This is a genomic window from Bacillus cereus group sp. MYBK222-1, assembly GCF_051916425.1.
Classification (GTDB): domain Bacteria; phylum Bacillota; class Bacilli; order Bacillales; family Bacillaceae_G; genus Bacillus_A; species Bacillus_A paranthracis.
Genome location: NZ_JBQAGP010000001.1, coordinates 1,614,802 through 1,729,082, shown reverse-complemented (window position 1 = coordinate 1,729,082; position 114,281 = coordinate 1,614,802). Strand labels below are relative to the sequence as shown.

Below are 114,281 nucleotides of genomic sequence, written 5' to 3'. Positions count from 1 at the left end.
GCAGACTTACGAGGGGCGGATCTCATTGGAGCAGATTTACGAGATGCAGATATTCGTGGGGCTGATTTTACAAATAGTATTTTTCTGACGCAAGTTCAAGTTAATGCGGCAAGAGGGGACAAACATACGAAATTACCGAAATTGTTGTCTCGTCCATCGCATTGGAGTGTGTAAAGAGTGTATACGAACAGGCAGAGATTAAGTATCTCTGCCTATTTTTCATTTCTTTTCAAAAGTAGTAATAAAAACACTACATATAATAAGAATACCACCAATAAAAAAGTTACTACTCAATGTTTCGTTTAAGAGTAACCAACCAAGCAACGATCCGACGATAGGTTGGAAGAAGAAAAATAACGAACCGATGCTAGCGTCCATTAATTCTAATCCTTTATTCCAAAGGAAAAAGGCACCTGCCGTTGAGACGATTCCTAAATAAAGTACGCCTAATACTACATATAGGTTCATATGTTCAATAGGGTTTGATTGAAATTCCCATATCATAAAAGGTGTAATAAAAAAGAGTGAAAAGAATATAGCGTACGTTGTAATCACTAAAGATGAAAATCGAGCTGAAGCAATTTTTACATAAATAGATAGTAAAGCCCACGTAATAGCTGCCCCGACTAATATGATTGTACCGATAAAATAGGAGCCAATTTCAATATCCCATCCGATTACGATAATGACACCGATTGTCGCTATGATGGTAGATAGTAATCTACGAGCGGTTAGTTTTTCTTTTAAAATGATCGCTGCAAATATAACCATAAATGCAGGTGTAGCTGATGTTACTAAAGATCCTGTATGAGCGTCGGATAATTTTGTTCCGATAAATTGACAAGTGATCGAAATGAAATATCCGATAAATCCAATCCAAGCGAATAATAGCCAATCTTTTTTACGAATGGTTACTGTTTTCTTTTGCTTTTTCTCAGTAATTTTTAAAATCATATACAAAACAACAAAAGCAATGATAAAGCGTAGCCAAACGAGTGTGAGTGGTGGGATAAAGTCGAGTACATATTTGCTAACAACATACATACCGCCCCATATACTAGCTGCTAGTGATAAACATATAGCTCCTAAAATGGTTTGTTTCATGTAAAGTACCTCCGTCTATTTTTAGGGTATGATGAGTTCCCTAAGACGAGGCATAGTGCACGTGTTATATGAATGCCCGTCTTAGTTTATAGACGGCCTACAGGTTGATCGTTTTCGAATGAAGTGTTGTAGTACATGTGTATTCCTCCTTCTTAAGTTATAATGATATTATAACTTAATTTTCTGATTATTGGAGGTTGTTATGAAATATATCGTTATAAAATCACATGTTAGCAATTATCCTGATCCAATTCGCTTAGAAGAGGGGGATGTAGTGAAAATGATAGAGAGTTACGATGGTCCTGAAAATTGGGAAAACTGGATGTTTTGTCACGAAGAGAAATATGACCGGAAAGGGTGGGTTCCGGAGCAAATTATAATGAAAAATATAACTGATGTAGGAATCATTACGAAACAATATACTGCCAAAGAATTAAATGTAAGTATTGGAGAAAGATTGATTGGGTTAGAAGAATTGAATGGATGGGTTTGGTGTGAAAAAACAGGTGGTGAGGATGGCTGGGTACCAAAGGAAAACTTACAAAAATATTAGTAATACGATTTGGTTATTAATATAGGAAACATATTTTTAGTTTATGAGTATATTGGTTGTAGGATGAAAAATAGATTAATAGAGAAAGAGGAGATTATTATAACTACAACCGTTATTTCTCATTTTTATAATGAAGAGTATTTATTACCGTGGTGGCTTGCTCATCATACGAAACTGTTTGATCATGGTATTTTAATTAATAAAGGCTCAACAGATCGTTCGGTGGAGATTTGTAAGAAATTCGCACCGCATTGGGAAGTGCGAAATTCTGTAAATCCAGAGTTTGATGCATATGCGACGGATCATGAAGTGATGAGGGTAGAACAAGAAATACAAGGATGGAAAATGATTTTAAATACGACTGAGTTTCTTTGTGTGCAAGATAAAAATCAGTTTTGGAAATCACTAAATGAATTGGGAGGGAGGATGTATTGGCTAGAAGGGCTTATTATGGTTGATGATCCTAACTACAGTTATCCGGACCTTAACTTTGGACTCCCTTTAATGAAACAGCGATTTCATGGTTATTTACCAGAAGATTGGCCGTTGTGGAGAAGAGGTAGATTTATTCATAATCATGAACACGGAAGTTATACAGTTGGAAGACATTTATCCGCGCATGAATCTATGATTTATCCGCCTCTTGCTTGTATATTATGGTTTGGATTTAGTCCGTGGAACGATGCGATGAGAAAGAGAAAGTTACAAATTGGTCCGACTCTTTCTGAAGCTAGTAAGCATGGGGGAATGGGGACGCATCATATTATTACGCCGGAAAGATTAGAAGAATGGTATAAGGAATTAGCGAGAGGAACGAAGGATTTACGTTTTAGTGATGCGTACCGTTATGTTTTTGTATAAATGATTCCCACCATGAAATTGTTTCTTCGATTCCTGTATTTAGATCGTATGTCGGTTTCCAGTTTACTTCAGTTTTTAAACGTTTTACATGAACGCCGACAAATAAAGGTTCATCTTTAGAGAAAGGTATTGCACCCAGTTTAATTAGATGTTCTTTTCCTATCTTTTTAGCGATGATAGAAGCTAACTCTTTAATTTGTACAGATTGACCAGAAGCGATATTGATTGTGTCTGTAACGCCATGTTCTAATACTGTTATGAGAGCATCAGCGACGTCGCTCACATGGAGGAAATCTCTTGATTGTTTTCCATGTGTACATAGTGCTTCCTCATTTTTTAATAAAGAAGTGATGATGTTAGAAACGAGTCGATTCCCTTGTTCGTGAGGGCCATACATATGAAAAATGCGGCCCCAACACATGCTGAGGCCTGATTGCTCAGCGTACGTTTGGAGCCAGGAGTGTAGTGCATTTTTACATAATGAATACGGGGTTTTATAAGAAAGAAGCGGTGAATCTTCAAATAATACACCGTTAAACCATTCATACTCTGCGCCAGTCCCGGCAACGACGACTCGCTTTCCGCCGCATGTTGTGAAGTGTTGAATCAATGAGATACTAGACGTAAGCCAATAGTAATTATTGATAGATACATAACACGCTGGCGGCACTGCTTCCCAAGCTAAATGAATGAGATGACTAGGCTTCATGTCGTAAATGAGTTTTTTTACTTCTTCATCGCAAAGTAAGTTGACTTTATGCCAATGGCAAGAAAGATGGGAAGGCTTATTTGTATTGTAAGTGGCGTGCACTTCATAGCCCTTTTGAATAAGAGAATGTACAACATATTTACCAATCCATCCGCTACCGCCTGTTACAAGGATTTTTTTCATGGCTCAATTACCTCAACTTCTGGTATTGTTACTAAAAATTTGCCGCCCCACTCACGAATGAAAGAGCATTCTTTCATAATCTCGTCTTTTAAATTCCAAGGAAGTATAAGAATGTAATCAGGTTTTGTACGTTTTATTTCTTCTGGAGATTTTATTGGAATGCGGGTTCCTGGTAGAAGGAGATTTTGTTTATGAGGGTTTTTATCTACTGTATAAGCTAGAAATTCTTTTCCTATCCCGCAATAATTTAAAAGGGTGTTTCCTTTAGCTGGCGCACCGTAACCGATAATTTGTTTGTTTAAAGCTTTCGCTTCGATAAAAAACTGTAAAATATTTATTTTCAATTGTTCGATGCGTTTAGAAAAAAGGAGATAACAGTCTAATGTATTTAGCCCGTGATCCACTTCTTTTTGAATTAATTTTGTAACACTAGAATGGATAGTTGATTCGTCACTATGATGTTTTACAAAAATACGTAAGGAACCACCGTGCGTTGCAAGTTCTTCTACATCGACAATTTGTAAATGATGGTGAGATAAAACTTTTTGCAGGCTTATAAGTGAGAAATAGGAGAAGTGCTCATGGTATATCGTATCAAACTGTTTAAAGGATATGAGATTTAATAAGTGCGGGAATTCAATTGTTATTGTTCCGTCTTGTTTTAATAACGTTTTTAAACCTGCCACAAAATCATGTAAGTTCGGAACGTGTGCTAATACGTTATTAGCAATGATTAAATCTGCTTGCGGTAATTTTTTTGCTAAGTCGTTGCTGAAAAAATTCACTTCAGTAGGAATTCCTTTTTGGATAGCGATTTCTGCTACATTTTTTGCTGGTTCAATTCCTAACGTTTCAATATGTTCTTTTTGAAAGTATTGTAATAAGTACCCATCGTTACTCGCGATTTCAACCACCTTTGAATGTTTCTTTAAGCGGAAGCGCTTAATCGCCATTTCTACATATTGTTTAGCATGCAGTAGCCAGCTTGATGAGTAAGAGCTAAAGTATAAATAGTCATGAAAAATATTGTGCGGAGATTCAAATTCATCTAATTGTACGAGTAAACAAGAGTGACAAACAAATGTGTGCAATGGATAAAATGGTTCCATTTTATATGAGTTTTCTGGAGAAACAAATGAGTTAGCGAGAGGAGAAACACCTAAATCTAAAAAAGTGTTGCTGAGTAATGAGTGGCAAAAACGGCATTTTTTCTGTTCCATTTTATAGCCCCCTTATAAATTTTTGAATGCATCGATTTGTTGCCGCGTGAAAGATTCGATATTTTCACCAGATGCATATTTTTTGTACCAATCAACAGTCCAAGTGATAGCCTTATCTGTTGATAACTTAGGAGTCCAGCCGAGTTTAGTTACTGCTTTTGTACTATCGAGTGTTAAAACAGGCGATTCATAAGGAGTGTTTGTAGAGGGGGAAGTGATTGTTAGTTGTTTATTCCATAATTTTATTACAGATTGAATGACATCATGAACGGTTCTGTTAGGTTCGTTCAACGGGCCGAAATTCCATGCTTCTGCATATGCAGCGTCTGTCCAAAGTTTTTCAGCTAAAAGGATATAGCCGTGTAAAGGATCTAATACGTGTTGCCACGGGCGAATAGCCTTTTTGTTTCTAATCGTTAATGTACCATCTTGTAAATATGCACGAATGACATCTGGGAATAATCGGTCTTCTGCCCAATCCCCACCACCGATGACGTTACCTGCTCTTACTGAGGCGAGTTTCTGAGTATTAGTGTGGAAGAATGATTTTTGATAGGATGTTGCCACTATTTCAGCGCAAGCTTTACTAGCACTATAAGGGTCGATACCTCCTAGCCGGTCAATTTCCACGAATGCCCGGTTACCGCTCCCGTCATTTTCATAACATTTATCACTTGTAACATTAATGATGCCACGTATACTTTCTGTATGTTTTGCAGCTTCCAATACGTGAACAGTGCCTAAAACATTCGTTTTAAATGTTTCGATAGGATCTTTGTATGAAGTGGTGACGATTGGCTGGGCAGCTAAATGAAATAGTATGTCAGGGTTATGATGTTTTAGGGCGTGTAATAAAGAATCGTAATCTGTAATGTCGCCTTTAATTGTTATGCACTCTTTTGCTACGTTACATTGTTCAAAAAGATTAGGAATCGATGGGGGATGAGAAGAAAAGCCAACTACTTCTGCACCTAAAGAAGTTAAGAAAAGGGTGAGCCAAGAGCCTTTAAATCCAGTATGTCCCGTAATAAATACTTTTTTCTTATTCCAAAAAGATGAAGAAGCCATATTACCAAACCTTCCACGGAGCGTTATTACTTTCCCATAGCTCGACTAATTTATTTTTATCGCGCAATGTATCCATCGGATGCCAAAAACCAGTATGTTGATATGCTGATAGTTCGTTTTTGTTTACTAACTGAACTAAAGTGTCTGTTTCAAAAACAGACTTATCTCCACTAATGTAATTGAAAACTTCAGGGTTTAAAACGAAAAATCCACCGTTAACCCATCCGCCATCCCCGAGTGGCTTCTCTTGAAAAGATGTTACAGACTGTTTATTTAATATGAGAGAACCGAATCTACCAGGAGGTTGTACGGCGGTAACAGTTGCCATTTTTCCATGTTTTTTATGAAATGCAATAAGTTCTTTTATATTTACGTTGCTTAATCCATCGCCATAAGTGAGGCAGAAAGGTTCGTCGCCAACAAAATTTTGAATCTTTTTCACTCGTCCTCCCGTTTCGGTATTTACACCAGTATCGATTAGTGTAACTTTCCACGGTTCTACACGTTGAGAATGGCTAGTAATTGTATTATCGCTTAAATGTATCGTGAAATCTGACATGTGTAAGTTGTAATTTAGAAAGAACTCTTTAATTGCATATCCTTTATACCCTAAGCAAATAATAAACTCTGTAATGCCGTAATGGCTATACAAACTCATAATGTGCCATAGAATAGGTTTTGTTCCAATTTCAATCATAGGTTTCGGTTTTAAATGTGTTTCTTCCCCAATCCTTGTCCCGTATCCACCAGCAAGAATAACAGCTTTCATTTTTTCCTCCTAAAATAAAAATTTATAATATATACAGTATTCATATTGTATGCAAATGGTTTTGTTTTTGACTAAGTGCGTAAAAATGTGTGGAAAATGATGGTGTGAGAAATATTAAGGTTTAAATTTAGGGAATAATTGTTGATATTCAGGGTGGTTACGAAGATCTTGGGTTATGCTACTAAGCTCTAAAAATCGAGTTTCGAGTTGATCAGAGGACTGACCATAATGTGTTTGAAGTCCCATTCGAACGCCCTTTTTTGAAAGGGTGGGTGTAATTTGTAATTTTCTTGCCTTTGTATGTTCGTTCCAAGGACTAAAGTAAAATTTAACAATGAATGAAGGGGAGTTATAAACGACATGTTGATGCCGGGTAAAATGTCTACCAGGTAAATATGCGCCATCAAGATGGTTGTGTATAAATCTCCAGGCACAGCCGATTTCTGGGTTATAAGGAAAAAGCCCATGATATCGTTGTTCTACTAAAGGAATGGAATATCTTAGTTTTGAATAATTGTAATCATGCTTATCAATCATGACAATCATTCTAATCGCATACATATTTTGACCTAACGTATGAAGTGATGAGAAAAATTCTTCTACATTGTTACAGCAAAGAAATTCTGTAGTATTTAATACCATCTTCCAACCTGAAACTTCTCTTTCAATTTCCATTACCTCAATATCAGTATTAGTGGGATCGAATTCAAGGAATCTTGAATCTCGTACTTCCCAGTGGGGAGCAAATAATTTACAAATTTCAACGGAACGATCTGTAGAACCTCTATTAATTAATATACCGTGATCAAATATTTTTGTATGATGCATAAGCCACCATGGTAATAAATACTCCTCGTTATAAAAGTGAGAGATAATAGTTTTAGTAATTTCAATCTCCTCCAATAGCATGAATAATAATTTTAATTAAATATTATTATCATATGTTTTGTATTAAAAAAGGTTGAAAGGAATATGCGATTCTATGATGATATTTTCATAGTAATGTAGTATGGGAAAAATAATTCGATTATAAGAATTAAGTAATGTATTGTTAATTTACAAAATGATAAAATGGTAAGTGGAATTGTGTATAAATTATGAATAATAAACCGTCACGTTTGACTGTACAGTTTATGTATTGTATGATGTTAGTAATATAAACAAGGGGGGAAGATCGTTGGGAAGGTGTATCGAATCGGACAGTTGGCTCTCATGGCTCACGTGTCGAAACGAACGATTGATTATTATACGAATCTAGGTATCTTAAAAGCGGAGCGATCTCAATCTAATTATCGCTATTACGACGAAACAGCATTTGAGACATTACAATTTATTGAGAAGTGCAAAGAAATGCATATGCCGCTTTGTGAGATTAAAGAGAAAATCGAGGAGAAGAAGAAGCTGCTCGGTATCAATGAACACGTTTCGAAACAAGTGAATGAAGTGACAGACCATATTCATCGATTAGAAGTAGAGCTAACGGAATTAAAGCCGCTTTTAGATGGATTGACTGATTCACAACGTGAAAAAATATCGAAATCTTTATCTGGTCAAACGACAGCTTTAATACAGACACTTGCTCTATTATTATAGAACAAGTGAAATCCGACCTCTTTAATTTTTGTATCGGGCTATGTTTTCTAAGAAAGAAATAAGAAAACATTATAGTATACAGGAGGTGGACACCTTAGTTTTTTAACTAAGGGGATTCATTGGAAATATTTAATTTAGTCATGGTTGCGATTTTAATCGCATTTACTGGATTTTTCGTAGCAGCTGAGTTTGCGATTGTAAAAGTACGTTCAAGTCGTATTGATCAGCTTGTTGCAGAAGGAAAACGCGGTGCTTTAGCAGCGAAAAAAGTAACAACAAATTTAGATGAATATTTATCTGCTTGTCAATTAGGTATTACAGTTACAGCTATGGGATTAGGTTGGTTAGGTGAACCGACAATTGAAAAGTTATTACACCCGTTATTTGAGAAATGGAACTTAAACCCTTCTATTTCATCAGTATTAACATTTGGTCTTGCTTTTATGATTATGACGTATTTACACGTTGTAGTAGGAGAATTAGCTCCGAAAACGATGGCAATTCAAAAGGCTGAAAAGGTAACGTTATTATTGGCAGGTCCATTAATGATGTTCTATAAAGTAATGTATCCATTTATTTGGGTATTAAACGGTTCAGCTCGTGTTGTAACTGGCTTATTCGGTTTAAAACCAGCTTCAGAACATGAAGTAGCTCATACAGAGGAAGAATTACGCCTTATCCTTTCAGATAGCTATGAAAGTGGCGAAATTAATCAGGCTGAATACAAGTATGTAAATAACATTTTTGAATTTGATAATCGTATTGCAAAAGAGATTATGGTACCGCGAACAGAAATCGTTGGTTTCTACCTGGAAGATTCAGTAGAAGAACACATGAAAGTAATCCAAAATGAGCGATACACACGTTATCCGATTTTTGGAGAAGATAAAGATGATATTATCGGTATGGTCAACGTAAAAGATTTCTTTATTCGATATATGACCGAGGATCAAAAAGATTTATCATCCATTCGCTCGTATATGCGTCCGATTATTGAAGTGATGGAAACGACTCCAATTCACGATTTATTACTTCAAATGCAGAAGAAGCGAATTCCGATGGCTGTTTTATATGATGAGTACGGAGGAACAGCTGGAATTGTAACACTTGAGGACATCTTGGAGGAAATCGTCGGCGAAATTCGTGATGAATATGATGAAGATGAAGCACCACCAATTCAACATGTGAACGAGCAACATATCATTGTTGATGGAAAAGTGCTTATCTCAGAAGTGAAAGATTTATTTGGATTACACATTGAAGAAGATGATGTGGATACAATCGGTGGATGGATTATGATGCAAAATCATGAAATCGAAGAAGGACAACACGTTGAGGCGGAAGGTTATGAATTTAAAGTGTTAGAAAAAGACGCTTACCAAATTAAACGTGTTGAAATTCGTAAGATGGAAGAGGAACAAGAAGAAGAGAAAGCAGCAACTGTGTAAGTTGCTGCTTTTCTTCTAAAGTATAAAAAATGAGAAATTAGGAGCGGATATTTTGATTCAAGTAGCCTTACGTGTATATCGATTACAATTGTATGTGATCTTTAGTGGTTTACTACTTATGTGGACGATTACTCCGTTTGGAAAACAAGTAACAGGGTTTGGGATCGGATTAGCTGTAAGTGCATATTGCCTTTGGTTATTAGCTCGCAGAGTGGAGAAACTTGGGAAAAGTATTGTAATGAAGGAAAAGGCTCCAGGGTTAGGAGTTTTAAACCGATTTGCAGCGGCCATTTTAGGAGCTATTATCATGTATGAAATTGAGCATGAAATGGAAATGTGGGCATTTGGTACAGGCATTTTAGGTGGTCACTTTTTAATGATTGCGAATTTAGCTTATGCAAATATGCAGGTAGTGAAAGAAGAAGAGAAGAAAAGGGAACATGCTTCGAAAAACATAGAGCTATGATGAGAGGGACCTAATGGGGTTCCTTTTTTAGTTTAGCGATATGATACAAGTAATTAAATTAACGACAAATATAATACGCTTCTTTTTTGCGTTTTTCAATAGTATGAAAAATAATAAAAAAAAATTTAAAAACCCATCGATTTCTAAAGGTTATGTATGTTATCATGACAAAAGACTTTTTGAAAGAGGTGGATACCAATGTTACAAGCGCTACTTATTTTTGTGCTTCAAATTATTTACGTTCCCATTTTAACAATCCGTACGATTTTGCTTGTAAAGAATCAAACAAGATCCGCTGCTGCTGTTGGATTGTTAGAAGGAGCTATTTACATTGTCAGTTTAGGTATTGTGTTTCAAGATTTATCAAATTGGATGAACATCGTTGCCTATGTCATTGGCTTTAGTGCGGGACTGTTATTAGGCGGTTATATAGAGAATAAATTAGCAATTGGTTATATTACGTATCAAGTTAGTTTACTAGACCGTTGTAATGAATTAGTAGATGAGTTACGTCACTCTGGATTTGGCGTTACAGTATTTGAAGGTGAAGGTATTAATTCGATACGTTATCGCTTAGATATCGTTGCAAAACGTTCTAGAGAAAAAGAACTATTAGAAATCATTAATGAAATTGCACCGAAAGCGTTTATGTCTTCTTATGAAATTCGTTCATTTAAAGGCGGATATTTAACGAAGGCGATGAAGAAAAGAGCGTTAATGAAGAAGAAAGATCATCATGCGTCGTAAAGAAAAGGGAGTAGTGCCGTTTTAAAAGTTCCCATATGTAAAAGAGAGGAATCTACATTAAAATAGATTCCTCTCTTTTTTATTGTTAATTGAAAAACTAAATCGTATAATTATTTTTTTTACTCATCCTCAAATTAATGATTAGCCATATAACTTGAAAAAATACAGGTATGATAAACGCGATTAATATAACGATAAGTGATATGGATTTAATTTCGGGTGTTTGAATGACACCAGCACCATCAACATCTCGTAGCCAAATAATAGCTGCCCATATTCCAAAAACGATAATCCAAAATAGGTTACCAATCCACCAAGAAATCCATCGTTTTTTCATGTTAGCACCCCTTACATGTATCTACTGTTAAAAGTATATTTTCGTTCATTACATTTATAATGAAACAACTTTAAAATTAGTTTTTAACTGTATATCTAACTTGTTTGAAGGTGACTATTTCTCCATCATCATTATTATCTTTCGTTTGCAAAAGTTGAACTTTTGGTTTGTAGTCTGTCCGATGAGCGTGTTCGATATCTTTAATGTTAAGCTTGTAAGATTCACCATTCTTTAGCTTTTGTTCCAACACTTTTTTATTAGCAACATAAATAAAAGTCACTTTATTTTCATCAATACCTTCAGTCTTAATTTCTAATTCATTATCTTTTGTTGTAATCGTTGGTGTTAATAATTCCATACTGGCGTTTCCGGTTTCTAAAGAATTTTCTGCTATAGTTGAACATCCTGATAGTATGATTCCGGTGAATAGAAGAACAAGTAATTTCCTTTTCATAACATTCCCCCGATTCTATGTGATTTCTGATTTTGGCATTGTTAGATTGCTAGTGTTTTATGTAAATGTTTAGTGAGCATTCTTTTTGATTGTACCATAATATGTAAAATGATGCAGGCTGTATATCCAATTTAAAGGAGATTGAAAGTTTACTTATTGCTGTAAATTAGTATTTTTACAGTAGGCATATATCTTCTTTAGGAAATCCTTTTTCGTATTTAAAATATGTAATGAAATAAAACCAATAAGTCCTATTCCGCCAAAAATAAGCCATGGTGTATACACTCCGCTTAAGTTGGATGTAAAAGATGTACCAGTATAATTACCGATGATAAAACCAAATGCGAGTGATAGTTGATAAAATCCAAAGAAAGTGGCTGTATATAATTCATTACTGTAATTTGCAATAGCGATATCAGCGTTAGGTAATACGAGTGTTTCACCGATTGTAAATAAAATTACACAAATAAAGAGCCAATATGGGTGTTGAAATAAAGGAATGAGTAAAAAGGAAATACTCATTAATAAAACACCGTATTTAATAATCGAAAGTGTGTTGTATTTGTGGAATAATTTTCGGAATAATACCATAAATATGACGCCTGTTATTGCATTTATCGTAATAACGAGTGTAGCAAGTTGATTGCTATTACTAATGTTTTTCATATGAAGTGGAAGTGCGACAGTAAGCTGAGTAAACATAATATAGAAGAAGATCATGATAAAGGAAAACAGAAGAAAAGACTTGTTTTGTAAGATGGCCTGTATTCCTAATGTAATAGACGTGTTTTCAGTAGTGACTTGGAAGTGATTTTTAAGTAAGTAAAAGATTAAAGCAAATATCAGCATAAGAGATCCTGTTAGAGAGAAAGCATAGATTGGATCGAGTAAGAGTAAAAACCCTCCTGCAATTGGTCCGATTATTGCACCGCAATTAAAGCTAAGGTTTAAATATGTAAATAAATTTTTTCTCAAATGAGCTGGCTGTGAGCCAAATATAGCGCGAGCGGCAGGTTCGTAAAATGCAGTTCCGAAGCCAATAAGTGCAGAAGAAATAGAAATTGTATAGAAATCAGAGCATATTCCTAAAGCGATAAATCCGATTCCTCTCAAAAATAATCCGGCTATCATCATAATGATATAGCCTATTTTGTCAGCAATTAATCCTGAGAATAAAGGGATAACTCGTGATGTAATTATTATAACCGTCAACACTGTTCCTACTTGAAAAGCTGAAAAATGGAGAAAGGTTAATAGATAAATAGCTAAAAATGCGTATACTGCAAAATAACCAAAAGACATAAAAAATGAAGAAATAAGCATGAAACGTATCGGTGTTGAGAAACTTTTCATAGAACTCCTCCTAATATTGTAACCAGTAAATTTTTTTAGTGGTTAACTATTTTATATTATAATTATACATAAAGTCAGAAAAAAGTAAATTTTAAGAAGAAGGTGAATAGAGTTGAGTCAAAACGCACCAAACGAATTAGAGTATATTCGAGAATTTTTAAATACATGGAGAATACCAAACGATACGAGAGAGCCAATTGATTTGCTGCAAACAGAAGAGGATATAAAGAAATTTATGAAAGAATCTTTTCATGAAGAGCTTCTATTTCATACGATAGAGGAATTAAAAAGTTTTCGAGAAGATATTCGGGCGGCAATTGAAGGTGAAGGATCATTGCAAAAATGGTTAGAGAAATACCCATTTCATGTACATATAAAGGAAGATATGAAAGGTATTACATATGAACCAGTATACGAAGAGAATGTGTATACAAAAATATTAAGCATTGTGTTTATCTCGATTCAAGAAAATTTGTGGGGAAGGTTAAAAGCATGTCCAGATTGTCGCTGGGTATTTTATGATCATTCGCGAAATGGAAGCAAAAGATGGTGCGGTATGTATGCTGGTGAAGAAGGAGGCAGAGCATGCGGTACAATTGCAAAAGTGAAAAATTACCGAGCAAAGAGAAAAGGAAGAACGGGTTATAATGTGTAATTAATAGTAGGGGAAGAAAATGGATGGGAGAATGTAGCATATGAAAGGTACACAAATGATAGCATTAAATAAAAAGTGTTGGGATACAGTTGCACCTTATTTCTTTCAAGTGGATTGTTTACCGAAATATGGCCCATATACAGCGTCTGAAGATGAAATTCATTTGTTTGATTCAATTAAAGGTAAAAAGGTTCTTGATATTGGATGTGGAAGTGGGCATTCGTTGCAATATATGGCGGAACATGGCGCAGAAGAATTGTGGGGACTTGATCTTTCGAGCACACAAATTGAAACGGCACATAAAACGTTACAGTCGTGGAATCCAAAGTTAATATGTGGAGCAATGGAAGAGGAAAGGGATATTCCGAAAGGGTATTTTGACATAGTATACTCCATTTATGCATTAGGTTGGACTTCAGATTTAAGAAAAACGTTGGAATTGATTTATTCGTATGTAAAGCCAGAAGGAAGCTTTATTTTTAGCTGGGAGCATCCCGTATATTCAAACTTAATGTATGGAACAAAGGAGATTGCTTTCAGCTCGTCTTATCATGAAGAAACTCCTATTACGTTTGAAACATTTAAAGGGGAAGATGTACAAGCGACATTATATAAACGAAAAATGAGTACATACATAAATGAGTTAAATAGAGCAGGATTTACAATTGAGAGAATAGAAGAGCCTGAACCATCGAGCTTGTTTGATGAAGAACTAGCTGAGCCGTCTACGAAATATTATTCTTTATATAAAGCTAGAATGGTGCCGACTACTTTTATTATTAAGGCGAGAAAGTAAAGTGTTTTATAAAAAGAAGCCTATCATTTCAAATAAATGAAATGATAGGCTTCTTTATTTTTAAAAAAATGAGGTCAAAGGTGTACTTTTCTTATAAAAATGCATTTCATATAAAAGGTGTAATTATTTTGGGGAAGGGGGATTGTTGTGCGTCATCATAGAAAGTGCAAAAAATTTGGAGTGGCACTGCCTCTTCCGCTTATAGGAGCAACTGGTCCAACAGGTAATAGTGGTCCAATCGGTCCAACTGGAGGGCATGAAGGTCCTGTTGGTCCTACAGGGGTGACTGGACCGACGGGAGCAACTGGACCTCAAGGTCCTCAAGGTATCAGGGGAATACAAGGTCCCCGAGGGACAACAGGAGCACAAGGAATACAAGGAGCTATTGGTGATACAGGAGAGCAAGGTATAACTGGCCCAACTGGTCTCCAAGGTGCTCAAGGATTAATCGGAAACCAAGGTCTAATTGGTGATATTGGAGTACAAGGCCCAGAAGGAATACAAGGAATTACAGGCCCTACTGGTAGTCAAGGTATACAAGGTCCACAAGGAATACAAGGAGAGATAGGTGAGCGAGGACAAACAGGAGCACAAGGAATGCAAGGTGTGATAGGTGAAGCTGGTATTACAGGTGTAACAGGTCCCCAAGGTTCTCAAGGAGCACAAGGAATACAAGGGGAGGATGGAACTACAGGTATACAAGGAGAAGAAGGTCCACAAGGAATACAAGGAATTACTGGAGAGCAAGGACACCAAGGTGATCAAGGTATACAAGGTGTAGTAGGCCCAACTGGTTCTACTGGTCCACAAGGGCCTCAAGGTATAAGCGGAATAAAGGGGATAACCGGTGTAACAGGCTCTCAAGGTCCACAAGGTGTTCAGGGAATACAAGGAGTAAGTGGATCTACAGGTTTTCAAGGAGCAAAAGGAGTACGAGGGATAACTGGAGCAACCGGTTCAACTGGTACACAAGGTGTAGAAGGTCCTCCTGGGGGACCGACAGGAGCAACAGGTCCCATTGGTCCATCTAGTGGAGTGACTGGTCCAGCTGGTCCACCCGGTCCACCTGGGGGGCCAACAGGTCCAACGGGAGCAACTGGTGCGCGGGGTGTAACAGGGGGAACTGGTGCGATAGGAGCACAAGGGTTACAAGGAATAACTGGTCCAACTGGTCCTCAAGGTGTAAGAGGCACGCAAGGAGCTCAAGGTGTAGTTGGAGCAGTTGGATTTCAAGGAGCGCAGGGACCCCAAGGCTTTCAAGGGATAACAGGAGCAACCGGTGTAGAAGGTCCACAAGGAATACAAGGTCCGCAGGGAGAAATCGGTCCAACGGGTGCGGAAGGTCCTAAAGGAGTGCGAGGTATACAAGGAGTAACAGGTCCAACAGGAGCACAAGGAATGCAAGGGTTACAAGGTATACAAGGTCCAACAGGAGTGGCAGGAGCTGCAGGAGCTCAAGGTGCACAAGGAATACAAGGTGCAACCGGGCCAGCTGGAGCACAAGGAATACAAGGTGCACAAGGGATCCGAGGAGAAACAGGGGCAGCTGGAGTACAAGGAATCCAAGGAGTTCAAGGGTTACAAGGAATAACGGGATTGACAGGTCCTCAAGGTGCACAAGGTCCTCAAGGAGTGCAAGGAATAATAGGACCGACTGGAGCTATTGGTTTGCAAGGACCTCAAGGAATACAAGGTATAGTAGGCCCAACAGGAGCGCAAGGCTCTCAAGGAATGCAAGGCATACAAGGAATAACAGGTCCGACAGGTGCGCAAGGAATTAGAGGTCCCCAAGGGAATCTAGGAGAAAACGGGATAACAGGTCCTCAAGGGGTGCAAGGTGCACAAGGTATTGAGGGACCCGAGGGACCACAAGGAAATATTGGGGCTACGGGTGTAACTGGAGAAACAGGAGTGACAGGAGAAGCAGGGGCGACAGGAGCACAAGGAATACAAGGCGTTCAAGGGATTATGGGGATACAAGGAAGTACAGGAATGACCGGACCAACTGGAGCAACGGGAGTAACCGGGATACAAGGTTCTCAAGGTATACAAGGCCCACAAGGACCAACTGGAGCAAGGGGAGCGACAGGGGTTAGCGGTAGTGTAGGACCGGCCGGAGCGCAAGGTAGTCAAGGACCTATTGGAGCTGTGGGACCTACCGGAGCCACTGGTAGTGCAGGTTCAATAGGTTTCTTGGGAATAGCGGGAGCGACTGGAGCGACTGGTTTACCAAGCGGGGGTGGTTATTTCTTTTCTACTTCAACGAGTGCAATTGCAGCGAATGCGTTAATACCAATTAATTCCGGATCTACAGTTTTTGGTTCTGGTGTCAGTTTAACAAATGCAACAACTGTAACGTTAAGTACGCCGGGAATCTATTTAGTAAGCTATTATTTTCAAGGCGATCCAACTGCTGGAAATGAAACGATTTCAGTGAGGCTTACTTTAAATGGAACACAAGTCGCAGGGAGTTTTATTTTTTATGTTACAGGAGGTACTTTTATATTAGAACCAGCAGTTTCGAATACGATGGTTATTGAAGTTACTGCTTCAAATGCAACTTTGTCTTTACAAAATGGTCCATTAGCTATCGGCCATGTAACGACATTATCTGGTGTGATAACAGCTAGTTTAAATGTATTAAAAATAGTTTGATACGTTAGTTATAACGGGGGAGATGCTTGTGAAGGATCAAGATAAGTGTAGTAAGTTTCAAGCACCTATTCCTTTTCCGGCGTCAGGTATTACGGGACCAACAGGTCCAACGGGTCCGACAGGTTCTTTAGGTGGACCAACAGGACCACAAGGAATACAAGGCGTACAAGGGCCAATTGGTCCAACGGGTCCGACAGGAATACAAGGAGTGCAAGGGGTGCAGGGAGAAAATGGTCCAACTGGCCCAACTGGTTTAACTGGACCACAAGGTTCTCAAGGTAATCAAGGACCTATGGGAGAACGAGGCCCACAGGGAATACAAGGTGTTCAAGGAATACAAGGAGAAAGAGGTCCAACGGGTCCAACAGGTATTCAAGGAATACAAGGAATTCCTGGCCCAATCGGTCCAACCGGTCCAACAGGAATACAGGGCGTACAAGGAGTGCAAGGAGAAATCGGTCCAACAGGCCCAACAGGAATACAAGGTATACAAGGAGTGCAGGGAGAAATCGGTCCAACGGGTCCAACAGGAAATACGGGTATACAAGGTGTTCAAGGGGATTTAGGGAATAGTGGTTTACAAGGTGTAACAGGTATACAAGGTATTCAGGGACCAATTGGCCCGACTGGTCCAACAGGATCTCAAGGAATTCAAGGAGAACAAGGGCCAATGGGACCAACAGGGGCAACTGGCGTTCAAGGTTTACAAGGTCCACAAGGTGAGATGGGGCTAACCGGTCCAACAGGATCTCAAGGAATTCAAGGAGTGCAAGGTGTAATAGGACCAACTGGCCTAACAGGCTTGCAAGGGGATCCAGGTCCAACAGGCCCGACTGGTCCAACAGGAGTAACTGGTCCAACAGGATCTGCAACAGGTCCAACGGGAGCAACCGGCCCAACCGGACCGCCAGGAGGTCCGACCGGTCCAACAGGTCCAGCAGGATCACCAGGAGGTCCAACAGGCCCGACGGGAGCAACTGGTGCAACCGGGGCGACCGGAGCAACGGGAGCGACTGGAATTCAAGGAGTGCAAGGAGTACAGGGACCAACTGGAGCAACAGGTTTAACAGGTTTGCAAGGAGTGCCGGGACCAATGGGGGCAACGGGTCCAACGGGTGATCAAGGTATTCAAGGACCTCAAGGTGTAATGGGAGTAACAGGTCCAACCGGTCTACAAGGTTTACAAGGGATACAGGGACCGGTAGGAGCAACCGGCCCAACCGGCCCGCAAGGTGTGCAAGGGGCACAGGGGCCAATCGGGCAGGCAGGACCACAAGGAATTCAAGGCATACAAGGGGAGCAAGGCGTAAGGGGAGCAACGGGTCCAACTGGTTTACAGGGGTTACAAGGGATTCAAGGCATACAGGGACCAACTGGACCCCAAGGAATCCAAGGAGTACAAGGGCTGAGCGGCATAACAGGCCCAACCGGTCCACAAGGAATTCAAGGTATACAGGGACCTCAAGGAAATATAGGTCCAACCGGTTCGACTGGAATCCAAGGAGTGCAAGGTCCAGAGGGTCCAACTGGTCCAACAGGGGCAACAGGGCCACAAGGAATTCAAGGTATACAAGGTATACAAGGCCCAACCGGTCCACAGGGCATTCAAGGAATCCAAGGAATCCAAGGGCCTATTGGTCCAACCGGCCCAACTGGACCGCAAGGAATTCAAGGGATAACCGGTTCGACGGGACCAACCGGAGCAACTGGAGCAACAGGGCAGGCGGGAGTAACGGGTCCACAAGGTCCACAAGGAATTCAAGGACCACAAGGAGTAACAGGGCAGACGGGAGCAACTGGAGAGACAGGAGCAACGGGCTCACAAGGTCCACAAGGAATCCAAGGACCACAAGGGATAACAGGTTCAACTGGTGCAACCGGCCCGACGGGAGCGACGGGTCCAACCGGTCCACAAGGAATCCAAGGTCCACAGGGTGTGACCGGAGCAACCGGAGCAACCGGAGCGACTGGAGTGATAGGAGCAACAGGACCGACAGGAATCCAAGGGATACAAGGAATCACCGGAGCAACAGGGAGAACGGGAGTAACAGGCCCAACCGGAGCAACGGGTCCAACCGGCTTAACTGGAGCAACAGGATCTTCTGCTATATCAACAGGTGGTGGCTATTTCTTTTCGACCTCAACAAGTACAATTGCAGCAAATGCCAACATTCCAATTAATTCAGGATCCACTGTATATGGAACTGGTGTATCTTTAACTAGTGCTACGACAGTCACAGTAGCGACGCCAGGAATATATTTAGTAAGTTATTATTTTCAAGGGGATGCAACTGGTGGGAATGAAACGGTGTCTGTGAGATTACTATTAAACGGAACACAAGTAGCAGGGAGTTTTATACAAAATGTAACGATATCAACTGTAGTAATTGAACCAGCCATTTCAAATACGCTTCTTGTGAATGTAACGAGTGCCAATTCAACATTAATATTACAAAATGGTCCGTTAGGGGTAGGGCATGTAACGACCATAGCAGGTGCAATTACAGCAAGTTTAAATGTAGTGAGAATTTTATAAGAAAAATAAAAAACACAAGGGATGTCTTTTTAGACACACCTTGTGTTTTTGATGTTAAATGAACTATTTCCTTATCTTTTCGGCTGAAAAATATGTTGAAAGAAGTATTTGTGATGTAAGTTATCTACAATTTTATTTGCTTGGTATGTGCGATGTTGTTCGAGTCGAAGTCTTTGCTCCATCATTTTGATTGCGTGATCAGATAAACGTAACATAGCGCATGTCTCCTTTTCTATAAATATAGGTGTCTATTTGGTATCGATCCCATATTTATAATTAAGGAGGCAAAATGTGTAACATAGGCAAAAAGCACCTTCCTCTCCCATTACGCTTACGAGGTTAGCTGTCGGACTCGGGAAGTGAGAGTTTCCCTACTTAAATAAGATTCGCCCCAAGTAGCATAGCTACAAAAATGGTTCCCCCGCTCCAAATTTTGGACTCAGCAAAAGGTTTTATAAAGTAAAAGATAACACAAATAATCAGGTTAGTCAAACTATTTATTGTTTTCTGTCTTTTTTAACGAGGTTAAAATCACACCATCAGGCAATACGATATTTTGTACTTCGATAAAGCCATGTTTTTTATATAAAGACAAAGCAGGTGTATTTTCTTTCCCTGTTTGTACAATATATGTTTTGGAAGGGGAGAACATGTCAAATACATAAAGTAGTAGTTTTGTTGCAATCCCTTTATGAAAATGATCAGGGGATACTACTAAACGATGAATATCCACTTCTTCTTCATCTATTTTAAAAGAAATAAAACCAGCAAGTGTATCTTCAAAAAAATAGCCGTAAAAAATTTCATCACAAGATTGAATATCGGCTACAGTATCATAAAGTCGAGGGATAGCTGTACTATTTATATATTTCGCCTCAATTTCATAAGCGGGTATTTGAATGCTTAAAATAGAAGTTGCAGTTTTGTGAGAAGTTGTTATTAATTTTTGAATCATAGAATAGAAACCTCCTTGTTGGCTGTATTTTCATAGATTTGACAAGATTTTTCTTTTTTGGATATAATAATTACATAGTTACACAATAAGTTAGTAGCTAAATTGAATTACACTATAATAGAAATGGAGGACTAAAGATGGGGTGGATTATCACATTAATAGTTGGTGCTATTATAGGTGCAATTGCAGGTTCTATTACAGGTAAAGACTTTCCTGCTGGCATGTTTGGAAATATAATTGCTGGTTTATTAGGAGCTTGGTTAGGCGGTAAATTATTTGGAGATTGGGGTCCATCACTAGGTGGTATTCATATTGTACCAGCTTTATTAGGATCAATTGTTCTCGTTCTTATTGTATCATTTGTAGTGAAATCTGCAAGGAAATAAAGAGTTATATTATGATAAAAAGCCCTATATAAGGGCTTTTCATCATTCGAAGAGGTGGTTTTATTGGAGAAAGTAAGTTTAAGAAAACGAGATAAGTTGAAAAAATTTTTTAGAGAACACAATTATTTAGCAGTGTTACTTGGGTTTGCACTATTGTTCATTAATATTTTATTACTAACAAAAATATCATTTGTTTTTACGCCGTTTATCGTCTTTTTAAAAACAATTTTCTTCCCAGTATTATTAGCGGGCGTACTATTTTACATTTTGCATCCATTCGTTTCGCTTTTAGAAAAGAAAGGTGTTTCAAGAATCGTATCAATAGCCTCGATATACTTAATCGTAATTGGATTATTTGTGTTTTTAGTTTTAACGGTTATTCCAATTATTAAAGATCAAATTGATGCATTAATAGATAACTTACCGTATTTCGGTCATGAAATTGAACGAGCAGCACGTAGATTTGGGGAAAGTAATTTACTAGGAAAAATTCAGGAGAATTTAAATATTGATGTAGCGAGTATGGTAAAGGACTATACAGTTGATTTTACGAAATCTTTATCATCAGTAACAGGAAATGTAACTGGATTTTTAAGTACTATTACAGAGGTCGTTTTAACGTTTGTAATGGTTCCGTTTATATTGTTCTATCTTTTAAAAGATGGTGAGCAATTACCAAATCACTTTTTAAAGTTTATTTCAGAACAAAGACGACCAGCAGCGATGAGAATACTAGACGATATGCATTATGCGATTAGCTCGTATATTAGAGGACAAATTATCGTTAGCTTATTTATCGGTATTATGCTATTAATTGGTTACCTTATTATCGGTATTAAATATGCAGTACTACTCGCTATTTTAGCGATGATTGTAAATATCGTTCCGTACGTAGGACCAATTATCGCAATTACACCAGCGTTAATTATTGCGTTTATTGATTCGCCGGGGATGGTTTTAAAGGTAATTATTGTAATGATGGTTGTACAATTAGCAGAAGGTAAATTTATTTCTCCGCAAGTCATGGGGAAAAAGCTAGATATTCACCCGATTACTATCATTTTTATTATTTTAACTGCCGGAAATTTATTTGGAATTATGGGGATTATTTTAGCAATTCCAGGGTATGCGATATTAAAGGTGTTAGTAACGCATGGTTATCGATTTGTTAAGTTGAATACGTGAAAAAAGCTAGAACAGATATTACTGTTCTAGCTTTTTTGCTCTTTCTATAGTAGACAGGTTAATCTTATGCGTAAGCTTTTAATTCAACAATAGGTAGATTGCTTTCCTTTAGTTTATAATCAAAGATTAAATCGTCCATGCGAAAATTAGCATCCACTTCAAGAGAAATAAAAGTACCTCCGATTTCTACTTGATTTCCGTTCTCATTTTCAAAAGTGAGCGCACCTTCAAGCGTTTCTATGTACTCATCGCAAGTGTATAAATATATAGCGACAGGTGTGAAATGTATAATTACTCCTAAAGTATCACCTTGCGTTGTATCATCGTTTTTAAACTCATCAATCTTTTCATCGTTCTTTTTAGTAAACCAACTCATGACATCACCTCTTTTTTGTATTACAAATTGTTTCTGTACATATCGATTATATATTGTGCGGAATAAATTGGTAATGATTATTATTAAAACGCTAAAAAGTTTGAATATTTAGTTTTGTATGGAGGGAAAATGTGATAAACTGTAAAAAATAACGAAAAGCGATGAAAGAGAAGAGTACATATTCGAAACTTTTCAGAGAGCTGATATGTGGTGGAAATCAGTAAGGGATGAATATGGAATGGGCTCTGGAGCTTCTAACTGAAATGAGTAGGTAAAGACGGTTGCTTCACGTTAAGAAGTTGAAGTGAGCTAACAATAGCTAATTAAGGTGGTACCGCGGGAGTCTCTCGTCCTTTTTTAAGGATGAGGGGCTCTTTTTGTTTTGAGAAAGGAGGAGTTAGGATGAGTGAGAAAATAATGTTAACAGGAATTAAGCCGACAGGTTATCCGCATTTAGGAAATTATATTGGTGCAATTAAACCTGCGTTGCAAATGTCAAAGAAGAATGAAGGGAAAGCATTGTATTTTATAGCTGATTATCACGCGTTAAATGCTGTGCATGATCCGAGCCAGTTTAGTAGTTATACGAAAGAGGTAGCAGCTACTTGGTTATCGCTTGGACTTGGAGAAGATGTTATTTTTTATAGGCAAACAGAAGTGCCGGAGATTCTAGAATTAGCTTGGATATTAGCTTGCCTAACTCCGAAAGGGCTTATGAACCGTGCTCATGCGTATAAAGCGAAAGTAGAGCAAAATAAAGAAGCGGGTTTAGAGGTCGATGCAGGAGTGAATATGGGATTATATACGTATCCGATCTTAATGGCAGCCGACATATTACTATTCCAGGCTACGCATGTACCCGTTGGAAAAGATCAAATTCAGCATATCGAAATTGCGCGTGATATCGCGACGTATTTTAATCATACATTCGGCATGACATTTACGCTTCCGGAGTATGTCATACAAGAAGAGGGTGCAATATTACCAGGGCTTGATGGAAGAAAGATGAGTAAAAGCTACGGGAATGTGATCCCGTTATTCGCGGAGCAAGAAAAACTACGCAAGTTAATATTTAAAATCAAAACGGATTCTTCACTTCCAAATGAACCGAAAGAACTAGAAACGTTATTTACAATTTATAAAGAATTTGCAACGGAAGATGAAATGCAGTCAATGCGTGAAAAATATGAAACTGGCATTGGATGGGGCGATGTGAAAAAAGAGTTGTTTCGCGTTGTAGACCGTGAATTAGCTGGGCCACGTGAGAAATATGCTATGTATATGAATGAACCGAATTTATTATATGAAGCGTTGGAAAAAGGTGCTGAGCGGGCGCGGACTATTGCGAAGGTAAATTTAACAGAAATTAAGAAACGGATTGGATTTGAGAGGGAGCACTGAGCGTTCCCTCTTTTTTCTCTATAACTTATTCGTCATATCGATGAGTAAAACAAGGAGTTCGCATATTCTTTTGAAACTTATTAGTTGCATATATTAAAAAGTATGCTACTATAGGGTTACTTATTAAACATGTTTAATAAGTATAATGAAATTCACTTAATAAAGATGTTTAATAAGTAGGGTTCATTTGATTACGAAGGAGATGATTGTATGAAAACAGAAAAAGAAAAGATGTTAGCGGGAGAAATGTATATTGCGGATGACGAAGAATTAGTAGCTGATAGGGTGGAGGCAAAACGTTTAACACGTCTTTATAACGAGGCGATGGAGACAGGAGATGAGAGGCGTTTTACATTATTAAATCAGCTTTTAGGTTCTTCAGCTGACGGGGCATCACATATTAAACCTACTTTTCGTTGTGATTATGGTTACAATATCCATATTGGAAAGAATTTTTTCTCCAATTTCAATTGTGTGATTTTAGACGTTTGTGAAGTGCGAATTGGGGATAATTGTATGTTTGCACCTGGTGTTCACATTTATACTGCTACTCATCCTTTACACCCGGTAGAGCGGAATTCTGGTAAAGAATACGGAAAGCCTGTAAAGATTGGTAACAATGTTTGGGTAGGCGGGGGAGCTATTATTAACCCTGGTATTTCAATTGGAGATAACGCTGTAATTGCTTCAGGGGCAGTTGTGACAAAAGATGTACCTAATAATGTAGTAGTTGGTGGTAACCCAGCTAAAGTTATTAAAACGATAGACTTATAGAAATCGTTTTTTATGAGTGCATGAATAAACGGATGTTGTATCGTATAGAAAATGTGAAAGGTGTTTCATATAAAGAAAAATAGTGCGGAAAATCGTAAGAAGACATTACTTACTTCTTGAAACGCTCTTTTTCTTATTTGTTTTGCTGGTTTTCTCGTTTGCTGTAAGTTTCTATCATAGGTTATACACAATTTTTAAGTATACTAGGAGAAGCATTCGGAATATTGCTAGTAGAAATATATCATCTTTATTGCTTTAGAAAATGATGTATGATATATTGTCAACGCAACTTATTAAAAAGGTTTAATAAGTATGTTGATTAAGGTGGTGAGCGATTTGAGTGAACAGTTTGTTACTCAAAAATCGATTAAAGAGACAATCCTTCGCGGCATTCGTAAAGTTCTTTTAGAGCGAGGTAGTGCAACGAAAGTTGAGCTTAGTAATACATTAGAAATTAGTTTTCCAACGATAAGTAAATTTATAGAAAAAATGAAACAAGACGGTGAAGTCACTTTAGCTGGTTTAGATGATTCAAGTGGTGGAAGAAGAGCGAAACGATATGAATATAATCCAGAATATATGTTAGGTTTAGCGATATTTTTAGAAAAAAATGAAACAAACTATACAATTTTTAACTGTTTAGGGGAAGTAAAAGAACAGGGGAGTACTTCAAGTATGTTAATTGATACGGGCGTAAATGTATTATCTAAACATATTGAAGGTCTTATCGCTACATTCCCGAAAATAAGCTCTATATCAATTGGTGTGCCTGGTTCGGTTGATAATGGTCGTATTTTTTATATTCCTGGATATGAAAAGTTCCAAAATTTTAATTTGAAAAGTCATTTGGAGGAACAGTTTTCTATACCAGTAGTAATAGAAAACGATATGAATGCTGCTGTGCTTGGTTATTATAAAAACACTGGAAACTATGACAATTCCTCTCTTGTATATTTGTATTCCGGTCAAAATGGTCCAGGTGCAGGTATTATGGTAAATGGAGATGTCGTACGCGGAAGCACATTTTTCTCAGGAGAGATATCTTTCGTCCCGCAGTATAATAATAAAAATTTCTTACAAGCTTTGAGAAGTGAAGATTCGAATAATCCAGAGGAATATTATATAGATGCTATTACTCGTTTAATCGCTACATGTATAGCTATTATTAACCCGCATGCCTTTATCTTCTGTGATGATGAAGTGAATCAATTTGTAATAGAGCAAATTGTAAAAAGTTGTCCGCAGTACATTCCGGCGGAACATATTCCGAAAATAACAGTGAGCAATTGGAAAGAAGATTATTTATATGGATTAAAAAGTTTAGGACTTGATCTTATGATTACGAGAACAAATAACGAAAATTAAATGTGCTGGCAATGAAGCATCCAATTGCCAGTTGAATAACATAAAAGAAAAGGTGTCGATTATGAAAATTGAACATGTAGCAATTTGGGTGAATGATTTAGAAGGAATGCGTGATTTTTATAAACAATATTTTAATGGTGAAGAAAATAGCTTATATCATAATCCAAAAAAGCAATTTAAATCTTATTTTATAACTTTTGAAGGTGGTGCGCGTCTAGAACTTATGAAGCGGGTAGGGATAGAGGATGCATTACAAACAGAAACAATAGGATATGCACACATTGCTTTTTCTGTAGGTAGTAAAGAAAAGGTGAACGAATTAACGAATACATTAAGAGAAGCAGGGTACCCTGTGTTAAACGGCCCACGAACTACAGGGGATGGTTACTATGAAAGTGTAGTAAGTGATCCTGAAGGAAATCAGATTGAGATAACGATCTAACATGAACAACCTCATTTCGCATTATCATGACGGGAGATGAGGCTGTTTTATTTTTATCTTTAATTGGAGTGATGAAAATCGCGAAGAATCCCCTCAATAACTGGATGAAGAGTACTAGGTAATTCATCAAGCGGAAAGAAACGTAATTCTTTTGATTCTGTTTGATCACATACAAGCTCACCGTGGAATTCGCGGCAAATATAAACAACGAGTACACCGTGTACTTGATCGCCGTTTGGATAGATTTGAAAGTAATCTGGTCCAGAGTATGTACGGAATAGTTCTGGATTTTTAATAATAAGTCCAGTTTCTTCATATACTTCTCGCTTTAAAGCGTCTTCTAATGTTTCGTTATATTCTAAAGCGCCGCCAATAATGCCCCAGCGGTTGAAGTCTGTACGGAGCTGCAATAATATTTCATTTTTCTCATTTACTATAATGGCGTGCGAACCTATTAAAATAAGTGGATGATTTCCTACTAAATTTCTCATGTCTTCAATATAACCCATGTTTTGACTCCTTGTTTTTAATAGTAATTAGGAAGTTCTTTTAACATTCTTTCTGTTTTACGTGCTGTAAAGGCTAAGTTATGATCATCTTTCGTTCGGAAAAATAAAGTGCGTAAAAAGGTTTTAATGTTGGCGCATAAAATACAATATTCATTTAACGAAAGGCGTTTTCTAATTTGAGGAAGCCTTTTTATTTTTTTATGAATAATAGAAATTAACTCGTCTTGCGGAAAGTCATGATACAACATCGCTAGTAAAGGAGTAACGATGCGTTCATCTTCGTTATTATGAAAAAGGTCAGATGGAATGAAGATTTTATTTAATAAACAATGAATTAACTCTTCGTACCATTCAAAAGTTGTATACGTATTATGAACAATTTCCGTAAAGGCATCAGATACGTGAGCAAGACAATGAGCCCATCCTTTATTTTCAATATAGCCTCGGAAATCTGTTTCTAAGTTTGTGTATGTAATGAGTTTGTTTTTTATTTCTTCAATATCCTCCTCCGTACAAAAGTAGTGCGAATTAGCGAATTGGAGTATTAACGCAATTAACGAAACAGTGTAAGAACGTGTGAAAACCCCATCTGAATGCGGGGAGTATATGTCACAATATAAATATTCATCACTTAAACAAGTTTGCAACAGTAATTTCAGTTGATCATCCATAAGGAATTCATGATGAATAAAATGCACAAAACATTTATATATAAGTTGATAACGAACGTAACTATCAGTCGTTCCGATATACTGAAGCATATGGAGCGTTAATTCATTTATATCTATATATCGCAGTTGCGTATAGTCATTTTGTTGTATAAGCTCTAACTGTTGTTGCAGCGCTGTAATATCCAATGGAGAACCTCCTCCGCACTTTAAAGATGCGATGTTTTCTAGTATTCTATATATTCAAGGACAATCCTGCTCATGCAAGGAGAACAAGTAGAAATTCAAGTATGACATAGATGAGGGAAGAATATGACGACGATAGAACAGTTAGAAAAACATTTTAAAATAAGAAGAAATGCTTCTTCTATCATGATAAAAGAAAATAATGCAGAGATTTTTACAGAAGAGCAATTAAAGGGAATCATGCAATATTGTGTTGCTGAGGCTGAAAAAGAGGGAATTGAAAACTTACATTTTGAAGTTTCTTCAAAAAGCCCAAATTATGATGTGTATAAGAAATGTTTCGAAGCATATTCTTTTGAATATGTTACTGAAAACATCATTGTATGTAAGGATATATATGAAGTAGAAGATGTAGAAAGTGAAATTGATTTTAAGTTGATTGAAGAAGTAGGAGAAGATGCTTTTTATTCACTTTGGAACGAGATGACGGAAGAACAAGTCACTTATGATCAATTTGTAAATATGATGCTACAAGAAATTGGAGAGCAATGGAAAGAACATTGTTTAACTGCGAGTATTAATGAAGAGCAGATCGGAATTGTAATCCCATATATTGAAAAGGGGACGTTAGAAGAAGGAAAACTTATGTATTTCGCAGTCGCTCCAAATATGCGAAATAAAGGATACGAAGCAGCATTCTTTACAGGAGCGATGTTTGTATTAAAAGAAATAGGAGCATCTTATTATATCGGTGAGACAAATGTACAAAATGAGTGGATGAAGGATATTTTTGAAAATAACGGATGTCAGCTGCTTAGTTCAACTGAGAGATATGTGAGAAAGTTTTAGGAGGATGAACGATGTATACTCTCGAACTCGTATAGCGGGAGGGGACTATATATGTTAAAGCAATCCATGCATTCATTCGTGTTATTGTATCCACATGTATTGTTAGAAGGCTGGAATGTTGAAAAAGTTTCAGAACGTTATGAAGGTGAAAAGTGGGGAACTTTTTGGTTTCAGGTTGTTACTCCAACTGGGATGTTTCGAGTAAAGGAATTTTTTCTCGATATAATGGAACCAGTATTTCCGGATAGCTGTATTTCTCAAGCAAAAGGAGATTGTTTTCAATATAAAGGGCTTGTGTATTGGAAAGGTATAAATTATAAAGGAAAAGAAAGTTACGTTACATCTATATGGAAAACACAAGTTGAAATTTCTGTTGATCATGGATATGTAAACCAAGACGAAATGGAACGATTTCTATTTGAATTACAACCAGTAAATATGGAGCTTGGGAAAACGATATTACATACACCATTTCACTTATTAAGCTTTCAAGCGAAGAGAAGTGAAATGGGTGAGATAGGAAGATGTAGAGAGTGGAATGCTCCAGATGACGTATCCTATGTAAATTTGTTAATTCATGAAAAACTAAATTGGAAACTTGAATCGGTCGGTTTTGGAAATGATGAAACGCAGTATGTATACTGGGACGAAGATAATAAACTATATGCACTTTGGGTTTGTAGACATAAAAACAAAGCGTATTATCCTGTTTCTTCATGGATAATGAACTATGGCCCAAAACAAGTTATAAACGGGTTAGAGTTTTATTCGCACCCTGATCGCGGAACAGTTGTATATGAAAATCTCGGTAATGAACAAATCGCATACGTATTTCGAGGAAATCCATGTACAAATTTTGAACAAGTAAAAGAACTTTTTGCCTGTTTGTAAGATAAAAAGAAAAATGAGAACGACAAAGTAGATATTTGTATAATACAATAGGGTAAGGTTCGATTATAAGAGAAAGCGTTGGTGAAAGAATGGGGCAGCAAAGACATTGGTTACAAGCAACTGTAGAAAGAAATGAAGATAATACGTTACAAATAAAGTGGGAAAATAATATAGAGGAAGTTCGCATTTACTGGAGTACTTCGCCAGATCATATTGAAGAAAATGGAGAATTACTTGCAACGGTAAATGGAGAATCATCATATACAATTGAAAACCCGAGCGAAAATGAGCGTCCATATTTTAGACTAGTAGGTAGTAATGGACAAGCAGTGACAGTAGGTGAGCGTAGACTGCCATTACAAGGCGCGTTTAACTTCCGTGATATGGGAGGATATGAAACGACAGAAGGCCGTAAAGTAAAATGGGGTAAATTATACCGCTCTGAAGAATTAGCAGGATTAACAGAGTGGGATATTGAGTATTTACAAAAGGCTGGCTTAAAGTTAATTTGCGATTACCGTACAGACTTTGAAGTGAAGCATAAGCCAAACCCTGAGATTACAGGAGCTCGTCAAGTGTGTTTACCAGTTATGCAAGACTTAGCAAAAGACTTGAACATAAATGAGTTTTTCCAAGTTGGTGACCTTTCTATGTTAGGCAAACCAGGCGAATACCTTGTGAAAATGAATCAAGATTTCGTAAGTGGTAACGAGGCGTTCGTAAGCTTCTTAAACTTAGCGCAAAACCCGGAAAACTTACCGTTAGTAAACCATTGTACAGCTGGGAAAGACCGTACTGGATTTGGATCAGCATTATTATTACTTTTACTAGGTGTACCAGAGAAAACAGTAATGGAAGATTATTTACTAAGTAACGGTTTCCGTGAAAAGTTAAACGAGAAAATGATGGCCTTTTTAGGTGCAAAACTACAAAACGATGAGAGTAGAGCGATATTAGGTGCGATGTTCGAAGCACGTGCTGAGTATTTACAAGCTGCGATTGATGAAGTGAAAAAGCAATATGGTTCAGTTGAAGCGTATGCTGAAAAAGCACTTGGCTTTACGAAAGAGTCGTTAGAACAAATGAAAGTTTTATTGTTAGAAGATAAATAAAGCGGAGGGAGGCTGATTGGATTAGCCTCCTTTTCTTATTGTTGTTATAATTTTGCTAATGAGAATGTTGTGCAACGAAGAGAGAATGAATGAAAAGAACTTACGAATCGGGGGATAAAATGATTCATACACGTGGAAAAGCAGAGGGGTTAAGAGAAAAGCTAGCAACAATACTAAGTCAAGATTATAAGGAATTAGCTGTTCAGGATTTAAAGGTGATTGGAACGGGAGTGCAAAATATTGTTTTTCGAGGAGATTCAGAAAAGGGGTCTTTGGCATTTCGAGTGCCGTGGGAAAGAGAAGTAGAAAATATAAATGAAGATTTATTTAATAGTCGGATTTCATTGAAAAAGGAAGCAGAGCTTTCTAAGTATTGTCATTCAAAAGGTATTTCGGTGCCAAAGATACACGGATTGCATCTTTCTGTCGAACTTGATTTTTTAATTTCGGATTGTGTGTATACTGATCATATGCCAATTTCTGCGCACAAAATAGGAGAGTTAGTGAGCAAGCTTCATAGCATGCCAATTGATGGTTTGCATTACGAGAAAAATATTAAAGAGCCGATTAGTAAGTATATAGCAGAAAGAATTGTGAAACGGATAGAAGGGTTTAATACAATTACGAACTGTGGAATTAAACTTCCAGATACAAAAACAATTGAACATATTCTTAGTACAGCAGATCATGTAAAATGCTTATTACATATGGACATTCGACCAGCCAATTTAATCGGGTATAATGGAGAAGTTAAAGCAATAGTTGATTGGGATAACGCTTTAATTGGTCATCCATTGCTGGAGTTAATGAGAATAGCTGAAACTAATGAGATTAGTTGGGATGAATTTAAAGATGGATATAAGAATGATAGTATCTTTAATGTTACCCCTCATATCGTTAGTTTATTTTATAGATTAGATACAGCTGTCATGCTAGCAAACTTATTTATAGCACATTTGAAAATAAAAGATAAAGGTGTATTCTATAAAGAGCGGGTTAAAGCGCTTCATCAAGAAATATATAAAAACTTATAAGCAATGAGAACGAAGCTTTTAAAATAGGAACTAAGGAGAACATCATGAAATACAAAGTTATATTATTCGACGTAGATGATACATTATTAGATTTCCCTGAAACGGAAAGACACGCATTACATAATGCGTTTGTACAGTTTGGTATGCCTACAGGGTATACTGATTATCTTGCAAGTTATAAAGAGATTAGTAATGGGTTATGGAGAGATTTAGAAAATAAAATGATTACGTTAAGTGAATTAGCGGTAGATCGATTTAGACAATTATTTGCACTTCATAATATAGAAGTAGATGCACAGCAATTTAGTGATGTATATCTTGAAAACTTAGGGAAAGAAGTACATCTTATAGAAGGTGCAGTGCAATTATGTGAGAATCTACAAGATTGCAAGCTAGGCATCATTACGAATGGATATACGAAGGTGCAACAATCTAGAATCGGAAATTCGCCTTTATGTAATTTCTTTGATCATATTATTATTTCAGAAGAGGTTGGTCATCAAAAACCAGCACGTGAGATTTTTGATTATGCATTTGAAAAGTTTGGGATTACGGATAAATCAAGTGTACTAATGGTTGGAGATTCGCTCACTTCTGATATGAAAGGCGGAGAAGATTACGGCATTGATACGTGTTGGTATAATCCGAGTTTGAAAGAGAATAAGGCAAGTGTTAAGCCGACTTATGAAGTGAAGAGTCTGCTGCAAATTTTAGAACTTGTAGAAGTGGCGGAAGAAAAGGTAGTTTCATTTTAATCGTGTCGATATTTGTTGATAAGTCGATATTCTTTGTCGAATCGTCGATATATCGAAAAAATCGTTGATATATTTTAAGTTACGGTAGATATATTGGCAAAATCGTCGATATAATTTGAGTTGCGTTCATTTTATAGGTACGATCGGTGTAATAACTAGAGGTGAGTGAAAGATGTTAACATTTTTATTTGAGTTAGACAAGAATATCCCACAGAAAGATGAGCGGCGGTATGATGCTTATTCAAAGGGCTTTATCGAAGGGGATGTAACGATTCGCGTGAGTGACAGCGTGCTTTTTCAAAAGTCATGCATGAAGGTCGCAGAGCTTGGCATTTATTTAGGGCAGTGGATGGAGCAAGTGCAGCACGGGCAGAATGTACATATGAATTATGAAACGCCTGACCGTGATGAGACAATTCTTAGTTTCTTCTATGAAGAGGACAATCAATGGAGAGTTTCTTCCAGTTGGCAACAATTTGAGGTTCAGGAATGTATTTCTACTACAGCATTAGTGGAGAGTGTTCAGCGTTATTTATATGAGTTAAATAAAGAACTGCGCGCGTTAGAATATCCTGTGACGTTTGATCAGTACTTAAGAGGAGAGCGGGTGATGCAGCTTTCTTACAAACGACTGTGTGATAGTAAAGCGGATACGGTGCCTATTGAGGTTTACAAGGGAAGTGACAGAGTAGGCACAGTACGAGGCTATTATAAAAATACGTTGATGAAAGTGCTAGATTTCATTCCGAAAGTCGGTAGTAATATTATTTATGAAATAAAGGATAGTAAGGACAATATTCGCGTCATTGCAAAGGATGTAAGTAGGCAGCGCCAAAGAAGGATTTTAGTAACATATAAAGATAATCATGATGCAGAGCATGAAATACTTGTATGTGACGGAAAGTTATTGGATGCAAATTTCTTATTTACCTTTACATATAAGAGAGAAGAATTTGTTGTTCATAAAACTACTTTTGGGATGGGAAAGTTATTACGAAAAGGCTATGTAATTGCAGATTGGAATATTCGTCTTGAGGAAGATATGTATCACATCGAGATGAATGTATACGATGAAGATTATATAGAAGACCAATATTTACTGTTGGGCGTATTTCATGCGGTTTTGTATGGGTGATCGTTGTATAAATGAAAAATACCGGTATTCTTTGTGAAAAGAATGCCGGTATTTTTATTTATCCTCAAAAATAAAAACTTCATCAATCGTACTATGAAGTGCCCTCGCAATATCGTGAGCAAGCTGCAAGGAAGGATTATATTTTCCTTTTTCGAGATGGTTAATTGTTTCACGACGTACACCAACTTGTTTCGCTAAATCTTCTTGCGTCATATTCAATTTGGCGCGGTATTCTTTTATTTTCGTTACGAACGCCATGGTGCATCTTCCATTTCGTCAACAGGTTTATCGTAAAAGAACATAGAAAAACCAAACGTAAGAATGAGTGTGCCGAAAATAAGAGCGATATCAATCTCTTGTAGCACCGGGTTTGGAAATAACATTTCAATGAACATAATGATAGCGGTAGTTAGTAACGTAACGATAAAGGCATTGCGGCACGATTTATTGACGATTTGTTCAAACAGTTCATCGTGTTGAACCGTTCTATATGAGGTGAAAAAGGAGAAGAAACAAAACATAGTGAACAATCCTTTTTCATAAAAAAAGCCAAGAAAACCGAAGAAACCGAGAAATCCTAAATATTTTATCCAAGTTGTTTTTATGATAGTTCCTCCTTATCATGTTAGAAATAAATCACGTTATGTTATAAATATATCACATATGGATAGGAATGGTAATAATAGTTTTTTAGTTTGCTTCATAATAATAGTAAAAAGAGGAAATATACTGCGAAATAAAGAGGATAATATTGTAAAATGTTTGTAAGGAGGGGGAGGAAGGTATGCTAAATTGGATCATGATCGTTGTATTACTTGTAGTCATTACTGTAGTCGCGACGGTGTTAATTGGGCGAAAGGGTGATGCAAATTATAGTAAAGCGACAAAGGGGAATATTAGAAGGCTTACGATGATTTATATTATACTAGCTGTCGTTTTAATCGTTGGGTTAGGTCTGTATATTTATTTTAAAGGTTAAAAACTGAAAAATACAAAAATATAAAAAATATAAGTATGCTATAATGTTAATATAGTTATTTGGTAATTAAGGAAAGGATTGGATGGAATGATTGAAATTATGAATGTGTCAAAAAGTTATAATGGTTCTACCTATGCAGTAAAAGATTTAAGTTTATCTGTGCCTAGCGGAGAAATCTTTGGATTTTTAGGGCCAAATGGTGCCGGTAAATCAACGACAATTAAGATGATTACTGGTATCCATGGGGTGGACAAAGGGACGATTACGATTAACGGTATAGATATTATGAAAAATCCGATGGAAGCGAAAAAGACGTTTGGTTATGTCCCAGATAGTCCAGATATGTTTTTACGATTAAAGGGAATTGAATATTTAAACTTTATGGCAGATATGTATGAAGTGCCGAAAGAAGTACGCCAAGAACGAATTGAGTCCTTAGCGAAGAAATTTGATCTTTATAATGCTTTATCAGATCAAATTCAAAGTTACTCGCACGGTATGAGACAAAAGATTGTTATTATTGGTGTGCTCGTGCATGAGCCAGATGTATGGATTTTAGATGAACCGTTAACGGGGCTTGATCCGAAATCTGCATATATTTTAAAAGAAATGATGAGAGAACATGCGGATAAAGGAAAGATTGTATTCTTCTCTACACACGTATTAGAAGTGGCAGAAAAATTATGTGACCGCGTCGCGATTATTAATAAGGGGAATTTGCAGTTTAAAGGGAATTTAGATGAAATGAGAGATCATTTTAAATCCAACGAATCACTTGAAAAAATGTTCTTGGAGATGACGGGCAATGAGTAAAATTTGGACGTTAACGAAAGTATTATTGAAATTAAATTATGCAGATTTTATAACAGATAAGAAGAAGCGATGGGCGTATGTATTTTCATTTGCGGCTATTTTATTTGTCGGATTTTTACTGTTTGGTTCTATCACGCATGCAATGTATGAGGGAATGATACATTTAGGGCAAGATCCAGGAATGATTATCGCAATGGGACTTGCGATTGCGAGTATATGGGTATTTTTAATGAGTATTACGAACATTTTAACTGTATTTTACTACAGCAATGACATTGAAATGTTATTACCATTACCATTAAAACCAGCGCAAATTATTTCAGCCAAATTTTTAACGGTATTAATTACACAATACGTAATGAGTTCATTTATTTTACTACCAATCTTCATTACTTACGGATTAAAAAGTGGAGCGTTTATTACATATTACATATATATGATTTTCATTTACTTACTCTTCCCGATTGTGCCGTTAGTACTAGCTTCGTTACTGATGACAGTTATTATGAGGTATACAAATATAGCGAAAAATAAAGACCGAGGAAATATATTTATCGGAATCGTAAGTATACTATTTATTGTAGGAATTAACGTATTTTTGCAGTGGAAAAATAAAAGTTCGTTTTCTGAAGATGCAATTGCGGATTACCTTGCAAACAACCAGTCTTCTCTTTTAGTACAAATGACAAACTATTTTCCAACTACATATTTTGGAGCAGTAGCATTAGTAGAAAATGCAAATTGGAAGGGTCCTTTATACGTAATAATCTTTGCAGTTATTTCATTTGTATTTTTTGTGTTGTTTTATTACATTGCAGAGCGTACATATTTAAAAGGGGTTATTGGACTTTCAACGAGTACAGCAAAAAAAGAAGTCATTTCAGCAGAAGGCTTACAGAAATCTACGGTACAAAGTTCACATTTGAAAGCATATGTGAAAAAAGAATTTAAAACGTTATTCCGTACACCACAATTCTTCTTAAATTGTATCGTACAAACTTTCGTTATGCCGATTATGTTATTCTTCATTTTATTCGTGCAAGATGGGAATTTAAAATGGATCACGGGATATATTGATAATCCAAAATCAGCAGGACTTGCAATTGGTGTTGGCCTTTGTGCCTCTCTATTTTTAATGGGAAGTAACGTCATCGCAACAACTTCATTCTCACGTGATGGAAGCTCTTGGTTTGTGAATCGTTATTTACCAGTAAAAGCTTCGGATATCTTTTTTGCGAAAGCGATCACTGCTTGGTTAATTAATGTAATTATTTTAGCAGTGTTCGGTATTACGATGGCAGTTGTAGCGGGAATTTCTCCAGTATTTATGGTTCTTTGGTTCTTATTAAGTGCGAACGGTTTATTGTTAATTAATTTAATCGGCACACGCTGGGATGCACAAACTGCAGATATACATTGGGATACAGAGCAGAAATTATTTAAGAGTCGCTATACAACTTTGTGGAATTTTTTAGCTAATATTTTAATAGCTTTAGTTATTGTAGCGGGAGTAAGTTTATTATACTTCTTCCTTCATGTCGGACTGTGGGTTATGTTTATCGTTTTATTTGTAATGTTTGCGATTGTAAATTATATCTTTATTAAAATTTTAAAATTAGGTGCAGAACGTATATTGTCAAATATTGAATAAAAAGATAGATCCTCTGTATTCGTGCAGAGGATTTATCCATAGGTGGAGGAGAAAAGGTGAAGAAAATAGCAATTGTAACAGGGGCCACTCGTCTGAATGGAATTGGTGCAGTTGTATGCAAGGTGCTTGCTCAAAAAGGAATAGACATTTTTTTCACGTACTGGTCTCAGTATGATAAAGCGATGCCGTGGGGAATGCATGACAAAGAGCCCTTTTTGTTGAAAGAGGAGATTGAAAGTTACGGTGTTCGATGTGAAATGGCAGAAATCAACTTATCGCAGTCGTATTCGCCAAATCGTTTGTTTTATATGGTATCAGAACGGTTAGGTGATCCATCTATTTTAATTAATAATGCAGCGTATGCTACTCATACGAGAATTGAAGAATTAAATGTAGAACAGTTAGATAAACATTATACGGTTAATGTTCGGGCTACTATGTTATTAAGTTCATTATTTATAAAACATTATGCAAGCAAGGCGAGTGGAAGTATTATTAACCTTACTTCAGGCCAGTCACTCGGGCCAATGCCTGATGAACTGGCATACGCAGCAACGAAAGGGGCAATTGAAGCATTTACAAAATCAGTAGCACCAGCTGCGATGGAGAAGGGGATTACAGTGAATGCTGTTGATCCAGGACCAACGAATACAGGATGGATTACAGAGGAGTTGAAGCATCATTTAGTCTGGAAGTTCCCGCAAGGTAAAGTAGGAGAACCGGTGGATGCAGCACGCTTAATTTCTTTTTTAGTAAGTGAAGAAGCAAAATGGATTACAGGGCAAATTATTCATTCGAATGGTGGTTACTCATAAATATATTATGTTAACAAATATTGAGAAACAAAAAAACGAAAGAAAATTTTATTTTTTTGTATAAATAAAATGTCAAGAAAGATAAAAATTTGATAGAAGAGTATATCGTCATATGAGGATCGTAATTCTTCATGTGACAATATACTCTTTTTCTTTTAGTAAAGAGAAGAAAAATGAAGTAGAAGAAACTCGAATATTCAAATTGATTTATCAGTTTTTGTACGTATTATTATGAAGATTACTGTCGGAAAAATGGTAATTCGTATGAAAAGGGATTTTTTAAGGGGAAATCGAATCGTAAAGGGGAGGATAAAAACGTAAACATAGGGGGATTTATATGAAAATGAAAAAGGTCGCTATCGCATCGATAACAATTGGTACAATGCTTACTATGGCAGCTTGTAGTCCGTCAGCAGATAAAGAAACAGAAAAGAAAGAGCAAGTAACTGCGCAAAATGAAGGAGAAGTAAAAACGACAAGTGCAGATGAAGCGTCAAAAACAACGAAAGATACTGAAAAAGAAACAAATACTTCTTCAACTGAAAAAACAGATAAAGATGCAAAAAACACGAAAGAATCATCAGGAACAGAAAGTAACGGTAAAACGTCAGCTCAAAACGAGAATGTAAAAACAAAAGAAAAAGAGACGACAGGAAAAACGAATGATCAAACGACTAGCGGGAAAACAACAGATCAAAGTACAAGTACAAATTCAGACGGAAAAACAACGAAAGATCCGAAGAAAAACGTAGCGGTGAAAACAAATGTAAAAGAAGTTGCGGCATTAATTGATAGCTTAGACAAGCAATTAGCTGCTAATCCGAAATTAGAAACAGTAAATAAACTTGGAAAACAAATTAATGCAAAGTGGGATGTAATTGAGAAAGAGTTAGAAACATCACACCCAGCTGAATATAAAACAATTGGACAAAGTATGTATCCGTTAATTGTAGGGGCGGAGAAAGAAAAGATAGATATTACTAAAATGAAATCCTTAACGACGAAAACGAAAAAAGATTTAAATCAATTATTAACAAAACTTTCGTAGTTTTAAAAGCCTACTTGTGGGAGTAGGCTTTTTTTATGTTGAGAGTGTAATGAAAGTTTATGGGAATCATAATGAAAAAGGATGGTGATAAAAATGACAATCGATCGAATTTGTACAATTGGGCCAGCAAGTAATAATAAAGAAACGTTAGCGCAGTTAATAAGCAATGGTATGAAAATTGTTCGGCTAAATTTATCACATGGGACGCATGAAAGTCATAAAGATATCATTCGTTTAGTGAAATCGTTAGATGATTCTATTAAAATTTTAGGCGATGTACAAGGTCCTAAAATAAGGTTAGGTGAAATGAAAGGAGAACAAATTACACTTCAGGCGGGAGATTCTTTTATTTTGCATACGCAACCAGTTACAGGGAGTAGTACGGAAGCAAGTGTTGATTATGAAGGAATCGCGAATGATGTGAAAGTCGGAAGTAGAATTTTAGTTAATGATGGTGAAGTTGAGTTAATCGTTGAGAAAGTAAGTACGGATAAAATAGAAACGAAGGTGAAAACAGGTGGTAATATCTCCTCTCATAAAGGGGTGAACTTACCAGGCGCAATCGTTCGTTTACCAGCTATTACAGAGAAAGATAAAAAAGATATTCAGTTTCTTTTAGAAGAAGGTGTTGATTTTATCGCATGTTCTTTCGTAAGAAAACCTAGTCATATAAAAGAAATACGAGATTTCATACAACAATATAAAGAAACGTCACCTAATTTAATTGCCAAAATAGAAACGATGGAAGCGATTGAAAATTTTCAAGATATATGTAAAGAAGCAGATGGAATTATGATTGCAAGGGGAGATTTAGGAGTTGAGTTACCGTTTCAATTTATTCCGCTCTTGCAAAAAATGATGATTCAGGAATGTAATCGAACGAATACATATGTTATTACAGCAACACAAATGCTTCAATCTATGGTAGATCATTCTATTCCAACAAGGGCAGAGGTAACTGATGTGTTTCAAGCTGTACTGGACGGAACGAATGCTGTTATGCTTTCTGCTGAAAGTGCTTCAGGAGAGCATCCGGTTGAAAGTGTGAGTACACTACGTCTCGTTTCTGAATTTGCTGAGCATGTAAAAAAAGACGGTCCTTTTGTGATGAAAGATGTACTGGAATTGCTGCATAAATCTTTGGATGAGTGAAAAATAAAAAGAGGGCGGATATGCATCCGTCCTCGTGTGTTTCATTCTATTCTTGCTCTTGCTCATCCAAAATCTTTTCAAACGCAGCAGATACTTTTTCAAATTCCTCGTCATTCTCAATATATGAGAATTCACTATCTTCTTCTACTTTTAAAAAGAAAATATCAATGTCTTCCTCGGTTTCTGTTTGAATGTCTTCAACAAAGGCAACTGCAATATATTCAGCGCCTTCGACATCCATCGCTCCAAGCACTTCTACTTCTTGCTCTTCGTTATTCTCATCACTAAGAGTAAACACTTCGCCAACTTCAATATCAGACATATTCATTCTCCTCCTGTCCAACTCTAATAAATAGAGTGTTTAAACTGCATACATACTAATATATCTTTCCATGAAAAACCAATTTCATACATAAGAGAAATGAAATTCTACTTTTTTCGTATGAGTATACAGCTATAAGGAGCGCATGTTATCTTATTCAATCCATTCAACAATTGCATCCATAGTCTGTCTTGTTTTATCACGTTTTGGCTCTTCTTTACGGTAACCAAAGGCAACCATAACAGATACTTCAAAGTTATCTCCATTGATAATGCCTTCTTGACGAAGTAAAGAATCTACTTTCTCTTTATCAAATCCTTCTATTGGACAAGAATCAATCCCGATTTGAGCTGCGCTCGTCATCATATTCCCTAAAGCAATATAAGTTTGCTTAGATGCCCAATCAAATACAGCACGATCAGATTGTAATAAGTTAAAATCTGTTTCCTGGAACTTTTTGAAGAATTCATATCTAATTTTTTGCGCGTCTTCAGGTAATTCAATAATATCATTCATCATATGTTTAATATAATCTGCATCATAATGCATATCTTTAATATTTCTTGAAAGAACAATGACAAAGTGGCTAGCTGTTGCAAGTTGCCCACCAGCGCCCCATGAATATGGTTGTAGTTTTTCTCTTAATTCTTTATTTTGTACGACAACAAATTTCCAAGGTTCATATCCGAAAGAAGAAGGGGATAATCTGCCTGTTTCTAAAATGAATTTAAAATCTTCTTCTGAAATTTTGTGCATAGGATCGAACGCTTTACATGCATGTCTGAAATGAAAAGCTTCCATAATTTTTTCTTTTGTAATTTGATTTGTATTTGTCATAAAAGTTCCTCTTTTCATTAATTTATTTTGTAACCAAATTATATTTTTAAAGTAACATAGAAACAAGTACGCACATTTATGTGGTATAGTATCAAAAAAGATACTAATGTTAAGGGAAGGGATTTATTATGGATTGTTCAAACGAAAATAATGTAAATTACCCATTTTTAAATAAATATTCTTGTCCAGTGGAAGCGATGGTTGAGGTCATTGGAGGGAAATGGAAAGGGGTAATTTTGTATCATCTATTAGATGGGACGAAGAGGTTTAATGAATTAAAAAGATTAAAACCTAATATCACACAAAGAATGTTAACATTACAGCTGAGAGAACTTGAAGCAGATGGTATCATACATCGTGAAGTGTACCGTGAAGTACCTCCAAAAGTAGAATATTCGTTAACGGAGCTTGGTGAATCGCTTCGTCCAATGATTCTATTAATGATGGAGTGGGCGACTCATAATATGGAGAAAGTTTTGGAGAGTAGGAATGCACAAAATAATAGTAAATAGTTGAATTTGGTATAGTAGAGAGAACGGATGAGAAGTGATGTTAAGAAATAATATTATTGCACTGCTGATTCCTCTTTTTATTGGCGTTTTCAGGTGGTTATTATCAAATTTCACAAATATATTAAATACGCGTAGTTTTGAGTAGAGTGTAATTATTTTATGTAAACTAATTATTGAGTTGCTCTCATCTATATAAAAACTTGTATACGTGATTCTATAATGGTAGGAAGGCACTTTTAGTTTAATACATAATACATCCATTGCTTTTAGGGAACAGTAATTCAAAACTTAAAACAATGGAGGTTATACTAATGCAAAAAGTACTTTTTTCTTTCTTTTGTATATTTTGTTTCGTAATTGGAAGTTCTTTCACTGTTCATGCTTTTTCTCCAAAGCAGTTGCCGGTTTCTCAAACGTCAGATCGATGGAAAATAGAAATTAAGCAACCTGATAAAAAAACTAGTTTAGTTACATCTAAAAAGGATGTTTTTGATACGTATGGTTTCGAGGTTCAAGATATTGGGAAGGACGCTTATCATGTAACGGTTGAAGTATTTCGAAATGAACCACATTCTCAAACGAAGTATGAACTTTTCACTTCTAAAAAAGATCATGTGTTAAGTAAAGAAATTGCTTTTAATCATGCGAATTTTCCTATATCCGTTCAGTCTAATGAACTTGAAGTTATTATAACTTGGCAAGAAAAGCCTTCTAGGTTGCTAAAAGATGGACAAAAAGATTGTGAGTCGGAAAGAAAATATAAACAAACATTTACATTTAAACAAAATTAAATTGTGTGTAAAAACTCCATTATTTGTTAATGGAGTTTTTTATTCTATCATTTACATTTTGAGAATACTTCACAGTCATAACGTAGTAGGCGTAGTAAAGTACTTATTTAGTGTATTGTCTTTCAAAGAAGAAAGCGGAACCTTCACTTCACTACCTTCTTTCATATTCCGCAGCACAACAGTTTCTGTACTAAGTTCTTCTTCCCCAATAATAAGCACATAAGGGATATTCTCTTTATTGGCATAATTAAGGGCGCGTTTTAATTTGCGTCCCGCTAGTTCAAGTTCGACTTTTAAGGAAGTGGTAGAACGTAATTGCTGGGCGATTTGTAAGCATTGTAATTCTGTTCCGAGCGGGATGATAAATACATCCGCTGTAGATGATACTGTTTCTTTCTGTGATAGTGCTGTATAAATAACGTCTAAACCGAATGAAATACCGACTGTTGGATAGTTCATATCATCACCACGGAATGCTCCAATAATATTATCGTAACGACCACCGCTACCGATGCTAGATGTAATTGATCCATCTTTTAAAAAGATTTCATATACGGTACCTGTATACATTGTGAGTCCTCGCGCTAAAAACGGATTAAATATAGCATTTTCATTTATTCCAAGTGCGATTAAATATTGCTGTAATTGTTGTAATTCGTTTACTCCATCGGCAACGAGTGGATTATTGAAAGCTTCTTTAAAGTCAGCAATTGAAAGCTGTAGACAAGATAATACGGTATTACATATCGTATCAGCCATTTCTTCAGAAATTCCGCGCTCTAATACATCTTTTTGTACGCCATCAATCCCAATCTTTTCGATTTTGTCTAATGATAAAATGACGTCACTTGTTAATTCAGTAGGGATGTTAATGGCCTGAAGAATACCATTTAACAATTTGCGGTTATTATATTGGATCGTTACTTCTAAGTTTAACGTTCGGAACAGTTCAAACGCCATGCTCATAAGTTCCGCTTCTGCCATGACAGATTCAACACCGACAATATCAACGTCACATTGTATAAACTCACGAAATCTCCCTTGTTTAATAGGGCCATCTCGAAATACTTTCCCAATTTCATACCGTTTAAAAGGAAGGCGTATGTTTGGATTCATTGCCACAACTTTTGCGAATGGAATTGTCAAATCGTAACGTAAGGCAAGTGCGCGTTTTCCTTGATCCTGAAGTGTATATATTTCTTTTAATATTTCATCACCACCGCCGTACTTGTAAGACATAAGCTCATACATATTTAATGTCGGCGTTTCTAACGGTTTACATCCGTATCGTTCAAACGTGTCTTCGCACGCTCTTTTAATTTTATTTCGTAGTACTTGTTCCTCTGGTAAATAGTCTTTCGTTCCTTTTACATTTCTCATTTCCACCATAATCACTCCTTTTTAAATTAAAAAAAGCTATGCAGGTATAAAAATACCCACATAGCTTTATAAACGCTTCGTGGGTCAACAGGAAAAGCCCTGTACCCACGAAGAAAAATTTTTCTTCGGATACACGGCGTTACGTATGATGATGAAGTTGGAAAGAAATATTAAAATTTTGCATTACAAATCTCTCCTTAACAATAAGTTTTTCCAAATTATATCAAATGATTTTTGAATTATCAATATTTTTAGTTTTGAAATATACGTGAAGTTATGTAGGAGAAATGGAAAAGGGTGTATAATAAAACTTAATAATATGAAATAACCGTTTAAGGAGATCACTATGAAAAAAGATAAAACAAATGCGATGCGAATATTAGATAAAGAGAAAATTGAATATTCGATGATGTCATATAATCCAGACGATGGGAAAATTGATGGCGTATCAGTAGCCGAGAAAATTGGACGAGAAGTGAGAGAAGTATATAAAACGTTAATCGCTCAAGGGAATAGTAAAAATTATCATGTGTTTATCATCCCGGTAGATGAGGAACTAAATTTAAAAGCTGCCGCAAAAGCAGTAAGTGAAAAGAAAATTGAAATGATTCCTGTTAAAGATATTACGAAAGTTTCAGGATATATTCGCGGCGGCTGTTCACCAGTCGGAATGAAGAAGTTATTTTCTACATGTATTGATGCGAGTGCCCAATTACTTGAAACGATGATAGTAAGCGGCGGAAAAATAGGTATACAAATTGAGCTGAAAGTGGATGACTTGGCGAAAGTGACGAGAGCGCAGTTTGGTGAGGTAACGAAGTAAATATACATAGGGAAAGAAGTTCTAGTTTTATTAACTTTAGATAAAGATTTATAGGATAGTTAGTCCATTATGGGGCTGATTATCCCTTTTATTTACATACCTATATTAAAATGAATAAAGATTAAATATTCAGTTTGAAATAGACTGTAATATGAATCATTTGTTTGGATTTGGGAGGAGGACAAAGGCTCGGTGCGTTACCCTTAAAGATAGACAAGTGACAGAAGATTGTTTAATGGGGGCAAGAAATACCCATAAGAAAGCACGTATTGGGGTCCAATATTTTGGGGGAATCTTACGCTAAGAGTTTGCAAGATGTTATACAGTTTTTTTTGCTAATCCAGTAACATACACGAACACTAAAACCGCGTTAGGATAGTAATGTATAAAAAATGTATAGATTTATAGAACTAAAAAAGAAGATTCTCTTGTGAGAGCAGGGTTATCCTTTTTTCATTGCTACTGATAATGAGACGTTATGTTAACTTTACATGTATACGATATTCACCCGAAAAATGAGATAGTTCTTATTCGACTAACTGGAAAGATAGTTCAATAAGAAAAGGACTTTATAAATCAAAAAAAGAATAATGCTATATGAGTTTCTTTGCCCATTCCTCCCAAAAAAAAAGGGGAATAAAGCTATGGAAGGTATTGAGCTTAATTTAGAATATTGTAGGGTGATAAGTCGATGATAGGAATAAGTATAGCAACCAAGTGGGAATATGAAGCGACATTGGAATACTTTAGCATAAAAGACAGCGAATGTTTTGGTTATCCTTATGGCGAGTATTTCATGAGAACAATTAATAATACTAAACTTGTTTTTTATAGTACCGGTGTAAGAAAAGTAAATGGTGTTGGTGGTAATCAGTATATGATTTCCAAATTTAATTTAACTAAAGTAATCGTTGTTGGAACATGTGCAGGAATAGATAATAAGTTCAATAATTTGGATATTTTTGTACCCGATAAAGCTGTTCAATATGATTGTACAGTAAAAGAAATTGAGCCTTTTATTAAACAATCCTTCATAGTCGATATTGATTTATCGAAATATGGAAATGAATTTTATACTGGAACAATTGGCACCGCTGATAAAGCAGTAGTTATGTGGAAGGACTATTTAGAACTTAAAGAAAACAAAATAATAATAGCCGATACAGAAGCGGGCGCAATTGCTTATATCTGTAAGAAGAATGATGTTGAGTGTATTATTATAAAAGGAATATCTGATTTTCCAACAGATGAAAGTAGCTCTGATAAATTTGAATCGAACATTGAACAAATTAATGTTTATTTAGAAAACACCCCCAAAGTTATGAATAAAATATTTGGCGAATATTTAAAACGATTTATTTAAATAAATTTAAAGTTAATAAAAAAGATAGAAATAGTCAAACCTGTATTATTCCCCTTTTTCGGGGGATGGGCAAAGTTATCCAACTTCCAATAACGAAAGTTATGTAAATAAGCTGTTCACTGGAATCTCATAGAAAACTATGGTGAGATGAAATGTTTGATTTTGCAGTACTTCAAAATCTTAGCTAGATGGCTATGTATCGGTACCCCACAATAAAAAGGCAGGGACATATCAAATATGTCCCTGCCTTTGATTTTAGAGACATGTTTCCTAACAGTTGATTTTGTTAACGAAAGTCAACTTTAAATCCATATTTTGTGTGAAATAAAAGCATATAATAAAAGTATGAGGTGATGATGTGAAGGAGATAAACATTCATAAAATAATTGCGGATAAGAGAAAAGAAAAGGGGATTACGCAGGAAGAGTTAGCGGCGTATATCGGTATTACGAAGGCGTCTGTTTCCAAATGGGAGACGGGGCAGAGTTATCCGGATATTACATTTTTACCACTGCTAGCATCGTACTTTAATATAAGTATAGACGAACTAATCTGTTATACACCGCAAATGGAACAGGAAGATATTAAGGATTTATATCATAGACTAGCGGAAGCTTTTAGTGAAAAACCATTTGATGAAGTAATGATGGAGTGCAGAGAAATAATTAAAAAATATTATTCTTGTTTTCCATTATTAAATCAAATAGGAATACTTTTTATTAATCATCACATGTTAACGGGGGACACGGATAGAAGAATTGAAATGTTAGAAGAAGCAATGTATCTCTTTAGCAGGGTTCAGGAAGAAAGTGATGATGTTTCTCTTGTAAAAGAGGCGGTATCGTTTCAGGCAACTTGCTATCTTATACTCAATAAACCGAATGAAGTATTGCAATTGCTTGGTGAAACGATACGTCCTAACGTTCCAGAGGAAGATTTAATCGCACAGGCGTATCAAATGCTTGGAAATACTAAAAAGGCGAATGAAATAATGCAAATTAGTATGTACCAACATTTAATACAACTCGTTGCGACAATACCGAATTATGTAGTAGTAAATGCCTCAAGCGTTGAAAAAGTAGAGGTGATTTTGAATAGAGCTTTTATGTTAATAAATATATATGAAATAGAAACATTACATCCTAATATGACTTTAAAAGTATACTATGCTGCTGCGCAAGTATATTGTATGCAAGGCAATTTTGAAAGAGCATTAGAAATGTTACGGAAATATGCAGCGATTTGTGCGGCGAGCTTTACAGTAAATAGTCTACATTTACACGGTGATTCCTATTTTGATGCGATTGACGGATGGTTTGCAGAGTTTCCGCTCGGCGCTAAAACAGTTAGAAATGAAGAGATTATAAAGCGAAGCATGTTACAAAGTATTGCAGAGAATCCAGTTTTTGCTCCAATGAAAGATGTAAGAGAGTATAAAAATATAATAACGAGTTTGAAATTTAAATTGGATATAAAAGAATAGGGGGACAAAATGATGACTTTTGATGAATATGAAGTAGCGATCAATAGTGAGTTTACTTTGCAAGGTACACTCACTAAACCGAAAGCTGATGGGAAGTATGCGGCTGTTGTCATTATCGCGGGATCTGGAGAAATTGACCGTGATGGAACAATCGTACCGCTAAAGCTTGAGGCGAACATATATAAAGATTTAGCGCATGTAATGGCGAGACTTGGGGTAGTGACGCTCCGCTTTGATAAACGCGGAGTAGGAAAGAGTGACGGAGAATTTCTGAAGACTGGAATGTGGGATTTAGTTAGTGATATAGAGTCTACGATTACGTATTTAAAAGAACAACCATTTGTTGATCCAGAAAATATCATTTTGGCTGGTCATAGTGAAGGATGTATGTTGGCAACTGTAGTAAACGCAAGAACACCAGTAAATGGGCTTATCCTTCTTACAGGAGCTGCGGAATCATTAGAAGAGGCTACGAAAAGACAAAGAGAAATTGCTTATAAAGAATTAAAAGAACAAAAAGGAATAAAGGGAAAACTAATGCGCCTTCTCAATGTGGAGAAACGTGGAGAAAAGCAGATGGAAAAAATAAAAGAGAAAATGATGAATACAGAAAAAGATACGATTAAAGTTGGTTTTAAACCGATGAACGCAAAATGGTTTAGAGAGCATTTTCAGCATGACATTTATAAAGACTTACAACAAGTAACATGTCCAGTGCTAGCTATCGCTGGTGATAAAGATATTCAGGCTGACCCTGAAAGAGCTAAGCGGATCAGTGATTATGTGAAAGGTGATTCTGAAGTATATGTAATAAAAAATATGGATCATAGTTTGAAAGTTTTTGAAGGTGAGTTTAAAGCATTAGATTTTAAAAAGAATTATGAAGAAGGAGCAAGAAAGCCACTTCATCCAGAGTTGGAAGAAATAATTGTGAATTGGATGGCATCATATTTTATCCCAGGTAGTAGGACTCTTACATCAAAATTAAGTGAATATGAGGAAGATGGAAGGGAGAGTAACTGCCTGTAAAAGACAAACTGGTGTGGGGGAATGGTAGGTGTAAGTACTTCTGTAGTTTCAAACATATTCCCCTGAGTGTAGGTTCTATAAATACCCTATAAATAATCCAGGCTATTTAATATTAGGAGGAAGCCAACTATACACATAATCCATGATAGGGCTGATCCTGTACTATTAGCAATTTTCATTCGAAGCCTCTCGAGAGGTTTTTGCATCCACCGACCAAATAGGAGATAGAAGAGAAACAGCAGGAGAGAGGGCAGTACCATGATCAAGTTGTATCCCGCTAAAATAGAAGACCATTGTATCAAGGATAGATTAGAAGTAGTAAGTATACCAATTGCCGCAAAATAAGGAAATGCAGTACCCACTTCAATTAATGTAGTAGTGAATCCTAGCGCGATCATTGAAAAAATGCTTTTTGATTTTGGTGAGGGGATCTCTGAATTTTTCTTTGGTGGAATATAGAAGCTTGCAATGAATAATATGACACCAATAATGAAGAACGACCAGCTTACGATTCGGTTTTGAAATAAGCCAGAAATAAACTTAAACAAAAAATCTAATCCTAACATGAGTGAAACGCCAACAGCAAAATAAAATCCTGCTACCGTCAATAAATAAACGAATAAACGTTTCGTGAGACGTTCTTTATCTGTTAAAAGTAGATATATTGTTACTCCTATTGTAGTAGGGCTTAGCGTGTCTAATATAGCTAATCCGCCTATTAGGAGAAGTTGCTCTGTACCCATTGTGCTTTCCCCCTTATTCCGGCTCAGGATTATTTTTTTTAGTCATAAAAATGGCATATGCCTCGTTCATAAACTGAAGCACATCTTGATCGATTGGATATAAACTAAGTTTCTCTGATTGTTCGGGAGCCATCCTTATCTCCCAAAGCTTATTTAGAAATTCATCCTCACCTTCAAATTCTTCTAAGCGTTTTTCCTCCATTCGTCTTATGATATTTTGAACTTTCGTTGCTTTTGGGCCATCCTTCATATAACGCTTTAACTGGCCGATGAGAGCAATCCATTCGAGTGAATCAGAACAGTCACTTGCCATCTTAGGAACCTTTTCTAATAGTTTTATTTCTTTTTCTTTAAATATAGATTCGCGATAATACTGTTGTATTTCTTTATCTTTGCTGGATAATTGCATGATTTTTTGAATCGCGATCCAGCTTTCTTCTCCCTCTAACGCAATTCCATTTATCATTTCTCGTAAGGATAATTCTATTTTCTTTAAATGTTCCTGCTCATTTATTACATAAGATAATTGGCTCTTTAAACTATCCGACCAATCCCACTCATTGAAGTCGAGCATATGTTTAATCTCTTGTAACGGAAATCCAACCTTTTTTAAAAATTGAACTTGCTGAAGTTTTTTTATTTCTTCATTTGTATATAAACGATGGCCACCCTCTGTTTTGGATGCTGGTTTTAATAATCCGATTTTATCGTAATAACGCAGTGTTCTTACTGTAACGCCTGTCAGTTCTGCAACTTTATTAATGTGTATCAACTGATAAACCTACCTTTCTGTACGTTAAGATTTTATCTTTAACGATTATTTTCTTATTTCGCTTCTAACCTTCTTTACTAAGAAGATTTTTAAGTAAGTAGCCTGCTCCTAATCCAATTAGTGCACCAGGAAATCCATGATCCAGTAGCAGTCCAATACCTGCACCTATAATGACACATCCATAAATAATAATATCGCCCTGTTTCATATGAAAACCTCCTATTTTTCTAATTTCTTTTATGAAATTGCGAAATAGTAGCTACTTAACAGTATATAAAATGACCCAACGTCAACTTCAAGTGTTTTTGATTATTATTAATACAGTTATATAAACCTTTAAAGCGCCCTCTAACGGAAGAATTAATTTTAAAATATTTTGCGGGCTTATCGTTCCAAAATATTTATACTAAAATATATAATACGGGGGTGTGGTTAATGGGTAGAAAGATTAGTTTTAATAAAGAGCAAGCTTTAAATAAAGCTATGTATTTATTTTGGGAGAAAGGTCATAAGCCGAGCTACTCTCTACGATAGTTTTTGAGGTAAGGATGCACTATTTAAACTAGCTGTGGAACATTATAAAAACTTTGGTGCCTTAGCATACAAAATTCACGTATTGTTCTTGCTATCCTGAGGTGAAATTGGAGGGAATGTCTTTTGAGAAGCATGCCTGTAAAGTTATTTTTTAAATCAATCCTATTTTTTTTCTTATGCGGTATTGTTGTTTATTCTATATTTCAGATTATGTTTGTCTGGAGTGCTTCGACAGGATTAGGAAGGGATGATATAGTCGGATTTTCTGATAATAAGTATGTAATTGGTCGTCCACCTGTTAGCTATAATTTATATAAAAAAGATAGTGGGGAAACTATATTAGATAATGTTATTGGTTATAAAAAAGGAAAAACGAAAAGCTATGTTCGGAATGAAATCGAATTTGTAGTGATAAATGAGATAAAGGGTAGCTATGAATTGTATAAAATAGAAAAGGCTTCAGAAAAGGATATAGAACGGCTGAAAGAAATGCAGAAATTAGAATGAAAGGGGCTATTTGAAGGATAAAAATGCTATTGGGTTGAAATAAAATTTAATAAAATACTAACTTCAGAATTTTTCATTTTTAACAAACTTAATTGGAATTTTACAAATGCACACATATTATTGTTAAATCTAAAAAATGGTTTAGACTGATAACTGAGTTTTATTTCATGAAAAAAGTCAGCATAAAAATAAAGCATTAGGAGTTCAGTCCCATGTCTATCAAACTAATTAAAGTTTCTTTTTCAGAGATAGAAAGGAAATGAAATCATGGAAAAATCAATAAAAAGTGAATTAATTGGAATGTTTATCTTTAATGAAACTTTACATACATATGAACAAAACGAAGGAAAAGTACATTGGGAATTGGATGTTAGAAATGAGCGTGTACAAGTACATGAAATGCTGAAAAGAGCAGAAAAGCTTTATGTATGTTTAGAGGAATTTGATAAAAAAGCTAAGCTTGCTATAGCGGAAGAATTAATAGAGTATAAAAATGATTTTTGGCCTGAATATGATGAGAATGATGAACATTTAGATTGGGATGCTGTAGATGCAGGAGAATATGATATGACGAAAGAAACATTTGAGCAATCTATTACTCTTATGGACATTGTAATGAGAGAAAATGATATATATTGCGAATACAATGATGGAGATGTATTTGGTGGCCATAGAATCCATGCTTCTTTTGACAATGAGTACAATTTATTAGCTGCAGAGATTTAGCTTTGAGAGATGCAAGTGAAAAGGATTGATTACTATAATCAATCCTTTTTTTCATTATTATAAGATAACGGTGAAATAATAGGGAGAAAGTTTCATAGTTTTAATACGGTCCCCACTCAATATTAACCCCAACAATAAGAAAAATAAGTCCAATAATAAACCAAATGAATGCAAGAGGAGCCATAAATCGAATCCATTTTCCGTAAGAAATGCCGCTCGCTGCGAGAACGCCCATTAAAACACCGGAAGTTGGATTGAGGCAGTTCACTACACCTTCGCCGAGCATAACAGCTTGTACTGTAACTTGGCGTGTAATGTGCATGAAATCAGCTAACGGAGCTAATATCGGAATGAAAATAACAGATTCACCTGTACCGGATGAAATAAGGAAATGTAATGCGGCACTACTTACATACATACCGATAACGCCAAATACCGGGCTTTGTCCTTCGAGAGACTGTGCGAGTTGGTTAACGATTGTATCAAGTAATTTTCCTTGTTCTAAAATGACTGAAATACAACGAGCCATTCCGACGATCAAAGCACCGTATATGAGATTTTGGCAGCCTGCTAGAAAAGTAGAAGCGATATCGTTTGCTTTCATACCACCTATTATTCCAGCTGTAATTGCGATGAAAATAAAAGTAGCGGTCATTTCTGCGTCTGTCCAATGTAGACGAAAAGCGCCTATTAAAAATGCAATTAATGATAAAGCTGCAACGAGTAAAATTAATTTATGACGTATTGTCCAAGGAACTTCTGTTTTCTGTGCCTCTTTTCCACTTGAAAGAGCATTACTTGGAAACCAGTTGTCGCCGAGTATGCTTCCTTTATTCGATTTTTTTAAGCGTTTTACGTACCAATTAATATATAGAATGGTAGCAAGTAAAAAAGAGATATAAATTGCTGTGCGTAAACCAATTCCTGAAAACATTGGGAGTTCTGCAATTTTTTGTGAAATGCCTAAAGGTGAAGGAGATAATATAGTAGCATTAAAACCAGCATAAGTACCTAAATAAATAATGGCTACGCCGACGATAGCGTCCCATTTTAATGTGCGGGCAACGATGATGCCGATAGGGATAAAGCCGATAACTGAGTTAACGATAATGCCAGTCGTTCCGAGAATGGAAAAGAGTGCGGCGACAATACATATGAAAAGTAATTGCTGATTACGAAATTTGTTAATAACATGATAGATTAAACCGTCAAGAGCACCTGTTTTTTCAAGAATGGCAATAGCTCCGCCCGTAAATAAAATTAAAAAGATGATAGGAGCAGCAAGTGTCATTCCTTTTTCAATAGCGGTAAAAAAAGAAACAAACCCTACCGGTGATTGCGGAACAGAATGGTAACTTCCTGGTATTGTCGTTGTAACAGTCCCGTTAGTAACTCTTTTAAATTCTCCAGCAGGAACGAAATAAGTAGCTATTGCACAAAGCAGAGCAATAAAAAATAGTAGTACGTACGCGTCAGGCATTTTAAACTTTCGTTTACTAGGTTGTTTTTTCACCTCAGTTTGTAATTGCATAAAATCCCTCCTTTTTCACTTGATTAATTTTTAATATTCTGAAATTTATCTGTGAAATAGATTATAATAAAGGTGGCTTCGTAAGGCAATAGTTTTTCTGTCCTTTTCCCGCACATACAAATTCTTGCAACATTAGACAGGGAAACGAAAATAATCCAAGAATATGTTAAATAGAAAGTAAAAGGAAAAGAGGGAAAAAGATGTGGAAAACTACGGATCTATGTGATGAGTTTGAAAATAAATTACAAATATGTCGCCAATCTTTTCGGTCTTTTGGGAAGAAAGAAAAATTCTACGGGAAAATTGCAACGGTAAAAGTGAAGGATGATAATGTACTAGTGAAGGAAGGATTACAAACATTACCAGAAGGAACGGTATTAGTTGTTGATGGGGGAGCGTCTACGAATTGTGCGTTACTCGGTGATAATTTGGCAGCTATTGCGGAGGAAAGAAAGCTAGCAGGAATTATTGTATATGGATACGTTCGTGATTCTAGTGAACTAAAGAATATAAATATAGGTATTTTAGCGTTAGGGACAATGCCGAATAGAAGTGTAAAAGAAGGGAAAGGAGAACGAAATATTTCATTGCAATTTGGGCAAGTAGAATGGAAGCCGGATGAATATGTGTATGTGGATGAAGATGGCGTCATTATTAGTGAAAAGAGTTTGCATCGTTAAAGGTTAGTAAGTTACTATTCTTAGAAAATAAATCCGATAAAGCATGGACAAAATTCTTTGTCAATAGTAAAATAATACAGAAATTTAAAATTAACAGAATGTATAGGTTTATCGTTTTACGATAACTTAAATGGAAGTAAGTTGTGCCTAGAAAAGTGAATGTTATCACAATGATACGTTCATGAACAAAATTATTTTTCCTATACAAATATAGCCGCGAATGATGCGGGTAGGAGGTGTTGCACAGTTTGTTCGACACTTACAAAAAAAGAGTGTCAATTGCACGCCCTTGAAGGGCCTTTTTTTGTGTGAATAGTAGTAAGGGAGGAAATTTTGGGATGGCAATGTTAAAAAAATGGCTGCTTACGTCGTTAATGGCAGTTACACTTGTATTTGTTTCTTTTGCGAATACAGTACATATTACGTTTGCTGAAGGAAATACAGCAAAACTTGCAATTATTGGTGAATCACAAAAGGGCATTATGTTATGTCCGAAAGAAGAGCAAATTAAAGATGGGGAAACAGCTTTAAGCTTGCTACAAAAAGTCATGGGGGACAAAGTAGAAGCTGAAACGATGTCGTTTGGAACGTATGTAAAAGGCATTGATGGGCTAATGGCCGGGGCTACAAGTGGCTGGCTGTATGATGTAAATGATAAATCTGCAGAAGTTGGAGCGGATAGTTATAAATTAAAATCTGGAGATGTTGTTGTTTTCCGCTTTGTTTCAGACTGGAACAATATGAGTCAAGAAACATTACAACAAACATTAGATAAATTTGGTACTTGTAAAACTGTAGAAGAACCAAAAACAGATGATCCAAAACAAGAAAAACCAGAAGAACCAAAGACGGATGATCCAAAGCAAGAGAAACCAGAAGAACCAAAGACGGATGATCCAAAACAAGAAAAGCCAGAAGAACCAAAAACGGATGATCCAAAACAAGAAAAGCCAGAAGAACCGAAGACGGATGATCCAAAACAAGAAAAACCAGAACAACCAAAGCAAGAGAACATTCAAATTCCAGTAGCACAAGTAAATGACGCGATCTCTAAGACGTCTGAAAAGATGTTACAAGATGGAATTGAAAGTGATTGGGTAGCGCTAGGTCTTTCTCGTTCTGGAAAGAATATACCAATCGAGGCGAAATTAAATTATGTTAAGGCTGTAACTGAAAAGGTAGAAAAGCGCGTTAATCGTTTTTCAGCGACAGATTTAGCTAGAACGATTATTATGATGAATGCAATGAATGCAGACCCAAAAATGGTAGGCGAACATAATTTAGTTCAAAAATTGTACGAATCAGATAAAGTGAATTCTGTTACAGGTTATACATTTGCTTTACTTGCATTTGATACGAAAAAATATGAAATTCCAGTAGATTCAAAATGGAATCGAGTTGCTTTAGTAGATGCACTTTTAAACGCGCAACATACAGATGGCGGCTGGACTTATGATAGCGCAAGCAGTAAAGATAGTGCTAGTAGCGTTGATGTAACAGGTATGGTTTTATCAGCATTAGCTCCTTATCAAGACCGAGCAGATGTGAAACCAGCAGTGCAAAAGGCTGTCGCATACTTATATAATGAACAACTAGAAAATGGCGGTTTCTCTGCTGATGGACAAGAGAATTCTAATAGTGCTGCGCAAGCTATTATTGGATTATCCCTTGTGAAAGATGTAGATCAAAACCGTCTTCATAAGGCAGTGCAAAATCTATTGTCATATCAACTTCCAAATGGTGAATTTAAATGGTTACCAGGCGATCAAACCGGTAGCGGAATGGCAACAGAGCAAGCGTTATTAGCTTTACTTCAGTTTAAAGACCTTGGAAAATCGATTTATGACTGGTCAACTGAATCTGTTACTGAAATTAATCCAAAACCAAATGTAGATTCAGAAAATGTTGTGGTGGAAAAAGAAGTTATTGAACAGCCACAAGAACAAAAACAAGTACAACAAGAAACGAAAGATGACACTTTAAAAGTTGTTGTGGATAACGAACCGGTTAAAAATAAAAAATCCGGAAACGGTAGCACATTACCAAAAACAGGAGCATCTTCTCATAGTGCAGCGACAGAAGTAGGTATGGGTGTATTATGTATTGCTTCTGCATATGTATTATGGAGACGTAAAGCAGCTTAACAAAAATTAGGAGCAATCATTTGCTCCTAATTTTTAATATGAAAGGTGAGAGGCAACATGAGTAAGATGAAATGGTTTATTTCTTTACTGCTTTCACTTGGGCTACTTGCCGGATGTGAAGAGGCAGCGGTAAAGCCTGAGAAGAAAGTAGAACCGAAGCAAGAAGAAGTAGCAAAACAAGAAGAGAAAAAAGATGAAGCGAAGCCGGAAGAAAAACCGGAGGAAAAACAAGCTGAACAAGAGCAAAATAAGCAAGACGAACAGAAAGAAAAGCAAGAGCAAAAAGTAGAAGAGAAGCCGAAAGAAGAAAAGCCACAAGCACAACCGGAAGTAAAGAAAGAAGAAAAAACGCAGGAACAGCCTGTCGCTACTAAGCAACCAGAACAACAAAAAGCACAAGAAGAGAAACAACAAGAGAAACAACAAGAGCAACAACCGAAAGCGCAAGAAGTAAAAGAAGAAGCAAAGGTTGTGAATCAGCCGAAGGAAACACCGAAACAGGAGCAAAAGAAAAAACCAGAAGAGAACAATAGTGTACCAACTCCACCAACACCGGTACCAGATCCAGTACCGCCAGTGCCAGATCCAGTAATACCAAAACCAAAACAAGTTACGATCTCAGTAAAAGGTAATGAAGGATATTTATTAGGTGCAAAAAAGGTGGATGTACAAGAAGGCGATACAGTTTATAAAGTATTGCAGCGTACAGGATTAGATGTGGATGCAATGGGCTCTAAAGATGGAGTTTATGTAAAAGGTATTAATGATTTATATGAAAAAGATATTACCGCTACTAGCGGATGGAAATATCGTGTGAACGGTGCGTTTCCAAACCATAGTGCAGGTGTAGTTACAGTAAAACCAGGCGATACAATCGAGTGGGTGTTTGTATTAAAATAAGAAAGGCATTCGGTAAAGGACTATGAAAATAAGTTTTTCTTCTTTACATCCTTTTGTGAATTTTTTCTATTATATCGGGGTGATGATACTATGTATGATGTGTCTTCATCCTCTTTTTTTAATTGGAGCAATACTATTAATTGTTATTTTAAATGTGATGCAAGGGAATAGCGAAAAGGTAAGAAAGATGTTACCGAGCACAATCGTTTTCTTTTTTATGGTCATTTTATTTAATTCGCTATTAACACATAGAGGCCGAACTACGTTATTTTGGTTAGGTGATAGCCGTATTAAACTTGAGGCAATTATGTTTGGAGTAGTAATGGGGTTATTACTAGTGGCGATTATGTTTACGTTTGCTTCGTATAATGATATTATTTCAAGTCATAAATTTTTATATTTGTTTTCTAGAATTTCACCGAAAGTAGCATTGTTAACGATGATTACAGTGAGATTTGTTCCTTTGTTTATGAGAAGATTACAGAAAATAACACTCGTCCAAAAGACGAAAGGTGTACAGGTAGATGCAGGTTCCATTGTGGAACGTGTGAAAAATGGTATGCAACTATTGCAAGTATTATTAATTTGTTCATTAGAAGATGCACTGCAAACGGCAGATTCTATGCAAGCTCGTGGATTTGGTGTAACGAAACGTACGACATATATTCGCTATAGAATGGAAAAACGAGATTGGTATACGCTCAGTTATTTAAGTATTCTATTTATAGTTGCTATTATATGTAGTACGTATGGCGGGGGAAAGTTAATCATTTATCCGAAAGTCGAATCTATTTTATTTCAGCAATATGATGGGATGATGTTTGTTGTATTTACGATGTTTATTAGTTTACCAATCATAATGGAGGGAAGGGAATGGGTATGGTGGCGCATGCAGAAATAAACAATTTATCATTTGTATATGCTGATGAAAACGAAGAAGCGTTACAGCATATTTCTCTTTCTGTTCAAAAAGGAGAGTTTATTGCACTTGCTGGAGGATCAGGATCTGGAAAGACGACTTTATTAAAACATTTTAAAAAGGAATTACTTCCAATCGGTAAGCGTACTGGGGATACATATTATGATGGTACTTTATTAGAAAATGTACCGGATTTGTTATCTGCTCAAGAAATTGGTATGGTATTTCAAAATCCAGAAAATCAACTCGTAATGGATACAGTAATTCAAGAATTAGCGTTTTCTTTAGAAAATATTGGATTACCATCACATATTATTCAAAAAAGAATAGCAGAGCTCATTAGTTTCTTAGGATTTCAAGATTTATTGCATCAATCTGTTCATACGTTATCTGGCGGACAGAAGCAACTTGTTAATTTAGCTGCCGTATTAGTAATGCAACCGAAATTATTATTATTAGATGAACCGACAGCGCAGTTAGATCCAATTGCCGCAAAAGAGTTTTTAGGATTGTTAAAACGTATTAATGAAGAACTTGGAATTACGATCGTTTTAAGTGAACATCGTTTAGATGAAGTAATACCACTTGCAACGCGCGTTATTTGTATGAGTAACGGCCAAATCGTGTATGACGGTAGTCCGAAAACGGTTGTAGCAAATATGTGGGAAGTAGAAAAGTTCCGGCCATTTATTCCGCAAATTCCAAGATTGTTTTTAGAGTGGAATACGAAAGATATTCCGTTTACAGTGCGAGAAGCGCAAATGAAAATGAATGATTTTTCAGCGATGTCATATGTAAGTGAGCCAATAGCACAAAGTGAAAAGCAAGAAGTCATTTTAAGTGCCGAGCATATTTCATTCCAATATGAAAAAAATAGTCCGCTCATTTTACGAGATTTAACAGTATCGATTGAAAAAGGAAAATGGGTAGCTCTCGTTGGAAAGAATGGGACAGGGAAGTCTACACTGTTAACGCTTTTAGCTGGATTGCAAAAAGCGAGAAGAGGGAAAGTAAAGTGGAATGGGAAAGTGATACATAAAGTTGATTCGAAAGAACGATTTAAAAGTATTGGGTATGTATCACAGCATCCGTATTATCATTTTACATTTGATACAGTGTGGGACGAAGTGTATGAACGAGCGCGTGAATTATATGGAGAACAAGGAAACGAAATAGCAGAACATCAGCTTAAAAAGTTTTGGCTATATGCACTTAAAGAACGCCATCCACATGATTGTAGCGGGGGAGAGCAACAACTACTTGCATTATGTACAACGTTATTATCAAAGCCGACTTTATTATTACTGGATGAACCGACAAAGGGACTCGATCCATGGAAGAAAGAGAGAGTAGGAGAGTTATTTAGGAAACTGCAAAAAGAAGGTACAACAATTGTAATGGCAACGCATGATATTGAGTTTGCAGCGAAATACGTGGATCAATGTATGATGTTATTTGATGGAGCAGTCATTATGAATGATGCACCGAAAGAATTTTTTAGTGGCAACTTCTTTTATACAACATCTATCAATCGATTCATTCGAAAAGAATTGCCATATGCATTAACGTGGGAGGATGTGTACGAAGCGTGTCCAAACGATATGTTGCATTCATAATATGTATTTTTGCAGTAATAATAGGCACATTACTCTTTACTACACTTATCATGGATGGGTATTACATGTTAAGTAGTTTGTTTTTATTAGTCGTTATTATGTTACCTTTCTATATCCGCTTTGAAAGAAAGGCGTTTGTTTCACGTGAAATTGTTCTCGTTGCCGTGTTAGCAGCAATTGCAGCAGTTAGCCGCGTACCATTTTCTATTTTACCGAGTGTACAATCGACTTCTTTTGTTATTATCGTTTCTGCAATCGTGTTTGGAAGTGAAACTGGATTTATGATCGGGGCAACAGCGGCGATTGTGTCTAATATCTTTTTAGGACAAGGTCCGTGGACGCCGTGGCAAATGTTTTCATGGGGTATGATTGGTTTTATAGCTGGATTATTACGTAATACGTTCTTAATGAAAAAGCTATGGGGAAGACTACTATACGGATTGTTTGTTGGATTTTTATTTGGCTGGATCATGAATTTCTGGGGACTTCTCGGTTTTATACGAGAGGCAACGTGGGAAACAGTCATTTCGTATTATATCGCAAGTTTTTATTTCGATTTGAGCCATGCAATTTCGAATGTTGTTTTCTTACTATTATTTAGTACGTCTTGGATTACGATTCTTACAAGATTTAAAAAGAAATATGGCATATTGGATAAGCATAACATGGTATAGAAAAGCATACTCATATAAGGTAGGGTCGCGACTTACATATTCGTTTGCCTCTTTCATGCTTCTTACATATTGTAAGGAGCATTTTTTATTGTCAAAAAATAGTCCAATATATATCCGTTACTATATAAAATTATTTGTATAATAGTAGGTGAGAATTATTTTCAAAAGGGAGGTGTATAGTTAATGAAGTTAGTTATTCCGAAGCAACATGGTGCATGGGCGATGCTTATTATACCATTTCTATTAAGTGTCATACTTGGGAAAACTACTATGTATCATATTCCATTGTTTTTAGCTTGGTTCTTTATCTATTTAGCTACGTATCCATTTCTTATGTACATAAAACAAAAACGGAAAAAAGAGTATTTACATGCTTCAATTGTATATTTTATTATTGCGTTCATATTTGGGATGATTTCTCTATTATATGAATGGCGCATTCTTTTATTCGTAATAGTCATGATTCCATTCTTTATAGTAAATATGTATTACGCTCGTCAAAAAAATGAAAGAGCATTATTAAATGACGTTAGTGCAATTATTGTTTTCTGTATAGGTGGTTTAGTTAGTTATTATTTTTCAATGAAATTGATAGATAAAACAGCATTATTTATTGCGCTTATTTCATTTTTATATTTTTTAGGAAGTACGTTTTATGTGAAAACGATGATACGTGAGAAAAATAATCCGAAGTATCGTTATATATCTTGGGGTTATCATATCATGTTAACGGTCATCGTATTTGCTATTAATCCGTGGTGCTCCCTTATTTTTATACCAAGTGTCATTCGAGCCATTATATTGTATGGCAAAAAAATTTCTATTATAAAAGTAGGGATTTTAGAAATTGTGAATTCTGTATATTTTTTAATCATAACGGCAATAATTATGAAGTATGCCATTTGAAAAAGCTTCCCACCTTATGATGGGAAGTTTTTTCAATCTTGTTCTAAAATGTGAACGGTGTAGTCGCAGCGTTGAATAGCTTGTTCGATCGCATAAAGAGATTGCTCAATACGAGCGCGATTAAAATCTTTTTCAACAGTCTGTAATGCTGCTTCTAAACATTGTTTTGCTTCTTGTAATGATTGAAAAGAGTCTTGGACATATCCGCGGGCATTTTCGTGCATTTCATAATCCTCCTTGCATACTCATATATGTAATAGTATGAACAGTAAAGAAGAAAATATAATTTGTTATATTTGTTTGACAATTGAAATGAAATTACGTATAGTAAGAATTAAGTGAATATTTTCTTATCCAGAGAGGTGGAGGGACTGGCCCGATGAAACCCAGCAACCGCGATGCAGGTGCTAATTCCAGCAGAACAAATTTGTTCTGGGAGATAAGACGAAGATATATACGTAACTTCTTCTTATCGGAGAGGTTTTTTTATTGCAAAAAAACCGATTACGAAAATTTATATTAAGAAGAAAGGGGTTGCGCGTTACTGTGACACTCGAAAAATACGTAAAACTGCGTAGTACAGTTTATGAATATATGATAGAGCAAGATAAGCCGATATCATTGTTAGATATTCAAGAACATATCGTTTCGCATCATGAAGGAAAATTCACGAAAAAGATGTTACATCAATTTTATTTATCAAGACTATTAGATGAACTGAAACTGGATGGGAAAATTACATTAGCTGATGAATATCTCTATACTGAAAAAGGGGTATTTTATAAGGCGAGAAAAGGGAGCTAAGCTCTCTTTTTTTGAAGTATGTAGAGTAAAAGACTGCTTAAGCAGCCTGATACAGGGAATGGTGTTGAGTGTGTAGTGTCAAAGATTGAATGTGCCTGAAAGAGGCACTTCATATCGGCTGCAAATGAAAAGAGACACCTTCGCCGAATAGGTGTCAGTCGTTTTGTCATATAGACTTGCTATTTGACAGTTATTAGAATAACATGCAGAGGTTGTGGAAGTCAAAAGGGAATTAAAGGAAGAGGTGTTGTTATGTACGCTTATTTGTTACATGATATAACAAAATGGATTCCTAAGTACATTATGGATAAAGGGTATGAATATTATGAAGAAGGACATGTAGAAGATGTTGAAATACAAGACAAGAAAATATTTGCTTTCGTTACTGGAAATGCAGGAGACTATGAAGTGATTATTGATCTTGAAGATTTTACAGAAAGTAGCTGCGAGTGTCCGTATGAGAATCTTTGCAAACATATGGCGGCAGTTGTTTATGATATTCAAAGTGCTGGTGAGAGTGCAGTGAAAGAGAAACTAAAAGAGTTAGAAAAGGAAGAGTTATTAACGGTACTACATCGCTTGTTACAGAGTTCAAAAAACGTGCAAATTGTAGAGAAGATGTTAAAGAAGGGGAAACTTTAACTTATAGAGGGAGTTGTTTTGTAGTGAATGTACTCATTATATATGCTCATCCTAGTCCTTCAAGTTTTAATGCGGCAATTTTAAATCATGTGCAAAAGGGACTACAGGAAACAAATCATTCAGTTACCGTACTTGATTTATATAAGGAGCAATTTGATCCAGTCCTTGTATTTAATGAAGAGAAGAAAAGACGTGACTTAGTAAATGAAGAAGAAACAGCTCGGTACAGGACATTAGTAGAAGAAGCGGATATGCTTCTATTCATCTATCCGATATGGTGGTGGGGGATGCCAGCTATTTTAAAAGGATTTATTGATCGTATTTTCGTTGCTGGATTTGCTTATAAATATGAAGGTGCTCTGCCTAAAGGGTTATTGAAAGGGAAGAAGGCGTGGGTGATTAATACGCTAGATTCACCGTTATGGTACGTCGCACTATTATATCGATCAGCAGATTGGATTATAATGAAGAGAGGTGTCTTACGTTTTTGCGGCATTCGCGATATAAAACGGTCAGTATTTCAATCTGTGAAAACGAGTAAACGAGAGAAGCGGGAAAAGTGGTTATTACAAATAGAAGAAAAGGCTCGTACATTATGAATGAAATCGATCGAATTATAAACTGTTGTGGGTATGATAACGAACTTTTTCGAACGTATATTACATGTTTACTTCAATTGAAGAAATGTAGCGAAACATTTCAGCAAATTCAAATACAATTAAGAAATGACTACTTGATAAGAGGAATTTGTGAAAGAGAAGTGGATGAAGTAGTAAGGGGAAGTAAAGAATATGATACATATTCTCTTCCTAAAGCATTACAGTGGGATTTCCTTAAGAACAATCCACATTTAATTGAAAAAGTATGTGAAGATTTTTTTGCATTTGAGGCATTACATCTTACGGAGATAGAGTGGAAGACCATAATAAATTGCGTGGGAAATAAAGGATTTATTATGTAAAAAAGCTAGTATAAAACTAGCTTTTCGTTTAAATAAATAAGAAACATAGACTAATGATAAAACCTGCATATAGTAAGTTCACAACGCAAAATCCCATAATATCACGAGCACCTAAACCAGCTATCGCTAATGCTGGTAATGCCCAGAAAGGTTGAATTAAATTTGTCCAAGCATCGCCCCACGCAATGGCCATTGCTGTTTTTGCAGCAGGTACACCAAGTTCAGCGCCAGCTGGAATCATAATGGGTGCTTGCACAGCCCATTGACCGCCACCAGATGGAACGAAAATATTAACGATGCCAGCACTTAAAAAAGTAAAGAGCGGGAAAGTCGTTTCGTTTGAAATGCTAATAAAGAAATTCGAAATAGCTCCTCCAAGTGAAAGGCCTTCACTATTTGCTCCAATCATCATCCCCATAATTCCTGCGTAAAACGGAAATTGAAGTAGAATGCCAGAAGCGCTTTTCGTAGAGTCTGAAAAAGCGCGAATATATTGAATCGGAGTACGGTGGAAAACGAGTCCAGCAATTAATAACATAAAAATAACGATGTCTAGCGTAAGGTTAAAGCCTTTCGTATAAAAGTAGTTGAAAATATAAATGAGACCTAACAATCCAACGCAAAGTGTAATAATGATACTATTTTCCATTTTCTCAGCGAACGTATTTTTCCCTACCTCTTGAGCGGCAGCTTCTTCATGAAACACGCTAGGGTCTACTGTAATCGTATGTTTTTCATCTGGATGCATCGCCTTATTAATGAGAGGCATCGTAACTAAAAAGATAATAACTGGAACGAGGGCGTATGGTGAGAATAACGTTTCAGTGATTGGAATCGCTTCTTTAATACTTCCAGCTGTCGTTTTAATTAACGTTTCTCCGCCTGTTGCTAACGTAAGAGGGATAGAAGCAGAAAGCCCCGCATGCCAAATGAGAAATCCAGAGTAAGAAGAAGCAATTGCCAGTCTATAATCTAATCCTTCCAGCTGTCTTGCTACTTCTTTTGCATATAAAACAGATACAACAATACCAAATCCCCAGTTTATGTACGCCCCTAGTAAACTTACGATTGAAATGGCAATAATACCTTGTCCATTCGTTTTCGGTAGTCTTGCCGCTTTCGTTAATCCTTTTTTAATAAGAGGGGCGTTTGCTAAAGCAGATCCTGTCACGAGTACAAGTGCCATTTGCATAGAAAAGGCGAGAAGTCCCCAAATGCCATTACCCCAGTGATTAATCATTTCCACAGGTGTTTGATGCGTTGCAAACATACCAAAGAAGATAACGAAAACAGTTAATAAACATGATAAAATAAACGGTTCTGGCAAGAAGCGTTGCACTAAGGCGACGCAACCATTAGTAAAAGAACGAAACAAAATAGATCAACCTCCTTATGTATATGTATTACAATTATTCGAGGTTGTTTCGTTCATAACCTCTTAAAAGTAGAAAATTCTGATATTTTTAGAAGGATTGAAATATGTTCAAGAAGAGTGGTAGCATCATCACCCTGACAGAAAAAGTTGCTTTTTCCCTAATATGAAATATTGCATATAAAAATGAATTGATGCAAATGTAAAAGCTTATTATAATGAAAGCATAAATATACAACACATCTTAATACAGCAAAGAGGAGGAAGGAATATGGAAATCGCAATGGCAGTTTTAAAATTTTTAGGTGGAGTAATTCCTTTAGTTCAAGAACTTTTAAAAGCGTTTATGTAAGTTTATTCGTTAGCTATCATATATCTATCATTATTATATCTTACTAAAAAAAGAATGGGGTGATTTTTCTGAACATTAAGAAAAATACCAAGAAAAGAAAGTTCCTTACATGTGTATTAGTTAGTCTATGCACTCTTAATTATTCATCTATTTCTTTCGCAGAAACACAAATCGGTCATGCAAATGATATAAATAAAAATGCTAGTAGCATTGATACTGGTATAGGGAATCTTACATATAATAATCAAGAGGTTTTAGCTGTAAATGGTGATAAAATAGAGAGTTTTGTTCCGAAAGAAAGTATCAATTCAAATGGTAAATTTGTAGTAGTGGAACGTGAGAAAAAATCACTTACAACGTCACCAGTCGATATTTCGATTATTGATTCTGTAGCGAATCGTACGTATCCAGGAGCTGTACAACTTGCCAATAAAGCTTTTGCAGACAATCAACCGAGTTTATTAGTGGCTAAGAGAAAGCCTTTGAATATTAGTATAGACTTACCTGGTATGAGAAAAGAAAATACAATCACTGTCCAAAATCCGACATATGGTAATGTAGCTGGAGCAGTAGATGATTTAGTATCTACTTGGAATGAAAAGTATTCCGCAACACATACGTTACCTGCAAGAATGCAGTATACAGAATCTATGGTTTATAGTAAATCACAAATCGCAAGTGCTCTTAATGTTAATGCTAAATATCTTGATAACAGTCTAAATATTGACTTTAATGCAGTTGCAAATGGAGAAAAGAAAGTGATGGTGGCGGCATATAAACAAATATTTTATACTGTAAGTGCTGAACTACCTAATAATCCATCTGATCTCTTTGATAATAGTGTTACTTTTGATGAGCTAACTCGTAAAGGAGTAAGTAATTCGGCTCCACCTGTTATGGTTTCAAATGTAGCTTATGGTAGAACGGTTTATGTAAAATTAGAAACAACATCTAAGAGTAAAGATGTACAAGCTGCTTTTAAAGCTTTACTGAAGAATAACAGCGTCGAAACGAGTGGACAGTACAAAGATATTTTTGAAGAAAGTACCTTTACTGCTGTCGTATTAGGTGGAGATGCGAAAGAGCATAACAAGGTTGTTACAAAAGATTTCAATGAAATCCGAAATATCATTAAAGATAATGCTGAATTAAGTTTTAAAAATCCAGCATATCCAATTTCATATACAAGCACGTTCTTAAAAGATAATGCAACTGCTGCTGTTCATAACAATACAGATTATATCGAGACGACAACTACAGAATATTCAAGTGCAAAAATGACACTTGATCATTACGGTGCTTACGTTGCACAATTTGATGTATCTTGGGATGAATTCACATTTGATCAAAATGGGAAAGAAGTACTAACACATAAAACATGGGAAGGTAGTGGCAAAGACAAAACAGCCCATTACTCTACAGTAATCCCTCTTCCACCAAATTCAAAAAATATAAAAATCGTAGCAAGAGAATGTACAGGTCTTGCATGGGAATGGTGGAGAACCATTATTAATGAACAAAATGTTCCATTAACAAATGAAATAAAGGTTTCAATTGGAGGAACAACATTATATCCGACGGCTAGTATTAGTCATTAGGTTGGAGCAAAGCGCCCTGTTTATAGGGCGCTTTTTTAATTAGGTGAAAGGTAGATCGGCGTTTCTCCCCATCAAGCTAAAAAAGAATATTTACCAACATAGCCTTATACAATTGCATTTAACTTTAGTTAAACTTTCATGTATGAGTGTTATTTTATACATTCACTTGATTGTTAAATATGCAGGTATGATTCTCAACGCTCTTATGTTTACCTGTTTTGAGCTAAAAATAAGAAAATTTGAAATGTTAGTTGTATACATTGTGTTAAATATTGTAAAATGGAATGGTACCAAAAAAACTAAATTGGTACCAAAGGTTTAGGGGGCGGATTATGAAACAAAGAATAGTAACAGAAACCATTCATCAAATTCAAACGAAGGGGTTTACATTTACAATTAGTGATTTAGCAAAACAATTAGCTGTCAGTAAGAGGACAATCTATGAGCACTTTTCTTCAAAAGATGAAATAGTAGATGAAGTTATTCGTAATGTAATAGAAAGTATTCAAGAAAAGGAAAAAAATATCGCTGAAGATGATACGTTACAAATAGTTGAAAAAATAAGACTCATCTTAATTTGCATTCCACAACAATTTACATTCATGGATGCACGTTTATTAGTAGAACTAAAAAAACATCATTATTACCAATGGTTAAAATTAGATGAGTTTTTACGTGAAGGCTGGTCTACTGTAATTGGTTTAATAGAAGAGGGAATGAGAGAAGGTAGCATAAGAAAAATTCAAATTCCGTTTTTTATTGAAGTGTATTTAGGGGCACTGAATCGCATATATGATCCTATGTTTATTGAAAAGAGTGATTATACATTGGGAAGTATGCTTGAATCGATTATGGACATGTTACTATATGGCATTTCTAATTCGAAATAGAAGGTGGGAGAGTAGTGCAGTGGATTTATTTATGCTTAGCAATTTTATTTGAGGTAGCAGGTACAACTGCAATGAAACTATCTGATGGATTAACGAAACTTGTACCAAGCATTCTTATTTTTGTATTTTATGTAGTAAGTTTTGCATTTCTGTCATTTGCATTAAAAGGGATGGAAATGTCCGTAGCATATGCGGTGTGGTCAGGTATGGGAATTGTAACGATTACAACAATTGGTTTTATTTATTTTGGAGAAAGTATCAATATAATTAAGATACTAGCAATTCTTTTTATTTTAGTTGGAGTCGTAATATTAAATTTTAATAGTACGGCACATGAAGCGAAGAAAAAAGAAATGGTGGAGGAACGTATACATTGAATCGATTAAAGTATTTTTTCTTTATTACTGATTTTGGGTTTGTTATATATTGGCTCATAACAATTTTTCATATGATTCCGCAAGAATATTTGTTTAAAGATTATGAAGATCCTATTTTAGTAGCGTGGAATTGGTCTTTCCTGCCTCTAGATTTGTTAATCTCGTTAACGGGATTTTTAAGTTTGTATTTGCATTCTAAACAAAAACATACTTGGAGCCACTTTGCATTTCTATCATTAATTTTAACTTTTTGCTCAGGGTTACAAGCTCTAGCATTTTGGACAATTCGTTTAGATTTTGATATGTCTTGGTGGATCCCTAATTTATATTTGTTAGTTTACCCATGCTTCTTTTTTAAAAGTTTTTGGAGAGAGTGTGGATCGTATGAGATTAACACGAGAAAAGAATTCATGTAATATAGATAGCAACTTTAAGCACATTCGAATTCTAGATTTTAAAACATTTCAGTTTCTAGATCCGTTTTTTTCGCCAGCCATACAGCAAAAGTCAAAATGAAGATAGCCGATGATTCCTACGGTAAGGAATCATCGGCTTGTATTATGTATGTTGAGTGAGTTCACGTTTCTGGAATAATTGTAATAGCGATGGTCCGAACCGGAGCCTCTATTTCATCTTTATTTTGGCTATTGTAGTATTTAATCATTAATTCGTTAAGTTCGCTTTGAAATTTTCCAAAGCGTTCTTCATCTAGCTTTAATTCCACTACAGAAAAAGTAGCAGTATCTTCTTGACTGTTTTGTTCCTCTAATTTCTTAAGGTAACTTTGATATTGTGTCATAAGTGATAACTGATAATAGGAAATGTAGTTTAATTTTTCATCATCAGATAAGCCTTTCCATTCACTTCCTTCAATTTTTGCATCTTCTTCATTGATTGCGTAATATTTTTCAGAAACAGATTTTACCTTTTTTTCTTTAATTACATGGACGATACCAGAATCAACCATAGTTTGTAGCTGTCTATATAGTGTAGCTTGTGGTACATTTTTAATGATTTTTACCATTTCTAATGGTGTTAGCCCATTTTCCTTATTTCTCATTAACACTTGGCAAATTTTCATTCTTACTGGATGCATTAAAATTTCAACTTTATTACTCATTCGCTCACCTTATTTATCATATATTTTTATTCTCATTATAAATAATGAGAATAATGTTTGCAATTCATTCGTTTATGATTTATCATTATCAATAATGAGAATGAATTTAGGGAGGAATGACAATAATGCAACTACATTATGGATTGAATGATCTTAAAGACATTGATATTATGACTTTTCTACCTATTATATTGCCAGTTATTGCAGTGGGGGCACTTTTAGTTTTTATTGCATTCATTGATTTATACCGACATAGAAAAACAAGAAAAAATGTACTTGTATGGACGTTCATTATTCTTTTCGTTAATGTATTGGGACCTATTTTCTACTTCGTTATAGGGAGAAAGGACAGTGAGAAATTATGAAACTAGAGATTAAAAATGTAACAAAATCATTTAAAGAAAAAACTGCTGTCAATAATTTCTCGATGGAACTGCAAGCGGGGGAATGCGTCGGATTAATTGGACCAAACGGAGCAGGAAAATCTACATTAATAAAAGTAATTTCGGATATTACTAATCCAACTGCTGGTGAAGTTTTATTGAATGGGATAAAAATATCAAAAATGAAAAGTGAAATTGGTTATCTACCTCAATATCCTAATTTTTTTCATTGGATGACAGCGAAAGAAACGCTTATGTTTATGGGCCAACTTTCGGGATTGAATAAAGTAGAATTGTCAAAGTCAATTCCAGAAATTTTAGAGAAAGTTGGACTAAAAGGGGAAGAAAACGAAAAGGTTAGTACATTTTCTGGTGGAATGAAACAACGACTTGGTATTGCACAAGCATTATTGCATAAACCTTCGCTTATTGTCATGGATGAACCGGTATCCGCATTAGATCCAATCGGCCGGCGAGAAGTATTGAATCTGATTGAAGAAATAAAAAAAGATACAACCATTTTATTATCAACCCACATCTTAAGCGATGCAGAAGAAATCTGTGAACGATTTGTCATTATAAAAGATGGAACAAAAATAGAAGACACAACGATTACCGAACTTTTACACCGTAATAGTAAAAATAAATTGATTATTGAAATAACAACTAAAGATCAAAAGTGGATTGAAGTTGTAAAAAAATTACCGTATGTGAAGGACGTAGAAGTGGTTGGGCTTAAAATCAAAGTAAAGGTTGAAAGTATTGAAATAAATAAAAATATGTTACTGCAAAATGCACTCGAACATAAAGTGAACATCGTTAAATTTGAAATGAGCAACGATACTTTAGAAGAAATTTTTTTGAAATTGGTGGTGCAAAAATGAATAACACAATGGTATTGATAAAAAAAGAATATGTTCAAATGTTACGTGATTTTAAGATCATTTGGCTACCAATTGTTTTTATATTTTTAGGCGCGACACAACCGATAGTAACTCATTATTTACCATCAATTCTAGAAGCATTAGGTGGAGGGCAGGGAATTATCATTGATCCAAATATGGCAACACAAAAAGGAGGCGAAGTATTAGCAAGTACTTTGGGATCCCAGTTTGATCAGCTCGGACTTATGATTCTAGTGATATCTATGATGGGTACTATTCAAACAGATAAAGCCAATGGTATGTTGGCTTTTATTTTAACAAGACCCGTTACTGTTACTTCATATGTAGGTGGGAAAATAATGGCCAACTATTTAATGGTAGCTTGTAGTGTAACAATTGGATACGTCACTTCTTATCTATATGTAAATTTTCTTTTTAGCGCTGTTCCATTCGCGCACCTAATTACTGGATTACTATTGTATCTAATTTGGATTCTTTTTATCGTATCTTTCACAACAATGATAAGTACTATTTTTCACAGTCAAGGTATGATTGCATTAATTTCAATTGTTTTCCTGTTAGCCTGTAGAGTAATCGTCGGTTTGAATCCAATAATGGATTTGCTTAATCCAGCAAGTATGAGTAAGTATGCAATGGAAACGTTAGTTACGGGGGGCGTACATTCAAACGCAATAATTACAGGAGTACTAACTATAGTTTGGATCTTATTGACACTCTTCGTAACGTATTATTGGATTGCTAATAAAAAATTTAATGATGAATAACCGTTATGAGGGTAATGGTTTTAAGTAAAACACCCCAACAAGAAAAAGCTTCCACTACTGTGGAAGCTTCTCTAACTGAAAGTGTTGGAAGTACTACGAGAACAGTAGTGCCATATGAATAAGGGACAATAAAAAAATTCTGGATGCAAGAGGATTTTTTTATTGGGAATAGTAAGGAGGAGGGGAGGTGTATTACATATGGGAAAAGGTAGAAGTAATAATGCTGGTAAAAAGCAACCAAATTTCGATGATTCATCTAATTTCGCTAAACAAAGTCAACCGACAGAAAAGAAGAAGAAATAAAAAAAGGAGCTCTCTTTATGAAGAGAGCTCCTTTTTTAGATATATTTATGTTTCAACACAACAGATTGTGTGTTCAATTAAATAGTTATACATGTAAGGTTTAAACTCCTGCTTCCACTACTGTGGAAGCTTCTCTAAATGATGTGCAATATCAATATACATATTAGAGTAAACGGAGTGGATTTCATTACTTGGCGTAGCGTTAGAAGAGAAGTGGACAATTACCATATTCGCTTTCGGATCGATGTAAAGTGTTTGTCCGTAACTACCTAACACTTCAAAAGCACCTTGTTCATTGTGCGGAATCCACCATTGATTATGATAAGAAATGGAAGCTCCAGGGCCAACTGCAAGTTCACCTTCTTGAACATTTTTTATATCTTCAGTAATAGAAGAAGGGAGAATTTGTTTTCCGTTATATTCCCCGTTATTTAATAATAATTGTCCGAATCTCGCCATATCTCTAGCAGTTGCATTTAAACCAGCGCTTGCTTGTTCAACTTTTGTTTCATCTGTTACGTAATACGCGTTTTCTTCCATACCAATTTGAGACCATATGCGCTCACTAACGTTTTCAGCTAATGATTTACCAGTGATCGTTCGAATAATCCAAGCGAGTGTTTCTGCTGATCCGTTATCGTAAGAAAAATCGGAACCAGGCGGTGCAGTTTCTTCTGCTTCTTGTAACATATCATAAATTTTCATGGGACCATCGTAATTTTTACCTCGAGGTAAAATATTGCTTGCCAAGTATAGTTGTGCATCTTGATTTTCTAACGCTGGGTGTTCATAGCCGTGAGTGGGGTATTCCACAGAAACTTGCATGTCCATTAATTGCTGCAGTGTTGCTTTTCCGAACGGTGTATTTTTTAATTCTTTTATATATGTGTCAGCTGTTTTTTCTAAATCAATACGGTTTTCTTCAGCGAGAGATTGTATTATTGCTCCGGTAAATACCTTTGCTAATGACGCCATACCATGCGGTTCGCTCTCGTTATATCCATTGAAATATCGTTCATAAACAAGTTGTCCATTGTGTACAACGACAAACGCATCTGTTTTGTTATCATCTAAAAGTTTTTTTAGAGGAGTTGTATTTCCAAATCTACGCTCTACAGCAAAATCGTCTAAGTTTTGCAATGCGGTAGAGAAGTGAAAAACGTGATCCGGGTTATTTTTCACCTTGTTAATTAAAGTGAATTCTTTCATATGTGTATACGACCAACGTAAGTAGGGATCATCTAGCCAATTTTTTTTCGTCACGTTATTTTTCGATGGGATTGTTTTATTGTGTTTGAAGTATGTAAAACCGAGCCCTGTAATTACAAATATGAATGTGATTATGAGTAAGAGTAGGGGAGATTTTTTTAGTTTCATATCGGTCCCTCCTTTTTATTTCTACTATTAGTATACGCGTCTATTGAAAGAAATACAAAATAAGGAAAGTAAACGGGGAAGTTTACTTTCCTTATTTATGTTAAGCGGATATTTGTCCGTCTGTACGTTGTTTCTTGAATTTTTGTTTTCGCCCGTGTAATCCATAGTATAAAAGTAAAGTGAACGCAACGATAATAGCTGCGATAAAATACATATTATGATAGCTTGATTTCGCTGCGACGATACCTAAAATGAAAGAACCAAAGCCAATACCACTATCAAAGAATGAGAAGTACGTAGCTGTCGCAGAACCACGTCGATGGTTTGGAGCAGCAGAAATCGCAATCGTTTGGAAGCTAGGAATTAATGTTCCATAACCTAAACCGATTAACATACCTGCGCCAAGGAACCAAAATGAAGTTTGTGCTTGGCTTAAAATGAACATCCCAATTGTGAAAATAATAATAGCTGGATAAACAAGTACGTTTTCACCGAAGCGATCAAAAATCTTACCTGTAAATGGACGAGAAATGACAACAACAAGTGCATATAAAATAAAGAAGTAACTTGCAATATCAGCTAAACCGAGCTCTTTTGCATAAATAGGAATAAAGGATAAAATACCACTATAAGAAAAGGCTAAAACAAATCCTGTAAGAGCGATTGGAATAGAAGATGGTTCAAGTAAGTCTTTCCATTTCATTTTTTCTCGTTTTTGTTTGCTTACAGGTGCTTCATGCGGAATATTGACAAGTAGTCCTAATAAAAATGCAAGTAATGAAAATACGGAACAAACGATAAATAATACAGTAAACGAAAAATGAGAAATAATTGTTAAACCTAAAAAAGGACCAATTACCATCGGCAGACTCATAAATACGCCGAAATAGGCAAGTGCTTCGCCTCGTCTATGAGCTGGCGCAACATCTGTGACAATCGTACCAGTTGCAGTTGTTGCCATACCGAACCCAATACCATGTAAGAAGCGAAGGGCTAGTAATAAAAATAAACTTTGTGCACCGAAATACATAACGGTAGCGGCTAAAAATAGTGAAAGTGAAATAAATAATATTTTCTTTCTTCCTAAATCATCGAGCCATTTTCCTGTGAATGGTCGACATAAAACAGATGAAATAAGAAAAACAGTTGCAACTAAACCAATTTCCTCAGGTTTTCCTTTTAGGCCGTCTATTACATAGACGGGTAAAGTAGTCATAAGCATATAAAATGTTAAGAAGAGAAATAGACTACTAAAACAAGTTCCGAGGAAATCCTTCGTCCAAAGTTTCTCACTTTGCATGGTCATCCCTCCAAGTTAATCTAAGTTTTTAATAATTTGTTGTAACACTTGAAATGCTTGATGTAAATCATCTTCGTTAATACCTTCTAGCGTCTTTTCTTCAAAAGTATCAACTTCTTCTTGCCATACCGGAATCATTTTTATCGCTGTTTCTGATAAAGAAATGAGCTTCTCACGGCGATCTTTTCCTTCAGTACGAATAATCCATCCCATCGTTTCCATACGTGTTAACGTACGAGTCATCGTTGGTGATTCAACATTTAAATACTGACATAATTCTGTTTGCGTACAAGAACCAGTTTGATTAATACGGAAAATTACAGCCCATTGCGCACTAAATAACCCAGTGGGAGATACGCGTTCATTAAATTTCTTCGTAAACTTGCGAGAAGTCTGGCTGACAATGTGAAAAAAATGTTGTTTTTCGTCCATGTATGTTGATCCTTTCAAATTAGTTACCTAGCTAACTATATACTTTTTTATTATAATTGTCTAGTAATAGACATGTTGATTTATGTAAAAAATTCTTATAGGTTTTATGTTGCGAACGTATATTCTACGTGCTATTCTTTAAGTAAAGAATTTTCTTTCTATTTAAATAGAATGGGGGAACTTGTGATGATTAAGCCTGCAACAATGAAGTTTGTTTCACTATCGAACGGAGAAACGATTGCGTATCAGGAAGTTGGAAGGCAAAATACAGATATTCTTGTACTTATTCACGGGAACATGACATCGTCACAACACTTTGATTTAGTTATTGAAAAGCTGCAAGATCAATACCATATTTACGCTCTCGATTTAAGGGGATTTGGTCAATCAACGTATAATAAAGCGATAGATTCAATACAAGACTTTGCAGAAGATGTAAAATTATTTATCGACGGGTTAAAACTAAAGAAATTTTCATTAATGGGCTGGTCAATGGGCGGTGGTGTTGCAATGCAATTTACAGCGAATCACCCAACTTTTGTAGAAAAGTTAATTTTAGTAGAATCAGTGGGCATGAAAGGGTATCCGATTTTTAAAAAGGATATAAACGGGCAACCAATCGTATCAAGCTTAGTAAAGACGAAAGAAGAAATTGCACAAGATCCCGTACAGATTGCACCAGTGTTAGATGCGATAAAAAATATGAATAAATTATATTACCGTACAGTATGGAATTTATTAATATATACACATAATCAACCTGAACCAGACCGTTATGAAAAGTATTTAGACGATATGTTAACGCAACGTAATTTCGTAGATGTGAATTATGCGCTCATTACATTTAATATTTCAGATGAACATAATGGGGTTGTAGAGGGAAGTAAGCAAATTCATCATATTAAAGCGCCAACACTCGTCATACAAGGTGACAGAGATTATGTCGTACCATAAGTAGTCGGTGAGGAGTTAGCAAAACATTTGCCAAATGCAGAGTTGAAGGTATTAGAAGATTGCGGTCATTCGCCGTTTATTGATTGTTTAGATGTATTTATAAAGCATGTAGAGGATTGGTTAGAACAGAAATAATCCCCGAAATGAAAGGTATTGCATATACTATAACATTGTAAGTAAAAGGGGAGATTATCCATGCACCATCCGTTCTTCATTGCGCATTCTCCATATAATCATCATGTGTATATAAAAATGATGATAGCTCCGCTGTATATGCAAGTTTCACCAGTTGTAGTTCCGTTACAAATACAACAGCCACCAATTGTTCATTCGCATCATTATTTGTATGAAACTGCTTTTTATAAACATCCGTATTTCAAGCAATTCCATAACAATGTGAAAGCACAAGTTTGGGAAGGATAAGAAGCTAAAAGATTCATTCTTTTAGCTTCTTTTTTATTGCGAATATTCGTACACGCATTTGCAGAAACAGTTTATAATGAGAAGTGGAAAGCGTGAGAAGGAGAGGGAAAGGGAATGTCGATACGTTTTACTTTTTGGATTATGGTTGGGATTGTAGCAATCTCGGGTTTGTCACAAGGAATGCTTTTACCGGCCATTGCAATGATTTTTGAACAAGAAGGGGTTAGTTCAAGTATTAACGGTATTCATGCGACAGCACTATACATTGGGATATTAGTGATCTCACCGTTTCTTGAAAAACCAATGCAAAAGTTTGGAATGAAGCCAATTATCGTGATTGGTGGGTTTCTCGTTATTATTTCATTATTCTTTTTTACACAAACATTTTCGTTTTGGGTATGGTTTATCCTTAGATTTCTAGTTGGCGTGGGAGATCATATGCTACATGTCGGAACACAAACATGGATTACGACAACATCGGATCCGAGTAAAATAGGTAGACAAGTATCGATATACGGTGTATTCTTCGGAATTGGTTTTGCCGTCGGTCCGTATTTAGCAAGCACAGTTCAGTACGGTCTTGCAACGCCATTTATTATATCTACTATACTTTGTCTAATAGGTTGGCTGTTATTATTACCAACAAAAAATGCATTCCCGGTGCAAGATGAAAGAGAAGTGAAGAGTGAATCATCATTTTCTCGTTATAAACAAGTTGTTGGATTAGGATGGATTGCACTGCTGGGACCACTTGCATATGGCGTACTGGAAGCAATGTTAAACAGTAACTTACCAGTATACGCGCTTCGAAAAGGATGGTCTGTTTCAGAAGTATCCTTCTTATTACCAGCATTTGCAGTTGGGGGCATTATTACACAAATTCCGCTCGGTATATTAAGTGACAAATACGGAAGGGATCGTATTTTAACGTGGACGTTCTGCATAAGTACGGGCATTTTCTTGCTTGCAGCCGTATTTGATCAATATTATTGGATCGTCTTTGCCTGCATGTTGTTAGCGGGTATGGTCATTGGATCGTGCTTCTCGTTAGGACTTGGATTTATGACAGATTTATTACCGAGACACTTATTGCCAGCAGGTAATATATTATCTGGAATCGCCTTTAGTTTAGGAAGTATACTGGGGCCTGTATTAGGAGGCGTATTTATAGAAAAAATACAGTATACAAGCTTTTTTATTGCGGTTATGATTATAATAGGAATTCTCGCAATGTTATATATGATCTACATGAAGAATCAATTCGCATCAAGAAAAATAGAAAGTAGGTTAGGGCATGACAAAACAACCTAATAAAAAGAAATTTGAAGTACTCGAAAATGAAACAATTACAGACTGCTTAGCACGTATGGAACAAGAAGGCTACGCACCGTCTCGTCGCATGGAAGAGCCAATCTTTCATGAAGTGAAGAAAGACGGTAAAACAGTAGTTGAACCGTGCGGTAGGAAGATTGTTTTTGAGGGGAAATTGAAGTAATACGTTATATAAAAAGAATGTACTTTTGGGTACAAGTAAGATAAAACATATGGTCACATAAGAACGCTACTGATTTCAATATCAATAGCGTTTTTATTTTTAACAAATATATAGATCAAAATGAATTTCTGCTTGAATGGAACTAGCGAAATCAATAATATCTTTTTGTAAGTACATTAAGGTAAGAGCCAATTTTCCATAAAAGCATGATTAGTGTGGGGGAATAAAACCTCACTAGTTTCATTGTATTGAACTCCAGTGTTGGGGTATTCGTTAAAGCTGGATACCTATACATTTGAAGGAAAGAACAATGATACAAAAGTAGGATGATTTCAAATGTATGTATTTGTATGATAAAAATAAAATATATTTGAAAACATTGTAATGTACGGGAGGGAGAAATATATAATGATACAAAGCATATATGAAACGCATTTACATGTGAAAAATTTAGAAAAGGCGATAGATTTCTATCAAAATAAGTTAGGTTTAACATTAGCAAAAAAACTATCAAAAAGGCGGGTTGCTTTCTTTTGGATAGGAAAAAATAAAAAACAAATGCTTGGATTATGGGAAGTACATAGTAATGAAGATTTTGAGATGAAACACTTCGCTTTTCGTGTAGATGTAGAGTTTTTAAAGATTTCTAAATTATGGTTAGAGAATCGTGGAATAGAGGTAGTAGGGAGTCAGGGGAAAGGGAATGAAGAACCAATTGTTCAAAGATGGATGCCAGCTGCAAGCGTATATTTTCTAGATTGTGATGGAAATAAATTAGAGTTTATTTCTATGTTATATGATGATCCAGATGAATTAGAATATGCAACGTATTTAAGTGAATGGGAAGCGGAGCACCAAGAAGAATAAAGTGAAACTTTAATTAGTAGGGGTTTTATAGCTTTGTATTATGTTAAATAGATAGAGACAAAAAAATCCTTCAAGAAAAGGCATGTTCTTGAAGGATTTTTTTATTGTTTGTAACTTATTAACGATCTTCACGTTTAGATATTTCAGCGCGTTGAATATAACCATCAGAGAAGCTGAAATAAAGAGAATAGCTTCCTCGATTGTATATAAAGCCTTCGCTAGTCATATCCTCTCCGATTAAATCGGGCTCACCAAACCACTCTTTTAATTCATCGATAGAAATATCCATTTTAACCCATATATATCTAGCGTCCCAAGGGTACATATCAATATTATAATCGCCGTATACCGCTATATTAGGTGCATCACATTCTGTACATGGTGCTTTTTTCAAAACATCAGGCACTCCATATTCTTTTTTTACTTCAGATATATCTTTACGCAATGAATTTAATGTAAATGGACCAAACGTTCCATTCTGTAAAGCGGTTGTTAACATTTGTTTCAGTTCTTCTTTTGAATTGATGTTGAAATTATAATTTCTGTTTTTTGCTATTGCATTATAGAAAAATTGTGCATACTGCTCACGCTTCACAAATGTGTTTCCGTTAAAATTACCGGACTCGTCACCTTGTGCTATACGGTTACTACGCAATGTATTTACAGCTTCATAAGCCCAATGACCTTTTGGTACGTCTTTAAATTTTCCTTGTTCTTTTGATTCTAAATGAAATGCTTTTTGTAATATTACTGCCATCTCATATCGAGTTAATACATCATCTGGACGGAATGTACCTGTTCCATCACCTGTCATAATTCCAGCTTGCGCAATGGCTTTAATATCTTTTTCAAACATATGATTTGTAATATCACTAAACATATTTCCTTGTTTATCGTCTACTTTTAAACCTAAATGTCGATTGACTAAAGAAGCTACCTGTCCTCTAGTAACATTGTCGCCAAAACCAAATTTCCCATTTCCATACCCCTTATAAATTCCTGCTGCTGCTAAGTAATCAATAGCATCTTTTGACCAGTGGTCCTTTGGTACATCTGTAAATACAGTGTTCGTATTGCTAGCTACCTTATAGCTATTCGTAGTTGTTTGTGCATTAGCTGTGCCTACCATCGTTGTAGTTACTAGTGCTGCGGTGATTACGAATCCGAAAAAATTTTTAGCTTTGCTTGTTTTCTTCCCCATTTGCGCAAGCCTCCCCAGTTTCATTTAACTTTATTAAATATACTCATTACGATGCATACATTTAATACAACTAAATGCATGCATCGTAATTGTAACATGTAAGTTATAATTATTTGTCATTTATTTCCGTAATATGGATGGAATTTTGATAATATAACCAAAAATGTGGATAATTGATATTCAGCGTTATTTAATGATGATACATACAGTAAAATGTTCTGTTTTCCATTCTACGATAGAAAACAGAACGTATATTTGGTATAATCGAAATATACTATATGAAACGATGTACATGAGTTTGACATGTATGTATTAAGGTACGTACTACATAACAATAACTACGCTTTATACAAATCAATCGTTAGAAAGGAAAAGAAGTAATGAATCAAATTTCATTTGAAGATTTATTTGAAGAAGAAAACGCGAAAGAAAAAGTGGAGGTAGCTGAAATACCAGTACCTTTATCACCATTGCAAAGAGATATATTGGAATTAATGGATTCTGAAGAAATAAGTGCACTTGAGCTGTGTGAACAATTAATACGAGCTGGAAAAATATCAGATGAAAGATTCACAACGAATAAGCCGAAAGCATATGGAGAAGTATGCTTACTATTAGAAGGATTTGTTAAAGAAGGAAAGCTTATTTTTATTAAAGACGATGAGAAAAGAGATAGAGTTTATAAATTGAATGAAGAAGCTTCTAACATATAAGTTGTCCAGAGGCAAACGAATGTTTTCTAAGAAGAGAGTTCAGTAGTCAAAGAAAAAGGTGGTATCAATCACGAAAGATTGCTACCACCTTTTTCTTTTTTAACATCTTACATATTTACGTTTGAAACCAAGTCTTCCTCTATCAAGTTCTTTCTGAATACTCTCTGTAGCATTTAACAAACTGCTTTTTTTCTTATCACGTTTGATTTCAACTATACCAACTTCTTTTGCAGTCTCGACTGCTTTTTCGTGTAGTGGTACATATGAAATTGCCACGGTGTTTAGGAAATTATTCATAGCGGATTTTGTTCGTTCTGGAGAATGATGAATTGTATCTTTCACCATTTCAAGCATATCGGAAATTTTACTTTCGGAAAATTCATTGTCTTTGCGATTTCCTAATAGCCAACAGTAGCAACTCCAGCCGGCAGACATTTTAAGCTCGTCCCCACTTGCAATCCATTTATCAGCAACGTCTTGCGCAATATTTGACTCCGATAAAGTTACTGCCACTACATAATCAGATAGCATATAAAAATATGCCCCGTCTATCCAGCGATCAAAATCAGACTCACTCATAGCTTTTGGATCCGCAATAATCCCTGCAAAATACATAGCATCGTAGTTGCCTGTGGCATACAGTTCTTCAGCTAACTCTTGGTTTACTTTTATTTTTTTAGCGATTGGTTTCATAGCGCCCGTAGCTACGCCAAAAACTGGCTCGTGGGCGCCGTTAGATATGTATATTTTTTTCGTTCGTTCCTTACCTAGAGCCTCAAGTTCTTGCATAACTGTTTTAAAATCCAAAGTTGTGCACTTCCTTTCTTCATGTAAAAACCATTTTAATTGCGAACAACTAACCTATATTTTTTATCATGTTTTCCATACTTCCTAATTTTAAATCTTATGTGAGTAGGATGTCTACTTTCTATCATTTGTTGATAATTCAGTTAGTGATTTTGAAAATTTAGCTTTTTACATAGAGTTTTAGCATAAAAAAACTAATGATTAAAATTTCACTTTAACTTTGACTCTTTCTCGGTATTATCATGTTATTATTTGGTAAGGGGATAAATGGAATGTAAAGTTAAACATGTGAGGTTGGTTATAAATGATGAAGACATTTACGAGAATAGTATTAACTGCAGTGATGCCAATTAGTATGATTATGGGTTGTGAAAATACTGAAAAAACTGAAGCAAAAGAGCCGAAAGCGATACAATCGGAGAAAAAGGATTATACGGATTACTCATATGGAAGCAAAGGTATAGTAGTAAGCGGAAAAGCGAAAGAACGTCAACAATACGAGGTTGGATATATGGATGATAACAAGTTAATTGGGATTGACGAAAATATTGAGGACTGTATTGTGTTAGATAATAAAGATGAAGCAGGTCTTGTTTGGAAGCAAATAGAGCGTGGATCGATTATTGAAGTGCAATATGGTAAGGACCGCAATGATATTGTAGGTGTACAATTAGTAGGAGATCGTGAGCCATACGAAATTAGTGATAAGTTTGATCGAAATACGATAAACGAGATTGTCGAAAATGTTAAAGGGAATTTGTAATAGAAGCTAAAATGAAAAAATATTTAAATTTACTATTAATAAAGTCGATTTCTTATGGAGATAAGAAATCGACTTTATTAATTATCTTTTTTGTAAGTTGTCTTTCCAAATAAAACTCATTTCAATGTAAAAGGTTACATCTATATTATCGCAAGAATGTAAAAATGTTAATATTTTCAAAGAGAAAAGTATAAGGAAACAGCATTTATTTAATAGAGACTTGATAGTTATGAAAAATTATAAACATCCTTCTTGTTGAAGCAAAACAGTAAAAGGTATCCTAATCTATTTTTTGAGAAGTAGTAGTGTGCAAAAGGGGACAAGTTCTTTTGACTGCAATAGCAATTGGTTATAAAATAATGTCTGTTAAGGGATTTTCTAGAAACTATCATTCGCCTTCTGGGGATAAAATGAAAAGGTGGAATAAACATATTTTCATACATAGTAGATTCATAGTCTTTCACGAATGAGAAAATAAAGGGAGGTTGAGATATTTACACGGATAGTGTAGGTATCGATTACAGCAATGAATATAAAAAAACGAGTAATCGCACTATCAACAAGTCTAGTAATGTTAGGGAGTGCACCTTTATCAATATCAGCAGAAGAGTTAAATAAATCTCATACTGACCAGCTTCGTATTGCACAAGGGGAACGTGGAACGAGCGGATTACGTTATTCCGATTTCAATCTAGAAACTCCTGATCACATGCAAATTAATGAAGCGGAAGTATCAGAGAACGAGGAAATTCTTCTAGAAGAATATAAGCATAAACATGATGAAACAGAAGAGTTACATAAAATGAAAGAAGCGAAAAAAGGTGAAGTAGCAGAAGATGAAGCCATTTCAAATATTGAAAAGGCATTTGAACATGTAGACGGTCGAAATGATGGTTCTACTCGCGAAATGAAGCCGGTTGAAAAGCGAAGAGCTATTCAGTATAGCGCATCGATGACTACGAAGAAATATGGAACACTTGCAGGTGTCCCGTTTGTAGAGTGGATTGTTCCAGCAGGAAATCCTGATATTCGCCCTGCAAATCCGATGAAAGCACGCTACATTACAATTCACGAGACTGCAAACACTGCCCGTGGTGCAAATGCTGAAAATCATGCTAAATATTTGTATAAACAAGCAACGGAAGGTACGTTCCGAACAGCTTCATGGCATTTTACTGTAGACGATAAACAAATTTATCAACACTTACCAACAAATGAAAACGGTTGGCATGCAGGAGATGGGGATGGATCAGGAAATAGAGAATCTATAGGGATTGAAATTTCAGTTAACCAAGATGGAGATTACAATAAAGCGTTAGAGAATGCAAAGAGACTTGCAGGTTATTTAATGAACAAAGAAGGTATTAGTGCGGACCACATTTATAGGCATCAACAATGGAGCGGGAAAAACTGTCCTGATATTTTAATTTCTCGTGGGAATTGGACTGGCTTCGTACAAGGTATTCAATGGTATGCAAATGTTAACGCACAAATTGATTCGCCTTTACAAGAAAGAAATGAGCTATTTGATTCCAATGAATATAATCCAGCTGAACCTAATATGGAGCTTGTAGTGAATGGTGATGGTATAAACGTACGTAGTGGTTCGGGACTTGAACATCATATCGTTCGTAAAGCTTCAAACGGAGATCGTTACAAAGTGTTAGCAGTTAAAAATGGTTGGTATAAAGTAGGTAACGATGAGTGGATTTTCTATAACCCAAGTTGGATTAAAATAAACTATAATATGCCACATAAAGAAGTACAAAAACCAAAAGATGATATTACAGGTGGATGGTTTGAAGGGAACATTCGTAAGCTGAACAGCCTTGGAATTATGCACGGTGAAGGAAATGGTGTATTTGCGCCTTATCGTAATGTAACGAGAGCTGAGTTTGCTGCATTAATTTCAAATGCTCTAAAGCTACCGGAAGGAGATAAGTCATTTGTAGACATTAACAAAGCGCATCCATCACTTCATAGCGGTATTAAACGTAGTGCAAGTGCAGGAATTATTAACGGTCGTGGCGGCGGGATTTTTGATCCTAACGCATCTATCACACGTGAAGAAGCATCGATCATGATTGACAACGCATTACAGTATAAAGGTGTTACAGGTAAATTAGTCGCATTACCATTTACAGATCAACATCTAATCACATACAAACAACATGTTCAACGATTATACAGTTTAAAGGTAGTTACAGGTGTTGGAAATAATGTGTTTAATCCGAAAGGCACGACAACTCGTGGTGAAGCAGCTGCCTTTTTAGTAAAGATGTTAGATGCAAGTCAAAAATAGAAAGAATGATAAAGGAGCTATCCAAAATGAGAATTTGGAACAGCTCCTTTTTATATAAGCCCTTATTAAGCCCCTTGCAAGCCCCTTATAAGCACCTACCAAGTAATAAATCACTAAGAAAAAACAAAACAAAAACAACTACAAAAACAAAAAAGCGCGAAAAAATAAAACCGTCGTTGTAGTAGTTAAAAAAGTTTGGAATTCAACTGCAAAAACCAATCCCTCACTCCTATATGTATATTGAAGGATTGAAATCTGCCTTTTTATAAGTGCGAGGGGGAGGTAAACATATGGCGGTGTACCGTAATGTGCAAGTGAACTTTTGGCAAGATGAATTCATATTAGATTTAACGCCAGAGGAGCGTTATTTTTACATATATTTGTTAACTGGTACGAAAACGAAGCAATGTGGAATTTACGTATTACCGAAACGTTTAGCAGAACTGGAAACAGGCTACAGTATGGAGACTGTTGAGAAGCTGTTAAATAGGTTTGTTGCATATGGGAAAATTTTATACGATGCGGAAACGAAAGAGTTATACATACTAAATTGGTTACACTATAACCCTATTTTAAATACGAATGTAGAAAAATGTGTGTTACGTGAGTTAAAGACTATAAAAAATAAAGAATTCATACATATGTTTTTACGTAAATGTCTGGAAGAAGAATGGAAGATTCCATTGTTGTTGCAACATTTTGGTATGCCAGAGGAAGAGGATACTAGTAGTTTACAAGAAGTTGTTGAAAAAATAGAAGATATGGAAGTGGAAGAGGATACTCAACATAGTGAAGTTTACAAATTTTACGAACAAAATATAAGTAGTCTATCTCCATATATTGTGGAGGAATTGAAGGGGTGGATACGAAAAGTTTCAGGAAATACCGTACTAGAGGCACTTAAAATTGCGTTTGAACAGAATAAGCGAACGTTTGCTTATGTGAAGGGGATTTTGAGGAATTGGTGTAAGAAAGGACAGGGGAATTTAATTGAAGGAAAGGAAGGAGAAGTTTGTTTACATGATCCATAACATGGGAAAAGAAGGATTTTTCCTTTTCAAAAAGGTTCTTTCAAAATAGAAGCGAATAGTTTGAGAAAGGAGGGGTTATATGGAAGTTGTTATAAAGAAGAAACGAACTAGGGGTAAGAAAATTTTCATTTGGTCTAGTAGTATCGTTCTTTTATTAGTTATTTGTACAGCGATTTTTTTAAACATATATACGCTGAAATCTGTGCCAAAGATAGATGGAACGATAAAACTAGAGGATTTACAACGTGCTGTTACGGTAAAGCGAGATAGTAAAGGAGTACCACATATTAAAGCGGAAAATGCACATGATTTATATTTTTCGCAAGGGTATGTACAAGCGCAAGATCGATTATTTCAAATGGATTTAAGTAGAAGGCAGGCTTCTGGGATGTTAAGTGAAGTTGTGGGGGAAGCAGCTGTTGACCGAGATAAGTTGTTTCGAACGCTCGGTTTACGGCGAGCAGCCGAAGCGTCTGTTAGCCAATATGATGGAGAAGCAAAATTTGCTCTGCAGTCATTTGCTGATGGGGTGAACGCTTTTATACGCGAGGCAAAAGAGGAAAAGAAATTGCCGGTCGAGTTTACTATATTAGGCTACGAACCTGCTGAATGGTCTATTGTTGATACATTAACAATTGGAAAGTATATGGCGTTTGATTTAGGTGGACATTGGCATGGACAGGCATTTCGATATTGGGCGCTGAAAAATTTGCCGAAAGAGCAAGCAAATGAGTTATTTCCTACATATCCGAAAGATGCGCCTAGATTGCTAGCTGAACTCGAGAATACAAATGTGAATGTTGCACAAAGTTTTGCAAAAACAATCATTCCACCAGAGTTTAATGGTAGTAATAACTGGGTTATAAGCGGTGAGAAGAGTGCGTCTGGTAAGCCGATTTTAGCGGATGATCCTCATTTATCACTTGCGACACCTTCTATTTGGTATCAATCGAAACTTGAGATGAAAGATTTACATGTGAGTGGCGTTATTTTCGCTGGCGTACCCGGGGTTATATTAGGACACAATGACAAAATAGCATGGGGCGTTACGAATACAGGTCCTGATGTGCAAGATTTATATATTGAGAAGAGAAATCCTAATAATGAAAATGAATTTCTGTATAACGATAAGTGGGAAAAAGCTACCGTTGTGGATGAATCTATTAAAGTAAAAGGCGGGAAAACAATTCCGTATAATGTTACAGTTACGAGGCATGGCCCAGTCATTTCAGAGTTTGCGGATAAAGGGAAAGAGAAGACGAAAACAGTATTTGCTTTGAAATGGACTGCTTTGGAGCCTTCCGCTGAATTAAAGGCTGTATTAAATATGAATAAGGCGAAAGACTGGAATGAGTTTGAAACGGCACTGCAAGATTTTCATACACCAACTCAAAATTTTGTATTTGCATCAAACGACGGCACAATTGCTTATAAAGCAAATGGAAATATACCAGTGCGTAAAAAAGGTGATGGTAGTCTGCCTGTGCCAGGATGGACAGATGAATATGAATGGGAAGGGTATATCCCGTATGATCAACTTCCAAAAGTAATCAATCCAAAACAAGGGTTTATTTCAACTGCGAATAATAAAATTGTAGATGATAATTATCCGTACCATATTAGTAATACGTGGGCGCAGCCATATAGGCAAATGCGTATTCAAGAGTTTTTACAAGAGAAGGAAAAATATACAGTGAAAGATTTAGAAGAGTTACAGATGGATCAAAAAAATTTATACGGGAAAGAGTTTGCTCCTATATTTTTAAAAGAGTTAAATAAAGCATCTTTAAATGAAGTAGAGAAAGAGGGCGTAAAACAATTAACGAAGTGGAATTTTTACGATAGTAAAGATGAATCGGCACCGTTAATATTCCATCTATTAATGAAAGAGATTTCAAATACGTTATTTTCAAAAGAAATTCCGAAAGATGTGATGGAGTTATTTGAAGGGAAGTCACAAGTCGTGGATGAATTGATTCGAAAAGAAGTAGCAGGAGAAAATAGCGCTTGGTTTAAGAAATACGGGGGCTTCACAAAAGTTGTGCATACATCGTACGAGAATGTAATAAAGAAATTACAGAAGGAATATGGACCCGATGTTACAGAGTGGAAGTGGGGCGATTACCATCAACTTGCTTTTACACATCCAATTTCAAAATCATCTAGTATGTTAGCACTACTTGCATTTAATCGTGAGAAACCAGTTCCAATTGGCGGAAGTCAAGTTACCGTTCAAGCGGCGAGTTACGGAGATAACGGTATTGTCAATCACGGAGCTTCTTGGCGATTCGTTATTGATACGAAAGATATGTCAAACGGTTATCATATTGTAGGACCAGGACAATCAGGACATTTTAGAAGTGATTGGTATCATGATCAAATAGATGATTGGGTAAATGGCACGTATCATACGACTACATTGAATACGGAGGGGATAGAAGGGAAGGTGTTAAATTTGGAGCCGAAGTGATAGAGTGTTTTTGTTTGTGGAGAGGACTAGTAATAATCTTTTTGATAATGAAATCTTATCATTTAGAACATAACCCAGTTCTTAAATCATTTTAACAGCCAGCCTACTATCATTTAATTGGATAGTAGGCTGTTTCCATCTTCGAAATACGCTGTAGCAACCTCTTCAGGATTACGATTATTTCTACATGCTGCAAGTACTGTAACTAATAAAGCCATTACAACTATTAACATGATCATTCCAGTTTTAAGGGAAATTAGTTAACAAAGACCAGATATTATTTGCAACAGAACTGTTCCTCTGTACCCCTTGTTTCATCATTTTTCTAGGCCATTCAACTTGACAAATGTTTTTTTATCAAACTACAATGAAAATCATTATCAATAATATAGGGAGGATACTTTTGTCAATAAATGAAAAACAATATATTTATAGGTTAATAACTAGATGTTGTTAAGTCGTATGTACTATTTTTAGTTTAGCGTTGCCCAGAATGTACACCAATTAATCTCACGAATTACAAGAAAACTATAATTGAAATGAGGCTTGCATTGTGAAGTTGGACGTGAATGAGTTAGCAGAGTATCTTGCCAATACTCCTTTCCGAGTAGAAGGAGTATATCGTTATGCTAAAAATCCAGGTGTGCCTTGTGCTGAGTCTACAGATTCTTTCCCAGGATTTGTATTTCCACTTACAGGGAAGACGCAATTTCAATTTAATGGTACGCCGTATATCCTTTCCCCAGGAAAAGTTATACATGGGGGTGCAAAAATGACATTAGCCCATAAAATGCTTGGTGAAATAAACTGGGAATATATTCTTGTTTTATATCGGATAAGCAATTCAGAACGAGAAGACTCTGGCTTTACTCATCAGCATTTTGAATTGTTAACAGGACAATCTCCTCGTCTTGTCGAATTACTTATGCGTCTTTGGGATGTGTATAATCAGCGAGGAGGCATTTCGATGTTTCAGACTGAAATGCTGTTTCGCGAAGCGTTGAATGAAGCTTTATTAAGTGTTGTCAATAGAGAAAACAACTATGAATCGCATACTTTATTCGAACGAATATCTAGTTATGTCCATAAATACTATTATAAAGATATTACAATAAATACGCTTACAGAACAAAATAATGTTAATCGAAATCGTCTTTCTTACGTGTTTAGAAAGCATGCAGGTATGGGGCCAGCAGAATATTTATTGAACTATCGTATAAAGATGGCTCAAAAAATGTTATGTACAAGTGGTGTGCCTGTACAACAAATTGCGCAGGCTGTTGGAATCGCAGACCCTTTTTATTTTAGTAGAGTTTTCAAGAAGCGAGTTGGCATTTCGCCTACTAAATATCGCGAGAAGTTCATCAATAATCCATACTAATGTCAACAGAGGTCCATTCTTATTTGAAAATCACTGTTCTATACTTATGGAGAGTTAAAGGAAACATTAGATTGAAAGTACTTTCATTGAAATCACTCCTTTGTACTATCTGAATGAAAAGTTCTGGCCTGAGCATTTTCTTTTTAAGCGTAATAACGAATTTTTTACTTAGATTACTGTAATATAGTGGAAGTTGAAAATGAGGAGGGATCATTATCCATTACCAACCTATTAAACTAAATGACGAGTTATCTAAAATTAACGATTATTGGTATCCACAAGTGATTAGTGAAATGAATGACGATCAAATTCAGCTTTTTAAAGCTAATGGAGATTTTATATGGCATGAGCATCCTAATACAGATAAGCTATTTATTGTGCTTGAAGGGGAGATGTTCATCGATTTTCGTGATGGACAGGTGAAAATTTCTAAAGGCGAGATGTTTATTGTCCCGAGGGGCGTTGAGCATAAACCGTTCACTGAAAAGGAATCCCACATTATGTTGGTAGAGCCTAAAAGGGAAATGGATTGATAATCGTAAAAAGATAAAAAAGGAGCGGAAATCCGTTCCTTTTTTATTTATCTTACTATTTTTGGAAACTTAATGTGAATAAAATGTGAATAAGGGATGAATAGCATTTTTATCAATAAAAATTTATTGGTTTTTTTGTGGAATATATATGAAACGTTGTATAAAATAATCAAGAAAGCCAAAAATTACAGGGGGAAAGTTGTGAAGAAAAATAAGAGTTTAATAAGTTTTTTAGGAGTGTTTATTATGCTGTTTTCTTTTTGTTTTCAAGGAAATGTACAGGCAGATGTAAATACTGTTCAATCTGGAAAAGTTAAATCAGGAAATGTAACGGTATGGGAAGTTGGAAATGTAGCGAAAGTGTTAGCTGATGTAGAGCGCTTAAATTTAAATACAGTAAATGTACCAATTCAGGTAGATATTCCGAATGTGACTTCTACGAACATGGTAATTAATCAAGCGCAAAAGCAACAGGCTATTATTTTAATTCAAGAATTATTAAAGCGTAATATTCAAGTTATAGTAGAACCGTTCCCATATATTCAGCAAGGAAATGTTGGAGAAACGGAATGGAATCCAAGTAATATTAATGATTTCTTCTGGAATTGGAAAACGGTTATTTTGCAAGACATCTTTAACTCGATTACAAGTAAATACAATGTGTACGGGCTCAAGATTGCTTCTAATTTCGTGAATATGGAATATGCAGAAGGATATTGGAGCGATACGATTGATTTTGTTCGCCAGCAGTATAAAGGAAATGTTTTGTATCAAATGAATTGGTGGTTAACAGCAAGCTGGGATCCTTCATATGAAGCGAAGTTTGTTGAGAAAATAAATCGTCCGTATTTAAAGAAGGTAGACATTGTTAGTATCGATAGTTGGTTTGAAGTTTCGGAAAAAAGAAATCCATCATACGAAGAAGTGAAGCAAAGTTTATTTGCGACGACAGTGTATAACCGTGGACAAAATGTTGTTCAACAACTAGAACAATTACATAAAGCAACAGGAAAACCGGTTTATTTTGGCGGATTTAACGTTCCAGCGCGTGAACTAGGCTTGCAAAATCCGTGGAATCCAGATGTTTCTAATGTGTTTTCAAAAGACGTACAATTAAACGGATGGCGCGCTTACCGTGACGTATTAGAACCAAAGCCATATTTTAAAGGTTTTTCAATTTGGTTTATTGGTTCTAATGATAGTACGCATGCGTATCAAATACATAGTCAAGAAACGGCGGCAGTTATTAACGGCTGGTACCGAAAATAATTTTTATAAAATAGGTAAGTTTTAAAGTTTGGCACATATATTTCTAGTGAAAGGCCTTTCACCATCTTATCACCTAGGGGGCAATCATAATGAAATTTTTGTCTTACCTTACAGTAATTTTGGTGATTCTTGGCGGTTTGAATTGGTTATTTGTAGCGTTAGATTACAATGTAGTTGAGAAATGGTTTGGTTCTATGCCGGCGCTTGTGGACACTATTTATTGGCTCATTGGTCTTTCTGCAATTTATCAAATTTTTGATCGGTTCTTTACGGACAATTAGCAATTATACTTTATTACTAGAGTGTTAAGTACGATTATGTACTTAACACTTTTTTGTGTATTTATAAAAACATTGGCACTTGCAAGCGATTCCATTGCGTCTTACGCCGTAATAATAGAAAACAAATTGACCGTGTCTTGTATTGTGGGTTATAATTCAGAAAGTTTAAAAAATACCAAAATGAGAAATAGGGAGGTCATCCGGGTGATGGAAAGAGTGTATAATTTTTCAGCAGGACCATCAATACTCCCTTTGCCAGTTTTAGAGAAAGTGCAAAAGGAGCTTGTAAATTATAACGGGACAGGCATGTCTATTATGGAAATGAGTCATCGATCTTCTTATTTTCAAAGTATTATAGAGGAAGCGAGTAGCTTACTTCGTGAATTAATGAACATTCCTGATGAGTATGAAGTATTGTTTTTACAAGGCGGTGCGTCATTACAATTTTCTATGATACCGCTGAATGTAATGAATACGTATAAAAAAGCAGGATATATATTGACTGGCTCATGGTCTAAAAAGGCGATGCAAGAAGCTGAAAAAGTAGGAGAAGTGCAAGTGATTGCTTCTTCTGAAAATGAGAAGTTTACTACAATTCCTAAACTGGATGGTTTACTAGGCGATGAAAAACTAGATTATGTACATATTACAACGAACAATACAATTGAGGGAACGAAGTATGTGGACATTCCACATGTAGATAAAGTACCGCTCGTTGCGGATATGTCCTCAAATATTTTATCAGAACGATATGATGTTTCGAAGTTTGGTCTTATATATGCGGGAGCGCAAAAGAATTTAGGGCCAGCAGGCTTAACGATTGCGATTATAAAAAGAGATTTAATTGGGGGAGCAGATCGCTCTTGTCCTACAATGTTAAACTATGAAACATACAGCAAAAATAACTCCTTATATAATACACCGCCGTCCTTTAGTATTTACGTAACAAAACTTGTACTAGAGTGGCTGAAAGAGCAAGGCGGAGTATCTGCGATTGAAGAACAAAATAAAATAAAATCTTCACTTCTTTACAATTTCTTAGATGAATCAAAATTGTTTACTTCACCAGTTGATCCTACGTATCGATCACTTATGAACATTCCGTTTACAACACCGTCAGAAGAGCTGAACAGTGAGTTTTTACAAAAAGCGAAAGAACGAGGACTTGTTACACTAAAAGGACATCGCTCAGTCGGTGGTATGCGCGCAAGTATTTACAATGCGATGCCAGCACACGGCGTACAGCAATTAGTAAATTATATGAAGGAATTTGAGCTTGAGAATAGATAGGGAGATGGGGATATGTTTCGTGTTCAAACGTTAAATCAAATTGCAGAAAAAGGTTTGCAAGTGCTTAGCGGAGAGCGCTATGAAGTAGGGGAGAGAATGGACCACCCAGACGGTATTTTACTTCGCAGCTATTCTTTACATCAAGAAGAGTTTTCAAAAGATTTAAAGGCGATTGCCAGAGCTGGTGCTGGTGTAAATAATATTCCTGTCGAGCGATGTACAGAAAAAGGGATTGTAGTCTTTAATACGCCAGGGGCGAATGCTAATGCAGTAAAGGAACTCATTATCGCCAGTCTTATTATGTCTTCACGCAACATTATTAACGGAGTAAGCTGGACGAAAAATTTAGAGGGTGAAGAAGTACCGCAGCTTGTTGAATCAGGGAAAAAACAATTCGTTGGATCAGAGATTGCAGGGAAACGTCTAGGTGTTATCGGACTTGGCGCAATTGGTGCTTTAGTTGCGAACGATGCGTTAGCTTTAGGGATGGACGTTGTCGGATATGATCCTTACATTTCAGTTGAAACAGCTTGGCGCCTTTCTACACATGTGCAAAGGGCATTTAGTTTAGATGAAATTTTTGCAACGTGTGATTATATTACACTGCATATTCCTCTTACGAATCAAACGAAGGGGATTATTGGTGAACACGCTGTAGAGAAGATGAAAAAAGGGATGCGTCTATTCAATTTTTCTAGAGGTGAACTTGTAGATGAAAAGGTTCTTCAAAAAGCGTTAGAAGAAGATGTTATTGCACATTACGTAACGGACTTCCCAAATGAAAATGTGATAAAGATGAAAAATGTAACTGCGACGCCTCACCTTGGTGCATCTACGTCTGAATCAGAAGAAAATTGTGCAGTCATGGCAGCGCGTCAATTACGTGAATATTTAGAGACAGGAAATATTCGTAACTCAGTCAACTATCCAAACGTAGAATTGCCGTATATCGGAAAGAAACGTATTACAATCATGCATCAAAACGTTCCGAACATGGTAGGACAAATTACAGGATGTTTAGCAGAACATCATATAAATATTGCGGATATGATTAATCGTAGTAAACATTCTTGGGCGTACACGATGATTGATATTGATAACGGAATTGATGATATAATAAAAGAGAACATTGTGGAAAATATAAGCAAAATTACAGGTGTTGTAGCCGTTCGAATGATTGTGTAAAGGAGAGAGGAATGTGGCAAAAATCCGACCGTTTCGGGCCATTCGTCCAGTAGAAGAAAAAGCAGCACAAGTTGCAGCTTTACCATATGATGTATTAAATAGTGAAGAAGCAAGAGAGGTTGTAAAAGGGAATCCGTATTCTTTCTTACACGTTGATAAAGCAGAAATTGATTTAGACCCAGCGCTTTCACCGTACGATGATCGCGTATATGAAAAAGCGGGTGAAAATTTAAATCGATTGATACGAGAAGAAGTGTTCATTCAAGACGAAGAGCCAGCGTTATACATTTATGAACTGACAATGCAAGGAAGAACGCAGTCCGGTCTTGTCGTTTGTACATCTATTGATGAGTATGAAGACGATACAATTAAAAAACATGAAAGAACGCGCCATGAAAAAGAACTTGATCGTATTCGCCACGTAGATGTGTGTGACGCAAATACAGGTCCTATCTTTTTAACATATCGTACAAAAGAAGAAGTGAAACGTTTCATCGCAAACTGGAAAGCAGAACATACGCCAATCTATACATTTACAGCGGAAGACGGCGTTAGGCATATTGCTTGGAAAATAGATGATGAAGAAGTAATTGCAAGTTTAGTAAACTTATTTGAAGATATTCCTAATCTTTATATTGCAGATGGACATCACCGCTCGGCATCAGCTGCAAAAGTAGGGCTCATGCGAAGAGAGCAATATCCGAACTACACAGGAGAAGAGGAGTTTAATTTCTTCCTATCAGTTTTATTCCCTCACGATGAATTATCAATTTGGGACTATAACCGAGTTGTGAAAGATTTAAATGGCTTGTCAGAGGAGCAGTTTTTAAATCAAATTACGCAGTACTTTTATGTAGAAGAAGCATCTGTTTCACCGTATAAACCAAATGAACCAAAAACATTTGGCATGTATGTGAACGAGAAGTGGTATAAGCTCACAGTGAAAGAGGAAACGTTTGATGCGAATGATCTTGTGAAAGGTTTAGATGTATCTATTTTGCAAGATCACTTATTAAGCCAAGTACTTGAAATACATGATCCGCGATCTGATTCACGTATCGACTTTGTCGGAGGAATCCGCGGATTAGAAGAACTAGAACGCCTTGTAAATAGCGGTGCATATAAAGCGGCGTTCTCGCTATATCCGACATCAATGGAATCTTTATTAGCAATCGCAGACGCTGGAGAAGTTATGCCGCCAAAATCAACGTGGTTTGAACCGAAACTGCGCAGTGGGTTGTTTGTACATTCTTTAAAATAAATATAGACTTCATTAGTTTGAAAAACCGAAATGATTTTAGTTTCGGTTTTTCTTATTTTAAAAGAGTTAAGGACATTCCTAGTATTACAAGAAATGTCCTTTCCACTAATTTATAGGATGTTTTGCTAAAATTTAAACTCTAAAATTAGTTTACTAGTTTGACCTGTAAACTGATAATTATAGAATCCTCGTAGGTTTTCTAAGTTACCGGTAGCTTTAATAATTGTTCCTGGGGAATCTAAATTTCCTTTATCAAATATACCTTGCTCTATAGCTGTAAATGTTCCTTGTTGCCCTTTATAAATTCCTTCAAAGTGTAAAAAACCAGAAATTTTAGCAGTAGCCAAGTGACCATCATTTATATTTGAGTCTAAATAATATAATAAGTATTCAACAAAAGCTTTTCCTTTTAATTCCCCATCAATATCATATTCAACATGGGCAATATTAATAGGGAAATCTTTTTTTGTATCATCAATTGGTTTTTCATCCCATTTACTTACTGTAAATGTTACTTCCATACACGTAATCTCCCTCCAATTATATACTTTTAAAAAGTATCCGTTCACATTCATATCTCATAGGAGTGATTTTATTCATTCCACGCCACTTTCTAAAATAGAGAACGATCCATTTCCACAATCAATTTCTGCCATTGCGCCGTAAGGTAAAATAAACTTCGGTTCAGTATGGCCAAAATTAAAATTATAAAGAATCGGCAAATCTTCTAAGTTATGTTCTTTCATTACTTGCAGTATTTCGTGTTTATATTCTTCATAATACATTTCGTCTTTTGGTTTACCAAAAATGATGCCTTTTGCTTTTTGCAGAATGCCTTGCGCTGCATAATTTCGTAACCAATACTTTATATAACTTGGTTCTGGATGATCTTCAGAAGTTTCAAAGAAGAGAATGCTATCCTCCCAATGTTTTTTCTCAGGCCAAAGTTCCGTTCCTTTTGCAAATTCCAGTACTTCTATACATCCGCCAATTAAACGCCCTTGTACAGTAGTAGAGCCTTGAAGTAACTCATACCCGTTGTTTTGCTGCATCGTCCGTCTTGTATCCTTATTTATCTCTATCCATTCTAAACGCTCACTCGTCCATTCAGGAGCTGGTTGAATTTCGCCAATCACTTCATTGGAAAAGAGAGTTCGATTTACCATTTCAACCGTATATGGATCCATCTCTACATTTTCAGCAAAGTCGGTCAAAATTGCCGGACCGTATAAAGAGGAAAGACCTGCTTTATGACAAAATAAATGTGAAATAGTAACGTCAGAGTATCCCATAAAAATTTTCGGATTTTCACGTATTACATTAAAATCTATATGAGGAAGTAAGCGAATGCTATCTTCACCGCCAATATTCGCAATAATTGCTTTCACGCGCGTATCTTTAAATGCTGTCATTAAATCTTCCGCACGAGCTTGTGGGTTGTTATAAATGAATTCGCTACCTTTTAAACTATTTGGCATGGGAACAACCGTAAGACCGAAAACTTCTTCTAACCTCTTTACCCCTTGCTCATATCGCCATCTTATTTCAGGATCACCTGCTCCTCCCCATGAAGGGCTTACTGTTGCCACGATATCACCTGGCTGTAATCTGTTTGGTTTTATTAACATGTTAACTCCGCTCCTACATAATGTAATAGACTACGATTATACGTAACATTGAAAAATATGATGCATGACATTAGTTTCTTCATCATCAATCTGTTTACCTGCTGTGATGCAAGAATTTAGCAGTAGTGCTGAATATAGGAATAATCGATCTATATTTAAAAAGTACAGTATGCATCATTGTATAAGAAAGATGGTTGATATTTTCTACAATCTGTAACTGTAATGATTATAAGTTGGCCGTATTCAATCCGAAAAATAAAATTATCATGAATGGAGAGGTTACAGCTTTTCCTGAACAAGAAAGCTATCGTCTTTAGGCACTTGAGATGAAAGTGGGATTGGATCCGGAGTGTCACTAAAAATCGTAACGTTCGTGGTACTTTAAGTGTCTGAAGTATAGGGAGTTTCTTCGTTTTTTTTGTTGGGGTTTTTAGGGGAGTATTCTTTAATTATTAGATAGAGAGATAAAATAAAATACACCTAGTTAATAGGTGTATTTTTTAGAATTGAAAACCACATAACATCGAATGGTTTTCTTGTAAACATATAGGAACAGTAGTATAGATTGTTTTTAATTTTGTTAACTTACCAACCTGTACCATGTTCAGAATTAGCAGGAGCACCGCCAGTATTGCCATGAGCTTCAAATTTTGGAGCAGGGAAATGTGTATGTCCTTCTTGTTTAGGAGCCCCACCAGTGTCACCAATGTTTAATGCAGGAGCCCAAGTATCCGCATGTGAATCTAATTTTGAGCTTAAATCAGCATGTGTCTCTTGTTTAGGAGCAGGGAAATGTTCGTGCCCCTCAAGCTTCGGAGTCGGCGTATCACCAACATTTAAAGCAGGAGCGCCAGTATTACCATGCGCTTCTAACGTAGGAGCAAAGAAGTCAGCGTGACTCTCTTGTTTAGGAGCCATTCCTTCTCCATGAGTATTTGTATAAGAAGGAGCCCAAGTATCCCCTATATTGTATGATGAAATAGGAGGTCTGCCATGATCATAAGCAGGAGCGCCACCGCCATCTCCAATGCTTACTGATTTCGGAGCAGGAGTATCCCCAACATTGAAAGCAGGAGCGCCACCGTAGTCACCATGATTTTCTAATTTCGGAGCAAAAGTTTCACCGTGCTCAGCTTTTACAACGCCGCCATCCCCAATATTTACACCAAAAAGACCAAAGCTAAACACTGATAACCCTACAACAGCTGTACTAATTTTTCTTTTCAATCTATCTCTCTCCTTTTTATTGTTTTATTTCATTTTGTCTAAACGTGGTAGATAAAATGAAACGAATCGTAAAAAAATTCCAAATATATTACGATATACGAATAATTCTGTGTAATATTTTGTAAAACCTCCTTGAAATTTGAATTTTATGAAAATAAAATTCGACATGGTTCATTATTCAACTAGTTGAATAAATTTTGATTGAGTTTTTATAAAGCTATTCGTTAACCTTAGGACCGAAAGTGGTTCTTAATTTCTTTATACCGTGGTCATAAGGTTAACGAATAGCTTTGAATTAAATTAAAGCCCTCTTGTTGTATATTTAAAAAGTACAGTATGCAACATTGCATAAGAAAGGGGGTTGCTATTTTCTACAACCTGTAACTATAATAGTTACAGGTTGGTCGTATCCAATCAAATATAAAATCATCATGAATGGAGATGTTTCATAATGGGTATGAAAAAATTAATTTTAGCAGGTGCTTTAGGAATCGCAGCATTATCAGGAACGAATTTACCAGGGTTAGAACTAACAAAAGCGAGTGCTGCTTCTATAGAATCGAATTTCTCAACATTAGAAGGGCGAGTAGTAGAAGTAGATAACGGTGTAATTGTCGTAAAATCTAAGCAATACGAAGAACCTGTTAGTGTATACATGGATACTTTCTCAAATGTGAAAGTAGGAGATGAGGTTAAAGCTACTGGATCTATGATGCGTAATTTTACAGAATATATGGTTGCAACTGCAATTGAAAATACAACAAACAAGTTAGGCATGCATATGAAAGAAGATGGCTCACCTGATTATGTAATTGGGGAAGTATCAAAAGTTGGAACAGACGGTGCTACTAAATATGTCGTAGTGGGGTATCCATCGTTAAACGGGAAGAAAGATATTATTGATGTTTTCTTAACAAAGGGACAAGTATTTCATGTGGGTGAGAAAGTGAAAATTGATATGAATTATGTGGGCTGGGGTGGAAGTTCTATTAATTGGAACACAGTTGATCATATCGAAAAAGTGCATGAAGTAAAAAACAACGTTGAAAATAATGACGATGTTTGGATTTGGTCTTAATTAGATTTCTGTAAATAATAAATGGATTATTCAGTACCTAGCAAATGGTCATAGACATGACCATTTGCTAGGTACTTTTTTGTTTTGTATTTTTTGAGAATAAGGTATTCCTGACTAGAATATGATGTTTAAATCGGAGTAAATTTAAAAAATACAATAATGAAAGAGGTGTTTATATATGGAGCGAGATGAGAATTATTTACGAGCTAAAAAAAGAGTGGAGAATTTAAAAGCGTTTTATATTCATTTAGCATTATATATACTAGTTAACTTAATGCTTTTTTTTATAAATATAAGCTCTGATTCAAGTAAATTATGGTTTTTATATCCACTTGCAGGCTGGGGGATTGGTATCGTTATACATGGTTTGACAACTTTTCCATTCGGGATATTCGGAAAAGAGTGGGAAGAACGAAAGATTAAAGAATATATGGAGAAAGATAAGTAAATCCAGTTTAATCATTCGATTTTCAAAATAATACTGAGGATGGGGTATTGTTCTACGTCTATTTAGAAAAATGGGATACAAAGCAGTAAGGTGTGACCCTCGTGGTAAAGACCTTACGGAGGATTTCTATTTATATAAATCTCTTTAAAAAAACAAAGATGCGAAGTCTCTTCTATGACTTCGCGTCTTTGTTTTTTTGTTTAGAAGGATTAATAAGCTATTCTCGTATTCACATAAGCGACTCCTATAACATGTTCAATGATAATAATAGAAGAAATAATTTGATAAACGAGGTAATAGTGGTGAAAAATCGAAGAAATACATCGCTACACCTCTAAAATTAATTTATGTACATTCTATAAATCGTTGCGCTCTTTTAGAAAGCTTCCGATCTTTCAGCCATATAATTGATGATTCAGACTCATAAGGGAAATCTATTAAATCTACTATTTTTATAAATTCTTGTGGGATATGAGATACAGCACTTTTCGGCAAGATAGAGGCACCGATGCCAGTCATGATAAGCATAAGAATAAATGCTGAGTCAGGACATTCACATGCTATATTTAATGTTATACCAAGGTGCTTGCATTCATCGATGACGAGCTGATGATAGCTATTTTCTTTATCTTTATGTAAAAGTAAAAGGGGAATATGGCTTAATTCGGTTAGAGGGATTGGGAGGTGAGAATGATATAGTTCCCATTTAGCAGGCATGACTAATACGAAAGGTTCTTTTGATAAACATATACTAGAAAAAACATCTTTATTAAAAGGTGTACGCAAAATAGCGAGTTCGATATGCCGATTTTCTAATTGCTCTATTAAGTATGAAGGGCCACCTTCCCATATTTTTAAGTTCACATTTGGATAGTTATCTTGAAAATAGCGTATTTTTTCAGAGAGAAAAGGAATGCAAGAATGAAATGCTCCAATAGATAGCTTGCCCCTTAGCCCTTCACCGGTATCTTTAATCTCCGTAATAGTTTCTTCTAATTGATGAATAATGTTTTTTGCTTTCGTATATAAAATTTTTCCTTCTTCAGTCAAATGCATATTTCGGCCGTTTCTTTCAAAGAGGTTTACTGATAATTCTTGTTCTAGTAGCGATAGTTGTCTACTTAGAGGTGGCTGTGCCATATGAAGTCGTTGGGCAGCACGGGTAAGCTGTTTTTCTTCAGCGATTACAATAAAGTAACGAAGTTTTCTTATATCCATGTCAAAGTCCCTTTCTATACCATTTTTGTATGGGAAAACAACCTTATAGATAGTTTTCATATAATCTCCCACATGATATCATAAACAAAAAGTTTTAAAAATAGAAAATTCTAAAAATTTAAAATAATATTCAAAAAAGTAATAACTTGAAAATAGATCATATCGTTTTGAGGGGGGATTTTGATGAAAGTCTCGTTATTTATTACTTGTTTATCAGATGTGTTTTTTCCTCAAGTAGGTAAGAGTGTCGTAGAAATTATGAATCAATGCGGAGTGGAACTAGATTTCCCTGAAGGACAGACTTGTTGCGGACAACCAGCTTACAATAGTGGATATCAAGAAGATGCAAAACTAGCAGCAAAGCAAATGATTAAAGCATTTGAACATAGTGAATATATTGTGACGCCTTCAGGTTCTTGCGCTAGCATGGTTCATCATTATTATAAAGAGATGTTTAAAGGTGATAGTGAATGGTATGAAAAAGCGGTTCATTTAGCGGATAGAACGTATGAGTTGACGGACTTTTTAGTGAATGTACTTGGGAAAAATGATTGGAAATCTAAGTTGGTTGAGAAAGCTGTTTTCCATCAATCTTGTCATATGAGTCGGGCGCTCGGGATTAAAGAGGAACCACTGAAGTTATTATCGCAAGTAGAAGGTCTAGACATAAAAGAATTACCATATTGCCAAGATTGCTGCGGGTTTGGTGGTACTTTTGCAGTGAAAATGAGCTCGATTTCTGAAACGATGGTTGATGAAAAAATAAAACATATCGAGGCGACAGAAGCAAATCTCTTAATTGGAGCAGATATGGGATGTCTTATGAATATTGGGGGAAGATTGCGTAGGAAAAATAAAAATATTCAAGTGTTACATGTAGCAGAAGTACTGGCGAAGGGGCTGAATAAATGAGTGTGGCGGGGGAACTAGATTTTTTGAAAAGAGTAGATAAAGCGTTGCAAGATCCACAGATGAGAAGCGCGGTTCCGTTTACACAAGATCGGCTTCGGATGGGACGGGAACAAGCTACACAGGAATTAGGGAATATGGAAGAATGGCGCGAGGCAGCATCTGAAATTCGGATGCACACAATCGGAAATTTAGATAGTTATTTGGAACAATTAGCTACTAATGTTCGGAAAAATGGGGGGCATGTGCATTTCGCTTTCAAAGCAGAAGATGCTGTATCATATGTTTCTGAAATCGTAAGAAAAAAAGGAGCGAGATCAGTAATTAAGTCAAAGTCCATGGTTTCAGAAGAAATACATCTTAATAAAAACTTAGAAGAGATGGGGGTAAAAGTAGTAGAGTCTGATCTTGGGGAGTATATTATTCAATTAGCTGGAGAAACGCCATCCCATTTAATCGCCCCGGCTATTCATAAGACGAAGGAACAAGTAGCAGAGCTTTTTTCTAAGGAAGCAGGAAGAAAGATCCCAGTTGATACGAATCAATTACTACAATTTGCTAGGGAGCAATTGCGTAAAGAGTTTTTAGAAGCTGATATTGGTATTTCCGGTTGTAACTTTGCGGTAGCGGAATCTGGATCAGTTGTTCTTATAAGTAATGAAGGAAATGCTCGCCTTACTACGACATTGCCAAAGGTTCATATTGCGATTATGGGGATGGAACGCCTTGTTCCGACATGGAAAGATCTTGATGTAGTCGTTTCGATGTTAACAAGAAGTGCTACAGGCCAAAAGATTACATCTTATGTAACTGGAATTAATGGGGCGCGTTTACATGAAGATATGGATGGACCTGAAGAATTTCATTTAATTATTTTAGATAATGGCCGTTCTGATTTTTTAGGAACTGCTTATGAAGAAGTATTAAAGTGTATAAGGTGCGGAGCATGTGTAAATGTTTGTCCTGTGTATCGCAATATTGGAGGACATGCTTATGGAAGTGTTTATAGCGGGCCAATTGGAGCAGTACTTGCGCCTTTATTAGAAGGATATGAAGAGTTAAAAGAATTACCTTTTGCATCAAGTTTGTGCGGAGCATGTACAGATGTTTGCCCTGTGAAAATCCCATTACATGACCTTCTCATTGAACATCGTAAAGATGTCGTGGAACAAGGGTTTATAACGAAATTTGAGCAACTTGCCTTTAAAGGTTTCACGTTTATGGCGAGTCATCCATTCATTTATGAGAAAGCGATTAAAATGGCACATACAGGTTTATCAATATTTGCAAAAGATGGTTATATTGCGAATGGACCAGGTCCATTAAAAGGATGGACAGAAAGTAGAGATTTTCCAAAACCTGCGAAACAATCATTCCGTGATTGGTGGAAAAAAGAAACGAGGGATTCATAATATGAATACGGATGTACAAGAGTCTTTTTTAAACAATATCGCACGTAAATTAAATCGAGAACGTCGCTCGGGAGTTACTCCTCCCAGGTGGAAAAACAATCCACTTAGCCACTTTTCTAATGAGATAGATCACGAAAGTTTAATAGAGCAGTTTATTGCAAACTTGCATACGTTACATACAGAAGTAAGTCATATACACCGTTCAGAAATAGGGAGTGCACTTCAGTATGTTGTACATAAATTTAATGTTCAATCTGCGGTGTATTGGGATGATGATAGATTACATCAACTTGAAATAGGAAAGCATTTAATAGGAAATTTCGTTTCTCATCGAATGTGGCAAAGGAAAGAAGGGGAAAGAGAACTACGGGATTATGCAGCTCAGGTTGATATGGGAATTACATATGCTGAAATGGGACTTGCTGAGACGGGAACGGTTGTTTTATGGAATGGTGGTGGACGGGGGCGTTTAGTTAGCGTTTTGCCAGCAGTTTATGTAGCAATTCTCTCAGAACATACAATTTATAGACGCTTAACAGAAGGAGTAACTAGAATTCATGAACAGGTTTCGAATGGTTTACCTGCCTGTATTAATTTTATCACTGGGCCTAGCCGGACAGGTGATATTGAGATGGAATTAGCTTTTGGAGTTCATGGCCCCGGTAAGGTCCATGTCATTCTATTAAAGGATTAGAAAGAAAAACAAAAGAATGCGGGGGGAGTGGGAATTTTGATGAAGAATAAATTTCGTTATTATGTCTTTACAATGCTCACGTTTATTACGATGGTAAATTATATTGATCGAGGAGCCATCGCTTATGCGCAGTCTTTCATTATAAAGGAATATGGCTTTGACCCGAAGGAGTGGGGAGCAATATTAGGGTATTTTGGTTACGGTTACATGATCGGTTCTTTATTAGGAGGTATTTTTTCAGATAAAAAAGGGCCGAAATTTGTATGGATCGTAGCAGCAACGGCTTGGTCTATTTTTGAAATTGCGACCGCTTTTGCTGGAGAAATAGGGATTGCTGTTTTTGGAGGGTCTGCTTTAATAGGATTTGCTATTTTCCGCGTTTTATTTGGATTAACAGAAGGGCCATCTTTTGCGGTTTCGAATAAGACAGCAGCAAATTGGGCAGCTCCAAAAGAAAGAGCTTTTCTAACATCCCTTGGTTTTGTTGGCGTTCCGTTAGGGGCAGTATTAACAGCACCTGTAGCTGTTCTATTGCTATCTTTCACTAGTTGGAAAGTCATGTTTTTTATCCTCGGTACAATAGGGATTGTATGGGCGATTATTTGGTACTTTACTTTTACGAATATGCCTGAGGATCATCCGCGAGTGACAAAAGAAGAACTAGCTGAAATACGAAGTACGGAAGGTGTGCTTCAATCAGTAAAAGTAGAGAAAGAAATTCCAAAAGAGCCATGGTACTCCTTTTTTAAAGTTCCGACATTCGTTATGGTTACGATAGCATATTTTTGCTTCCAATATATCAATTTTTTAATATTAACTTGGACACCAAAATACTTGCAAGATGTATTCCATTTTCAATTATCTTCCCTTTGGTATCTTGGGATGATTCCTTGGCTCGGAGCTTGCATCACATTGCCGCTAGGGGCGAAGCTATCTGATCGTATTTTAAGTAAAACAGGAAACCTTCGTTTAGCTCGAACCGGGTTACCGATTATTGCTTTATTACTGACAGCAATTTGTTTTAGCTTCATTCCAGCGATGAATAATTACGTAGCTGTATTAGCGCTTATGTCGCTTGGAAATGCGTTTGCTTTTTTACCGAGTTCATTATTTTGGGCAATTATTGTCGATACTGCTCCTGCTTACTCAGGAACATATAGTGGAATTATGCATTTCATCGCTAATATCGCGACAATCTTAGCCCCGACTTTAACTGGATACTTAGTTGTAAGTTATGGCTATCCTTCTATGTTTATCGTAGCTGCCATTTCGGCCGCTATTGCAATGGGGGCAATGTTGTTTGTGAAACCAGGGCAGCAGACGAAGACGGAAAGCTTATTTAACTGGAGAGGTAAGAAGCGGTTAGAGGAACCTCGTGCTAATTTTGAATGAGCCAAGTAACAAGTAAGATGTAAAAAGTGAGTTGAATGAATTAGAAATGAAACCGAATGGTAGTATATGAAAAAACTCCTGAATTCGCATACTAAGTATGCAAATTTAATGGAGTTTTTTTCATTACCCGGAAGAAAAAGAATGAAGGATCAATAACATGTGAAAGTATAAAATTGTATATAAATCTCTGTAATGAAATGCTTAATGCGAAGCCTATTCTATAGCTTCGCCTATTTGTTTTGTACTCGAAGTTCATGCGAGTACGTGTTCCTATTCGGTTTTTAGCATGAATAGCATGTGAAATCAAAACTTTACTTGTAGTACATAATAAATACAGTTGTTACCCTTTTTAAATTACATGTGGATATAGAATAAAGTTGATTTATCATCCTATATGAAAATAAAAATAAAGCACTGTTCGATTTGAATATTCCACGATATAATGGTGAGAGTTTATGACAGAATAAATATTTACATAAGAAGTGAGGTACTGTATGAAAAAAAGAACGACAGACATTATTTTTATTATTATCGGTGCATTTCTTTTTGCGTTAGGTGTCAATTTGTTTGTTATCCCGAACGAGTTTGGTGAGGGCGGGGTAACAGGTATTACGATTATTACGTACTACTTATTTGAGTGGTCACCAGGTTTAGTGAATTTAATTTTAAATGCGATTTTGTTAATAGTCGGCTATAAATTTTTGAATAAAATCACAACGATTTATACGATTATCGCTGTAGTTACGAACTCGCTATTTCTTCATTTAACAGAAGGATGGACGATTGCTTCGGATGAAATGCTCGTAAATGCTATTTTCGGTGGAATATTTATCGGGTGCGGGATTGGTCTCATCATTCGCGTTGGTGGAACGACAGCAGGTACTACCATCTTAGCACGGATGACGCATAAATATTTAGGATGGAGCATTAGCTATGGTCTACTGTTCTTCGATTTAATCGTTGCGTTTTCATCTTATTTCATCATTGGTGCAGAAAAACTGATGCTGACAATTATTATGTTATATGTAGGAACGAAAGTAATGGAATTTGTAATTGAAGGTTTAAATCCGAAAAAGGCCATTACGATTATTTCGGATAAACCAGATGAAATTGCAGGGAAGGTAACAACCTTAATGGGCAGAGGAGTTACCGTGTATTCAGGTCATGGCTATTACACGAAAACGCCGAAGGACATTCTTTACGTTGTTATTAATAAGCAAGAAGTAGTGAAGCTAAAGAGGATTGTTCAAACTACAGATCCAGCTGCGTTCATTGCTATACATGATGTTCGTGACGTATTCGGAGAAGGATTTGTTGATATTTCGAAAGCTTAGAAATTATTTTTGCTTAAAATAATCTTAATACTAAAACGTGAGAATCTATTTTGAATAATCTTTTTTCAAAATAGATTCTTTTTTAATTAAACGCCATTCACTTTTAGTTCAACCTTTTGCGTTCTAATGGAAACGGCCGATAAAGCGCTCCAGTCTGTTTTTTAATTTTGAAATGTGAGAGTTGAATTACAATGGATTATATGTGATTGTTTAATCTACTCCCCATGAGTTCCGCCATTTGTTTTGCATCTGGATTTTCTTCATCGTACAATTTTTCAATAATATTAATATAATCCGTCTCATTTCGATTTTGACTTAATTTATATGCAGCCTGAATGTCTCCTACTTTAATTTTAAACCCAACTATGCCCTTCAGTTCATTTTCTAAGAGAGTGGGGGAAAGTTTATCCCATAATACTGGATTTTCACGATGCTCTTCATATTTTTTCAGCATTGTTGTTAATTCATCTATTAATTCCTCTTTATGTAAAATACTTGCTTTACCATATATATGGACGGCTTGATAATTCCATGTTGGAACTTCTTCATTTTCATACCAAGAAGAAGAGATATAAGAGTGCGGTCCCTGAAACATTACAAGAACATTCTCACAGTTTTCAAATGTTCTCCACTGGGGGTTCCCATAAGCCATATGTCCGGTAATAAAATAGTCATCACCTTTTTTAGTTAATCCAAAGGGCAAATGAGTTGCGATTGGTTTCTCTTTTTTTGTTGTGACGATTGTTCCAAAAGAGTTTTTTTGAACAAAATCCCAAATTTCATCAACATTTGTGACTTTAAAATACTTTGGAATATACATAATAGTCCACCTCTCAAAAAATTTATATGAGTGTTTTAATCATGATAAGGTCAACTTGTTCATCATCTCCCATATAAAAGGAGTGAGAGCCAGTTTGTACAAACCCTAATTTTTTATAAAAAGCAATAGCATTTTCATTTTTCTCCCATACGCCTAGCCAAATATTCTTTTTATTATGTTCTATTGCAATTTCAATAGCATTATTTAGTAGATATTTACCAAGACCATGTTTTTGAAAGGAGCTCTTTATATAAATTCTCTCGACTTCAAGTGATTCATCGCCCATTTCTTCAGACTGAGCATCATCAGTATTGATCTTCAGATACCCAGCAATTTTATCGTTGAAGTAGACAAAAAAGAATTGAGAAGAGTTATTGGATAATTCTTTTTCTAATTGCTTTAAGTTAAATGCCTTTTCCAAATAATGATGCATATTTTCGGGTGAGTTTTGATGTTTAAAAGTTTCATTAAATGTTTCATAACTAATTTCTTGAAGTTTGTGTATATCTTTAAGGGTGCACTTTTCTATATGTGTAGTCATATTAATAGTTCGCTCCTTTATATAATCAATAATCTCTCTTATTTCCCTTTTTTACAAATTCCCAATCTTTTTCTATATTTTTTCTTACTCTTTGAAGAAGCTTAGAAATAGTTTCCGCTTCTGTTTCCGAAAATCCCTCTAATGCAACAGTATTGGAATAATCATTTTCTCTCTTAATGAAAGGATAAACATTTTTTCCTTTTTCTGTCGGAAAAAGTTTTTTAATTTTTTTGTTAGATTCATCTTCTTTCTTTTCGATAAATCCATTGATTTCAAGCTTTTTGATAGCACGGGCTGCGGTTGTACGATCTACTTTTATCATCTCAGATAGCTTTTCTTGAATGATTCCTGGGTTTTCACATATTCGCACAAGGTACAAATACTGACCTTTTGTAAGCTCATATTCTTTAAATTCTATATTACTGATAGAATCTAACGCCCTTGCAATCATGCCAATTTCACGAAGAATTTCTTTCATAATGAACTCCTTATCTTTTATTTTTATTGCAAATGCAACAATTTGAAGTTACATTTAATATAAAATATTTTTATTGTAAATGCAACAAAAATAACGATGAAGAGGTTGATTAAAATGAAGTATGTTTTTTATGTATTAGGAATTTTAATATTAACCCTTGGTATTTCTTTCACAATACAATCAGATTTTGGTACTTCACCTTTTGATGCACTTTTAGTAGGACTTTCTTTAAATGTGGGGCTTACTGTGGGAAGCTGGGAAATAATAATAGCTTTATTATTAATATGTTGTAATTCGATATTAAAAAGAAAAAGACCAGAGGTACTAGGGTTGTTAACAGCATTCATAACGGGTATTGGTATTGATGTGTGGCTATTTTTATTACGCAATTTAATTACACCAGAAATATGGTACAGTAAAATGATTTATTTTGGAATTGGCTTAGTTATTACAGGATTAGGAACTGCGATATATTTACAAACAAATTTTGCTCCCATTCCAATTGACCGATTAACTTTAATCATACAAGAATTAACGAGAACGAATATCTTTATATCGCGAACATGTATTTACCTTATATTCTTAATAATGGCAACGATTTTACATGGACCAATTGGTATTGGAACTATATTAACCGTTTGTTTAGGTGGGCTATTACTGAATTTCTTTATGCCACTTACTAAAAAAGTATTAGATCACTTATTCGTACACCAGAGTACATCACCAAGTTATAAGAGTAATAAAGCAGCTGACCACAATGATAACAAGAGTATCTTCTAAGGAATCCTTTTCTTTTTCTTGCAAAAAATCCAATTGTTTCTTAATGTATTGATGTAGAAGGATGAATAAGAGAGGGTTTAATGAAGATGATACATATTTTATTAGCTGATGATGATAAGCATATTAGAGAGTTGTTACATTATCATTTACAAAAAGAGGGGTTTACAGTTTTTGAAGCAGAAGATGGAAAGGTAGCGCAAGAAGTATTAGAGAAGGAAAATATTCATCTTGCGATCGTAGACATTATGATGCCGTTCGTTGATGGCTATACGTTATGTGAAGAAATTCGGAAGTATCATGATATTCCTGTTATTTTATTAACAGCAAAGGATCAGTTAGTCGATAAAGAGAAAGGTTTCATTTCTGGTACGGACGATTATATCGTAAAACCATTTGAACCAGCTGAAGTCATTTTCCGTATGAAAGCTTTATTACGCCGTTATCAAATGCTAAGTGCGGACATAATTACACTTCACGGGACGACAATTGATCGTAAAGGTGTTGAAGTAAAGTGTAACGGGCAGACGATTTTGCTTCCGTTAAAAGAATTTGAATTATTATCACAATTAGCTAGTTATCCTGGGAGAACATTTTCAAGAGAAGAGTTAATTGAGCTAGTATGGGGAATGGATTTTGAAGGGGATGAACGAACGGTTGACGTTCATGTGAAAAGGCTCCGAGATCGTTTCTCAAAACGAACGGATGATTTTCAAATTACGACAGTACGCGGACTCGGGTATAAGTTGGAGCTGAAATAAAATGAAATCATTATACTCTAGATTTGTTTTTATGACGGTCGGTATTATGCTACTCAGTAGTATTATCGGCTTTTTATTAACGAACGTATATTATCAAGTGAAGTTAAAACCGTATAATAGTGAAAAGATTTTAAAGTATGCGGAAGAAGTTAAATCGTTATATGAAAAGCAAAGCGAAGAAAATCAAGAGGCGTACTTACAATCTATTGCGAAGCTAGGGTATGAAATTTATATTGTCGATGATCAAAAGAATGGAAAGCGTATCGGCAATGCGTTTCGTAAGACGTCTATTAGTGATGATACCGTTCATAAAGTATTGCAAGGGGAAACGTTTAATGGTGTTTCTACATATCCGACTCGCCTATTTATTACCGGTTTTTTCGATAATGAATTAATAAATAGTGTCGGTGTACCGGTAAAGCACGGTGATAAACAGTACGCATTATTTATTCGTCCTGACATTCAAAACCAATTTGGCGAGATGCGAATTTTCTTAGCGGTATTACTTGGGTTTATCGTACTACTAAGTATTATCTTTATAGCGATTGCAGCAGGTTACATCGTTCGTCCCATTCGTAAATTTACGAATGCTACGCAAAAAATTGCGAGTGGGGAATATGAAATTGAATTAGATGTAAAACGAAAAGATGAAATAGGAACGTTATCTACAAGCTTCCAAAAGATGACGAAAAGTATTAAAGAACTCGATGAAATGAGACAAGAATTCGTTTCGAACGTTTCACATGAATTCCAGTCACCGCTTTCTTCCATACAAGGATTTTCGAAGACATTACAAACAGAAAAGATGAGCGTGGAAGAAAGAAACCATTACTTACAAATTATTGAGGGCGAAAGTAAGCGAATGTCTAGTTTATGTAAACAGTTACTTACGCTAGCGTCATTAGATAAAGAAGAGAAAGTTTTACAAATAAAAGAATTCAATTTGCAGAAGCAAATTAAAGACGTCATTTTTATGCTCGAATGGAAATGGCGTGAGAAAGATATCGCCGTTGAATTTGATGTGCCAGATATCACTATAAAAGGTGATGAAAACTTACTTCATCAAGTATGGAGTAATATCTTTACGAATAGCATTAAATTTTCAAACGACGGTGGGACCATTGAGTTTTTTTTCGAAGAGTTAGAGTCTAGCGTTATAATCTCGATATCCGATAACGGAATCGGCATGGAAAAAGAAGAAATGGATCGTATTTTTGATCGTTTTTATAAGGTGGATACAGCAAGAGCAAGAAATGTAGAAGGTAGCGGTTTAGGATTATCGATTGTGCAGAAGATTGTTGAACTGCATAACGGAACTGTTTCAGTTTATAGCACGAAAGGGGAAGGGACGACTGTTCGGGTGGAGCTTCCAAAATAGAGGGAAGAGGCTGTTTGGGAACGGCCTCTTCTTTTTTGTTGCTAGTGTACATGTAAAATGAAAAAATGTGAGTCATTTTAATTCCATAATCGGACGAGTTTGTGGAGTGAGACTAGGAGGGAATTTATTTGAAAATGTAGAATCTCTACAGAGTTATAGAGAGTGTATTAAAACTTGAACTGTGTAGGGAGGAAATTACTTTGAAACGAATTGACTTGTTATTAAACGCATTAGATTCAACATTCGATAAAGAGAGTTGGTATGCACCGTTTAAACATGCTATAGAAGGACTTACAGCCGAACAGGCTATGTGGAAACCACCTAGTGAGGAAACGAATACCATTTGGGAGAACGTTAATCATCTTATTTACTATAAAGAGAGGCTTGCTGCAAATTTGGAAGGCCGGGAATGGAAAAATAATCTTGACGGTAATGACACCTTTTATCTTACTAAGCAATCTAATGATGATATGGAATGGAAGAAAGTCGTTGAACGTTCTGAAGATGCTCAACATAATTTAAGACAAGTATTAAGTGCAATTTCCGAAAGAGAGCTTGAGCAAAATTCACTAGAAGGAAAATTACTGGACATCTTGCTTCATGATGCTTATCATACAGGACAAATTATTCAATTAAGGAAAATGCAAGGGTCTTGGCCATCAAAGCGTTAACTGAACGTTTTAGTTGGTGCTATTGTTGAATAAAATTTAGATATTCAAACGACTTTATTTTTAGTGAAGTATTTTACATCCAAAATGAAATAATTATATTTATAACCCCGTCCTCAATTTAGAACGGGGTTATATTTGTTCCTGCTATAAAGCCGCACCTTTCCCGCGCTCTTCCTTAAACCGAACCCCAAAAGTATCCGCTGTAATTTCATCAGCTTTCGGCAATGCTCGTAATTTCGGATGGAGTAGCCATACGAGAGAAATAAATAAAATCCCGATGCTAGCGAGTGCGAAAATGAGTTGGCTACTAAATACATTTGCAGCATATCCGCCAATTAAAGAACCGAACGGCATAGCAATTGTGCCCATACTTCGCATAACTGAATTGATGCGGCCAATATATTGGTTTGGAATTAGAATTTGGCTAATTGTCGCAAATAATATGTTGGTTGCACCAATTGGAATCCAAGCTAGGCCGAATAAGAGAATAGATAGCCATTGAAACGGTACGATTGTAGAGAGAAACCAAAAGGTAGCGCCAGCCGCAAAACTAATAATGGAGACGCGGCCAACGTTACGTTTGCCTACCCATGAACTGAATAATGCGCCGATGAGACTACCTGCTGATATAGCAGCTAAGAAGAATCCGTATGATTTCACGCCTCCTAAAGAATCAGCGAAAGAAGGGAGTATGGCCATCGTCATACCGATAGAAAAATTGGCAACAACTGAACCGATTAAGAATACGCTCATTAATGAACGAAAGACGATTGAAAAACCTTCTTTTAAATCAGAGAAATATTGTTTAGTTGAAAGTGATGTGTTTGCTGCAGTTTGCTGTGGCATTTTCAATGAAAAGAACAAAAGGGCAGTAATCGCGAATGTGAAAGAGTCAATTACATATAAAGAGATTGCGCCAAGTAGTGCTACTAATATTCCAGAAAGAGTCGTACAAATTAAATCGATGCCTTGATACGCAAATGAGAAGAGTGAGTTTCCTTTTAATAATTGTGTTTTATGCAGTAGAAGTGGTAAAGCTTTTGACTGTGCAGGATAGGCGAATTGTTCGATAAAGGCTACGATGGGCATGATGATGAGTAGTAGTTGGACTGTTAATAGGTCGAAGTAGTGTGTAATAGGAATGATTAATATAAGAATGCATTGCAAAACTTGTGTGATGACGAGGGTGTTTTTAATTGGCCATCTATCAACGAATGGGCCGGTAAGAAATTGTAATGCAGAAGGTAGTAACGTAAGGAAACCAGCCAATCCAGAATAAAAAGGATTACCACTTAGCTTATATACGAGCCACATTGCTGCTACGTAATATAAGCTATCTCCTATGTTTGTAAAAATTCTCCCTAAAAATAATAAGAGGAAATTCCGGTTTTTTAATATGTCCACTTTATCTACTCCTTTATAATAAATTTATTCGGTAAAATAAATTTGACCGTTTATGTAAAAAAAATCGTATTACGATTTTTCTTCTTCTTTAACAAATTGCTGCATTGTTCTCTCTGCGATTTGAAGTGCAGTAGTAGAAATATAATAAGGTTTACTATTCGGATCTTTATCTGCACCTTTTGTGATTTCGTTTAATTCAGACATTAATTCATAAAACTTTTTTACCCACACTTGAAATTGTTCTGGCGTAGCATCAAACTCCCAGCAAGATGAAACGTAATTCCACTTAGCTGGGTCTTCACTTGCATTTCGTAATGTAAAAGCTTCCTCTGGTGCAGCGAGAATTTGGCTTTTCGTTCTTTCTATCATTTGTAAAAAGATTTGGCGACCTGATTCGCTTACTATTTCTAAATGAGGTAATAGATCTGTGGCAGGGGTGAAGCCTTTAGCGACAGATTGATAAAACTTTTGAACAATGCCATTCTTTTCTTCTGTATAAACAATCTCTATAAGATCATTCTTTTCTAATTCTTTTAAATGATAATGAATTTTCGCCCTTGAAATGCCGAATTTCTCAGATAGTAATTGTCCAGTATAAGGACGTTCGCATAGACGTATCATCATTTCGGCACGTAGTGGATCGCTTAATGCTTTTAGTTGGCTATAAGTAGTGAGTGTTAATACGGGCTTCAATATGATCAACTCCTTGAATTAAATTACTCGGTCAATATTATTTGACTGAATTGTATCAAGGATTCTATTTATTTTCAATACTTTCTGAAAATTTAATCTTTCCTCTGTAATCTTCTGTTCATATTCCGTTCATATTTCTTTTTTATGATAAGTGCATAGAAAGAAAGAGGAAGGAGCGAGCGAAATGTTTTTAGCTCTGCGTGAATTGAAACAATCAAAATTAAGATATGGATTAATCGGACTTATCATGGTTTTATTATCATTTTTAGTCCTTGTGATTTCAGGATTAGCAAATGGATTATCATATGATAATGCTTCATCGATTCAAAATATGGAGGCAAATAAGTTCGTTTTAGCGGATGATGCGGAAAATAAATTACTTCGTTCACAAATTAAGAAAGACGATGTAGATAACGTAGTAAGTCAAGTAGG

At 35.7% G+C, this 114,281-nt stretch carries 123 protein-coding genes, 3 pseudogenes, 2 riboswitches and 1 other annotated feature (2 of these 129 only partly in view); of the genes and pseudogenes, 85 read left to right on the top strand and 41 right to left on the bottom strand.

Annotated elements, in window-relative coordinates:
- Positions 1-174: the 3' end of a pentapeptide repeat-containing protein gene (locus tag ACTFR9_RS08925; protein ID WP_048557683.1), read on the top strand. The gene continues 636 nt to the left of window position 1, outside the view; 174 of the gene's 810 nt are visible here — the last part of the coding sequence; the start codon falls outside the window, past its left edge; its stop codon occupies positions 172-174.
- A gap of 45 nt (positions 175-219) precedes the next feature.
- Here the strand turns inward: ACTFR9_RS08925 and ACTFR9_RS08920 are convergent, their stop codons facing one another.
- The gene (locus ACTFR9_RS08920) at positions 220-1,104 is read right to left on the bottom strand and encodes a DMT family transporter (protein ID WP_076856338.1); all 885 of its coding nucleotides are present in this window, start codon (positions 1,102-1,104) and stop codon (positions 220-222) included.
- 202 nt (positions 1,105-1,306) lie between these two features.
- Here ACTFR9_RS08920 and ACTFR9_RS08915 point away from each other — a divergent pair, with 202 nt between their 5' ends.
- On the top strand, positions 1,307-1,657 hold the full coding sequence (locus ACTFR9_RS08915; RefSeq protein ID WP_000875277.1) for an SH3 domain-containing protein: 351 nt from the start codon (positions 1,307-1,309) through the stop codon (positions 1,655-1,657).
- A gap of 63 nt (positions 1,658-1,720) precedes the next feature.
- Complete coding sequence (locus ACTFR9_RS08910) at positions 1,721-2,518, top strand: glycosyltransferase family 2 protein (RefSeq protein ID WP_000797329.1); 798 nt, start codon at positions 1,721-1,723, stop codon at positions 2,516-2,518.
- On the opposite strand, the gene ACTFR9_RS08905 is transcribed toward ACTFR9_RS08910, so the two are convergent.
- The 5 genes from ACTFR9_RS08905 to ACTFR9_RS08885 form a co-directional block, all read right to left on the bottom strand.
- On the bottom strand, positions 2,487-3,410 hold the full coding sequence (locus tag ACTFR9_RS08905) for an NAD-dependent epimerase/dehydratase family protein (RefSeq protein WP_229136762.1): 924 nt from the start codon (positions 3,408-3,410) through the stop codon (positions 2,487-2,489). The two genes, ACTFR9_RS08910 and ACTFR9_RS08905, sit on opposite strands and share 32 nt — an antisense overlap.
- Complete coding sequence (locus ACTFR9_RS08900; RefSeq protein WP_000435753.1) at positions 3,407-4,630, bottom strand: class I SAM-dependent methyltransferase; 1,224 nt, start codon at positions 4,628-4,630, stop codon at positions 3,407-3,409. The genes ACTFR9_RS08905 and ACTFR9_RS08900 overlap by 4 nt, the downstream gene beginning before the upstream one ends.
- A 12-nt stretch (positions 4,631-4,642) precedes the next feature.
- The gene (gene rfbG, locus ACTFR9_RS08895) at positions 4,643-5,698 is read right to left on the bottom strand and encodes a CDP-glucose 4,6-dehydratase (protein WP_048557676.1); all 1,056 of its coding nucleotides are present in this window, start codon (positions 5,696-5,698) and stop codon (positions 4,643-4,645) included.
- A 1-nt stretch (position 5,699) separates the two neighbouring features.
- Entirely contained in the window at positions 5,700-6,467 is a 768-nt protein-coding gene (gene rfbF, locus ACTFR9_RS08890) for a glucose-1-phosphate cytidylyltransferase (protein ID WP_000648797.1), read from the bottom strand.
- 114 nt (positions 6,468-6,581) lie between these two features.
- Positions 6,582-7,376, bottom strand: coding sequence for a glycosyltransferase family 2 protein (locus ACTFR9_RS08885; RefSeq protein ID WP_048557677.1), 795 nt, complete (start codon positions 7,374-7,376; stop codon positions 6,582-6,584).
- Between the two features lie 276 nt (positions 7,377-7,652).
- On the opposite strand from ACTFR9_RS08885, the gene ACTFR9_RS08880 reads away from it, so the two are divergent.
- The 4 genes from ACTFR9_RS08880 (at position 7,653) to ACTFR9_RS08865 (ending at position 10,721) form a co-directional block, all read left to right on the top strand.
- Positions 7,653-8,060 carry a MerR family transcriptional regulator gene (locus ACTFR9_RS08880; RefSeq protein WP_000285640.1) on the top strand — a complete coding sequence of 136 codons (408 nt, stop codon included), beginning with the start codon at positions 7,653-7,655 and terminating at the stop codon, positions 8,058-8,060.
- Between the two features lie 119 nt (positions 8,061-8,179).
- The gene (locus ACTFR9_RS08875) at positions 8,180-9,508 is read left to right on the top strand and encodes a hemolysin family protein (protein WP_000402267.1); all 1,329 of its coding nucleotides are present in this window, start codon (positions 8,180-8,182) and stop codon (positions 9,506-9,508) included.
- Between the two features lie 52 nt (positions 9,509-9,560).
- Positions 9,561-9,974, top strand: a complete 414-nt coding sequence (locus tag ACTFR9_RS08870; RefSeq protein ID WP_000616837.1) for an ATP synthase subunit I — start codon at positions 9,561-9,563, stop codon at positions 9,972-9,974.
- A 198-nt stretch (positions 9,975-10,172) separates the two neighbouring features.
- Complete coding sequence (locus tag ACTFR9_RS08865; protein ID WP_000938434.1) at positions 10,173-10,721, top strand: DUF2179 domain-containing protein; 549 nt, start codon at positions 10,173-10,175, stop codon at positions 10,719-10,721.
- Positions 10,722-10,818: 97 nt separating this feature from the next.
- Here the strand turns inward: ACTFR9_RS08865 and ACTFR9_RS08860 are convergent, their stop codons facing one another.
- The 3 genes from ACTFR9_RS08860 to ACTFR9_RS08850 all read right to left on the bottom strand — a co-directional run bounded on the left by ACTFR9_RS08860 (position 10,819) and on the right by ACTFR9_RS08850 (position 12,865).
- Entirely contained in the window at positions 10,819-11,058 is a 240-nt protein-coding gene (locus ACTFR9_RS08860; RefSeq protein ID WP_000747691.1) for a DUF3923 family protein, read from the bottom strand.
- 76 nt (positions 11,059-11,134) lie between these two features.
- On the bottom strand, positions 11,135-11,512 hold the full coding sequence (locus tag ACTFR9_RS08855) for a hypothetical protein (protein ID WP_000823782.1): 378 nt from the start codon (positions 11,510-11,512) through the stop codon (positions 11,135-11,137).
- A gap of 153 nt (positions 11,513-11,665) precedes the next feature.
- The gene (locus tag ACTFR9_RS08850) at positions 11,666-12,865 is read right to left on the bottom strand and encodes an MDR family MFS transporter (RefSeq protein ID WP_000834845.1); all 1,200 of its coding nucleotides are present in this window, start codon (positions 12,863-12,865) and stop codon (positions 11,666-11,668) included.
- 112 nt (positions 12,866-12,977) lie between these two features.
- On the opposite strand from ACTFR9_RS08850, the gene ACTFR9_RS08845 reads away from it, so the two are divergent.
- From ACTFR9_RS08845 to ACTFR9_RS08830, 4 genes are all read left to right on the top strand, one after another.
- Positions 12,978-13,520 carry a CGNR zinc finger domain-containing protein gene (locus ACTFR9_RS08845; protein WP_000081062.1) on the top strand — a complete coding sequence of 181 codons (543 nt, stop codon included), beginning with the start codon at positions 12,978-12,980 and terminating at the stop codon, positions 13,518-13,520.
- Between the two features lie 40 nt (positions 13,521-13,560).
- A complete protein-coding gene (locus ACTFR9_RS08840) occupies positions 13,561-14,316 on the top strand; it encodes a class I SAM-dependent methyltransferase (protein WP_193635818.1) in 756 nt (251 codons plus the stop codon).
- Between the two features lie 147 nt (positions 14,317-14,463).
- Positions 14,464-16,971 (top strand): collagen-like protein, encoded by a 2,508-nt coding sequence (locus tag ACTFR9_RS08835; protein ID WP_193635817.1) that lies wholly within the window; start codon positions 14,464-14,466, stop codon positions 16,969-16,971.
- A gap of 22 nt (positions 16,972-16,993) precedes the next feature.
- Complete coding sequence (locus tag ACTFR9_RS08830; protein ID WP_033689985.1) at positions 16,994-19,507, top strand: BC_3345 family exosporium-associated protein; 2,514 nt, start codon at positions 16,994-16,996, stop codon at positions 19,505-19,507.
- A gap of 71 nt (positions 19,508-19,578) precedes the next feature.
- Here the strand turns inward: ACTFR9_RS08830 and ACTFR9_RS08825 are convergent, their stop codons facing one another.
- Both ACTFR9_RS08825 and ACTFR9_RS08820 read right to left on the bottom strand, forming a co-directional pair.
- Positions 19,579-19,722, bottom strand: a complete 144-nt coding sequence (locus ACTFR9_RS08825) for a hypothetical protein (RefSeq protein ID WP_000945244.1) — start codon at positions 19,720-19,722, stop codon at positions 19,579-19,581.
- Positions 19,723-19,819: 97 nt separating this feature from the next.
- Positions 19,820-19,962, bottom strand: a riboswitch (cyclic di-AMP (ydaO/yuaA leader).
- A gap of 38 nt (positions 19,963-20,000) precedes the next feature.
- Entirely contained in the window at positions 20,001-20,462 is a 462-nt protein-coding gene (locus ACTFR9_RS08820) for a GNAT family N-acetyltransferase (protein ID WP_061131012.1), read from the bottom strand.
- A gap of 137 nt (positions 20,463-20,599) precedes the next feature.
- Between ACTFR9_RS08820 and ACTFR9_RS08815 the strand changes: the two genes are divergently transcribed.
- Both ACTFR9_RS08815 and ACTFR9_RS08810 read left to right on the top strand, forming a co-directional pair.
- Positions 20,600-20,848 carry a GlsB/YeaQ/YmgE family stress response membrane protein gene (locus ACTFR9_RS08815; protein ID WP_000539718.1) on the top strand — a complete coding sequence of 83 codons (249 nt, stop codon included), beginning with the start codon at positions 20,600-20,602 and terminating at the stop codon, positions 20,846-20,848.
- 63 nt (positions 20,849-20,911) lie between these two features.
- Complete coding sequence (locus ACTFR9_RS08810; protein WP_000416969.1) at positions 20,912-22,033, top strand: AI-2E family transporter; 1,122 nt, start codon at positions 20,912-20,914, stop codon at positions 22,031-22,033.
- Between the two features lie 64 nt (positions 22,034-22,097).
- Here ACTFR9_RS08810 and ACTFR9_RS08805 read toward each other — a convergent pair whose 3' ends face one another.
- Positions 22,098-22,409 carry a hypothetical protein gene (locus tag ACTFR9_RS08805; protein ID WP_229136760.1) on the bottom strand — a complete coding sequence of 104 codons (312 nt, stop codon included), beginning with the start codon at positions 22,407-22,409 and terminating at the stop codon, positions 22,098-22,100.
- A gap of 152 nt (positions 22,410-22,561) precedes the next feature.
- Positions 22,562-22,767, top strand: a binding site (T-box leader).
- Between the two features lie 5 nt (positions 22,768-22,772).
- On the opposite strand from ACTFR9_RS08805, the gene ACTFR9_RS08800 reads away from it, so the two are divergent.
- The 4 genes from ACTFR9_RS08800 (at position 22,773) to ACTFR9_RS08785 (ending at position 26,391) form a co-directional block, all read left to right on the top strand.
- Positions 22,773-23,810, top strand: a complete 1,038-nt coding sequence (locus tag ACTFR9_RS08800) for a tryptophan--tRNA ligase (protein ID WP_130777042.1) — start codon at positions 22,773-22,775, stop codon at positions 23,808-23,810.
- 210 nt (positions 23,811-24,020) lie between these two features.
- On the top strand, positions 24,021-24,584 hold the full coding sequence (locus ACTFR9_RS08795) for a maltose acetyltransferase domain-containing protein (protein WP_000845609.1): 564 nt from the start codon (positions 24,021-24,023) through the stop codon (positions 24,582-24,584).
- A 336-nt stretch (positions 24,585-24,920) separates the two neighbouring features.
- Positions 24,921-25,949, top strand: a complete 1,029-nt coding sequence (locus tag ACTFR9_RS08790; protein WP_229136759.1) for an ROK family transcriptional regulator — start codon at positions 24,921-24,923, stop codon at positions 25,947-25,949.
- A gap of 61 nt (positions 25,950-26,010) precedes the next feature.
- Positions 26,011-26,391 (top strand): VOC family protein, encoded by a 381-nt coding sequence (locus tag ACTFR9_RS08785; protein WP_000687569.1) that lies wholly within the window; start codon positions 26,011-26,013, stop codon positions 26,389-26,391.
- Between the two features lie 59 nt (positions 26,392-26,450).
- On the opposite strand, the gene ACTFR9_RS08780 is transcribed toward ACTFR9_RS08785, so the two are convergent.
- Together ACTFR9_RS08780 and ACTFR9_RS08775 are read right to left on the bottom strand one after the other, a co-directional pair.
- Entirely contained in the window at positions 26,451-26,900 is a 450-nt protein-coding gene (locus ACTFR9_RS08780) for an NUDIX hydrolase (RefSeq protein WP_048556794.1), read from the bottom strand.
- A gap of 17 nt (positions 26,901-26,917) precedes the next feature.
- A complete protein-coding gene (locus ACTFR9_RS08775; protein ID WP_000355462.1) occupies positions 26,918-27,757 on the bottom strand; it encodes a DUF2785 domain-containing protein in 840 nt (279 codons plus the stop codon).
- Positions 27,758-27,880: 123 nt separating this feature from the next.
- On the opposite strand from ACTFR9_RS08775, the gene ACTFR9_RS08770 reads away from it, so the two are divergent.
- The 6 genes from ACTFR9_RS08770 (at position 27,881) to ACTFR9_RS08745 (ending at position 33,530) form a co-directional block, all read left to right on the top strand.
- Complete coding sequence (locus ACTFR9_RS08770) at positions 27,881-28,603, top strand: N-acetyltransferase (RefSeq protein ID WP_076867571.1); 723 nt, start codon at positions 27,881-27,883, stop codon at positions 28,601-28,603.
- Between the two features lie 51 nt (positions 28,604-28,654).
- A complete protein-coding gene (locus ACTFR9_RS08765; RefSeq protein WP_033688063.1) occupies positions 28,655-29,494 on the top strand; it encodes a hypothetical protein in 840 nt (279 codons plus the stop codon).
- An 89-nt stretch (positions 29,495-29,583) separates the two neighbouring features.
- Positions 29,584-30,606, top strand: coding sequence for a tyrosine-protein phosphatase (locus ACTFR9_RS08760; RefSeq protein WP_229136758.1), 1,023 nt, complete (start codon positions 29,584-29,586; stop codon positions 30,604-30,606).
- Between the two features lie 89 nt (positions 30,607-30,695).
- Positions 30,696-31,640, top strand: a complete 945-nt coding sequence (locus ACTFR9_RS08755) for a phosphotransferase family protein (protein ID WP_033670767.1) — start codon at positions 30,696-30,698, stop codon at positions 31,638-31,640.
- A gap of 44 nt (positions 31,641-31,684) precedes the next feature.
- The gene (locus ACTFR9_RS08750; protein WP_000875919.1) at positions 31,685-32,395 is read left to right on the top strand and encodes a YjjG family noncanonical pyrimidine nucleotidase; all 711 of its coding nucleotides are present in this window, start codon (positions 31,685-31,687) and stop codon (positions 32,393-32,395) included.
- 172 nt (positions 32,396-32,567) lie between these two features.
- On the top strand, positions 32,568-33,530 hold the full coding sequence (locus tag ACTFR9_RS08745) for a tubby C-terminal domain-like protein (protein WP_229136757.1): 963 nt from the start codon (positions 32,568-32,570) through the stop codon (positions 33,528-33,530).
- 54 nt (positions 33,531-33,584) lie between these two features.
- Here the strand turns inward: ACTFR9_RS08745 and ACTFR9_RS08740 are convergent, their stop codons facing one another.
- Complete coding sequence (locus tag ACTFR9_RS08740; RefSeq protein ID WP_000896292.1) at positions 33,585-33,788, bottom strand: helix-turn-helix transcriptional regulator; 204 nt, start codon at positions 33,786-33,788, stop codon at positions 33,585-33,587.
- Positions 33,776-34,135 carry a DUF3796 domain-containing protein gene (locus ACTFR9_RS08735; RefSeq protein ID WP_000859221.1) on the bottom strand — a complete coding sequence of 120 codons (360 nt, stop codon included), beginning with the start codon at positions 34,133-34,135 and terminating at the stop codon, positions 33,776-33,778. The genes ACTFR9_RS08740 and ACTFR9_RS08735 overlap by 13 nt, the downstream gene beginning before the upstream one ends.
- Positions 34,136-34,314: 179 nt before the next feature.
- On the opposite strand from ACTFR9_RS08735, the gene ACTFR9_RS08730 reads away from it, so the two are divergent.
- The 6 genes from ACTFR9_RS08730 (at position 34,315) to ACTFR9_RS08705 (ending at position 39,988) form a co-directional block, all read left to right on the top strand.
- Positions 34,315-34,509, top strand: a complete 195-nt coding sequence (locus ACTFR9_RS08730) for a hypothetical protein (RefSeq protein ID WP_000935861.1) — start codon at positions 34,315-34,317, stop codon at positions 34,507-34,509.
- A gap of 87 nt (positions 34,510-34,596) precedes the next feature.
- Positions 34,597-35,322 carry an ABC transporter ATP-binding protein gene (locus ACTFR9_RS08725; protein ID WP_000570055.1) on the top strand — a complete coding sequence of 242 codons (726 nt, stop codon included), beginning with the start codon at positions 34,597-34,599 and terminating at the stop codon, positions 35,320-35,322.
- Positions 35,315-36,973, top strand: coding sequence for a putative ABC transporter permease subunit (locus ACTFR9_RS08720; RefSeq protein WP_001992552.1), 1,659 nt, complete (start codon positions 35,315-35,317; stop codon positions 36,971-36,973). The genes ACTFR9_RS08725 and ACTFR9_RS08720 overlap by 8 nt, the downstream gene beginning before the upstream one ends.
- Positions 36,974-37,029: 56 nt before the next feature.
- Entirely contained in the window at positions 37,030-37,788 is a 759-nt protein-coding gene (locus ACTFR9_RS08715) for an SDR family oxidoreductase (RefSeq protein WP_048556800.1), read from the top strand.
- A 337-nt stretch (positions 37,789-38,125) separates the two neighbouring features.
- Positions 38,126-38,836: a hypothetical protein gene (locus ACTFR9_RS08710; RefSeq protein WP_076856327.1), complete on the top strand. Its 711-nt coding sequence runs from the start codon at positions 38,126-38,128 to the stop codon at positions 38,834-38,836.
- A gap of 81 nt (positions 38,837-38,917) precedes the next feature.
- Positions 38,918-39,988: a pyruvate kinase gene (locus ACTFR9_RS08705; RefSeq protein WP_073536287.1), complete on the top strand. Its 1,071-nt coding sequence runs from the start codon at positions 38,918-38,920 to the stop codon at positions 39,986-39,988.
- A gap of 46 nt (positions 39,989-40,034) precedes the next feature.
- Here ACTFR9_RS08705 and ACTFR9_RS08700 read toward each other — a convergent pair whose 3' ends face one another.
- Both ACTFR9_RS08700 and ACTFR9_RS08695 read right to left on the bottom strand, forming a co-directional pair.
- On the bottom strand, positions 40,035-40,316 hold the full coding sequence (locus ACTFR9_RS08700) for a DUF1292 domain-containing protein (protein WP_001997837.1): 282 nt from the start codon (positions 40,314-40,316) through the stop codon (positions 40,035-40,037).
- A 147-nt stretch (positions 40,317-40,463) separates the two neighbouring features.
- On the bottom strand, positions 40,464-41,147 hold the full coding sequence (locus tag ACTFR9_RS08695) for an NAD(P)H-dependent oxidoreductase (protein ID WP_061536094.1): 684 nt from the start codon (positions 41,145-41,147) through the stop codon (positions 40,464-40,466).
- A 128-nt stretch (positions 41,148-41,275) separates the two neighbouring features.
- On the opposite strand from ACTFR9_RS08695, the gene ACTFR9_RS08690 reads away from it, so the two are divergent.
- A complete protein-coding gene (locus ACTFR9_RS08690; protein ID WP_000340660.1) occupies positions 41,276-41,659 on the top strand; it encodes a winged helix-turn-helix transcriptional regulator in 384 nt (127 codons plus the stop codon).
- A gap of 311 nt (positions 41,660-41,970) precedes the next feature.
- Positions 41,971-42,450, top strand: coding sequence for a hypothetical protein (locus ACTFR9_RS08685; protein ID WP_103102522.1), 480 nt, complete (start codon positions 41,971-41,973; stop codon positions 42,448-42,450).
- Between the two features lie 75 nt (positions 42,451-42,525).
- Here the strand turns inward: ACTFR9_RS08685 and ACTFR9_RS08680 are convergent, their stop codons facing one another.
- A complete protein-coding gene (locus ACTFR9_RS08680) occupies positions 42,526-43,839 on the bottom strand; it encodes a histidine--tRNA ligase (protein WP_267497120.1) in 1,314 nt (437 codons plus the stop codon).
- A gap of 337 nt (positions 43,840-44,176) precedes the next feature.
- Here ACTFR9_RS08680 and ybaK point away from each other — a divergent pair, with 337 nt between their 5' ends.
- The 4 genes from ybaK to ACTFR9_RS08660 all read left to right on the top strand — a co-directional run bounded on the left by ybaK (position 44,177) and on the right by ACTFR9_RS08660 (position 48,528).
- Positions 44,177-44,653 (top strand): Cys-tRNA(Pro) deacylase, encoded by a 477-nt coding sequence (ybaK, locus tag ACTFR9_RS08675; protein ID WP_000710876.1) that lies wholly within the window; start codon positions 44,177-44,179, stop codon positions 44,651-44,653.
- A gap of 691 nt (positions 44,654-45,344) precedes the next feature.
- Positions 45,345-46,016 carry a 5'-methylthioadenosine/S-adenosylhomocysteine nucleosidase family protein gene (locus ACTFR9_RS08670; protein ID WP_000579420.1) on the top strand — a complete coding sequence of 224 codons (672 nt, stop codon included), beginning with the start codon at positions 45,345-45,347 and terminating at the stop codon, positions 46,014-46,016.
- 358 nt (positions 46,017-46,374) lie between these two features.
- Positions 46,375-47,499 (top strand): helix-turn-helix domain-containing protein, encoded by a 1,125-nt coding sequence (locus ACTFR9_RS08665; protein WP_229136755.1) that lies wholly within the window; start codon positions 46,375-46,377, stop codon positions 47,497-47,499.
- Between the two features lie 12 nt (positions 47,500-47,511).
- Positions 47,512-48,528 carry an alpha/beta hydrolase family protein gene (locus ACTFR9_RS08660; protein ID WP_000141802.1) on the top strand — a complete coding sequence of 339 codons (1,017 nt, stop codon included), beginning with the start codon at positions 47,512-47,514 and terminating at the stop codon, positions 48,526-48,528.
- A gap of 86 nt (positions 48,529-48,614) precedes the next feature.
- Here the strand turns inward: ACTFR9_RS08660 and ACTFR9_RS08655 are convergent, their stop codons facing one another.
- The 3 genes from ACTFR9_RS08655 to ACTFR9_RS08645 all read right to left on the bottom strand — a co-directional run bounded on the left by ACTFR9_RS08655 (position 48,615) and on the right by ACTFR9_RS08645 (position 50,251).
- The gene (locus ACTFR9_RS08655; RefSeq protein WP_000536412.1) at positions 48,615-49,271 is read right to left on the bottom strand and encodes a GAP family protein; all 657 of its coding nucleotides are present in this window, start codon (positions 49,269-49,271) and stop codon (positions 48,615-48,617) included.
- A 13-nt stretch (positions 49,272-49,284) separates the two neighbouring features.
- Entirely contained in the window at positions 49,285-50,043 is a 759-nt protein-coding gene (locus ACTFR9_RS08650) for a MerR family transcriptional regulator (protein ID WP_000581351.1), read from the bottom strand.
- A gap of 64 nt (positions 50,044-50,107) precedes the next feature.
- A complete protein-coding gene (locus ACTFR9_RS08645) occupies positions 50,108-50,251 on the bottom strand; it encodes a hypothetical protein (RefSeq protein WP_000808927.1) in 144 nt (47 codons plus the stop codon).
- A gap of 227 nt (positions 50,252-50,478) precedes the next feature.
- Here ACTFR9_RS08645 and ACTFR9_RS08640 point away from each other — a divergent pair.
- The 3 genes and pseudogenes from ACTFR9_RS08640 to ACTFR9_RS08630 form a co-directional block, all read left to right on the top strand.
- A pseudogene (locus ACTFR9_RS08640) lies at positions 50,479-50,581 on the top strand (TetR/AcrR family transcriptional regulator); the annotation flags it as partial.
- A gap of 128 nt (positions 50,582-50,709) precedes the next feature.
- Positions 50,710-51,084: a hypothetical protein gene (locus ACTFR9_RS08635; protein WP_012644490.1), complete on the top strand. Its 375-nt coding sequence runs from the start codon at positions 50,710-50,712 to the stop codon at positions 51,082-51,084.
- Between the two features lie 267 nt (positions 51,085-51,351).
- Positions 51,352-51,810 (top strand): DUF2262 domain-containing protein, encoded by a 459-nt coding sequence (locus tag ACTFR9_RS08630; RefSeq protein WP_000415687.1) that lies wholly within the window; start codon positions 51,352-51,354, stop codon positions 51,808-51,810.
- A gap of 100 nt (positions 51,811-51,910) precedes the next feature.
- Here ACTFR9_RS08630 and ACTFR9_RS08625 read toward each other — a convergent pair whose 3' ends face one another.
- Entirely contained in the window at positions 51,911-53,341 is a 1,431-nt protein-coding gene (locus tag ACTFR9_RS08625; RefSeq protein WP_001176951.1) for a YfcC family protein, read from the bottom strand.
- Positions 53,342-53,541: 200 nt separating this feature from the next.
- Here ACTFR9_RS08625 and rraA point away from each other — a divergent pair, with 200 nt between their 5' ends.
- From rraA to ACTFR9_RS08590, 7 genes are all read left to right on the top strand, one after another.
- Positions 53,542-54,021: a ribonuclease E activity regulator RraA gene (rraA, locus tag ACTFR9_RS08620; protein WP_095842788.1), complete on the top strand. Its 480-nt coding sequence runs from the start codon at positions 53,542-53,544 to the stop codon at positions 54,019-54,021.
- A gap of 338 nt (positions 54,022-54,359) precedes the next feature.
- Positions 54,360-56,165 carry a DUF4430 domain-containing protein gene (locus ACTFR9_RS08615; RefSeq protein ID WP_229136754.1) on the top strand — a complete coding sequence of 602 codons (1,806 nt, stop codon included), beginning with the start codon at positions 54,360-54,362 and terminating at the stop codon, positions 56,163-56,165.
- A 57-nt stretch (positions 56,166-56,222) separates the two neighbouring features.
- Positions 56,223-57,065, top strand: coding sequence for a DUF4430 domain-containing protein (locus tag ACTFR9_RS08610; RefSeq protein WP_000041425.1), 843 nt, complete (start codon positions 56,223-56,225; stop codon positions 57,063-57,065).
- Positions 57,066-57,087: 22 nt separating this feature from the next.
- Entirely contained in the window at positions 57,088-57,966 is an 879-nt protein-coding gene (locus tag ACTFR9_RS08605; RefSeq protein WP_076856321.1) for an energy-coupling factor transporter transmembrane component T, read from the top strand.
- The gene (locus tag ACTFR9_RS08600) at positions 57,939-59,600 is read left to right on the top strand and encodes an ABC transporter ATP-binding protein (RefSeq protein ID WP_061130528.1); all 1,662 of its coding nucleotides are present in this window, start codon (positions 57,939-57,941) and stop codon (positions 59,598-59,600) included. The genes ACTFR9_RS08605 and ACTFR9_RS08600 overlap by 28 nt, the downstream gene beginning before the upstream one ends.
- Positions 59,573-60,274: an ECF transporter S component gene (locus ACTFR9_RS08595; RefSeq protein ID WP_076856320.1), complete on the top strand. Its 702-nt coding sequence runs from the start codon at positions 59,573-59,575 to the stop codon at positions 60,272-60,274. Before ACTFR9_RS08600 ends, ACTFR9_RS08595 begins: the two co-directional genes overlap by 28 nt.
- Positions 60,275-60,457: 183 nt before the next feature.
- The gene (locus ACTFR9_RS08590; protein ID WP_076856319.1) at positions 60,458-61,180 is read left to right on the top strand and encodes a YwiC-like family protein; all 723 of its coding nucleotides are present in this window, start codon (positions 60,458-60,460) and stop codon (positions 61,178-61,180) included.
- Positions 61,181-61,212: 32 nt separating this feature from the next.
- On the opposite strand, the gene ACTFR9_RS08585 is transcribed toward ACTFR9_RS08590, so the two are convergent.
- The gene (locus ACTFR9_RS08585; RefSeq protein ID WP_000545001.1) at positions 61,213-61,404 is read right to left on the bottom strand and encodes a hypothetical protein; all 192 of its coding nucleotides are present in this window, start codon (positions 61,402-61,404) and stop codon (positions 61,213-61,215) included.
- Positions 61,405-61,527: 123 nt separating this feature from the next.
- A riboswitch (SAM riboswitch) is annotated at positions 61,528-61,626 on the top strand.
- 100 nt (positions 61,627-61,726) lie between these two features.
- On the opposite strand from ACTFR9_RS08585, the gene ACTFR9_RS08580 reads away from it, so the two are divergent.
- The 4 genes from ACTFR9_RS08580 to ACTFR9_RS08565 all read left to right on the top strand — a co-directional run bounded on the left by ACTFR9_RS08580 (position 61,727) and on the right by ACTFR9_RS08565 (position 63,587).
- Positions 61,727-61,984, top strand: coding sequence for a hypothetical protein (locus ACTFR9_RS08580; RefSeq protein ID WP_000171478.1), 258 nt, complete (start codon positions 61,727-61,729; stop codon positions 61,982-61,984).
- 252 nt (positions 61,985-62,236) lie between these two features.
- Complete coding sequence (locus ACTFR9_RS08575) at positions 62,237-62,626, top strand: SWIM zinc finger family protein (RefSeq protein ID WP_000271503.1); 390 nt, start codon at positions 62,237-62,239, stop codon at positions 62,624-62,626.
- Positions 62,627-62,649: 23 nt separating this feature from the next.
- A complete protein-coding gene (locus ACTFR9_RS08570; RefSeq protein WP_001101584.1) occupies positions 62,650-63,225 on the top strand; it encodes an NAD(P)H-dependent oxidoreductase in 576 nt (191 codons plus the stop codon).
- Positions 63,222-63,587 carry a hypothetical protein gene (locus tag ACTFR9_RS08565; protein WP_001002309.1) on the top strand — a complete coding sequence of 122 codons (366 nt, stop codon included), beginning with the start codon at positions 63,222-63,224 and terminating at the stop codon, positions 63,585-63,587. The genes ACTFR9_RS08570 and ACTFR9_RS08565 overlap by 4 nt, the downstream gene beginning before the upstream one ends.
- A gap of 28 nt (positions 63,588-63,615) precedes the next feature.
- Here the strand turns inward: ACTFR9_RS08565 and ACTFR9_RS08560 are convergent, their stop codons facing one another.
- Entirely contained in the window at positions 63,616-64,962 is a 1,347-nt protein-coding gene (locus ACTFR9_RS08560) for a short-chain fatty acid transporter (protein ID WP_000490018.1), read from the bottom strand.
- Between the two features lie 408 nt (positions 64,963-65,370).
- Here ACTFR9_RS08560 and alo point away from each other — a divergent pair, with 408 nt between their 5' ends.
- The 4 genes from alo (at position 65,371) to ACTFR9_RS08540 (ending at position 68,592) form a co-directional block, all read left to right on the top strand.
- Positions 65,371-66,909, top strand: a complete 1,539-nt coding sequence (alo, locus tag ACTFR9_RS08555; protein ID WP_000576713.1) for an anthrolysin O/cereolysin O family cholesterol-dependent cytolysin Alo — start codon at positions 65,371-65,373, stop codon at positions 66,907-66,909.
- Between the two features lie 332 nt (positions 66,910-67,241).
- Positions 67,242-67,799, top strand: coding sequence for a TetR/AcrR family transcriptional regulator (locus ACTFR9_RS08550; RefSeq protein ID WP_000813654.1), 558 nt, complete (start codon positions 67,242-67,244; stop codon positions 67,797-67,799).
- A gap of 14 nt (positions 67,800-67,813) precedes the next feature.
- Positions 67,814-68,176, top strand: a complete 363-nt coding sequence (locus tag ACTFR9_RS08545; protein WP_001198606.1) for a DMT family transporter — start codon at positions 67,814-67,816, stop codon at positions 68,174-68,176.
- Positions 68,173-68,592 carry a DUF5360 family protein gene (locus ACTFR9_RS08540; RefSeq protein WP_001080894.1) on the top strand — a complete coding sequence of 140 codons (420 nt, stop codon included), beginning with the start codon at positions 68,173-68,175 and terminating at the stop codon, positions 68,590-68,592. The genes ACTFR9_RS08545 and ACTFR9_RS08540 overlap by 4 nt, the downstream gene beginning before the upstream one ends.
- Positions 68,593-68,753: 161 nt before the next feature.
- Here ACTFR9_RS08540 and ACTFR9_RS08535 read toward each other — a convergent pair whose 3' ends face one another.
- Positions 68,754-69,296, bottom strand: coding sequence for a transcriptional regulator (locus tag ACTFR9_RS08535; protein WP_000066859.1), 543 nt, complete (start codon positions 69,294-69,296; stop codon positions 68,754-68,756).
- Between the two features lie 125 nt (positions 69,297-69,421).
- Between ACTFR9_RS08535 and ACTFR9_RS08530 the strand changes: the two genes are divergently transcribed.
- Genes ACTFR9_RS08530 through ACTFR9_RS08520 form a run of 3 tightly spaced genes read left to right on the top strand, consistent with a single transcriptional unit; the run spans position 69,422 to position 71,348 of the window.
- Positions 69,422-69,661, top strand: coding sequence for a PLD nuclease N-terminal domain-containing protein (locus ACTFR9_RS08530; RefSeq protein ID WP_001175969.1), 240 nt, complete (start codon positions 69,422-69,424; stop codon positions 69,659-69,661).
- Entirely contained in the window at positions 69,658-70,563 is a 906-nt protein-coding gene (locus ACTFR9_RS08525; protein ID WP_229136753.1) for an ABC transporter ATP-binding protein, read from the top strand. Before ACTFR9_RS08530 ends, ACTFR9_RS08525 begins: the two co-directional genes overlap by 4 nt.
- A complete protein-coding gene (locus tag ACTFR9_RS08520) occupies positions 70,560-71,348 on the top strand; it encodes an ABC transporter permease (RefSeq protein ID WP_229136752.1) in 789 nt (262 codons plus the stop codon). Before ACTFR9_RS08525 ends, ACTFR9_RS08520 begins: the two co-directional genes overlap by 4 nt.
- Positions 71,349-71,768: 420 nt before the next feature.
- On the opposite strand, the gene ACTFR9_RS08515 is transcribed toward ACTFR9_RS08520, so the two are convergent.
- From ACTFR9_RS08515 to ACTFR9_RS08505, 3 genes are all read right to left on the bottom strand, one after another.
- Positions 71,769-73,028, bottom strand: coding sequence for a serine hydrolase domain-containing protein (locus ACTFR9_RS08515; protein WP_229136751.1), 1,260 nt, complete (start codon positions 73,026-73,028; stop codon positions 71,769-71,771).
- 100 nt (positions 73,029-73,128) lie between these two features.
- Positions 73,129-74,328 carry an MFS transporter gene (locus tag ACTFR9_RS08510; protein WP_001190334.1) on the bottom strand — a complete coding sequence of 400 codons (1,200 nt, stop codon included), beginning with the start codon at positions 74,326-74,328 and terminating at the stop codon, positions 73,129-73,131.
- A 15-nt stretch (positions 74,329-74,343) separates the two neighbouring features.
- Positions 74,344-74,760: a MarR family winged helix-turn-helix transcriptional regulator gene (locus ACTFR9_RS08505; RefSeq protein ID WP_000343680.1), complete on the bottom strand. Its 417-nt coding sequence runs from the start codon at positions 74,758-74,760 to the stop codon at positions 74,344-74,346.
- Between the two features lie 186 nt (positions 74,761-74,946).
- Between ACTFR9_RS08505 and phaZ the strand changes: the two are divergent.
- The 4 genes and pseudogenes from phaZ to ACTFR9_RS08485 all read left to right on the top strand — a co-directional run bounded on the left by phaZ (position 74,947) and on the right by ACTFR9_RS08485 (position 77,632).
- Positions 74,947-75,849: pseudogene (gene phaZ / locus ACTFR9_RS08500) on the top strand (intracellular short-chain-length polyhydroxyalkanoate depolymerase).
- A 60-nt stretch (positions 75,850-75,909) separates the two neighbouring features.
- Positions 75,910-76,137: a hypothetical protein gene (locus ACTFR9_RS08495; protein ID WP_229136750.1), complete on the top strand. Its 228-nt coding sequence runs from the start codon at positions 75,910-75,912 to the stop codon at positions 76,135-76,137.
- Positions 76,138-76,251: 114 nt separating this feature from the next.
- Positions 76,252-77,448, top strand: a complete 1,197-nt coding sequence (locus ACTFR9_RS08490; RefSeq protein ID WP_103141429.1) for an MFS transporter — start codon at positions 76,252-76,254, stop codon at positions 77,446-77,448.
- Entirely contained in the window at positions 77,432-77,632 is a 201-nt protein-coding gene (locus ACTFR9_RS08485) for an NETI motif-containing protein (RefSeq protein WP_000166303.1), read from the top strand. Before ACTFR9_RS08490 ends, ACTFR9_RS08485 begins: the two co-directional genes overlap by 17 nt.
- A gap of 99 nt (positions 77,633-77,731) precedes the next feature.
- On the opposite strand, the pseudogene ACTFR9_RS08480 reads toward ACTFR9_RS08485, so the two are convergent.
- A pseudogene (locus ACTFR9_RS08480) lies at positions 77,732-77,809 on the bottom strand (DUF4279 domain-containing protein); the annotation flags it as partial.
- 231 nt (positions 77,810-78,040) lie between these two features.
- On the opposite strand from ACTFR9_RS08480, the gene ACTFR9_RS08475 reads away from it, so the two are divergent.
- Positions 78,041-78,499: a VOC family protein gene (locus ACTFR9_RS08475; RefSeq protein ID WP_046198440.1), complete on the top strand. Its 459-nt coding sequence runs from the start codon at positions 78,041-78,043 to the stop codon at positions 78,497-78,499.
- 118 nt (positions 78,500-78,617) lie between these two features.
- On the opposite strand, the gene ACTFR9_RS08470 is transcribed toward ACTFR9_RS08475, so the two are convergent.
- Positions 78,618-79,700 (bottom strand): S-layer homology domain-containing protein, encoded by a 1,083-nt coding sequence (locus tag ACTFR9_RS08470; RefSeq protein WP_000516910.1) that lies wholly within the window; start codon positions 79,698-79,700, stop codon positions 78,618-78,620.
- Positions 79,701-80,080: 380 nt separating this feature from the next.
- Between ACTFR9_RS08470 and ACTFR9_RS08465 the strand changes: the two genes are divergently transcribed.
- Positions 80,081-80,413, top strand: a complete 333-nt coding sequence (locus tag ACTFR9_RS08465; protein WP_001071911.1) for a DUF3895 domain-containing protein — start codon at positions 80,081-80,083, stop codon at positions 80,411-80,413.
- 99 nt (positions 80,414-80,512) lie between these two features.
- On the opposite strand, the gene ACTFR9_RS08460 is transcribed toward ACTFR9_RS08465, so the two are convergent.
- Positions 80,513-81,220 (bottom strand): DNA alkylation repair protein, encoded by a 708-nt coding sequence (locus ACTFR9_RS08460; protein WP_000346328.1) that lies wholly within the window; start codon positions 81,218-81,220, stop codon positions 80,513-80,515.
- 304 nt (positions 81,221-81,524) lie between these two features.
- Between ACTFR9_RS08460 and ACTFR9_RS08455 the strand changes: the two genes are divergently transcribed.
- The 11 genes from ACTFR9_RS08455 (at position 81,525) to ACTFR9_RS08405 (ending at position 94,986) form a co-directional block, all read left to right on the top strand.
- A complete protein-coding gene (locus tag ACTFR9_RS08455) occupies positions 81,525-81,983 on the top strand; it encodes a hypothetical protein (protein ID WP_000978300.1) in 459 nt (152 codons plus the stop codon).
- 526 nt (positions 81,984-82,509) lie between these two features.
- Complete coding sequence (locus ACTFR9_RS08450) at positions 82,510-84,285, top strand: S-layer homology domain-containing protein (RefSeq protein ID WP_229136749.1); 1,776 nt, start codon at positions 82,510-82,512, stop codon at positions 84,283-84,285.
- A gap of 290 nt (positions 84,286-84,575) precedes the next feature.
- On the top strand, positions 84,576-85,316 hold the full coding sequence (locus tag ACTFR9_RS08445) for a DnaD domain-containing protein (RefSeq protein ID WP_098946595.1): 741 nt from the start codon (positions 84,576-84,578) through the stop codon (positions 85,314-85,316).
- 79 nt (positions 85,317-85,395) lie between these two features.
- On the top strand, positions 85,396-87,786 hold the full coding sequence (locus ACTFR9_RS08440) for a penicillin acylase family protein (protein WP_098946596.1): 2,391 nt from the start codon (positions 85,396-85,398) through the stop codon (positions 87,784-87,786).
- A 553-nt stretch (positions 87,787-88,339) separates the two neighbouring features.
- On the top strand, positions 88,340-89,167 hold the full coding sequence (locus tag ACTFR9_RS08435) for a helix-turn-helix transcriptional regulator (RefSeq protein WP_000762809.1): 828 nt from the start codon (positions 88,340-88,342) through the stop codon (positions 89,165-89,167).
- Between the two features lie 293 nt (positions 89,168-89,460).
- Entirely contained in the window at positions 89,461-89,700 is a 240-nt protein-coding gene (locus tag ACTFR9_RS08430; protein ID WP_000997182.1) for a cupin domain-containing protein, read from the top strand.
- Between the two features lie 201 nt (positions 89,701-89,901).
- The gene (locus ACTFR9_RS08425; protein WP_229136748.1) at positions 89,902-90,969 is read left to right on the top strand and encodes a glycoside hydrolase family 113; all 1,068 of its coding nucleotides are present in this window, start codon (positions 89,902-89,904) and stop codon (positions 90,967-90,969) included.
- Between the two features lie 89 nt (positions 90,970-91,058).
- Positions 91,059-91,250: a DUF378 domain-containing protein gene (locus tag ACTFR9_RS08420; protein WP_000670803.1), complete on the top strand. Its 192-nt coding sequence runs from the start codon at positions 91,059-91,061 to the stop codon at positions 91,248-91,250.
- A 207-nt stretch (positions 91,251-91,457) separates the two neighbouring features.
- Entirely contained in the window at positions 91,458-92,540 is a 1,083-nt protein-coding gene (gene serC / locus ACTFR9_RS08415; protein WP_061130605.1) for a 3-phosphoserine/phosphohydroxythreonine transaminase, read from the top strand.
- A gap of 12 nt (positions 92,541-92,552) precedes the next feature.
- The gene (locus ACTFR9_RS08410; protein ID WP_000490260.1) at positions 92,553-93,725 is read left to right on the top strand and encodes a 3-phosphoglycerate dehydrogenase family protein; all 1,173 of its coding nucleotides are present in this window, start codon (positions 92,553-92,555) and stop codon (positions 93,723-93,725) included.
- A gap of 13 nt (positions 93,726-93,738) precedes the next feature.
- Entirely contained in the window at positions 93,739-94,986 is a 1,248-nt protein-coding gene (locus tag ACTFR9_RS08405; RefSeq protein WP_001063064.1) for a DUF1015 domain-containing protein, read from the top strand.
- A 125-nt stretch (positions 94,987-95,111) separates the two neighbouring features.
- Here ACTFR9_RS08405 and ACTFR9_RS08400 read toward each other — a convergent pair whose 3' ends face one another.
- The 3 genes from ACTFR9_RS08400 to ACTFR9_RS08390 all read right to left on the bottom strand — a co-directional run bounded on the left by ACTFR9_RS08400 (position 95,112) and on the right by ACTFR9_RS08390 (position 97,841).
- Entirely contained in the window at positions 95,112-95,507 is a 396-nt protein-coding gene (locus tag ACTFR9_RS08400; RefSeq protein WP_000454097.1) for a DUF3224 domain-containing protein, read from the bottom strand.
- 75 nt (positions 95,508-95,582) lie between these two features.
- Complete coding sequence (locus ACTFR9_RS08395) at positions 95,583-96,614, bottom strand: S66 family peptidase (RefSeq protein ID WP_229136747.1); 1,032 nt, start codon at positions 96,612-96,614, stop codon at positions 95,583-95,585.
- A 585-nt stretch (positions 96,615-97,199) separates the two neighbouring features.
- Positions 97,200-97,841: a hypothetical protein gene (locus ACTFR9_RS08390; protein WP_000823366.1), complete on the bottom strand. Its 642-nt coding sequence runs from the start codon at positions 97,839-97,841 to the stop codon at positions 97,200-97,202.
- 451 nt (positions 97,842-98,292) lie between these two features.
- Here ACTFR9_RS08390 and ACTFR9_RS08385 point away from each other — a divergent pair, with 451 nt between their 5' ends.
- Complete coding sequence (locus tag ACTFR9_RS08385; protein WP_229136746.1) at positions 98,293-98,919, top strand: hypothetical protein; 627 nt, start codon at positions 98,293-98,295, stop codon at positions 98,917-98,919.
- Between the two features lie 178 nt (positions 98,920-99,097).
- The gene (locus ACTFR9_RS08380; RefSeq protein ID WP_000438991.1) at positions 99,098-99,367 is read left to right on the top strand and encodes a 2TM domain-containing protein; all 270 of its coding nucleotides are present in this window, start codon (positions 99,098-99,100) and stop codon (positions 99,365-99,367) included.
- 345 nt (positions 99,368-99,712) lie between these two features.
- On the opposite strand, the gene ACTFR9_RS08375 is transcribed toward ACTFR9_RS08380, so the two are convergent.
- Complete coding sequence (locus ACTFR9_RS08375) at positions 99,713-100,585, bottom strand: LysR family transcriptional regulator (RefSeq protein ID WP_001997873.1); 873 nt, start codon at positions 100,583-100,585, stop codon at positions 99,713-99,715.
- A 183-nt stretch (positions 100,586-100,768) separates the two neighbouring features.
- On the opposite strand from ACTFR9_RS08375, the gene ACTFR9_RS08370 reads away from it, so the two are divergent.
- The 5 genes from ACTFR9_RS08370 (at position 100,769) to ACTFR9_RS08350 (ending at position 106,326) form a co-directional block, all read left to right on the top strand.
- Positions 100,769-101,497, top strand: coding sequence for a (Fe-S)-binding protein (locus tag ACTFR9_RS08370; protein ID WP_000868790.1), 729 nt, complete (start codon positions 100,769-100,771; stop codon positions 101,495-101,497).
- The gene (locus ACTFR9_RS08365) at positions 101,494-102,906 is read left to right on the top strand and encodes a LutB/LldF family L-lactate oxidation iron-sulfur protein (protein ID WP_000109347.1); all 1,413 of its coding nucleotides are present in this window, start codon (positions 101,494-101,496) and stop codon (positions 102,904-102,906) included. The genes ACTFR9_RS08370 and ACTFR9_RS08365 overlap by 4 nt, the downstream gene beginning before the upstream one ends.
- A 1-nt stretch (position 102,907) precedes the next feature.
- Positions 102,908-103,600, top strand: a complete 693-nt coding sequence (locus ACTFR9_RS08360) for a LutC/YkgG family protein (protein ID WP_001090795.1) — start codon at positions 102,908-102,910, stop codon at positions 103,598-103,600.
- 39 nt (positions 103,601-103,639) lie between these two features.
- Positions 103,640-104,992, top strand: a complete 1,353-nt coding sequence (locus tag ACTFR9_RS08355) for an MFS transporter (protein WP_229136744.1) — start codon at positions 103,640-103,642, stop codon at positions 104,990-104,992.
- A 494-nt stretch (positions 104,993-105,486) separates the two neighbouring features.
- Entirely contained in the window at positions 105,487-106,326 is an 840-nt protein-coding gene (locus tag ACTFR9_RS08350) for a YitT family protein (RefSeq protein WP_000747496.1), read from the top strand.
- 196 nt (positions 106,327-106,522) lie between these two features.
- Here the strand turns inward: ACTFR9_RS08350 and paiB are convergent, their stop codons facing one another.
- Genes paiB through ACTFR9_RS08335 form a run of 3 tightly spaced genes read right to left on the bottom strand, consistent with a single transcriptional unit; the run spans position 106,523 to position 108,165 of the window.
- Positions 106,523-107,146 (bottom strand): protease synthase/sporulation negative transcriptional regulator PaiB, encoded by a 624-nt coding sequence (gene paiB, locus ACTFR9_RS08345; RefSeq protein ID WP_229136743.1) that lies wholly within the window; start codon positions 107,144-107,146, stop codon positions 106,523-106,525.
- A gap of 22 nt (positions 107,147-107,168) precedes the next feature.
- Complete coding sequence (locus ACTFR9_RS08340) at positions 107,169-107,687, bottom strand: GNAT family N-acetyltransferase (RefSeq protein WP_229136742.1); 519 nt, start codon at positions 107,685-107,687, stop codon at positions 107,169-107,171.
- Positions 107,688-107,712: 25 nt separating this feature from the next.
- Complete coding sequence (locus ACTFR9_RS08335) at positions 107,713-108,165, bottom strand: MarR family winged helix-turn-helix transcriptional regulator (RefSeq protein WP_000658981.1); 453 nt, start codon at positions 108,163-108,165, stop codon at positions 107,713-107,715.
- Positions 108,166-108,279: 114 nt separating this feature from the next.
- Between ACTFR9_RS08335 and ACTFR9_RS08330 the strand changes: the two genes are divergently transcribed.
- The 4 genes from ACTFR9_RS08330 to ACTFR9_RS08315 all read left to right on the top strand — a co-directional run bounded on the left by ACTFR9_RS08330 (position 108,280) and on the right by ACTFR9_RS08315 (position 111,752).
- Positions 108,280-108,945 carry a YczE/YyaS/YitT family protein gene (locus ACTFR9_RS08330; protein WP_076856660.1) on the top strand — a complete coding sequence of 222 codons (666 nt, stop codon included), beginning with the start codon at positions 108,280-108,282 and terminating at the stop codon, positions 108,943-108,945.
- Between the two features lie 80 nt (positions 108,946-109,025).
- Positions 109,026-109,703 (top strand): response regulator transcription factor, encoded by a 678-nt coding sequence (locus tag ACTFR9_RS08325; protein ID WP_000781974.1) that lies wholly within the window; start codon positions 109,026-109,028, stop codon positions 109,701-109,703.
- A 1-nt stretch (position 109,704) separates the two neighbouring features.
- The gene (locus ACTFR9_RS08320) at positions 109,705-111,081 is read left to right on the top strand and encodes a sensor histidine kinase (protein WP_076871879.1); all 1,377 of its coding nucleotides are present in this window, start codon (positions 109,705-109,707) and stop codon (positions 111,079-111,081) included.
- 200 nt (positions 111,082-111,281) lie between these two features.
- The gene (locus tag ACTFR9_RS08315) at positions 111,282-111,752 is read left to right on the top strand and encodes a DinB family protein (RefSeq protein WP_229136741.1); all 471 of its coding nucleotides are present in this window, start codon (positions 111,282-111,284) and stop codon (positions 111,750-111,752) included.
- A gap of 144 nt (positions 111,753-111,896) precedes the next feature.
- On the opposite strand, the gene ACTFR9_RS08310 is transcribed toward ACTFR9_RS08315, so the two are convergent.
- Positions 111,897-113,156 (bottom strand): MFS transporter, encoded by a 1,260-nt coding sequence (locus ACTFR9_RS08310; RefSeq protein WP_076871880.1) that lies wholly within the window; start codon positions 113,154-113,156, stop codon positions 111,897-111,899.
- Positions 113,157-113,225: 69 nt separating this feature from the next.
- Entirely contained in the window at positions 113,226-113,849 is a 624-nt protein-coding gene (locus ACTFR9_RS08305) for an ArsR/SmtB family transcription factor (protein ID WP_000805783.1), read from the bottom strand.
- 184 nt (positions 113,850-114,033) lie between these two features.
- Here ACTFR9_RS08305 and ACTFR9_RS08300 point away from each other — a divergent pair, with 184 nt between their 5' ends.
- A protein-coding gene (locus tag ACTFR9_RS08300; protein ID WP_229136740.1) for an ABC transporter permease crosses the window boundary here: on the top strand, positions 114,034-114,281 show its start. The gene runs 817 nt beyond the window's last position; only the first 248 of its 1,065 coding nucleotides appear in the window; it begins with the start codon at positions 114,034-114,036; the stop codon falls past the right edge of the window.

Excerpts from the sequence above, each read along its gene's own strand:
- ACTFR9_RS08795 (WP_000845609.1), top strand. The coding sequence starts at position 24,021 with ATGAAAACAGAAAAAGAAAAGATGTTAGCGGGAGAAATGTATATTGCG.
- ACTFR9_RS08865 (WP_000938434.1), top strand. The coding sequence starts at position 10,173 with ATGTTACAAGCGCTACTTATTTTTGTGCTTCAAATTATTTACGTTCCC.
- ACTFR9_RS08565 (WP_001002309.1), top strand. The coding sequence starts at position 63,222 with ATGAATGAAATCGATCGAATTATAAACTGTTGTGGGTATGATAACGAA.
- ACTFR9_RS08515 (WP_229136751.1), bottom strand. The coding sequence starts at position 73,028 with ATGAAACTAAAAAAATCTCCCCTACTCTTACTCATAATCACATTCATA.
- ACTFR9_RS08720 (WP_001992552.1), top strand. The coding sequence starts at position 35,315 with ATGAGTAAAATTTGGACGTTAACGAAAGTATTATTGAAATTAAATTAT.
- ACTFR9_RS08605 (WP_076856321.1), top strand. The coding sequence starts at position 57,088 with ATGAAAATAAGTTTTTCTTCTTTACATCCTTTTGTGAATTTTTTCTAT.
- ACTFR9_RS08780 (WP_048556794.1), bottom strand. The coding sequence starts at position 26,900 with ATGGGTTATATTGAAGACATGAGAAATTTAGTAGGAAATCATCCACTT.
- ACTFR9_RS08615 (WP_229136754.1), top strand. The coding sequence starts at position 54,360 with ATGGCAATGTTAAAAAAATGGCTGCTTACGTCGTTAATGGCAGTTACA.
- ACTFR9_RS08320 (WP_076871879.1), top strand. The coding sequence starts at position 109,705 with ATGAAATCATTATACTCTAGATTTGTTTTTATGACGGTCGGTATTATG.
- ACTFR9_RS08770 (WP_076867571.1), top strand. The coding sequence starts at position 27,881 with ATGACGACGATAGAACAGTTAGAAAAACATTTTAAAATAAGAAGAAAT.
- ACTFR9_RS08905 (WP_229136762.1), bottom strand. The coding sequence starts at position 3,410 with ATGAAAAAAATCCTTGTAACAGGCGGTAGCGGATGGATTGGTAAATAT.
- rfbF (WP_000648797.1), bottom strand. The coding sequence starts at position 6,467 with ATGAAAGCTGTTATTCTTGCTGGTGGATACGGGACAAGGATTGGGGAA.
- ACTFR9_RS08535 (WP_000066859.1), bottom strand. The coding sequence starts at position 69,296 with ATGAGTAATAAAGTTGAAATTTTAATGCATCCAGTAAGAATGAAAATT.
- ACTFR9_RS08360 (WP_001090795.1), top strand. The coding sequence starts at position 102,908 with ATGAATACGGATGTACAAGAGTCTTTTTTAAACAATATCGCACGTAAA.
- ACTFR9_RS08785 (WP_000687569.1), top strand. The coding sequence starts at position 26,011 with ATGAAAATTGAACATGTAGCAATTTGGGTGAATGATTTAGAAGGAATG.
- ybaK (WP_000710876.1), top strand. The coding sequence starts at position 44,177 with ATGAAAAAAGATAAAACAAATGCGATGCGAATATTAGATAAAGAGAAA.
- ACTFR9_RS08495 (WP_229136750.1), top strand. The coding sequence starts at position 75,910 with ATGCACCATCCGTTCTTCATTGCGCATTCTCCATATAATCATCATGTG.
- ACTFR9_RS08470 (WP_000516910.1), bottom strand. The coding sequence starts at position 79,700 with ATGGGGAAGAAAACAAGCAAAGCTAAAAATTTTTTCGGATTCGTAATC.
- ACTFR9_RS08590 (WP_076856319.1), top strand. The coding sequence starts at position 60,458 with ATGAAGTTAGTTATTCCGAAGCAACATGGTGCATGGGCGATGCTTATT.
- ACTFR9_RS08380 (WP_000438991.1), top strand. The coding sequence starts at position 99,098 with ATGGAGCGAGATGAGAATTATTTACGAGCTAAAAAAAGAGTGGAGAAT.
- ACTFR9_RS08815 (WP_000539718.1), top strand. The coding sequence starts at position 20,600 with ATGGGGTGGATTATCACATTAATAGTTGGTGCTATTATAGGTGCAATT.
- ACTFR9_RS08325 (WP_000781974.1), top strand. The coding sequence starts at position 109,026 with ATGAAGATGATACATATTTTATTAGCTGATGATGATAAGCATATTAGA.
- ACTFR9_RS08705 (WP_073536287.1), top strand. The coding sequence starts at position 38,918 with ATGGTGATAAAAATGACAATCGATCGAATTTGTACAATTGGGCCAGCA.
- ACTFR9_RS08430 (WP_000997182.1), top strand. The coding sequence starts at position 89,461 with ATGAATGACGATCAAATTCAGCTTTTTAAAGCTAATGGAGATTTTATA.
- ACTFR9_RS08885 (WP_048557677.1), bottom strand. The coding sequence starts at position 7,376 with ATGCTATTGGAGGAGATTGAAATTACTAAAACTATTATCTCTCACTTT.
- ACTFR9_RS08855 (WP_000823782.1), bottom strand. The coding sequence starts at position 11,512 with ATGAAAAGGAAATTACTTGTTCTTCTATTCACCGGAATCATACTATCA.
- ACTFR9_RS08485 (WP_000166303.1), top strand. The coding sequence starts at position 77,432 with ATGACAAAACAACCTAATAAAAAGAAATTTGAAGTACTCGAAAATGAA.
- ACTFR9_RS08740 (WP_000896292.1), bottom strand. The coding sequence starts at position 33,788 with ATGGCGTTCGTAACGAAAATAAAAGAATACCGCGCCAAATTGAATATG.
- ACTFR9_RS08410 (WP_000490260.1), top strand. The coding sequence starts at position 92,553 with ATGTTTCGTGTTCAAACGTTAAATCAAATTGCAGAAAAAGGTTTGCAA.
- ACTFR9_RS08710 (WP_076856327.1), top strand. The coding sequence starts at position 38,126 with ATGAAAATGAAAAAGGTCGCTATCGCATCGATAACAATTGGTACAATG.
- ACTFR9_RS08575 (WP_000271503.1), top strand. The coding sequence starts at position 62,237 with ATGTACGCTTATTTGTTACATGATATAACAAAATGGATTCCTAAGTAC.
- ACTFR9_RS08475 (WP_046198440.1), top strand. The coding sequence starts at position 78,041 with ATGATACAAAGCATATATGAAACGCATTTACATGTGAAAAATTTAGAA.
- ACTFR9_RS08805 (WP_229136760.1), bottom strand. The coding sequence starts at position 22,409 with ATGAGTTGGTTTACTAAAAAGAACGATGAAAAGATTGATGAGTTTAAA.
- ACTFR9_RS08730 (WP_000935861.1), top strand. The coding sequence starts at position 34,315 with ATGCTAAATTGGATCATGATCGTTGTATTACTTGTAGTCATTACTGTA.
- ACTFR9_RS08745 (WP_229136757.1), top strand. The coding sequence starts at position 32,568 with ATGTTAACATTTTTATTTGAGTTAGACAAGAATATCCCACAGAAAGAT.
- ACTFR9_RS08520 (WP_229136752.1), top strand. The coding sequence starts at position 70,560 with ATGAATAACACAATGGTATTGATAAAAAAAGAATATGTTCAAATGTTA.
- ACTFR9_RS08690 (WP_000340660.1), top strand. The coding sequence starts at position 41,276 with ATGGATTGTTCAAACGAAAATAATGTAAATTACCCATTTTTAAATAAA.
- ACTFR9_RS08505 (WP_000343680.1), bottom strand. The coding sequence starts at position 74,760 with ATGGACGAAAAACAACATTTTTTTCACATTGTCAGCCAGACTTCTCGC.
- ACTFR9_RS08610 (WP_000041425.1), top strand. The coding sequence starts at position 56,223 with ATGAGTAAGATGAAATGGTTTATTTCTTTACTGCTTTCACTTGGGCTA.
- ACTFR9_RS08525 (WP_229136753.1), top strand. The coding sequence starts at position 69,658 with ATGAAACTAGAGATTAAAAATGTAACAAAATCATTTAAAGAAAAAACT.
- ACTFR9_RS08625 (WP_001176951.1), bottom strand. The coding sequence starts at position 53,341 with ATGCAATTACAAACTGAGGTGAAAAAACAACCTAGTAAACGAAAGTTT.
- paiB (WP_229136743.1), bottom strand. The coding sequence starts at position 107,146 with ATGTATATTCCAAAGTATTTTAAAGTCACAAATGTTGATGAAATTTGG.
- ACTFR9_RS08750 (WP_000875919.1), top strand. The coding sequence starts at position 31,685 with ATGAAATACAAAGTTATATTATTCGACGTAGATGATACATTATTAGAT.
- ACTFR9_RS08385 (WP_229136746.1), top strand. The coding sequence starts at position 98,293 with ATGGGTATGAAAAAATTAATTTTAGCAGGTGCTTTAGGAATCGCAGCA.
- ACTFR9_RS08400 (WP_000454097.1), bottom strand. The coding sequence starts at position 95,507 with ATGGAAGTAACATTTACAGTAAGTAAATGGGATGAAAAACCAATTGAT.
- rfbG (WP_048557676.1), bottom strand. The coding sequence starts at position 5,698 with ATGGCTTCTTCATCTTTTTGGAATAAGAAAAAAGTATTTATTACGGGA.
- ACTFR9_RS08365 (WP_000109347.1), top strand. The coding sequence starts at position 101,494 with ATGAGTGTGGCGGGGGAACTAGATTTTTTGAAAAGAGTAGATAAAGCG.
- ACTFR9_RS08670 (WP_000579420.1), top strand. The coding sequence starts at position 45,345 with ATGATAGGAATAAGTATAGCAACCAAGTGGGAATATGAAGCGACATTG.
- ACTFR9_RS08375 (WP_001997873.1), bottom strand. The coding sequence starts at position 100,585 with ATGGATATAAGAAAACTTCGTTACTTTATTGTAATCGCTGAAGAAAAA.
- ACTFR9_RS08370 (WP_000868790.1), top strand. The coding sequence starts at position 100,769 with ATGAAAGTCTCGTTATTTATTACTTGTTTATCAGATGTGTTTTTTCCT.
- ACTFR9_RS08635 (WP_012644490.1), top strand. The coding sequence starts at position 50,710 with ATGCCTGTAAAGTTATTTTTTAAATCAATCCTATTTTTTTTCTTATGC.
- ACTFR9_RS08660 (WP_000141802.1), top strand. The coding sequence starts at position 47,512 with ATGACTTTTGATGAATATGAAGTAGCGATCAATAGTGAGTTTACTTTG.
- ACTFR9_RS08455 (WP_000978300.1), top strand. The coding sequence starts at position 81,525 with ATGATGAAGACATTTACGAGAATAGTATTAACTGCAGTGATGCCAATT.
- ACTFR9_RS08830 (WP_033689985.1), top strand. The coding sequence starts at position 16,994 with ATGCTTGTGAAGGATCAAGATAAGTGTAGTAAGTTTCAAGCACCTATT.
- ACTFR9_RS08860 (WP_000747691.1), bottom strand. The coding sequence starts at position 11,058 with ATGAAAAAACGATGGATTTCTTGGTGGATTGGTAACCTATTTTGGATT.
- serC (WP_061130605.1), top strand. The coding sequence starts at position 91,458 with ATGGAAAGAGTGTATAATTTTTCAGCAGGACCATCAATACTCCCTTTG.
- ACTFR9_RS08355 (WP_229136744.1), top strand. The coding sequence starts at position 103,640 with ATGAAGAATAAATTTCGTTATTATGTCTTTACAATGCTCACGTTTATT.
- ACTFR9_RS08510 (WP_001190334.1), bottom strand. The coding sequence starts at position 74,328 with ATGCAAAGTGAGAAACTTTGGACGAAGGATTTCCTCGGAACTTGTTTT.
- ACTFR9_RS08645 (WP_000808927.1), bottom strand. The coding sequence starts at position 50,251 with ATGAAACAGGGCGATATTATTATTTATGGATGTGTCATTATAGGTGCA.
- ACTFR9_RS08825 (WP_000945244.1), bottom strand. The coding sequence starts at position 19,722 with ATGTTACGTTTATCTGATCACGCAATCAAAATGATGGAGCAAAGACTT.
- ACTFR9_RS08450 (WP_229136749.1), top strand. The coding sequence starts at position 82,510 with ATGAATATAAAAAAACGAGTAATCGCACTATCAACAAGTCTAGTAATG.
- ACTFR9_RS08755 (WP_033670767.1), top strand. The coding sequence starts at position 30,696 with ATGAAAAGAACTTACGAATCGGGGGATAAAATGATTCATACACGTGGA.
- ACTFR9_RS08585 (WP_000545001.1), bottom strand. The coding sequence starts at position 61,404 with ATGCACGAAAATGCCCGCGGATATGTCCAAGACTCTTTTCAATCATTA.
- ACTFR9_RS08655 (WP_000536412.1), bottom strand. The coding sequence starts at position 49,271 with ATGGGTACAGAGCAACTTCTCCTAATAGGCGGATTAGCTATATTAGAC.
- ACTFR9_RS08630 (WP_000415687.1), top strand. The coding sequence starts at position 51,352 with ATGGAAAAATCAATAAAAAGTGAATTAATTGGAATGTTTATCTTTAAT.
- ACTFR9_RS08760 (WP_229136758.1), top strand. The coding sequence starts at position 29,584 with ATGGGGCAGCAAAGACATTGGTTACAAGCAACTGTAGAAAGAAATGAA.
- ACTFR9_RS08910 (WP_000797329.1), top strand. The coding sequence starts at position 1,721 with ATGAAAAATAGATTAATAGAGAAAGAGGAGATTATTATAACTACAACC.
- ACTFR9_RS08330 (WP_076856660.1), top strand. The coding sequence starts at position 108,280 with ATGAAGTATGTTTTTTATGTATTAGGAATTTTAATATTAACCCTTGGT.
- ACTFR9_RS08850 (WP_000834845.1), bottom strand. The coding sequence starts at position 12,865 with ATGAAAAGTTTCTCAACACCGATACGTTTCATGCTTATTTCTTCATTT.
- ACTFR9_RS08335 (WP_000658981.1), bottom strand. The coding sequence starts at position 108,165 with ATGAAAGAAATTCTTCGTGAAATTGGCATGATTGCAAGGGCGTTAGAT.
- ACTFR9_RS08465 (WP_001071911.1), top strand. The coding sequence starts at position 80,081 with ATGAATCAAATTTCATTTGAAGATTTATTTGAAGAAGAAAACGCGAAA.
- ACTFR9_RS08695 (WP_061536094.1), bottom strand. The coding sequence starts at position 41,147 with ATGACAAATACAAATCAAATTACAAAAGAAAAAATTATGGAAGCTTTT.
- ACTFR9_RS08440 (WP_098946596.1), top strand. The coding sequence starts at position 85,396 with ATGGAAGTTGTTATAAAGAAGAAACGAACTAGGGGTAAGAAAATTTTC.
- ACTFR9_RS08900 (WP_000435753.1), bottom strand. The coding sequence starts at position 4,630 with ATGGAACAGAAAAAATGCCGTTTTTGCCACTCATTACTCAGCAACACT.
- ACTFR9_RS08685 (WP_103102522.1), top strand. The coding sequence starts at position 41,971 with ATGCAAAAAGTACTTTTTTCTTTCTTTTGTATATTTTGTTTCGTAATT.
- ACTFR9_RS08445 (WP_098946595.1), top strand. The coding sequence starts at position 84,576 with ATGGCGGTGTACCGTAATGTGCAAGTGAACTTTTGGCAAGATGAATTC.
- rraA (WP_095842788.1), top strand. The coding sequence starts at position 53,542 with ATGTGGAAAACTACGGATCTATGTGATGAGTTTGAAAATAAATTACAA.
- ACTFR9_RS08350 (WP_000747496.1), top strand. The coding sequence starts at position 105,487 with ATGAAAAAAAGAACGACAGACATTATTTTTATTATTATCGGTGCATTT.
- ACTFR9_RS08820 (WP_061131012.1), bottom strand. The coding sequence starts at position 20,462 with ATGATTCAAAAATTAATAACAACTTCTCACAAAACTGCAACTTCTATT.
- ACTFR9_RS08920 (WP_076856338.1), bottom strand. The coding sequence starts at position 1,104 with ATGAAACAAACCATTTTAGGAGCTATATGTTTATCACTAGCAGCTAGT.
- ACTFR9_RS08600 (WP_061130528.1), top strand. The coding sequence starts at position 57,939 with ATGGGTATGGTGGCGCATGCAGAAATAAACAATTTATCATTTGTATAT.
- ACTFR9_RS08550 (WP_000813654.1), top strand. The coding sequence starts at position 67,242 with ATGAAACAAAGAATAGTAACAGAAACCATTCATCAAATTCAAACGAAG.
- ACTFR9_RS08700 (WP_001997837.1), bottom strand. The coding sequence starts at position 40,316 with ATGAATATGTCTGATATTGAAGTTGGCGAAGTGTTTACTCTTAGTGAT.
- ACTFR9_RS08765 (WP_033688063.1), top strand. The coding sequence starts at position 28,655 with ATGTTAAAGCAATCCATGCATTCATTCGTGTTATTGTATCCACATGTA.
- ACTFR9_RS08800 (WP_130777042.1), top strand. The coding sequence starts at position 22,773 with ATGAGGGGCTCTTTTTGTTTTGAGAAAGGAGGAGTTAGGATGAGTGAG.
- ACTFR9_RS08490 (WP_103141429.1), top strand. The coding sequence starts at position 76,252 with ATGTCGATACGTTTTACTTTTTGGATTATGGTTGGGATTGTAGCAATC.
- ACTFR9_RS08340 (WP_229136742.1), bottom strand. The coding sequence starts at position 107,687 with ATGACTACACATATAGAAAAGTGCACCCTTAAAGATATACACAAACTT.
- ACTFR9_RS08395 (WP_229136747.1), bottom strand. The coding sequence starts at position 96,614 with ATGTTAATAAAACCAAACAGATTACAGCCAGGTGATATCGTGGCAACA.
- ACTFR9_RS08680 (WP_267497120.1), bottom strand. The coding sequence starts at position 43,839 with ATGGTGGAAATGAGAAATGTAAAAGGAACGAAAGACTATTTACCAGAG.
- ACTFR9_RS08420 (WP_000670803.1), top strand. The coding sequence starts at position 91,059 with ATGAAATTTTTGTCTTACCTTACAGTAATTTTGGTGATTCTTGGCGGT.
- ACTFR9_RS08530 (WP_001175969.1), top strand. The coding sequence starts at position 69,422 with ATGCAACTACATTATGGATTGAATGATCTTAAAGACATTGATATTATG.
- ACTFR9_RS08725 (WP_000570055.1), top strand. The coding sequence starts at position 34,597 with ATGATTGAAATTATGAATGTGTCAAAAAGTTATAATGGTTCTACCTAT.
- ACTFR9_RS08840 (WP_193635818.1), top strand. The coding sequence starts at position 13,561 with ATGAAAGGTACACAAATGATAGCATTAAATAAAAAGTGTTGGGATACA.
- ACTFR9_RS08915 (WP_000875277.1), top strand. The coding sequence starts at position 1,307 with ATGAAATATATCGTTATAAAATCACATGTTAGCAATTATCCTGATCCA.